The following is a 115343-nucleotide window of genomic DNA, read 5'->3' as shown; positions in this document are numbered from 1 at the left end:
AGGTTCAAGCAAGACATTTAAATCGCCTTCCATGACTTCATTCAAGCGATATAGCGTTAAGTTGATACGATGATCACTTACGCGACCTTGTGGGTAATTGTACGTTCTAATACGTTCAGAACGATCACCACTGGCCACTAAACTACGGCGGGTTGTTTCTTCAGCGCTACGTCTTTTTTCATCTTCAACCGCTTGAATACGCGCTGCCAATACACTCATCGCTTGGGCACGGTTTTTATGTTGTGAACGCTGATCCTGACACTCAACAATAATGCCCGATGGAATATGGGTAATACGAATAGCAGAATCGGTTTTGTTAACGTGCTGACCACCCGCACCAGAGGCGCGGAATGTATCCACTTTTAAGTCTGCTGCATTAATCGAAATCGCTTCAGCCTCTGGTACTTCATGCAATACCACAACAGTACAAGCAGAAGTATGCACACGGCCTTGAGATTCGGTTTCAGGCACACGTTGAACGCGATGTCCGCCTGACTCAAACTTTAATTTGCCGTAAGCACCGTCACCACTGATTTTAACAATGATTTCTTTAAAGCCGCCATGCTCGCCTTCGTTGACATTCATCACTTCCATTTGCCAACGGTTGGCTTCACAGTAACGTGAATACATACGATATAAGTCGCCAGCAAAAATAGCCGCTTCATCACCACCAGCACCGGCGCGAATTTCAAGAAACGCGTTGGTGTCATCGTTAGGGTCTGTTGGCAATAGTAAAACTTGTAATTCATCTTCAAGCTTTTCTAGCACTTGCTTTGACTGCTTATACTCATCTTGCGCCATTTCGCGCATTTCAAGATCGTCTTCTTCAAGCATCTCTTTGGCGTAGTCGAAATCTTTTTGAGCTTGTTGAAATGCCTTAAAGCTACTCACAACATCTTCAAGTTGAGAATATTCTTTTGATAATCCACGAAAACGGTCTTGATCCGAAATCACGGTAGCATCACTGAGTAACGCTAATACTTCTTCATTACGTTCGAGCAAGCCTTCAAGCTTGCGGATAACGGATTCTTTCATTTAGCTCGCTAACCTTAGTTTTTATCTAAACCAAGCGCAGTTCTTAATTGGCCTAACGTATTCAAATCACCTTGGCGGCTTGCTGAAGTGAGCGCTTGTGTAGGTGAATGTATCAAACGATTGGTCAGCCTGTTAGCTAACTCAAGTATCACTTGTTCACTATCACTGCCTTGAGATAATTTATTCAAGGCACGTTCAACTAATTCATCTTTAATAGCCAAGCTCTGGCTGCGATATTCGCGAATACTGTCGACTGACTCTAAAGACCTAATCCACTCCATAAATAAGTGTGATTGATCTTCAGTAATTAATTCTGCTTGCTCGGCGGCTTCTTTACGTGAAGCCATGTTCTGTTCAATTATGCTATGCAGATCGTCTACAGTATAAAGGAATGCGTCGTCTAACTCTCCGACTTCTGCTTCAATATCTCTTGGAACTGCAATATCCACCAACAACATAGGTTGGTGACGACGCTGTTTTAGCGCTTTTTCGACCATACCTTTACCTAAAATAGGCAAAGGGCTGGCGGTAGAGGATATCACGATATCGGCTTTAGCGAGAAAGTCTGGTATTTGTTCTAAGGTAATTGCGGTCGCATTAAACTCTTCACACATGGCTTGAGCACGTTCAATCGTGCGATTTGCCACCACCATAGAAGCAACACCATTATCTTTAAGGTGCTTAGCGACTAATTCAATGGTTTCTCCAGCACCAATGAGTAACACCTTAGTGGTGCTCAACGATGAGAAAATATGTTTGGCCATGCTGACAGCGGCAAAGGCAACAGAAACCGCGGCGGCACCGATTTCAGTGTCAGTACGCACTTTTTTAGCCACTGAGAAAGTATTTTGAAATAAACGATCGATGGTTAATGCAATAGTGCCTGCTTCTTTGGCTTTCACAAACGCTTGTTTGACCTGTCCCAAAATTTGCGGTTCGCCTAGCACCAGAGAATCTAAACCTGACGCTACCCGCATTAAATGTTTGACAGCAACTTGTTCTTCATAGGCGTAGATACACGGCATTAAATCGCTATGATCTAAACCATGATAATCTTCTAACCATTCAATAATGTCTTCCTTTTCAGCATTATTGCAATATAGCTCAGTTCGGTTACAGGTAGACACAATAACAGCCTCACCCGTGCGGGTGCGACTGGCCAAGCTTTTCATGGCATCATGAATGCGGTCTGGAGAGAAAGCGACTTTTTCACGCAAATCTACCGTGGCGGTTTTATGGTTTATCCCGATTATTACTAGGCTCATTAGACGGTATCAAGTTCTTTTCGGTGACGTTAATTAGGCTATTCTACTGAATTGGACCAACTAAAAACACAATTGGCTTAACAAAACCGAATAAATGTCTAAATTTTTATTTATTGATCACATATCTATTGTGCAAACCATTACATTAATATCACATTAATTTTGGCAAAAGCATTTTTACATAATGGCTTAAGCCCAGTATCATAAGATCATCTTAAGCAACCGCTAGGCAATCCATTGCGTTTATCTGCATCTTTATTTCATACTGCTCTCATTACCGTGTTGCTTGTCTTAGCCGGTTGTAGTGTCACTCCATCTGATGATTTCACCCCTATCGATGTGACCAACGCAGCTCAAGCCAAAGCATGGGAACTTCAAGGCAAAATTGCCGTCAAGACATCGCAAGACAAATTCAGCACCAATTTGTATTGGCTACATCAACCTAAAGCAAATGATTTACGCCTAACAACGGTATTAGGCACTACAGTATTAACCCTTAAGACAAATCAAGGTATGGCGACACTTGAAGTTGACGGCAAAACCTATCGTGACAGTAATGCACAAGATTTACTGACAGGTATTAGCGGATGGTCAATCCCGCTTGATAGCCTTCCTTTATGGATTACCGGCCAAATTGGCAGCAATGATAAAATTGTCAGCTATAATCCTGATGGCACAATTAAACAATTAATCAGTCACGACTCTGAAGCCAATTGGGTAGTCAGTTTTCTCGGTTGGCAACAACAAAGCGGCGCGCTTGTGCCTAGGTTGTTGAAGGTTGAGCGTGAGAATGTACAAATAAAAATTCAAACTAATCAATGGACAGCGGTAGCAGCCAAAACTAAATAACGTTAAATATTCAGTGCTGGCTAATCAACAAGGTAGTGAACAAAAACATGACATCGACGAAATCACGCAAATCAGCGGTATCCAAAAGTTGGCCTGCTCCTGCAAAACTGAATTTATTTTTACATGTAACTGGCCAACGAGCCGATGGCTATCACGAATTACAAACACTATTTCAATTTATTGACCATTGTGACTACCTTGATTTTCATATCACAGACACACCAGATTTAATTCTCCATTCTACGATGTCCGATTCTGTCGCTAACAGCGATAACTTAATTCTTAAGGCCGCAAAATCACTTAAGCGTTACGCCCAATATCAAGGCGGTGCGCATATTTGGTTAGAAAAATTATTACCTATGGGTGGTGGTTTAGGCGGCGGTTCATCTGATGCGGCAACTACATTAGTGGCGCTAAATGCCTTATGGAAAACCAATGTTTCACCCAGTAAACTGGCTGAAATTGGCTTAACGCTTGGTGCGGATGTCCCTGTTTTTATTAATGGTTTATCTGCGTTTGCCGAAGGTGTAGGTGAGAAGTTAATCACAGTACAACCACCCGAGTCATGGTATTTAGTTATTGTCCCTGATGTACATGTGTCAACCCAGGATGTTTTTCAACACCCTGATTTGCCACGTAACACACCAAAATTGGATATGAGTAGTTTAATGACTCAACAATGGAGCAATGATTGTCAGAAACTGGTCACAACTAAGCACCCTCAAGTTGCCAATGCCTTAAGCTGGCTGGTAGAATATGCGCCGTCGAGAATGACCGGAACAGGTGCATGCGTGTTCGGGGAATTTACACATTCGCAACAAGCCCTTGACGCTTTAGCCAAATTACCGGCTGATATGCGAGGTTTTGTCGCAAAAGGGATGAACAAGTCGCCATTACAAATACGACTTGAGCAGCTCTAACAACATTATTTCTTCTGGGTCAGTTTTGAGTGACAACACGTAAAATTGATCTAGCCTTTAATCGTAAAGCAAACACCTGAGGTTCATAAAGTGCCCGACATCAAGCTCTTTGCTGGTAACGCTACCCCAAATCTAGCCGCCAAGATAGCCGACCGTTTATTTTGCAAACTTGGCGACGCAGTTGTAGGCCGTTTCAGCGACGGTGAAATCAGTGTTCAAATAAACGAGAATGTACGTGGTGCGGATGTGTTCATCATCCAATCTACTTGCGCACCAACTAACGATAATCTCATGGAGCTTATTGTAATGGTTGACGCGCTACGTCGTGCATCAGCGGGTCGTATTACTGCCGTTATTCCGTACTTTGGTTATGCTCGTCAAGACCGCCGTGTACGCAGTGCACGTGTACCCATTACCGCAAAAGTTGTTGCAGATTTCTTGTCAAGCGTGGGTGTTGACCGCGTATTGACTTGTGACTTACATGCTGAGCAAATTCAAGGTTTCTTTGATGTCCCTGTTGATAACGTGTTCGGTAGCCCTGTGTTACTTGAAGACATGTTGGCAAAGAAATTAGAAAATCCTGTTGTTGTGTCTCCTGATATTGGCGGTGTAGTTCGTGCTCGTGCAGTTGCCAAGCTATTAGATGATTCTGACCTTGCGATTATCGATAAGCGTCGTCCACAAGCTAACGTTGCCCAAGTAATGCATATTATTGGTGATGTTCAAGGCCGTGATTGCATCATCGTTGATGACATGATCGACACGGGTGGCACCTTATGTAAAGCTGCTGAAGCATTAAAAGAACATGGCGCTAACCGCGTGTTCGCTTATGCTACTCATCCGGTATTCTCAGGCAATGCTGCTGAAAATATTGCTAATTCTGTTATCGATGAAGTTATCGTGACAGACACGGTGCCATTAAGCCCTGAAATGCTGAAAGTGGCTAAAGTGACCCAGCTAACGATGTCTGCAGTATTAGCTGAAGCGATTCGTCGCGTTAGCAACGAAGAGTCAATCTCTGCGATGTTCCGCCACTAATCACCTTTAGTGAGTGAAACAACTAAACGCACTCTTACGAGTGCGTTTTTGTTTGGTTAAACCTCGCAAAAATACTTTATATAAGTTACTTGAGAAATAAGCCGAACCACCATTACCAGATGTTCGTCATTATTGAATGGCAGATGTCTAACATTAACCGTCAAATCATTCTACAACCTTCAAGCATTCAACTCATAAGTGCATTTATTGATTGAATCAATAGCATCATCTCATCGTCCGCTTCCAAACCCAAAAACCAGACTCATCTATGCAGTCATGCTTTGCATGACTGCATTCGACTCTAGCGGATGCTGAGAATGTGCAGAATAGAATGCCTTTTGAGTGTGTAAAAAAGTATTGCCCGCAGTGATACCGGTTTGATAATCATGGCGTAAGCCCATATCTGTGCTACCCAACAATTTGCTTTGCAGATCATCATCAGCAAAAATTTGAATGATCTCGACATCATCTGGTGGATTGGCGATAAACGCGAGCTCTTGTTCGTAAGCATGTTCATGCTGAACCAAGTAATCTATGGTTTTAGGACAATAACCTGACACACAAATCCATGATTTTAATTTATGCACCCAAGCAGACTGTGCATGAAAATCTTCATTAACAGTACGAATTACCACTATTTTTCTCGCACCACGGCGATATGCTTCACGAACCGGTAACGGCGCAGCCAGTCCACCATCAAGATAAAAGTCCGCTTGAGGGTAATCATCGTCGGTCTGAACTTGATTAGCTGCACTGGCGGTTAACCAGGGCGCAAGTTTAACCCCCTGTTTATATAGAAAGGGTAATGCACTTGAGGCTTTAAGTAATTCGCGCCAGTGGTCATTATCACCATTTGGGCGTAAGAAATAACCTTGTCGGTCGCGTGAATTAGTTGCGGTGATCAGTAACTCGCGTTGTCCCAAAGATTTTGCTGCTGCGGTAAAGTCTAAGGCAAAACTACCTTGAGTCGTTTTATCAAAGTACCAGTCCAAATCGACAACATTTCCGCCAACTAACCCTCGGCCCAGTTGGTAAAATCGCTTATGTCGTGATAACCCACGGATTAATCGCTTGGCATAGCCTTTTTGGCGAGATAAATAACTCGTGAGATTTTGTGAACCAGCAGATGTGCCTATGAATAAATCAAAGGGATCAAAATCATTATCTAACCACGCATCTAAAACACCAGCAGTGAATATCCCTCGCTGACCACCACCTTCAGCAATCAGTGCCATCTTGGGTTGTGATGCTTCATAAGGGTTCGTTAATGGTGTTGGTGTTAGGACGTTCATGGTAAGCCTTTCTAAAAATATTCACTGCATAAGACAAGTCTAAACAACAGTAAGTAAAATAGATAACCGATAGAATCAATCGCGTTGATAGGAAAATACTATTGGTAAACAATACCGATTGTATTAATTATCTGCTTATTCAGAGTAACTTGATAGCAGATGGGATAAGGCTAAGGGGTGATTTTCTTTGAGCAGTATTAACATCAACAGGCTTCAATATGCTCAAAACATTTTGCTAAAAAAACGCAGCAAAAAGCCCGTCTATAAGACGGGCTTTTTAGAATTTGGCTGGGATACAAGGATTCGAACCTTGGAATGCTGAGATCAAAACCCAGTGCCTTACCGCTTGGCGATATCCCAATAGTATTTTTTAAACAGATATGAAAAACAATTGTGACTAAAATTTGATGGTACGGAAAGAGAGACTTGAACTCTCACACCTCGCGGCACCAGAACCTAAATCTGGCGTGTCTACCAATTCCACCATTCCCGCATCAAATTTTAACTTAGAGTATACTCTTTTTATTTCAGAGTAAACTTTGCTTTACCAGCTAGCGTAAGTACAACTCACTCTACCCAGTAAATATGGTAGCAATGGCGGGACTTGAACCTGCGACCCCAGCATTATGAGTGCTGTGCTCTAACCAGCTGAGCTACATTGCCAAAGATGGCTGGGATACAAGGATTCGAACCTTGGAATGCTGAGATCAAAACCCAGTGCCTTACCGCTTGGCGATATCCCAATAATCTTGTCTAACTTTATAAATGGCTGGGATACAAGGATTCGAACCTTGGAATGCTGAGATCAAAACCCAGTGCCTTACCGCTTGGCGATATCCCAATCAAACTTTTTGAAACATTCGCTTAAGCCAATATTTCTAACAAATGGTACGGAAGGAGAGACTTGAACTCTCACACCTTGCGGCACCAGAACCTAAATCTGGCGTGTCTACCAATTCCACCACTCCCGCACAACACTCTAGTTTAACATCTTGAGCAGATGGGTAAGAAATAGATGGTAGCAATAGCGGGACTTGAACCTGCGACCCCAGCATTATGAGTGCTGTGCTCTAACCAGCTGAGCTATATTGCCACTATTTCTTGCTATCCCTCTTGGTGAGGAACGGGGCGTATTATGCTTATTCAGGTTATCTAGGTCAACTGGTTTTTTTCGCTATTTTCATCAATTCGACTTGTTCGGCTATAACTTCACCAAACTGAATGCCGAATCGACAAAATAAACCCAATTAACACACCTTAAACACCTTTACGGCCCATTTTAATTTCTAATTAACGTAAGTGACACTTATACGTTAAATAAGAAATGCATTACATCGCCATCTTTAACGATGTATGTTTTACCTTCAACACGTAATTTACCCGCATCTTTGGCGCCAGCTTCACCTTTGTAGGTAATAAAATCTTGATATGCCATAACCTGTGCACGAATAAAGCCACGTTCAAAGTCGGTATGGATTACGCCAGCAGCTTGTGGGGCAGAAGCACCAACAGGTACTGTCCATGCGCGAACTTCTTTTACACCTGCAGTAAAGTACGTTTGCAGATTCAGTAATTCGTAACCTGCACGAATTACGCGGTCTAAGCCAGACTCTTCTAAACCAAGGTCAGCCATAAACTCTGCGCGGTCATCTGCTTCCATTTCTGCTAATTCAGATTCAATAGCGGCACATACAGGCACAACGATAGCATTTTCTGTAGCGGCAATAGCACGAACAACATCTAAATGAGGGTTGTTTTCGAAACCATCATCGGCAACGTTAGCAATGTACATTGTTGGTTTAATCGTTAAGAAGTTAAGGTAAGCAACGGCTGCTAACTCTTCTTTAGTTAATTCCAACGAACGCAACATTTGGCCTTCATTTAACAATGGACGCATTTTTTCAAGTACAGCGACTTCAAATTTTGCATCACCGTCGCCGCCTTTAGCACGTTTAGCTTGACGAAAAATAGCGCGCTCACATGCGTCTAAGTCTGCTAGAGCTAGCTCTGTATTAATGACTTCAATATCGCCAGCTGGGTCAATTTTATTCGCTACGTGAACAATGTTCGGATCTTCAAAACAGCGTACTACATGACCAATTGCATCAGTTTCACGAATGTTAGCTAAAAACTTGTTACCTAAGCCTTCACCTTTCGATGCACCAGCGACTAGACCAGCGATATCAACGAACTCCATAGAAGTAGGTAAAATACGTTGAGGTTTAACAATAGCAGCTAACGCATCAAGACGTGCATCTGGTACCGGTACCACACCCGTGTTTGGCTCAATAGTGCAAAACGGAAAGTTTGCCGCTTCAATACCCGCTTGTGTTAACGCATTAAACAACGTTGACTTACCCACGTTTGGCAGACCAACAATGCCGCATTTAAAACCCATATGCTTACCTTTATATATGTAGAGTTATCCCATTGGATAATGATGTCGAAAGGGTGTTAAAACAAAACTCGCTTGGCTTATTCTGCTTTGAACGAATGTAATCTATGCATGGCTTTCGCCATGTCTTGGTTAAATAAAATCTCGGTTGAACGAACCGCTTCATCAATCGCGGCGTTTATTCGCTCTTGCTCTATCGTTGGTGCCCTGCCAAGTACGTAGCCGCTGACTTTATTTTTATCGCCTGGATGGCCAATGCCAATGCGCAAACGATGAAAGTTTTTGTCGTTACCTAAACTGGCAATAATGTCTTTTAAACCATTATGACCACCATGGCCACCGCCCAACTTGAATTTAGCCACACCAGGATCCATATCCAGCTCATCATGGGCGACTAAGATTTCCTCGGGCAAAATGCGGAAAAAATTGGCTAACGCTGCAACCGACTTACCACTTAAGTTCATATAAGTTGTCGGGATCAGTAAACGAACATCCCTGCCATGCAACGTTGCACGGGCTGTGACACCAAAATATTTACTCTCTGCAACCAAAGGGACATTACATATACGCGCTAATTCTTGCACGTACCATGCACCAGCATTATGGCGAGTTTGTGCGTATTCAGCACCCGGATTTGCCAACCCGACAATCAATTTAATGTTACTCATCACAACCTAGTCAGTTTAATAGCAAACAATGCTGCTAAATGCCTTCATGGGGTACATCAAAATACACATGATGCAAAACGCGGCATTTTATACCAATTTCACTCATAATGTAATCATTCAAAGCCACTCATGCTTTACGGTTGACGACTCTTTACAGAAGTCATGTTTGTTGCGTAGTAAGCCTAGCTAACAAATGGCACATATCGCCAACCGATAGTTTAATTCAGCCCAAGCGCGTACTTCAATACTTTACGTTTTAGCGGTGAGTCGATATTGGCCAGTTTTAACGCGCCATTACGCAGTAATTTTAATGGCAATAAATTGTTACTAAAACCAGCGTAAAAAGCATCCATTGCAGTCATCATCAATTGATTATCATAATATCGCGCTTGCTGATAATGCTTTAATACACTCGCATGCCACCATGTTTTACCATTACCAATAGCATTAGCAATTTGAGCCACCAGCACATCGACATCTTTAAAACCAATATTAACGCCTTGACCAGCTAATGGATTAATCGTGTGAGCTGCATCGCCAATAATAACCAGATTATCTTGATAATATTGTTGTGCATGGCGCCGAGTTAATGGAAAACTACCGCGATTTTCAACAGTAAAATCAGGGTCTAATCTCGATGGGAAATGCAGTCTGATTTGTTCGGCAAGTTGTAGATCATTCAGTTGAGATAACTGTTTAATTCGATTGGCATCGTCATACCACACTAACGAAGCATTATTTCCAGGCAGCGGCAGTAAGCTTCTAGGCCCTGCTGGAGTAAATTGCTGCCAGGTAATTGATTGCTGAGGAGTTTGAGTACTTATATTGATTAACATTGCCGATTGGGCATAATCCCAACCTGTCACCCCAATACCAGCCCATTGGCGCACTTGCGAGTTAGCCCCATCGGCACCAACAAGTAATGTTGTAGTAAGCATATCGCCATTATCCAGCAAAACACCGACTTGATGACCATCTCTTAAACGCGAAAACTGCATCACTTTAGCTGGACACAGTAAGGTGATGTTGTCCATTTGATGAATTTGTTGCCATAGGCTTAATTGAATTAAACGGTTTTCAAAAAAATAGCCTAAGTGCGGCTGGCCAACTTGTTCGGCGCTAAATGCAGTAAGGCAGCCATCAAGTTCCCATGTTTCTAAACCAGTATATGGCACATGACGCATGGTTAGCAGCTCATCCATAACACCAAGTCGCGCTAACAATTGCTCAGATGCCACACTAATTGCCGAAACTCGTACATCTAGAGGCTGCTCTGGTTCATAAGGTTGCGGTTGGCGAGATTCAATCACTGCAACACTGAGCCCTAACTGACCTAATCCAATCGCTGCTGCTGCACCGACCATTCCGCCGCCAACAACGACAACATCATAATGATTAGTGTGACCAGTGGTGTTCGTTGATGTGCATGAAGCATCTTGCATTGTGTTGGCATCCATAAATAGTGAGATGAGTTTCTGTTTAATATGACAGTGAATAGAGGTCAATATATGTATAAATATGTCTATAAGAGCTAAAGCATGACCAAATGTTGCTATAACGGCTTTTTCCTACACTTGCTTACAATGAACAAAAACCAATCAATAAACGATTTTATATGCTGTGACTGTCTGATTAATTGATCCACTTTACGTAATCAAGAGAGGACATCATGAACCGTCACCATCAATTTGTACGCCATTACATTCGCTATGGTTTAATTGCCACAGTTTTGATCACCACAATCATAAGTTGCGCATTAATACTGTCGACTAATGCCAGTGCCAATAACCCCAAAAATAATTTAATCACTCCGGACGCAACAAATATAGGTCCCATTGAAACCATTACCGTGACATATCGTAATGCATTCGATTATGCCCTATATCAACAAACCACGGAAATGTTGCTCCGCTTTAATCGCGATCTAAGCCAAAGTAATCTCGTTCAAGTCCAGCAACAAAGTCGCCAAATGGCCGCGGAATTTGGTTTTTACTCAGCTCAATCCATCACGTTTAACGCCAACGATAAATCATTACAATTTTCAAGGCTATTACAAAGTTTAGATTCAAATGAGTGAAACTTGCACTAGTGCTAGCCAGACCGCCTGACAACAGGTAAAATGTCGCGCTATTTTTACTGTGATTTACTGGCGAGCACTGATGAGTAAAAAACTTCATATTAAAACCTGGGGCTGTCAAATGAATGAGTATGACTCATCAAAGATGGCCGATTTATTAGACGACTATCAAGGATATACCTTGACCGAGGACGCAAGCGAAGCAGATGTTCTGCTGCTTAATACTTGCTCTATTCGTGAAAAAGCACAGGAGAAGGTATTCCATCAGCTAGGGCGTTGGAAATCTTTAAAAGATAAAAATCCTAATTTAATTATTGGGGTCGGTGGTTGTGTTGCCTCGCAAGAAGGTAAAGCAATTAAAGATCGCGCTCAATGCGTTGATATTATCTTTGGTCCACAAACCTTACACCGTTTACCTGAGATGATTGAACAAATTCAACGTGGCGAAAAAGCCGTGATTGATATCAGTTTCCCAGAAATTGAGAAGTTCGATCGTCTTCCTGAGCCTCGCGCTGACGGTCCAACCGCGTTCGTGTCAATTATGGAAGGTTGCAGTAAGTACTGTTCTTTCTGCGTGGTACCTTATACCCGTGGTGAAGAAGTCAGCCGTCCGTTAGATGACGTTATTCTTGAAGTGGCCCAATTAGCCGCCCAAGGTGTACGTGAAGTCAATTTATTAGGTCAAAACGTTAACGCATATCGCGGTGCAACTCATGATGATGAGATATGTACCTTTGCGGAATTATTGCGCCTTGTGGCCTCAATTGATGGTATCGACCGTCTACGTTTTACCACTAGCCACCCAATTGAATTCACCCAAGACATTATCGATGTGTATGAAGACACGCCTGAATTGGTGAGCTTCCTGCATTTACCGGTGCAATCGGGTTCTGATCGTATTTTGACCCAAATGAAACGCGGTCACATGGCAATTGAATACAAGTCGATTATTCGTCGCTTGCGTAAAGCTCGTCCTGATATTCAAATCAGTTCAGACTTTATTATTGGTTTCCCTGGCGAATCTAAACAAGATTTCGCTGATACCATGAAACTGATTGAAGATGTTGGTTTTGACCACAGCTTTAGCTTTATCTACAGCGCTCGCCCAGGCACGCCTGCGGCAGATTTGCCTGATGATGTTAGCGACGAAGAAAAGAAGCAGCGTTTAGCGATTTTACAAGAGCGCATTACGCAACAAGCAATGCGTTATAGCCGTCATATGTTAGGCTCGGTTCAACGTATTTTAGTAGAAGGTCCATCGGTAAAGAATCCAATGGAACTTCGCGGTCGTACTGAAAACAGTCGAGTCGTTAACTTTGAAGCCGCCCACACTCATATCGGCAGTTTCGTTGATGTGAAAATTGTTGATGTTTATACCAACTCATTACGCGGCGAATTTGTCCGTGGTGAAGATGAAATGGATTTACGTCGCAGTTTACAACCAGCTGATATTATGGCTAAACACAAGCAAGATGACGCATTAGGTGTGACCCACTTTAAGCCGTAATTCATGTTTGTTGCTTAAGATGATATTAAAGGCGGCTTGTCCGCCTTTAATTTTGCCTAAAATTAGTCATATTATGGTAATTCGATACAGAGACTCGTAAACTGTCATTATTACTAAATGGCATATATTTTGTTGTCCAATACCAAAACCTGGAGCTTTATTTGACCACTAAAGTCACTACCATGAATTTGTATCTAGAACCTTCAGATACTCGCCGCCTCGTGTCATTATGTGGCCCATTTGATGACAACATCAAACAGCTAGAGCGCCGATTAGGTGTTGAGATTGTTCATAAAGATAACCACTTCACTATTGTTGGACTGCCACGTAATGCGCTCAATGCCAATAACTTGCTGCGTCAGTTATACATTGAAACCCAAACCGTAAAAGGCAGCACGCCAGACTTAGAACCTGAAGTAGTGCATTTAGCCATTCAAGAAGCCATTAACCTTGAAGCACAGCAAGACTCTGACGACAGTAGCATCCATATAAAAACTAAGCGTGGTGTGATTAAGCCTCGTACACCAAATCAAAGTGTGTACATGCATAATATCACTCGTCACGACATCAGCTTTGGTATTGGCCCTGCTGGTACAGGTAAAACTTACCTTGCTGTTGCAGCGGCGGTTGATGCGTATGAGCGACAAGAAGTGCGTCGTATTCTATTAACTCGTCCTGCGGTTGAAGCCGGCGAGAAACTCGGTTTTTTACCGGGCGATTTAAGCCAAAAAGTCGATCCATATTTACGCCCACTTTATGATGCCTTATTTGAGATGATGGGTTTTGAGAAGGTTGAAAAACTGATTGAACGCGGCGTAATTGAAGTCGCCCCGCTCGCTTACATGCGCGGCCGGACTCTCAATGATGCTTTCATTATTTTAGATGAAGCCCAAAACACCACAGTTGAACAAATGAAAATGTTCTTAACCCGTATTGGGTTTAATTCTCGTGCGGTGATCACTGGCGACATTACTCAAATTGATTTACCTCGTAGCCAAAAATCAGGCCTACGTCACGCCATTGAGGTTCTCAGTGAAGTATCTGAGATCAGCTTTAATTTCTTTATTGCCCAAGATGTGGTCCGCCACCCTGTTGTTGCTCGTATCGTTGAAGCGTATGAAGCATTCGAGCAACAAGAGCAAATCCAAAAAACCATCAAAGAACAAGCTTATCGTGAACGTGAGCAGAAACGTCAGCTAATAGATAAAGAGGAAAGTGCTCAATGAGCCAGCAAGGGATATCATTAGATCTCGACCTGCAAATTGCAGTCGATAATCCACATTTACCGACTCAAGCTGAGTTTGAAACTTGGGTTCGAACGGCTATTGGCCAAACAATGCCAGTAGTCGAGTTAACCATTCGTATTGTTGATATTGCCGAGAGTCAACAGCTCAATTCAACTTATCGCGGTAAAGACAAACCAACTAACGTATTGTCGTTTCCGTTTGAAGCGCCGCCTGAAGTTGAATTGCCATTATTGGGTGACCTCGTTATCTGTGCACCAGTGGTGGAACAAGAAGCAATTGAGCAAAATAAACCGCTAATCGCACACTGGGCACACATGGTCATACACGGTAGCTTGCATTTGCTGGGTTATGACCATATTATCGACGAAGAAGCCGATGAGATGGAGTCATTAGAGACCCAACTTGTTGAAGGCTTAGGTTTTGACAATCCCTATAAGGAAGCATAAATAAACAAGGTATATCTTATAGATAACCCTGTTTAGGTAAATATTATGAGTGACGATATCCCCCCGAGTACAAACGCCCACAAGAAGAGCTGGTTCGATAAAATTAACCAATTATTTCAGGGCGAACCTCAAAATCGCGAAGATTTAGTTGATGTCATCGCCGGTGCAGAAATGCGTGACCTCATCACCGAAGATACTCGCGAAATGATTAAAGGTGTATTAGAGGTTTCCGACCTTCGTGTGCGCGACATCATGATCCCAAGATCGCAAATTGTTACCATTCAAATAGACTCGACCGTCGATGAGTTTTTAGAAATCGTCATGGATTCAGGTCACTCTCGCTTCCCTGTTGTTAATGAAGACAAAGATCATATTGAAGGCATTTTACTGGCTAAAGATTTGATCAAATACGGATTTAAACAATCTGATGAATCTTTTACTCTTGCCCAAGTGATTCGACCTGCCGTGGTCGTTCCTGAAAGTAAAAGAGTCGATGTACTACTCAAAGAATTCCGCTCACAACGCTACCATATGGCGATTGTTGTCGATGAATATGGTGGAGTGTCAGGCCTAGTCACTATTGAAGATATTCTCGAAGAAATTGTCGGGGAAATTGAAGATGAATTTGACCATAATTCAGTTGAAGATACCGAAATCAAAAAACTCAGTAACACAGTGTTCATGGTAAAAGCGCTGACTGAAATTGAAGATTTCAACGATGCCTGTGGTACCAACTTCAGTGATGAAGAGTTCGATACTGTCGGTGGTATGGTGTCGCATGCATTTGGCCATTTACCAGAACGTAATGAAAGCATTATCATCAACAATATCGAGTTCAAAGTCATTAACGCAGATAACCGCCGCTTGGTGCAACTTCGTGTTAAACTCCCTGACCCTAATATTAGTGAAGAATTCGACGACTAAATCGTGCTAAAAACTCAACCTTTACACTCTTCTTTGAGTATTGTTCGTCTGGTGACGGCATTTATTGCTGGCGCCAGTACGGCACTTTCGTTTGCGCCTTATGAAATTTGGGCCATATTTCCTTTAGCATTGAGTTTTGCCCTATGGCAGAGTCATACATTAACCGCCAAACAAAGTTTGTATTACTGGCTTAGTTTCGGTTTTGGCTGCTTTGCCATTGGCATTAGTTGGGTGCATGTCAGTATTGATACCTTTGGTGGCATGCCCATTGTTGTGTCGATAACCTTAATGGCTTTACTGGCACTGTATCTGGCAATTTATCCCGCAATAACAGGATACTTGCTCAGCAAGTTATCACGCACAGCTAAGCACTCCTTAAATCCTTACTTTACCTATCTAGGATTATTCCCAGCATTATGGGTGCTAACTGAATGGTTAAGAGGATGGGTACTGACAGGTTTCCCTTGGATTTGGGCTGGCTACAGCCAAACATTAGGGCCTCTTAGTGAATTTGCCAGCTTTATTGGTGCGTTAGGACTGAGCTTTGTGGTGGCTTTAGTTGCAGGCTCACTGATGCTGTTAACACAAAAGCGAGTATTCCCAGTGTTAATCATATTACCTATATTGGCATTAAGCGCTTGGGCGGCACCGCAACTCAACCCAATATCAGCCAGTGGTAAAACAGTTAAAGTGGCATTAGTGCAGGGTAATATTTCCCAAAGTATGAAGTGGGAGCCAGATGCATTGTGGCCAACCATGCTTAAATACATGGATCTAACCCGTGAGCAATTTGATGATGCCTCTAGTGTCGATATCGTTATTTGGCCAGAAGCTGCCATTCCTGCACCAGAAGCCATGGTGGAAGACTTTTTATTGAATGCCAATCAAGTCGCCAATATGAATAACATTGCGATTATTACAGGCATTATTAGCCACCAGCAAAATGATTTTTATAACTCATTAATCGTATTAGGTAATCACCATCAGAAACAGCAACAAAGTGCTGACTATATTGCCGGTGGCACCAACGAGTTTAAGAAACATCATTTACTACCAATTGGTGAGTTCGTGCCATTAGGGGATTTATTACGCCCCATTGCACCGTTTTTTAATTTACCAATGTCATCATTCCAACGTGGTGACTACACTCAACCTAATTTAATTGCACTGGGTTATCATGTAGCGCCGGCGATTTGTTATGAAATTGCCTTTCCAGAGCAAATAAGAGCAAGCGTTACAAATGAAACAGATATGCTACTCACAGTATCAAACGACGCTTGGTTTGGCGCATCTAACGGGCCATTACAACACATGGAAATAGCCCAAATGCGTGCCATTGAAATGGGTAAACCTCTTCTGCGTGGTACCAATAATGGCATTACTGCAGTCGTTGATCCGCATGGACGAATTACCGATGCTATCCCGCAGTTTGAAACTGGGGTGTTAGTAACCAATATTGCACTTTATCAAGGTGAAACTTGGTTTAGAAAAATAGGTCAATTCCCCTTACTCATACTGTGCGGTTTATTAGTGTTATTTGGTGTCAGAAACGTCTTACGTAAATAACAGGACAATTTGATGTCACAATCGATTCGACTCCAAACACAGGTTCTCTCAAAAGGATTTACCTTAATAGAGTTGATTGTGGTCATCATTATTTTAGGCATTCTAGCGCTAGTTGCAGCACCTAAATTTATTGGCTTGAGTACCGAAGCGAGACAACGCACCCTATCGGGCCTCATGGGCAGCATTAAAACAGCCAATACTCTGGTGTATGCCCGTTCAAAAATGACGAGCTTACGAGTGCAAGCAGTCACAAACCGCGATGACTTAATCGATATTGATATCGACAACGACGGAGTATTTGAAACTCGGTTAAAATGGGGCTATTTAGACAACACGGACATTGAAAAATGGATCGTTGTGGATGACGCTTTTACCATTCAATATCAAGGAATTGCTATTACTTATATCGGATATGATAAAGATGATAATGGCCAGGTCATCAATGACAATTGTTACTTCTCTTACACTCAAGCCGCAGATGCAAATACAGCACCCCAATATCAAACTGTAGTCAGTGGTTGCTAATCTAAAACCGTCTTTCAATGCATTTAGATGTTAAAAATAAGCTATCAATATAAACTAAGCTTCAGCTTGCTTCGTAATGTCTTCAGTAAACAACTATTGGTGAAGATTACGATGCAACTATTTGAAATAAAATTAGCCATATCCCAACAAACTAAACATCCAACGATTATTAGTTATGCCGACTCAAATCATTATTTGCTCGGTGTTAAAGATCTGCTAGGAAATTTTTACAGTGTTCGCAATAAAGCAGGGAAACAGCTGAGTTTCAACTCAATCAAACAAGCTGAAGTGTTATTGAAACAACAAGGCATTCATTATGCCATGCTAGAAATTCAGACAGCGTATGATGAAATGATCGGTAACAGCAGTACGAGTCACTACCATTACCGAGTAGAGTTTTAAGTATTCACTTAGCTGGTTATGGTGTTAACGGCTCCCTTGAAAACTCATTATAATCACATTTTGGGCAGTCGGGGATGACCCCAGGAAAATCGATTTGCATTTGATGACCACATTTATCGCAGGTCAGTTTACCTTGGTTAATAATTTCCCCAGACTTATAAACACCATGATGTTTAAAATCTTGTAAAAGTTCATGCCACTCCACTTGGCTACGATCAGTTATTTCGCTCAACCACTGCCATAATGTATTCTCAATCCCAATAACCATCGGACTAAAACTCAAATTATCGGCATTTTCCTCATTTAAGAAGGCTGCAATGTCACGCTTTAAAAATTCTTCTACTAAAGCGAGCTCTTCTTCATCTGCATGAGATTTTAGTTTTAAATACTCTTTACCCTGGGTCACTGACTTAAACAAACTTTTAGCAGTCAATGAGTTATCTTGCTCAAACGAGGTTTTCACCTGTTCGAATAGTGACTGATATAAGGCTAATAGTGCTGAACTTTTTCCACTCATAAGTAATACTCCTTAATACGCACCTTTTTAATAGATCACTTCTGGTTTATTCTATGCAGTTATAAATCTCGCTGCTGAGCGTTAGATCAAACAATGGGCGGCATGGCCGGAAATAGATTGATGCAAGAGCTATATAATCCCTCAGAAATTGAAGCCTTAGTGCAAAAGCACTGGCACGAACATAAAACCTTTGAAGTTACTGAAGATGAAAGCAAAGAGAAATTCTATTGTCTTTCAATGTTTCCGTATCCTTCAGGTCGTCTTCACATGGGCCACGTCCGTAACTACACAATAGGCGATGTAGTGGCACGATATCAACGTTTGCAAGGTAAAAATGTTTTGCAACCGATTGGTTGGGACTCATTTGGTCTGCCTGCAGAAAATGCCGCGATCAATAATAAGACCTCGCCGGCACCGTGGACATACGAAAATATCGACTACATGAAGAACCAACTTAAGCTATTAGGCTTTGGTTATGACTGGAGTCGTGAAATCGCTACCTGTACCCCTGAGTACTATCGTTGGGAACAATGGTTTTTCACTCAGTTGTATGCCAAAGGTTTAGTGTACAAAAAAACCTCATCAGTAAACTGGTGTCCAAACGATGAAACTGTACTCGCAAACGAGCAAGTACAAGATGGTTGCTGCTGGCGCTGTGATACTGAAGTGATTCAGAAAGAAATTCCTCAGTGGTTTATTAAAATCACCGATTACGCAGAAGAATTACTTAACGACATCGACACGTTAGATGGCTGGCCTGAGCAGGTTAAATCCATGCAACGCAACTGGATTGGCCGCAGTGAAGGTATTGAAATGACCTTTGCCGTTGCTGACAGTGATGCCTCGTTTGACATCTACACCACTCGCCCAGATACGTTAATGGGCGTGACTTATGTAGCTATTGCAGCAGGTCATCCTTTAGCTGAACAGTCTGCATTGAATAACCCTGAGTTAGCCGCATTTTTAGAAGAATGTAAAAATGCTGATACCACTGAAGCTGCGATGGCTTCGATGGAGAAAAAAGGCGTAGCAACCGGTTTACAAGCTATTCATCCTATTAGTGGCAAGTTAGTACCTATTTGGGTAGCTAACTTTGTATTGATGAATTACGGCACGGGTGCGGTAATGTCGGTACCTGCTCATGATCAACGCGATTATGAATTTGCGCTTAAATATAAGCTTGCGATTGAAGCGGTCATTAAGCCAGTAGATGGCGAAGTAGACGTCAGCAAAGAAGCCTACACCGAAAAAGGTATCGTATTTAATTCTGGAGACACTTTCCCAGAGCTTGACGGTTTAGACTTTCAAGCGGCTTTTGAAGCCATTGATGCTCGATTAACTGCAGAAGGCAAAGGCAAGCGTCAAGTAAACTACCGTTTACGTGACTGGGGTGTATCTCGTCAGCGTTACTGGGGTGCTCCTATCCCAATGGTGACCCTCGCAGATGGTACTGTTGTGCCAACGCCTGAAGATCAACTGCCAGTTATTTTGCCAGAAGATGTGGTGATGGACGGTATTCAAAGTCCGATCAAAGCTGATAAAGCTTGGGCAGAAACCACAGTCAATGGTCAGCCTGCAATGCGCGAAACAGATACCTTTGATACCTTTATGGAATCATCGTGGTATTACGCCCGTTACTGTAGCCCTCACGCAGACGAAATGTTAGATCCTGCTAAAGCTAACTACTGGTTACCAGTAGATCAGTACATTGGCGGTATCGAACACGCTTGTATGCATTTATTGTATTTCCGCTTTTTCCATAAGTTGCTACGTGATGCTGGCTTAGTCAACAGTGATGAGCCCGCAAAGCAATTACTGACTCAAGGCATGGTATTAGCAGATGCTTATTACTACACCAACGAAAAAGGTGCCCGAGTTTGGGTATCACCTTTAGAAGTGACTGTGGTAGAAAAAGACGACAAAGGCCGCATTATTAAAGCGATAGACAATCAAGGTCATGAACTGGTTTACACTGGTATGAGTAAGATGTCTAAATCGAAAAATAACGGTATCGATCCACAAGTTATGGTTGAAAAGTACGGTGCTGATACCGTACGTTTATTCATGATGTTTGCCTCGCCACCAGAATTAACCCTGGAATGGCAAGAGTCTGGCGTTGAAGGAGCACATCGCTTCATTAAACGTTTCTGGAAATTGGCTAGCGATCATGTTGCTGCAGGTAAAACTGACCCATTAGATACCAGCAAATTAAATGCCGATCAAAAAGCATTGCGCCGTGAATTACATAAGACCATTGCCAAAGTCAGCGATGACATTGCACGTCGTCAAATGTTTAACACCGCTGTAGCCTCAGTAATGGAACTAATGAACCATTTACTGAAAGCCTCACAAGAAACGGCTCAAGACCGAGCATTACTTGCTGAAGCTTTGTCTGCAGTAACGCGTTTGCTTTACCCTATTGTTCCGCATATGACGTTTACGTTATGGAATGAGCTAGGTAACGAAGGTGATATTGAAGACAGCCGTTGGCCTGAAGTCGATGAGTCAGCATTAGTCGAAGACAGTAAGCTCATTGTGGTACAAGTAAACGGAAAAGTTCGTGCAAAAATTACTGTTGCTGCCGATGCATCAAAAGAAGATGTAGAAGCATTAGGCATGAGTGATGAGCATGTACAAAAACACACTGAAGGGTTAACGGTTCGTAAAGTGATTTACGTGCCCGGCAAACTATTAAGTATAGTTGCTAACTAAGTCGTCTTAATGATGAGGCAAGTTAGCCTCCGAAATTAGGGTGATAACGTTAACGCTTCAGTGTTATAACTTACCGCGGGTTACACCGCGGTAAGTTATTTATTTAACCATGCAAATAAACAAGGATGCCTCCCCTCACTATGCTAGCCAAAAAAATCTGTTTAGCCATAATGACATTGGTGCTACTGACCACTGCAGGATGCGGCTTCAAACTCCAACGCAGTTATTCCATTCCAGCTGAATTAGCCGAATTACATTTGAGTAGCAGCGATGAATACAGTGAGTTAACTCGCTTAGTTCGTGACAGATTACGGATCAACCGTATAAGCCTTGTCGATGCAGCAGAAAAAACACCGACATTACGGTTAATTAACGACTCACTGGAACGTGCCACATTGTCACTTTATCCCACTGGAAATGTCGCAGAATATGAGCTGATCTACTTAGTGCATTATTCGGTCACTTTACCAGGACAAGAGCCACAAGATTTTGATACTGAAATCCGTCGAGATTATCAAGACGATCCTCGTACTGCATTAGCAAAAAGCCGTGAAATGGAGTTGTTGGTTAAAGAAATGCGCGTACAGGCAGCCGATTATATTATCCAAACTCTGGCGTCAATCGGGGCAGAGTAATGCGGGTTTATCCTGATCAACTCAAACAACATCTCAAACCACTACCTCAATGTTTTTTACTGTTTGGTGATGACCCATGGTTAATCGAAAACAGTAAACAATTGATCCTCAACGCCGCTAAAAAACAAGGCTTTGAAGAGCGTGTACAGTTAAGCCAAGAAACCGGTTTTAACTGGGGAGATTTAGTCCAAGAATGGCAAGCAATGAGCTTATTTTCCAGTAGGCGGATTATTGAGTTAACCCTGCCGCAAGGCAAACCTGGCATGGAAGGCGCTGCAGCATTTCAAACGCTGTTGCAACACCCTAATCCTGATATGTTATTGATTATTCAAGGCCCCAAAGCCAGTGCAGAGCAAACCAATAGCAAATGGTTTAAATCACTCGATGCCAAAGGTATATACCTACCCTGCACCACGCCTGAAGGTAAACAGTTTGAACGCTGGTTAGACAGTCGTATTTCTCATTATGAACTCACAGTTCACCATGATGCCAAAGCCATGTTGTTTACCCTATTTGAAGGTAACTTATTGGCGGCTGAACAAGCGATGCAATTGTTACAACTGCTCAGCCCTAAGCAAAATATTGCCCCAGAACAACTCAGTGAATATTTCGAAGACCAATCTCGTTTCAGTGTGTTTCAACTCTGTGATGCCATTCTAGGTAACCATCAAAAACATGCACAGCACATGCTGGCTCAATTGCAGGCTGAAGGCACTGCTATGCCCATTTTAATGTGGGCTTTATTCAAAGAGATAAATTTGCTGCTCACCTTGAAACTGGCCGTTCATAATGGCGAGCAACTCAGTAAACTGTGGGGCCAGCACCGGATTTGGGATAAGCGTAAACCGCTTTATCAAGCAGCAATAACGCGATTAGATTTAGATCATATCGAACATATGCTCGCGTTTGCGTCTAAATTAGAATTAAATCTCAAACAAAAAGGGCTTGAAGATTGGATTGGTCTCAGCCATCTTTGCATTTTATTTGATCCACGAGCACATAACCGTTTAGCTCATATTGAATTAACAGACTGAGACAAAAAGTAAGGACAGCGAATGCGTATCGGTATTTTGGGTGGCACGTTCGACCCTATCCATCTAGGACATATCAATCCTGCACTAGATGTAAAACAGCAACTTCATTTAGACCAGATTTGGCTAATGCCCAATCATATACCCCCACATAAAAATACTACCGTAGTCAGTACTCATCACCGGCTTGAAATGGTGAAGTTAGTTTGCCAGCAGTACCCAGAATTTAAGCTATGTGATATCGAAATCAATCGCGACACCCCCTCTTACAGTGTCACTACGCTCACATTACTCACCCAACAATATCCTGATGATGAATTCTTTTTCATTATGGGCATGGACTCATTTGTTCAATTACCATTGTGGTATCAATGGCAATCATTGTTTAATCTGTGCCATATTGCGTTGTGTCAACGCCCTGGTTGGGCAATGGACACCCACAGCGAAATGACCAAGCAATTATTATTCAGACAAGCAACCGTAGACTATCTTGACTTGCCTTCCCATGCGAAAAATGGAAGAATATTCAGCATCAACAGCCAGTTAGTTGATATATCCTCAACTGAAATACGTCAGCAATTAGCTCAAAATATTGATATCAGCACGGTTTTACCCCAAACAACAACTGAATACATTCATCAACATCAGCTCTATCGCTAACACTGCAAACCGCACAGCAGTTAACTCAATTTTTATGATTATGGGTTAACTCGGCATCGGACACAAAATTAAATCTATCGCTGTTTAGCCATGCTTAATTGCGCATCAACAGTGAATTTGAGTATAATACTCCGTTAATTTTTACTTATGAGGTACTTCGAGTGCAAGGCACCGAACTAAAAGATTTCGTTATCGACAAAGTCGATGATTTAAAAGCAAAAAATATTACTGTTATAGATGTATCTAAACGGTCAACCATTACCGACACTATGATCATTTGTACTGGTACATCAAAAACACACGTTCGATCTATTGGTGAGCACGTAATCGTGTCAGCAAAAAATGCTGGCGTGCAACCTCTTGGGGTCGAAGGTCGTGACAGCAGTGAATGGGTATTAGTTGATTTAGGCTCAGTGATTTTGCATGTGATGCAAGAACAAACTCGTGATTACTACGAGCTTGAAAAACTTTGGTCTGAACACAGCGTCTAATGAAGTTACAGCTTATTGCCGTTGGCACCAAAATGCCCGATTGGGTAACCCGAGGCCTCGAAGAATACCAACGCCGTTTCCCTAGAGATATGGCTTTGGAACTCATCGAAATCCCAGCAGGGAAACGCGGGAAAAATGCTGATATCGCCCGAATTTTACATAAGGAAGGCGAATTAATGCTAGCGGCAGTAGCAAAAGGTAACCACATTGTCAGCCTAGATTTACCCGGTAAAAACTGGACAACACCAGAACTTGCCGAGCAAATGACAAAGTGGCAACTCGATGGTAGAGATGTCAGCTTACTTATTGGTGGCCCAGAAGGACTTTCACCTGCTTGTAAAGAGGCGGCTAACCAAAGCTGGTGTTTATCTGCCCTGACCTTACCTCACCCTTTGGTTAGGGTTATTGTGGCAGAAAGCCTATATCGAGCTTGGAGCGTCAATAACAATCATCCGTATCACAGAGAATAAACTCAGTCGCATGAATAACTAAGCTTATCGATAATGATTATCATGCAACTCTTTTTTTCATGTTCATCAGCTGATACTGTGACCTTCTATAATTCAACCTTCCATTTGGTAAAGACGGGGATAGCATAAGTGTCGCCAAATAAGCGCATTACCATGCATGATCACGCCGCAGAGGCCGCGCTATTTAAACGCCGTGCATTATTCACTTTTATTTGCGTATTCTTTCTACTCTGCATCTTATTTTCGAATCTTTATCATCTTCAAGTTGTCTCTTACAAAGACTATGAAACTCGTTCAAATGATAACCGTATCCGTGTGGTTCCTACTCCGCCTAGCAGAGGGTTAATTTATGACCGTCATGGCGTACTATTAGCCGAAAACCAACCTTATTATTCTTTAGAACTTATTCCAGAAAAAGTCGATGACATTACCGCGACTTTGGACGAGCTTAATACCTTCATTGAACTCTCAGAAGATGAGCGCGAAAGCATCACTGAAACCTTAAAGTTTCATCGCCGGTTTAAGCCGTTAACCATTAAAAGTAAATTAACCGACGAACAAGTCGCCATCTTTAGTGTTAATCAATATAAATTTCCTGGTATTTATGTTGAAGCAGGTCTTAAGCGTCATTATCCCTTTAATGCGCTAATGACTCATGTATTGGGTTATGTCGGCAAAATTAATAGCCGAGATAAAGCCTTACTTGAAAAAAGCAGTCAGTGGAAAAACTATGCTGCAACCAAAGATATTGGTAAGCAAGGTATTGAAAAATTTTATGAAAGTTTACTTCATGGTACCCCTGGTCACCTCGAAGAAGAGGTCAATAATCGTGGCAGAGTGATCCGCACGCTTAAAGTGACTCCGCCAACACCAGGACAAGATATCTATCTCACGTTAGATCTCAAACTACAGCAGAAGGCCATGGAGCTTTTAGATGGCCGCAAAGGCTCCGTTGTGGCTATAGATCCTAGAGATGGCGGTGTTTTAGCCATGATTTCAAGCCCATCATATGACCCAAACCCCTTTGTTCACGGCATTAGTTCTAAAGCTTATAATGAGCTGTTAAACGATAAGTCGCGGCCATTAATAAATCGTTCAACCCAAGGGCAATACTCTCCTGCGTCAACCATCAAACCGCATGTGGCATTACTTGGGTTAGAAGAAAAAATCATTAGCGAACGCACGCGGATTTGGGATCCAGGCTATTGGCAAATGCCAGGCGTCGATCGCAAATGGGGCGACTGGAAAAAATGGGGCCATGGCTGGGTAGATATCTATCATGCCATTGTCGACTCTTGTGATATTTTCTTTTATGACCTCGTCTATAAAGTTGGCATCGATAGAATGGCCATATTTATGGATCGCTTTGGTTTTGGCAAAAGTACTGGCATTGATATTTTTGAAGAATCAGATGGCGTAATGCCATCTCGAGACTGGAAAAGAATGCGTTACAACCAACCTTGGTATAACGGCGATACAATTTCGGTCGGTATTGGCCAAGGATATTGGACCACTACTCCTCTACAGCTTGCTAATGCGGTGACTATCATGGCAAATAAAGGCAAGCGCTTTACGCCTCATCTATTAAAATCATTTAAAAATAGTACCGTTAAAATTGATTCGCCGATTGATGAGCAAGTACCAATAGAGCTTAAAGACCCTCGTAATTGGGACATCATCAATGAAGCTATGCGCCAAACTGCTGATAAATCTCGCTTTACCGATGCTACTTATACTGCAGCAATGAAAACGGGTACTGCACAGGTATTTAGCGTAGCTAAAGATCAAAAATATAATGCCAACACTATCGCAGAACACTTACGCGATAATGCATTAGTTGTTGCTTACGCTCCTTACGAAAACCCTCGTATTGTTTTGGCAGTGGTATTAGAAAACGCCGGCTGGGGTGGCGCCAATGCTGGCCCGCTAGCTCGAGCCTTGCTCGATGAGTATATTTTACGAGACGAATGGGCGGTAAAACCGTGAATAATCATGCATATCAAAAATCGTTTTGGCAAAAAATACACTTAGATGTGCCATTACTCATCGGCATCGTTATCTTAATGAGCTTTGGCCTTTTTGTGATTTATTCTGCCAGTGGCGAAGACCCTGCGATGATGGAGCGTCAACTTGTGCGTATGGCGTTGTCGTTAGGCGTCATGTTTTGCTTTGCACAAATCAATCCTGAAATACTCAGACGTTGGGCTTTGCCTATTTATCTTGCTGGGGTAGCGTTACTCATCGGTGTTGAACTGTTCGGCACCATTAATAAAGGTGCCCAGCGCTGGCTAAACTTAGGATTTATGGAATTCCAACCATCAGAACTCATCAAACTAGCCTTCCCCATCACCATGGCGTGGTATATCAGTAAGTTCCCGCTGCCACCCAAAAAGCGATATCTGGCCGGTGGCGTTATTATTCTACTTATTCCAACATTACTCATTGCTAAACAACCTGACTTAGGCACCTCTATTTTGGTCGCAGCTTCTGGAGTATTTGTGTTGTTTTTATCTGGCATGAGCTGGCTAATTGTCGGCGGTTTTGTTACTGCGATTTTGATCTTTTTACCCGTATTGTGGTTTTTCTTGATGCACGATTATCAGCGTACTCGAGTATTAACCTTGTTTAATCCAGAACAAGATCCTCTCGGCGCGGGTTATCATATTATCCAATCGAAAATTGCCATTGGTTCTGGTGGACTTTGGGGTAAAGGTTGGCTTGATGGGACTCAATCACAATTAGAGTTTTTACCTGAGCGACATACCGACTTTATCTTTGCAGTGATCGGAGAAGAGTTCGGATTAATTGGCAGTTTAGTGTTACTGGCAATGTATTTATTTGTCATTGGCAGGGGTCTGGTTATCGCTTCACGAGCACAGACCAGTTTTGCACGCTTATTGGCCGGAAGTATCACCCTAACGTTTTTTGTCTATGTTTTTGTTAACATCGGCATGGTATCAGGCATTCTACCTGTGGTTGGTGTACCTTTACCGCTAATCAGTTATGGTGGAACCTCAATGCTGACCTTAATGACAGGTTTTGGTATTTTAATGAGTATTCACACCCACAGACGATTTGTCGATAGATAGGATTAACGTTAACCATGACAAAAATAACCGTTCAAATCGCCAGCTTAGCATTACTTATGAGTGCTGTTTTTGACGCAAATGCAGTGACCGAAACTGATACTCAAGCGTTACAGAAAACCTTTATTGCCGAACAAGTAAAACAAGGATTTAAGCAACAAGAAGTCGAGCAGTTTTTAGCATCGTCAAGCTTCGACCAAACCATTATTGACGCGATATCAAAACCTTGGGAAGCGAAACCTTGGCACCAATATTATCCTATTTTTTTGACCGACAAACGGTTGCAAAAAGGGCTAGAGTTTTGGCAAGAAAACCAGCAAACCATCGATAAAGCAGCCAAGCAATTTAACGTCGATCCACAAATTATAGTGGCGATCATTGGCATTGAAACATTCTATGGTGGTTACTTAGGCAATTATCGTGTGCAAGATGCCCTGTACACGCTGGGCTTTCATTACCCACCACGGGCAACGTTCTTTCGTAGTGAATATGCCAATTTAATGTCGTTAATTAAAGAAGAAAAACTCGATAATGACACCTTAAAAGGCTCATATGCTGGAGCAATGGGTTACGGTCAATTCATTCCATCTAGCTACCGCCATTACGCTGTGGATTTTGATGGTGACGGTCGACGAGATTTATTAACCAGCAAAGCTGATGCAATTGGCAGTGTAGCTAACTATTTTCATCAACACGGTTGGCAAAAAGGCCAACCTGTAGCGTTATTGCTAAATCACACCTCAAGCACGGCCCCTAAAGCGAAGGTATGGACCAAAGAAAAGCTTCACTATAAGGTATCAGACATTCTTAGCCCATCATTAAGCTTGGCAGATAATCAAGATATTGATGCGTCACAAGCTGCATTGTTAATTAAACTAGATCAAGCTGAAAGCACTGAATACTGGCTCGGGCTTAAAAACTTTTATGTGATTACTCGCTATAATCGCAGCCCATTATATGCCATGGCGGTTTATCAGTTTAGCCAACAACTTAACGCTCATCATAAATCGGTAAATCAACATGGTCATTAATTACCGTTTCATCTTATTAATCATTTTTAGCAGTGTCTTTCTCATTAGCTGCTCGTCAAATGATGCTAAAAACTCTTCTTCAGGAAAAAAAAGCCGCTATCAAATGGCTAACGATCGATATCCTGATGACGCACCAGATGTGAGCTTGGTTAAAAATGCACAACCTAAATACGAACCTTACAGCAGACAAGGTAATCGAGACTACACTGTATTAGGCAAAAGCTATCAAGTGCTCGACAGCGGTAAGGGATTTAAAGAGCAAGGTCATGCATCATGGTATGGTTCAAAGTTTCACGGTCATTTAACTTCTAATGGCGAAACTTATGATATGTACACTATGTCTGCAGCGCATAAAAACCTGCCCTTACCCAGTTATGTCAAAGTGACCAATTTAGACAACAATAAACAAATTATTGTTAGGGTAAATGACCGCGGACCGTTTCATCATGGTCGAGTGATTGATCTATCTTATGCTGCGGCTTATCACTTAGGCATGCTGGCCAGAGGAACCGCAAAAGTCGCCATTGAAACCGTTTACATTCCCTCACCAGAAGAGCGAGTAATAAGCGATTTAAAAGATGATGATAATCACTTTATTCAAGTTGCAGCGTCGCAAGATAAACTGCGTATTAATATGTTAGCCAAACAGTTAGAAACCAAATACGCCGTTAATTCTCGCGTGACATCCATAAATGGCATGCACAGATTACAGTTGGGGCCGATCAGACAAATTCATCTAACCAATAAATTGCTCGATCGTGTGCAAACAGATGGTTATCCACAAAGCTTTATCGTACCGTAAGCCATAATACTGGTGATATAGAGTAACATTAAGCTTCATTTACATTGGATGAATGAACCTTAATGCGAAATGGTTGCCTACTAATGTATAATCGAAAAATTATACCAATTGATCTTTGTCTTTTCTTCGACTAACTAGAGACGTGCTAACTTCATGATGACTTCCAAAACTGCTCAATTAACAACGATGCTCTTTGCATCTGTTGTCTGTTTTTCTTCAATCGCAGCAACGCCACAACCAGATATACGTCCTACACCCAATCGCGCACCTATGGTGACACCAGACGCGCCTAGTGTTGCAGCTAAAGCTTACGTGCTAATGGATTATAATTCTGGCAGAGTTATTGCTGAAGAAAATGCCTATGAAAGTTTAAACCCAGCAAGTCTGACAAAAATGATGACCAGCTATGTTATTGGCCATGAAATCCGCGTTGGTAATATTTCATTAGATGATGATGTAGCCATTACCAAGAACGCGTGGGCAAAGAATTTCCCTGACTCATCTAAAATGTTCATTGAAGTGGGTAAAACCGTCAAAGTACACGACTTAAACCGCGGTATTATTATTCAATCGGGTAATGATGCCTGTGTTGCTATGGCTGAGCATATTGCCGGGACAGAAGGTGCATTCGTTGATTTAATGAATTCATGGGCTAAGCAATTAGGCATGAAAGACAGCTACTTTGAAAACTCTCATGGTTTAGATTCAGAAAATCACAAAACGACAGCCTATGATATGGCCATTTTAGGTGCCGCGCTGATCCGTGATGTACCTGAAGAGTATAAAGTGTATTCAGAGAAGTCTTTTACCTATAACGGCATTAAGCAATATAACCGTAATGGCTTGTTATGGGATAAAAGCTTAAACGTTGATGGTATTAAAACTGGTCATACATCAGGTGCAGGCTACAACCTAGTATCTTCAGGCACCAGCGAAGGCATGCGTCTTATTAGCGTTGTGATGGGCACATCGAGTGAATCTGCACGTAAAGCTGAGAGTAAGAAACTGCTCAACTATGGTTTCCGTTTTTTCGAAACAATCACACCTTACAAAGCGGGTGATACCTTCGTGACTCAGCAAATTTGGTATGGCGATAGAGAAACTGTTGATCTTGGTGTTATGACCGATACCCCTATTACTATTAGCCGTGGTAAAGCAAAAGATTTACAAGCTAACTTTGAATTAACTAAGCCACTAACAGCCCCACTTGCTAAAGGCGAAACCGTCGGTCGCGTCTTTTTCCAGCTTGATGGAAAAGACATTGCTCAATTCCCGCTAGTGACATTGAATGAAGTTCAAGAAGGCGGTATGTTCAGTAAGTTAATGGATTACTTTAAACAAATGTTTGCCAGTTGGTTTGAGTAATTATTCAGATTGACATGATTCACTAATGAAACTATTAGTGAATCAACTAATTAAAGCCGCCTAATCAGCGGCTTTAACTTTTTAAGATCTACCGGGCTTGAATCGGGTATAATTGCCACCATATTAGTAACACCAAAAACAGAATCGAGTAAGTTAATGTTAAATACAACGTTTGACCAAGTGATGGAATTTCCTAATTCGTGCCCTTTCAAAGTGATTGGTGATGCTGACGATACCTTAGCCGATCGTGTTGTTGCTGTAGCGCAACAACTTGCTCCCGGTGATTATGTTCCAAGCGTTAAGGCATCAAGTAAAGGCAGTTACTATTCAGTGACCATCCGTATTACTGTTACCAGCAAAGAACATATTGAAAAAGCGTATATTGATCTTGCCGCTATTGAAGGTGTAAAACGCGTACTGTAAGAGCCTAAAGAGTCATCTTTACTCATAAACTTGAGTATAATACTCAAGAATTCATCCATTGACTCGATGGACACACACAATTTATCTGGGGGAGACGTTGCCCTTGCAAGCACAAACACTGCACATCCGCCATCTTGGCATGCAAGACTATGAATCGACATGGCATGCAATGCAGGAATATACTGACACTCGCGATAGCGACAGCCAAGATGAACTTTGGATTGTTGAGCATCAACCAGTATTTACCCAAGGCCAAGCAGGTAAAAGCGAGCATATACTCAACCCTGGTAATATTCCGGTTATTCAAGTCGATCGTGGTGGCCAAGTTACTTATCACGGCCCAGGACAATTAGTGGTTTATCCACTTATCGACATCAAACGTAATAAACTAGGCGTTCGTCAGTTAGTGAACAATATTGAGCAAAGTATTATTGACATGCTCGCTTGTTACGCTATTAATGCTTACGCAAAAGCTGACGCTCCTGGTGTTTATGTAACAGAACGAAAAATTGCCTCTTTAGGATTACGCATCCGTAAAGGTTGCTCTTTTCACGGCTTAGCATTAAATGTCGATATGGACTTAGCCCCGTTTCAGCGTATCAATCCTTGCGGATATGCGGGTTTAGAAATGGTGCAATGTAAAGCATTAGGTGGTCCACAAACTGTGCTTGAAGCTGGCGATAAATTAATCCAAACCTTTAGCCAAATTATGGGCTACCAACAACTTGTACATCATCAAGGATTAGCAGAATAATGAATAGGCCTGAAAGATTACAACCAGGTGTCAAATTACGTGATGCCGATAAAGTCGCACGAATTCCTGTAAAAGTCGTGCCATCAGAGCGCGAAACTATGCTGCGTAAACCGGATTGGTTACGAGTAAAATTACCCGCGTCAAATCAACGTATTCTCGAGATAAAAGCGGCATTACGTAAAAACGGATTACACTCAGTTTGTGAAGAAGCCTCTTGCCCAAACTTAGCAGAATGTTTTAACCACGGCACAGCAACCTTTATGATCTTAGGTGCAATCTGTACCCGTCGTTGCCCTTTTTGTGATGTGGCCCATGGTCGCCCACTCAAAGCGGATTCTGACGAGCCTAAAAAACTGGCTCAAACGATTAAAGACATGAAGTTAAAGTATGTGGTGATTACTTCTGTTGACCGTGATGATTTACGTGATGGTGGTGCACAGCATTTCGCTGACTGTATTCGCGAAATTCGTTTATTAAACCCTGAAATCAAGATTGAAACTCTGGTTCCTGATTTCCGAGGCCGTATCGATGCCGCTTTAGATATTTTAGCGACCGAGCCTCCTGATGTATTTAATCACAACCTTGAGACGGCTCCAGCTCATTACCGCAAAGCACGTCCAGGCGCTAACTATCAGTGGTCATTAGATCTACTTAAACGCTTTAAAGAACGTCATCCAACGATCCCGACTAAGTCTGGTTTAATGATGGGTCTAGGTGAAACTAACGAAGAAATAGCCGAAGTATTACGAGATTTACGCGCCCACAACGTGGAAATGCTCACGCTTGGTCAATACTTACAACCATCTAAATTCCACCTACCTGTTGAACGCTATGTTCCACCTGCCGAATTTGATGAATTGAAAGCCTTAGCTGATGAACTTGGTTTCACTCATGCAGCCTGTGGCCCACTTGTTCGTTCAAGCTACCACGCAGACTTACAAGCTCAAGGTAAAGAAGTTAAGTAATCTTACTTCGCCCGAATAAAAAACAGCGCTCTATTAGCGCTGTTTTTTTGTATTCAATTGAATCACGCAAAAAATTAACTCAATGCCAAATCCATTAAAATGGCATCTTCATAACCATCATCTGTAGGGTAATAATTTTTACGCCTGCCTGACTCAATAAAACCAACTTTCTCATATAAATATTTTGCAGCCTCATTTGACTGACGAACTTCTAACATCAGCACAACTGCACCAGCATCTTTCGCATCATCAATCAGTTGCTGCATCAGTAACGAACCAAAACCTAAACCTTGATTATCTGGTGCGACACAAATATCGAGTAAAGTCGCCTCATCAATAATCTGCTGCACTATCGCAAAAGCAAACAAATCATCTTGCTGCTTAATGCCCAAAACGCGATATAAAGGCCCAAAACACTCCTTTAAGCCAGTTTCTGACCAAGGATGAGTATGAGCTTGATTTTCAATATTCGCCATTGCAGTAACATGCTCAACGCCAAGGGGGACAATTAAGTAACCATCAGTGTTGTTCATTGGTCAGGCCTTTACTTAATTGCTGGGTTTTGTCTAAATGTTGAGAAATTTGCTGCCATAAATGACGTTTTTCATCCACAAGTGCATGAAGGTCTGTTAGCGGCGCACTTACAACCCAAGCAACACGAGGACGAACTTTTGTCTTACGCATATCCCATATCACCTGTGGTCCTTTAATCATTTCACAATCAAACTCGCACTGTTCAATATCAACGTTTAATAAACGCAATACATCATGGATAAGCGTTTGATCAGATAAATCGGCATCGAGATCATGCAACACTAAGTAAGGCTTTAACGGTTTATCAGCACTGAGCCAGCGAGTAATATTCATCGCATCTAAAAAAGCAGATTTATCCATCGAACTCTCAAAAACAAGGATACTTCAACAAGCATAACAGTTAACTAAATAAGGTTTAAGGTAATTTAGCCCTAACAGGTGAGATTCCACTCATCTTAGACAACTACTGACTCCCAGATAGCTGATCCTCTAAAGAGATGTAGATTCACAATAAATCTAATCAAAATTTATCCGCACAATAAAATCGATAGAAATAGCCTTCCAGAGTTTGCGGTCTGTTTTGGGCTCGATGCAAGCTGAAAGGTGACAGTTAAATTTTTTTAACTTTAATTCATCATATATCTAGAGATTAATATTTTTGTGTTCACAAACTACAAAGTTAACTATATGTAACCAAAATAAGCGCTAAGATAACCAATATAGTAATTTGGATCACAATAATTAACTATATGTAACTATCCTATTGACTCAGTCTGGCCATTATTGTCTTATACGTCTTATCAGCTCGAACGATTAATTGCATTAAAAGTATATAAATGGTCAATTAAGGCCAATTTTAGTTAACTTTAGTGGTATTTACATGACTATGAACGCATACAAATCATTCAATATTGTGTTTACAGATAAAGACAAAGAATTTATGAAATCCAATTTCCGATTGGCAGAAACCGTCGCGGAATTTATAGGGCCTCATTGTGAAGTGGTGGTCCATTCCTTCGAAAGCTTCGAGCATTCCGTCGTTAAAATTGTCAACGGACATCATACCGGCCGAACCGTAGGTTCACCAATTACCGATATGGGTCTGAAAATGCTTCGTGCTTTTGAGAAAACAGGAGATGCGACACCAAAAAGCTATTTCACTAGAATCAAAGACGGATCTTTACTGAAATCGACAACATGCGTACTCGCTGGGGAGAATGAAAAACCAATAGGATTATTTTGTGTTAATGCCAACTTATCCTACCCATTTACCGAAATCATTAAAACATTAATGCCCGAGACGGCAAGCGCTTCAATCGGTGTTAATGAGAACTTTAGTTCATCTCCAACTGAATTAATTGAAAAAGCGCTTGAGAATGCAATTATTCAAGTTGAAAACGACGAAAAAATCAACTTGAAAGGGAAGAATAAAGCCATAACCAAACTGCTGTTTGAAAACGGAATTTTCGAACTTAAAGAGGCAACAAACACTGTTGCAGAACGGCTAGGAATAACTCGCCACGCAATTTATAAGTATATTCGCGAGTTTAGAACCTAACAAAAAGTGGTAATGAAATTAGAAGTTACACATTGGACTGGCATGCAAAGATAGTTGATTCAGAGCACATTATTCTGAACTGAACGGGATTCCGTAATATTTGCAGAACAAGAGCCATATGATTCAGTTCCTATGGGTAAATCTGAGACAGAACCGTTGTCGAATCAATTATTATCAATATTGTGAGTGTATTAATATGAGCTCAAGAACATTAACGAATGACTCCTTCTTACCTGTAGATCAGAGTCGATTTAACTATCAAGATTTTACTTGGTGCCTTTCTCTTTTTGGCACAGCTGTGGGGGCGGGAGTTCTTTTTCTTCCTATTAAAGCTGGAGCAGGTGGTTTTTGGCCTCTCGTTATTTTAGCTTTAATTGCTGCTCCTATGACATGGTTCGCCCATAAGTCTCTGGCTCGGTTTGTGTTATCGTCAACGAAACCTGAATCGAATATTACCGACACAGTTGAGGAGCACTTTGGTAAAACAGGTGCCAACCTGATTTCCTTTGCCTATTTTTTTGCTATCTTTCCTATCGTTCTAATTTACGGGGTGGGGATCACTAATACCGTAGATTCCTTTATGGTAAACCAGATGGGTATAGCATCAATTCCACGCTGGATATTATCTGGAGGATTGATTCTGGCAATGACGGCCGGTGTCGTTTTTGGTAGAGAACTTATGCTGAAAGTCACTTCTATTCTAGTTTATCCATTAGTGTTTCTGTTGCTGGCACTATCGATTTATCTAATCCCAGACTGGAATACTTCGATGATGGAAGTATCGCCTGAATGGTCATCTATGCCATCGATTATTTGGCTATCGATTCCTCTTATTGTCTTTTCGTTCAATCATAGCCCTATCATCAGTCAGTTCACGAAAGAGCAACGTCGAAAGTATGGCCAAAATGCAGTAGAAAAAACTGACGCTATTACAGGTGGTGCTGCGTTGATGTTGATGGGATTTGTTATGTTCTTTGTATTTTCAGTGGTGCTATCTTTGTCACCGGAACAGCTACTATTAGCTAAAGAACAAAATATTTCTATCCTGTCTTACCTGGCCAATGAACATGAATCTCCAATGATTTCTCTAATGGGTCCTATTGTGGCGTTTACAGCAATTACCTCCAGTTATTTTGGCCACTTCCTTGGTGCGCACGAAGGTCTGGTAGGGGTGATTAAGTGCCGGACGACTGCTTCAGTAAATATCATTGAAAAAGCATCACTTGCTTTCATTGTGCTGTCTACATGGGTGGTTGCTATCGTTAACCCAAGTATTTTAGGCATGATTGAGGCTGTGGGCGCTCCTATGATTGCTGCGATTCTATTTTTAATGCCCGTTTTTGCGATGCATAAAGTTCCTGCAATGGCTAAGTATAAAACATCACTTCCTGTTCAAATTTTTACGGTTATATGCGGCTTAGCTGCTATCAGCTCTGTTCTTTACGACATATTTTAACAGCTCTATCCATTCATAAACTATGACAAAAGCTTCTAGGTATAGAAGCTTTTGCAAAGGAATCAATATGATTAGTGTTTTTGATATTTATAAAGTGGGTATTGGACCTTCAAGCTCTCATACCGGCGGACCAATGAAAGCAGGAAAAGAGTTTATCGATGAGTTACGTTCGAAAGGCAAGCTTCGAGATATCACTAGAATTACTGTTGATTTATATGGCGCACTGTCACTCACAGGTAAGGGACACAACACAGATATAGCCATTATTATGGGTCTAGCGGGTAATCTACCGGAAGACGTCGATATTGAAAGTATCCCCGATTTTATTGCACGGCTGGAGAAAAGTGAAAGGCTTCCTGTAGGCATGCACTGTCATACGGTGTCTTTTCCTCACAATAAAAGCATTCACTTCCATGATACAAATTTAGCACTGCACGAAAATGGCATGCAGATCCATGCATGGATAGAAAACGAGAAAGTGCTCTCCAAGACTTACTATTCTATCGGAGGAGGATTCATTGTTGATGAAGAACATTTCGGCAAACAAGAGGAACAGTTAGTAAAAGTTCCTTATGAATATTCTACAGCTGAAGAATTGATTAAACATTGTAAAGCTGAAGGATTATCGATTAGCTCTTTAGTGTTAGAAAATGAAAAATCGCTGCGCCCAGACGGTAATATTCAAGCTCAGTTTACTCATATCTGGAAAACGATGCGTGAATCTATGGATCGCGGTATGAATACCCAAGGGGTACTACCAGGACCAATGCGGATCCCTCGACGTGCCGCTGCGCTTTGCCAACAACTTGTGGCTTCTGAATCTACTTCTAATGACCCTATGGCTGTTATTGATTGGGTCAATATGTTTGCTTTTGCAGTGAGCGAAGAAAATGCATCTGGAGGCAGGGTTGTCACAGCACCTACCAATGGGGCTTGCGGTATTGTCCCAGCAGTAATTGCTTATTACGACAAATTTATCCATAGAGTTACCGAGAAAGACTATATGCGTTTTCTGGCGGCATCTGGAGCTATTGGCGGGTTATTTAAACTGAATGCTTCCATTTCAGGAGCGGAAGTTGGCTGCCAAGGAGAGGTTGGAGTTGCGTGCTCAATGGCTGCTGCAGGGCTTGTTGAGTTATTGGGAGGTAGTCCTGAACAAGTATGTATCGCTGCAGAAATTGGTATGGAGCACAACTTGGGACTGACTTGCGACCCAGTATCTGGAAGGGTGCAAATACCTTGCATTGAACGTAATGGAATTAACGCAGTAAAAGCGATTAACTCTGCACGTATGGCATTACGTCGTTCTTCAGATCCTCTCGTATCTCTTGATAAAGTCATCGAAACAATGATGGAAACAGGTAAGGATATGAACTCTAAATATAGAGAAACCTCTTTGGGTGGATTAGCTATCAAAGTTCTTTGCTGATATTAAAAACATTAGATGCAATTTTTATTTATGGTAACTTCATATGGATTTATTTTAATTAAAACAAATAAAAATCAAAAATCAAAAAAACAGCTATATATTTAATTTATTATTTATTATTTATTATTTACTATTTACTATTTACTAAGAGTTTAAAATCATGAATAAGACCATGTAAAAATATTTCGTTTTCACAACTCATTTAGTTTGAGAAGGAATTAAGTTAATTTAAAATCATCTAAATTATCACAGCTGCTGCAATTATTACGGATGCTTATTTTATGCATTTGTAAGATGAGAAGTAACCGACTCATCTTTTTAATTAACAACGCCTGATTGACACCCTTAACTTCTAACATTAAAGCTTAATTCGCGTAATGACGGTTAAAATCAAAAACAACTTAAATGATTTATTTAACTCGTGCATAAGTTAGTAGTTAACGCTTAGTTAAATACAACTTTCGCTTTATCTACTAATAAATTTCACGATTAACACTACCAATCACATTCTCATCTTTTTTACCCATTTAGACAATGAGTATAAGTATATGCAGATAATCGCTGACTACCTGCATTACCCTCGAGCACTTTAATAGATTACTCTGTTCAGATTAATATTTATTAATTGTTACTTAGGCTTATCCCGTATTTTTTTGGGGGCATCCTAATAAAATATTTATAAATAGCGTTAACCAAGGTGTACGAACTAGGTTACTGAATATTAAGACTGCTGCACTACAGGCATTGCATATTGTAGAGAGTGTTATGTGATTTTTATTAGGAATAATAGACGCTATAACGAGAATAAAGTACATAAAAAAAGCCAGTAGGGCTGACTACTGGCTTCATAAAATGTAGATTTAACCTAGTGTTTTGTGCCTCAGCTAGTATCTAAAACTGCTGGAACCAGCGCTGGATTTGTTGAGGATCTTTACTTTGAGTTAACGATAACATCAACAGAATACGAGCTTTTTGTGGATTAAGATTACCAGCAGCAACAAAGCCGTATTTGGCATCATCTATTTCAGCATCTAGAGTAGTGGCACCGGTCGGTACACGGCTAGAGCGGACAACCAATATGCCTTTTTTGCTCGCCTTAATGAGTGCATCGAATACAGAGTGATAAATGTTGCCGTTACCTACACCCGCACTAATAATGCCATCAAACTCCGCTTCAACCATAGCTTTAGCAGGTAAATCACTAGCATTAGCGTAGTTATAAACAATACCTACCTTTGGTAAAATATCGAGCTTGCTGATATCAAAAGGGGTTTGAGTCGTATGTTGACGTTCCGTTCTGCCCATATACTCAACCTTACTGTTATGAATAATACCAAGCGGGCCAAAATTAGGCGCAGCAAAGGTGTGTACTCCAGTAGTATTAGTCTTCGTTACATCGCGGGCGTTAAGCACTGTATCGTTCATTACGACTAAAACACCTCTGCCTTTAGACTCTAGATTCGCGGCAATGGCGACTGCATTATACAGATTCATAGGTCCATCGGCACTCATAGCAGTGGATGGACGCATTGCACCAACCAGCACTACAGGCTTATCGCTCTTGACAGTTAGATTCAAAAAATAAGCAGTTTCTTCTAAAGTATCAGTGCCATGGGTAATCACAATTCCATCGACATTTTTATCCGCCAGTAAAATATTAATCCGTTTGGCTAAGTCTAACCAAACTTTATCGTTCATATCTTGCGAACCGATTTTAACGAGTTGTTCACCTTGAATATCGGCAAGCTGCTTTATCTCCGGCACAGCTGCTACTAAGCTATCAACTCCCACTTCTCCAGACTGATAATTTGACTCAGTAGCCGATTGGCCCACACCAGCAATGGTTCCACCTGTGGCAATAATTCGAACCTGTGGAAGCGCTTGCACCGCAGAGGATATAAATAACCCTAAGGTAACCGATAGCAAGAGCTTACGTATAGAAAAAATCATACTAACTTCCTTTTATTAATAATAAACACTTCACAAGTGTGCACTATTATTAAATTCTCACCGTGATAGTTATCACTAAACTTAACAACTAAAACCAAATGAAAATCTAAATAAAAAATTAAATAAAAAAATTAACTAAATACACTTTCAATTGACGCAGCAATTTTATTAGGAAACACTTTTAGCATCAAAAATAAGTTAACAAAAAATAACAATTCAACATACAGTTTGGATCAAATAGTAATAGATCACACAAATCAATTCAGTTGAGATGTTTATCTAACTACGAAACAAAATCTATAACCAGATACAAATAAGTGATCTTCATCTATATTAAAATACCACTTAAGGGGTAACCTCCCTCCCAATAGTTAAGGAGAAAGTTCTCCTTAATATTTTCGAAGAGTTATTTTTGATATGCAATTTAAGCTTATATACACATACCATAGCTCCAGGTCGAAAATATATCTTACTATTAACAGGATTTAATAGGATAGAAATGAAAAACACTAATAGCACACGTATCGAAGAAGATTTATTGGGTACTAAAGAAGTTTCTAATGAATTTTATTATGGCATTCACACATTACGTGCAATGGAAAACTTTAAATTAAGTAATCAAAAAATTTCAGACGCACCTGAATTAGTACGAGGCATGATGCTAACAAAAAAAGCGGCGGCCATGGCTAATAGCGAATTAGGGGCTGTAAGTCCTGAGATTGCGAATAAAATTATTGAAGCCTGCGATTTGATCCTCACTACAGGTCAATTTGTCGATCAATTCCCAGTAGATGTTTATCAGGGCGGTGCTGGTACCTCGGTCAACATGAACACCAATGAAGTATTAGCCAATGTTGCATTGGAACTCATGGGGCTAGAAAAAGGCCGCTATGATGTCATCAACCCTAATGACCATGTTAATAAGTGTCAATCCACTAATGATGCCTATCCTACAGGTTTCAGAATTGCATTGGTCAACAGCACAGATACTTTATTAGAGGCATTAACCGATCTCATCAGTGCCTTCGACACTAAAGCTACAGAATTTAAGACCGTATTAAAAATGGGCCGCACTCAGTTACAAGACGCAGTGCCTATGACATTAGGACAGGAGTTTCACGCTTTTGCTGTAACACTACGCGAAGAAATTAAATCGATTAAACGTTGCCAAGAATTATTACTTGAGGTGAATTTAGGCGCAACGGCTATTGGTACTGGTCTAAACACTCCAATAGGGTACTCCTCATTAGCCATTAAACATTTGGCTGAAATTACTGGACGTGAATATGTACCAGCAGAAGATTTGATTGAAGCGACATCGGATTGTGGCGCCTACGTTATGCTGCACAGCGCAATTAAGCGTATGGCCATTAAAATGTCCAAAATCTGTAACGATTTACGCTTGCTTTCATCAGGTCCACGCACTGGATTCAATGATATCAATTTGCCTCAATTACAAGCCGGTTCTTCAATCATGCCTGCCAAGGTCAACCCTGTGATCCCAGAGGTGGTTAACCAAGTCGCTTTTAAAATTGTCGGTAACGATATTACGATCACTATGGCTGCAGAAGCCGGCCAGTTACAACTTAACGTAATGGAACCTGTCATTGGCCAGGCGATGTTTGAGTCGCTAAGCCTTATGGGGAATGCCTGTATCGCACTGCGTGAGAAGTGTGTTGAAGGGATCACAGCCAATCCTGATGTCTGTATGAATCATGTATTAAATTCAATTGGCATCGTTACCTATCTTAATCCGTTCATCGGTCACCATGAAGGCGACATTATCGGAAAGATTTGTGCCCAAACGGGTAAAAATGTTCGTGAAGTGGTGCTAGAACGAGGCTTACTAACAGTTGAAGAACTCGATGAAATCCTCTCCGTTGAAAACCTGATGCATCCTAAGTATCAGGCTAAACGAAATACCAGCAAAGCCAAAGTGTAGCCCAGTCGGGTTGGGGGAGTTCTCCCCCAACTCAAACTCAATTATTCAACAATAAGCCTGTGCAAAACTGACATTTATACAGGCTATGCCAATTAACACATAATAGAGTTAATACTATGATTATATTAGAGATAATTATCGTGCTTGGGGCTATTTACCTAGGTGCAAGAATGGGCAGCATGGGGATCGGCTTTGCTGGCGGTGTCGGAGTGCTGATACTGACTGCTGGACTTGGACTTACACCAGGGACGATCCCGATTGATGTAATACTAATCATTATGTCGGTGATCACCGCCATTGCGGCCATGCAAGTATCGGGTGGGATGGACTATCTCGTCTCACTGGCAGAAAAATTACTACGTAAACATCCAAAACAAATTACCTTTCTAGCACCTGTCGTCACTTATTTCATGACACTCTTTGCTGGAACGGGCCACACAGCATTCTCAACCTTACCTGTTATTGCTGAAGTCGCCAAAGAACAAGGCATACGTCCATCTCGTCCTCTATCTATCGCAGTTGTAGCATCTCAAGTCGCCATTACCGCCTCACCTATTTCAGCGGCCGTAGTGTTCTTCTCTGGCATCCTAGAACCTTTTGGAGTGGACTATTTAGTCCTATTAGCTGTATGTATCCCCTCGACTTTTCTCGCTTGTATGGTCGGGGCCGTCGTAGCCAATTTAATGGGTAAACCGCTCGCAGAAGATCCTATCTACCAAGACCGTTTGGCCAAAGGATTAATCAAAAAACGCGGTGCTACCCAAATAAACATTAAAGATGGTGCTAAACGTTCAGTGGTGATTTTTTTGATGGCTATTGCGGCTGTGATGATTTATGCCACTGCGATTTCCGACAAAGTGGGATTAATTGTTAATCCGGTACTGCCTCGCGATTCAGCCATCATGGTGATTATGCTAACTGCTGCTGCAGCTATTACGATTTTTTGTAAATTAGACGCTAGCGAAATTTCTAATGCTGCCACTTTTAAGTCAGGTATGTCTGCATGTGTCTGTGTGCTAGGCGTTGCGTGGTTAGGGGATACTTTTGTTGCAAACCATATTGATGAAATCAAAGACCTTGCTGGAACCTTATTGCAAAGTCAGCCTTGGCTATTGTCGGTAACCCTGTTCTTCGCTTCCATGCTGCTCTATTCACAAGGCGCCACCACTAAAGCCCTGATGCCTGCGGCTTTAGCCATTGGTGTGAGCCCTTTAACTGCTGTTGCCTCTTTTGCTGCTGTAAGTGCTCTGTTTGTATTACCTACTTATCCAACACTGCTGGCAGCTGTCGAGATGGACGATACCGGTTCAACTCGGATTGGCAAGGCAGTATTTAACCACCCATTTCTCATCCCTGGTGTGGTGACAATTGCTACCAGTGTCGCGTTAGCGTTCTTATTTGGCGGCATGATTATGTAGCTCAATGTTAAACAAAGTAATCGAAGGGCTAATGCAGGAAATGGATTAACCCTGTTCTTTTAATCTTTATATAGAGACTTTGTTTTGGGGTAATGCTTACGCATTTACATCATAACAAACCTTATGAGAGGTGAATTAATGTCAGAAAAAACGCGTGTTCCAACCGCCATCAATGGTGGACCATTTGGACAAGCTTGGTCAGCTAGAGCCGACTGTTTACAAAGTTTGACGGGTGTTTTACTGGGCGCTTTCTTATTAGTGCATATGCATTTTGAGGCAAGCATTTTATTAGGCAAAGAAACCTTCTACCGCTTCGTGCAGGTACTTGAAGGTGGCATGTTTAGCGCTACTGGGCACGGTTGGCCACTAGTGACACAAATATTTTCAGTATTTATTTTAGTTATTGTCGTCGTTCACGCGGCGCTAGCATTACGTCGCTTTCCGGTACAACTTGGCCAGTGGCGTGCACTTCGTGGGTTTATGTCCAACATAAAGCACAAAGACACTCGCGCTTGGTATTGGCAAATGATCACTGGATTCATCTTATTTTTCTTAGTCTCAGCACATCTTGCAACCATGATTTTAGATCCTGAAATTGGTCCACACCTCTCAGCTGACCGCGTCTATAACGGACATGCCTGGCTCTTGTATGTGGTATTCCTTCCGGTTGTATTAGTACATGGCTTAATTGGCTTATACCGAGTGATATTAAAATGGGGAGTGAGCAATAATCGTTCTCTTATACGCACAATTGCCCAGGTGTTAATGATCTATTTACTTTGTTTAGGTTCATTAAGCCTCATTACCTACATCTCTATTGGCAGTGAACTGACACTACCCGTTCAGCCGTTTATTCCGAAGTAATAGGCATGCTAAGGGGGAACGCTAAGTGTGATTGCCTGGCAACAAACAGCCAGAGTCAATAACTAAATGAGCTTCCACCACTGAATAGCAAGGCTAAGCCTCAACACACAGATCCTCCTCTGACGAATAGGTGCATTACATCTATCGCAGAGGCGTAATTGAAATTCATACATATTATCTAGATCATTAGATAAGGAGCTGATTTTGATACTTATTTATACAGACTCATTAATCATTGGTGCCGGGCTAGCAGGCCTTAGAGTAGCCATTGCCACCAAAGAACGCGGCCTAGACACACTGGTATTATCGCTTATTCCGGCAAAACGTTCACATTCCGCGGCTGCTCAAGGCGGTATGCAAGCAAGCCTTGGCAACACAGTTAAAGGTATGGGTGACAACGAAGACATACATTTTCAGGATACGGTAAAAGGGTCTGACTGGGGTTGTGACCAAGATGTGGCACGTATGTTTGCCCATTGCGCCCCCAAAGCCATACGTGAACTGACAAACTGGGGAGTGCCTTGGTCTAGAATTTCTGCTGGCCCACGCGATGTGATAATGAATGCAAAAAAGGTGACGTTACATGAAGCAGAAGAAGCTCATGGCCTCATCAATGCTCGAGATTTTGGCGGCACCAAAAAATGGCGAACATGCTATACCGCCGATGGTACTGGCCACTCATTATTGTATGCGGTAGATAACCAAGCTATATCGATGGGCATTCCGGTACACGAAAGGATTGAAGCCTTATCACTGATCCATGATGGTAAGCGTTGCCACGGAGTCATTGCACGCTGTTTAGTGACCGGAGAACTGCGCGCCTATGTGGCTAAATCAACTACGATTGCGACTGGAGGTTACGGCAAAATTTATGAAATATCGACTAATGCCACTATCTGCGAAGGTATAGGCCAAGCGTTAGCACTCGAAACTGGCGTCGCGACATTAGGCAATATGGAAGCGGTACAGTTTCATCCGACAGCCATCGTCCCAGCAGGAATTCTTACCACTGAAGGTTGTCGCGGTGACGGCGGCATACTACGCGATAAAGACGGTCATCGCTTTATGCCAGACTACGAGCCAGAGAAAAAGGAACTCGCTTCCCGTGATGTGGTATCTCGCCGCATGACCGAACATATTCGCAAAGGTAAAGGAGATGACAGTCCTTACGGGCCACATCTCTGGTTAGATATAACCATTTTAGGTCGTGAGCATATTGAAACCAATCTGCGCGAAGTTAAAGAAATTTGTGAATATTTTCTTGGAATAGATCCCTGCAAAGAGTGGATCCCTGTAAGGCCTACCCAGCATTATTCTATGGGCGGCGTTCGCACTAATGCCACCGGTGAAAGTCCACAACTTAAAGGACTATTTAGTGTTGGAGAAGCTGCGTGCTGGGATATGCATGGTTTTAATCGTTTAGGTGGTAATTCTGTGGCAGAAACCGTAGTAGGCGGCATGATCATCGGTAAGTATGTAGCCGATTTTTGTGAACAAAATGCCTTAGAAATTGACACTGCCCTCACCCAAAAATTTCTCGATAAGTTACAAAATGAAATCGATAACTTAGTCGACGGTAAAGGTACAGAGAACCCCTTCAACATAAAAAAAGAAATGCAACGTATCATGATGAATTACGTCGGCATCTTTCGAAATGGTCCTGAACTAGACAAGGCTATAGCCGAGCTTAAAGCATTACTTCTACGCGCAAAAAATTTAGGACTTAAGTGTAAAAAACGTCATTCAAATCCTGAATTAGTTGAAGCTCTTCGCGTCACCAGAATGTTAAAAGTAGCCTTAACTGTCGCATGTGGGGCTGCTGCACGCACCGAAAGTCGTGGAGCCCACTCTAGAGAAGATTATCCACAACGCAATGATAAAGATTGGCTAAACCGTACATTGGCTACCTGGCCAAATGACGAGTCATTAGAACCCGTTTTACATTATGAGAAGCTCGATGTAATGAAAATGGAGTTACCTCCTGGATACCGTGGTTACGGCAACGATAACAACATAGCCCATCCCGATACAGAGAAACGAACTCAAGAAATAAACAAAATAACGGCAGAACTTGGCGACGCCCCAGATAGGCACGCACTGCAGCAAGCATTGATGCCATATACGCTACCTAGCCATCTACAACCAGCTAATGAACGTCTTAGCGATACATTAGCAGTCATACCATCTCAACCGGTAGGAAATAAATCATTATGAGCCGAAAAATCACCTTTAATATCTTCCGCTACGATCCGCAAGATAGCCAAGATAAGCCAAAAATGGAACGTTATGAATTAACCGAAACAGATGGTATGACAGTATTTATCGCATTAAATCAATTGCGTGAACAACAAGATACTTCGTTACAGTTCGACTTTGTGTGCCGAGCAGGTATTTGTGGCAGTTGCGCCATGGTGATTAATGGCTTCCCAACCCTTGCCTGTCGTACCTTAACGGCAAATTACCCTGATGGTGAAATCACCTTAATGCCTCTACCTGGCTTTGAACTGATTGGTGACCTGTCGGTAAACACCGGGAAATTTATGCGTGAATTAGCCGAGCGATTAAAGCTCTGGTTACATCCTAAACCGGACGATCAAGACATGCATCGCCTAGAAAATCCAATGGCACCAGAAGAAGCCGCGCGGATATATGAATTGGAACGCTGTGTCGAATGTGGTGTCTGCGTCTCTGCATGTGCCACCAAACAAATGCGAGACACCTTTGTGGGCGCAGTAGGCATGATGAAAATTGCCCGTTTCGAAATGGATAGTAGAGACAACCGCAGCGCAGATGACTTCTACCATGTTATCGGTAATCAAGATGGAGTCTTTGGCTGCATGACGCTGTTAGGTTGCCAAGATAACTGCCCTAAAGACTTGCCCCACATGCAGCAAATTGCTTACTTACGCCGAAAAATGGCCTCGACAATTCTCTAGTCAAAAAAGTCCTTTAATCAAAAAACTTGCTGCTTTGGCGAGATTGATGAGGGCAATACAACACTAAAACTTTGCAAACAGGCGTCCCTGTTTGCAGTAAATATGTGGGAGCTTTTGCATTGTCGCTAAGCACCTGCTCACGCACTGTCACAAGTGCACATCCTTACTACTAGCAGTACTGTTTAATCGGTAACCAAACCATTAGCAGAACACTAGTAGTTGTTATGTAAGGAAACATAAATGAAACCGTCCCAACTAAAGTCGGCAATTATTATGCTGAGCTTTGCGGCTCCTATATTCACAACTCAAGCTAATAGCAACACCGATACTAATGAGGAGTTACGAGCTGAACTACAACAAATTCAGCAAAGGCTCGCCACGCTTGAAACCCAAGACAGTGAGTCATCTTTGCTTTCAGATACCCAGTTTAATTTTTACGGTTCTTTACGTCCGACATTCGGTCTTACCCATACCAATTCAGACGATGTGTGGGATGTTGGAGATGCTAACTCACGGATTGGTTTTGCGACGGAATACCAATTAGGAGATGGCCTAATGGCCTTTGCTAAAGGCGAGTTTAAAGTTGATATAAGAAATGATGGTGACTTTGGCGATGCACGAAAAGCCTATGTCGGAATCGAAGGTTTTTTAGGTCGGTTTGCTATTGGTAAGCAAGCAGTAACACAAGAAATCATTTACGATCCCGTCGATATTTTCAATCGTTCAGGAACCCCAATAGCCTATGACAGTGCAAGTCCATTTAGACTTAACAATCTAGTGACCTATAGAAAGCAATTCGGCGATATTTTGTTTTCTGCTGATGCCCAATTCGATGGTAACAAAGGAAGTGATGGGAGTGATTTTTTTAATACCGGTTTACGTTACAAAACAGACCTAATCTACATAGCCGCAGCGTTTTACACTAAAGAATTAGAAGACGGTACAGATGAAAATACCGTAGGTGTCACCTTAGCTAAAAACTTTGAGTCACTGTACCTAGCTGCTGCTTATCAAAGCATAGACAAAGACATCGCCGATGGTTCAACTCTTGATATAGTCGCAAGCTACTTCATCAATGAAACCTATAAAATTAAACTGGGGATATCTAAATACGATGATGGTGGCAACAATATCACCTCAGGTAATTATAATGCCTATAACACCACCTTTGAATGGCATAAAACATCGAAATTCAGTACCTTCATCGAATATCAGAAAAAAGACTTTGAATACCAAGAGACTGATGATCAAATTATGATCGGTATGCGCTATAACTTCGATTATAAGTTTTAAGCCGTAAATGAACTTCATGATTCAGTAAAAGTAATGGCCCCTATACTTATTAGAGTGCCATTAGATACTGTAAGCATGAGCAAACTAACCATGGTTAACATGGTTAACATGGTTAACTACTACTTTTAAATACACTAACAGTATAAATCTACCCCCCCCTGATATTCCGTTAAGAAAAAGCTACGGAGGATTAACGCATAATGTTAATTCTCCGTAGTGAATTATCCATAAAACATCAGAATATTCAGTACATAAATCGAAAATACTACAGACAGTAGTTAGAGAATTTGTCGAAAAAATCCAGAAAACTACAAACCTAGGCTTTGCAGAGTTCTACTGAACTAATCGTTTTCCAAGGAAAATGGATAAGAAACAAATAAAGGCATAATGAGGATGACATGAAGTCGGTGTTTTTCAAGGTAGTTGGCACTCTTTACTTAAATTTTAAGCTGCATTTCTTGTTTCTGTTTCAGACTTCTTATCTGGGTTCAGTGTGACTTCACCTACAGCGTCACAATTCCTTATACCGTTTGGCCAGCGTTTAGGATTTCTTGACCTCGCTTCCTCTAGCACTATCTTACGCTTAGATAAAATAGTCCTGTCTTGCATCGCATGACGCTCACTCGGTGACACAAAGTTGAGCTTGCTGTGTTTATGCTTAGTATTGTACCAAGTCACAAATACTTCGACCCATTCTCGTGCTTCGGTGATGCTTTTAAAGCCAGAGCTAGGCCATTCTGGCCGATACTTTAATGTTCTAAACAGCGACTCGGAGTAAGGGTTATCGTTACTGACACTCGGGCGGCTTAATGACGCGGTAACGCCTAACTCTTCAAGCTTGGCTTTCATTGTTAACGACTTCATCGGAGCACCATTATCTGAGTGCAATACCAGTGGCTTCTTAAAGCATTGCTCACGCAGCATATTGCGTTGCATTAACTCGGCCGCTAGCTCACCACATTCACGTTCATGGACTTCATAACCCACAACCTTACGGCTATAAATATCCTCAAACATATATAGATAATAAAAGCGTCCTTTGATGACCGAAGCTAAATAAGTGATATCCCAAGACCACACTTTGTTCGGCTCATCTGCAACATAAGCATCTGGTTTACTTCTTTTTGTTATGCTTTGGCTTCGTCCACGTCGATTTAATTGAGCATTGGCTTTTAACACTCGGTAAAAACTCGACTCTGAAGCGATATAGACCCCTTCATCAAGCAGCGTCGGCACGATTTGTGAGGGAGGTAGACTCGCAAACCTTGCCTCATTCGAGGTTGCCAGTATCAGCTTTTCCTCGTCATCACTAAGCTTGTTGGCTGGCTCCTGTCTTACCGCCGAGGGCCTTAAATCAGCTTGTACTTTTCCTGCTCGATACCAGCGCCGATACGTCCGCTTACTTAGCTCTGCTTCAGCGCAAGCCTTGTAAAGACGTGCACCGTGGGCATACGCTTCTTGTATTAAATTCACCAATGTTATGCGCTTAGGCAAAGGCGTTAACTCTCCTCGTTGTCGTCCTCCCAAAGCGCATTGAGCTTTTTTCTAAGCACCAGTAAAGCCGCTGTTTCTGCTAACGCCTTCTCTTTGTAGCGTAGCTCTCGTTGCAGGGATTTGATTTCTGCTTTGTCTGATTTGGCTTGCTGCTTAATCGTTTTGGCTTGAACTTCACTTGTCGTAAAGCCCCCTAAACAATCTTGTTTCCACTGCTGAACTTGTTCTCGAAACAAACCATTTTCTCGGCAATATTGGCTTACTTCAGCTTCAGACATTGGCGCTGTTTCAATGAGAACGGCAAACTTAGCTTCGGCCGACCAATCATTACTGGTCAATTTTTTACCTGGCACTGGGCGACCCTCTTTTTTAGCTTTATCGCGCCAATGATACAGGGTTTGGTAGGCGATCCCTTCACTACGTGCCACTTCCATGACGGTCATATTGTGGGGAGGCAATAACTTCTTTAAAACTGCTTCTTTACGTTCAGATGAATATCGTGCCATTGAGCTCTCATTGACCGCCCCCTCTATTTAATTATTGGATGATTTTAAGGGGTGACAACAATCCTGACACAGGGGGCCGTCTAGCGAACCACACCTAGCATCGTTAATCTGACTATCTGAAAATACCTGCTCAATGATAAATTCGGAGCATGTGATGAAAACTTACAGAACAGCGGCACAATGGCTGGAACTACTTCAGCAACGCAGCAATTTCAAAGGCACTAATATTGAATTCTGCCAACATCATAATGTCGCTATTACCACTTACTATAAACAACGTGCTTTACAGGCTGAGAACCAGCAAAACCCAAACCTTATTAAAGCCAGGTTTCAGCGCTACATCATCACGCTTTATTCAGATAAATCAAACCACCACTGAAGTCAGCGCACAAACTCATCAAAATGTGGTGCAGTTTGATATCCGCACAGGCCAGTTAATGTTTCCAGCCAATTTTGCAACGAACGAAATCGTTGCCATTATTAAAGGGCTAACGGCATGAAGATGTTTGTTGATGTGCCGATGTGGTCGATTTTCGTAAATCGATTGGCGCCACACTTTACAGCATTGTCGAAACCGCAAAGGTAGATAGTCTAATCCCATTTGATTACATCATGGGTTGCCTTGATGAACTGTGTAAACCAGAACCCAATATCGATAGCTTGTTACCCTGGAATGTTAAACAATAGGTGTGGTTCGCTAGACGGTTACTATCAAAGGGTTTCAATGAGTATTATAGAGATTGGTTTATGTGTTGTGTTCTCGGTCGATTATAACTATATTATCTGCTTAATGGACTAAAATCTCTAGTGTTTTGAGGTAGATGTGAACATAGTAGACGCCCTTGCTCTCAAGAAGTTAACGAACGTTGGGGATGAGACTGTCCTGTCCATCTTAAAGTTTTCAGCATATAGTGGATTGGCAACGCTCGAAGAACTGGTACACCACTCCTCCAATCTAAAAATCTCAAATGGTAAAGCTCGAGCAACTCTCGAAAGTTTCTTCGACGATGCGAACTTCCAGACTCTCAGGGACGAAGTACAAGCTGAGATTGATTCGTTCAAAAGTAAAGGAGTTGAGATTGTTCTCTTCGGTTCGAAAACCTATCCAATTTCGTTATACGATCTCCCGAAACCTCCTCCCTTTCTTTACTGTAAAGGCAATCTGAATCTCTTAAAGAATAGGCTTTCATTAGCTGTTGTAGGAACTCGTGAAAACACCCCCAAGGGTGAAACCATAACGATTAAAACTATTCAAAAATTCGCGACTTATGGCTTCACGATAGTCAGTGGACTTGCACTGGGTATCGATACAATTGCTCATCGAGCTGCATTAGACGCCAAAGCACCAACTATTTCTGTTCTTGTCGATGTGGAGTCGATTTCTCCCGCAAGTAATCGGGAACTCGCTAAGGAAATTTTGGATAGGGGCGGACTTCTAGTTGCAGAAAATGCACCAGGAACCAAAGCAATACCTGCGTTCTTTGCTAAGCGAGACAGGATACAAGCAGGTTTATCTACTGCCGTCTTTGCTATTGAAACTTCGATAGATGGAGGGACGATGCACGCAGTCAAATCTGCTAGCTCTATGATGCGCCCTGTCTTCGTTCCTGACGTACAGAAAGCTAAGTATCCAGATCTTACTATCAAAGCAATTTCAGGAACTCAACATCTAATTAACGAAGGGCTGGCGATACCCTACACGAGCGAATCTTATGAAGATATTCGTCTTCAATTAGTAGACGTTGCGAGTTCATTCGGATCGTTTAAATCAAACGGTGACCTGCTGTGATAAAGGTCATAGTCCTCGATCTTGATGATACGGTTATTGATACATCAAGCCTAGAACCACTTCGGTCAGCTGGCCGGTGGAGAGATATACCCAGGTACTATAATGGATGTGCCGTTTATCAGGACGTTGTCGGCCTTGTTACAACGGCTCGGTCAGTTGGAATCAAGGTTGCTATCTTCTCGAATGCGCCTTCGAATTACGTTCAGGGGCTACTCAAACACTTCAGTATCTCTGTTGACTATGTAGTTGCCTACCATGATGTAACGCAGCATAAGCCTAGCCCTGAGGGCGTTACTCGTATTCTCGAGTACTTCGATGTTAGCACCGACGAGTCCATTTATTTAGGAGATAGCAACCTAGATCGAGACAGTGCTTCGTAAGCGTCCGGCGAACTACGTCTTGTCTAGCCTAACCTGCCAGGGTAAGAGACTGTTGAGGTCACAATCAGGGTAGGATAATTGTTCTAAGCAGTGTTCGATGTAATCGAACGGGATGAGTCCATTCGCTTTAGCCGTTTCTATGATGCTGTACAAAATTGCACTCGCCTCAGCGCCGCGATGGTTGTGATTGAATAGCCAGTTTTTACGCCCTATCACAAACGGTTTTACTGCCCGCTCTGCACGGTTGTTGTCGATATTGAGGCGACTGTCTTGCGTGTAACAACTCAGCTTTGACCATTGATTGAGGCTGTAATGGATGGCTTTGCCTAGCGGACTTTCCTTTGATACTTGCAGCACTGATTTATCCAACCATTGCCTAAATAACCCCAGCTGAGCACGTGAGTGGGTGCGCCTAAAATACAATCGCTCTTCCAGGCTCAGTGCTTGTATTTGGGTTTCAATACGGTACAGCTTGGCTATCATGCTCAGCGCCATATCCGCTTTACTGATTTTGCCTACTTTGGGCTTGCCTTGTGCTATTAGCGCTTCTTTGAATTTACGCCGCGCATGAGCCCACGACTGCATGGATGCAGGAGGTAGAGCGACTCAGGAGACTAAGCCGAACAACCGACCAGTTTATTGTTTGCCTGCTGATAAGCCGCGTAGCCATCGACTTGTAAATAACCATTAAATACCGTTTGCTCGGTGGCCAGAAAACGGCTCACGCAGGTGCCCGCGCGGCTACCGTCTTGATAGTCGTACAGTACTATATTGCGCAAACCTTGATATCGAGGCTCAGTGCTTGGTTTATCCGCGCCAGCGCAATACACCCACATGTAGGATTTCACCCGCTCATCGTTAATCACTTTGAGCGTGGTCTCATCGGCGTGGATGACATCTTGTGTTAATAAATGGTGGTGGAGTAAATCATATAAGGGCTTGAACAGCGCTGCAGATTTCATCATCCAATCCGCCATGGTTTGCCGGCTTAAGGCGATACCATGTTGCTTGAACAGTGTTTCTTGCCGGTAAAGGGGTAATGCGTACTGATATTTACTGGTAATGAGCTGGCTTAACAAGCTTGGCGTCGCCACGCTTTTAGGGATAGGACTGACTGGCACGGGCGCTTGTTTGATATTGGCCTGGGTTCCTTTAGTCTCACAATGCTTGCAGCTGTATTTTAATCTAACGTGCTCAATCACACTGATTTGCGCCGGAATAAACTTCAGCTTCTCACTACTGTCTTGGCCCATTAACGCCAGCTCATGACCACAGCACTCACACTGCTTATCTTCATCACTAATATCATGGATAATCACTTCACGTGGCAGGTCTTTAGGCAGTAATTTACGCTTGGCGCGCTGTTTAGGTGACACTGGCGCGTCAGCATCTGCTGTTAATTCAACAGGCTCATCAACCGTCACTTCTGCTTCGTTAAACAACTCACCTTGATAGTCATGGCTTTCACTGCTGGCGCCAAAACGTTGTTGCTGTGCGAGGCGGAATTGTTCAAGCAAACGCTGCACAGAGTGTTTAAGTTCGGCGATTTCAGCGTCTTTCAACTCGATAACATTATCTTTAGCCGCCAGCGTCTCAAGCAATAATTGCTTAAGTAAATCAACGTCGTTGGGTAAGTTATCAGGGCTTAATTTCATGGTGTTATTATATCAAATATCCCATTAAATAAGGCTAAAGCAGTGATCTAATTATCGAAAACAGCCTTCGCAATGGCGATCAATTAACTGTAATTCAAGCCGTTCACATGCTGATGACCCAATACATCAAAGCCAGATAACAGCCAATGAAACTGTTGCTCAGATAAACTCAGGCACTCATCAATACTTTTCGTCGGCCACTTAAACTTATCCTGCTCGAGGCGTTTGTACCAAAGTGCAAAGCCGGTGTTATCCCAGTAGAGGATTTTTAATTTATCACGGCCTTTATTACAAAAGACAAACACACTGCCGTCGCTGGCCTGTAAGGATAATTGCTGCTCAACGATAACAGCTAAGCCATTTATCGATTTACGAAAATCCACCGGTGCACGGTGCAGATAAACACACGGAAGCTCACGAAACATCAACATGCTTGTAGGCCTTTTATAATCTCCAGCAGGTATCGTGCAGGCAAGGTGCTGGGGAAAGTCCATAAACCGGTTTGATGCTGAAAATGGATAGCCTGCCCTGAAGCGGAAGGTTGAGCTTGGGTTGTCATCGCTGTCGGCGATGTCACGGTAGCCTTAACAAACGGCGCTATCTGTTGGGTGCCCGTTTTAGCCATGTCCGCTTTGCGGGCGTAAAACCCACTAAGACTAAGCTTGTGCACACGACAAAAATTTGAAATCGTTAAGCCGCTAGCGGATTGCTGTTGTATCAAAGCAGCCCAATCTTGATGTGAACGTGTAGCCATGTTAACTCCTGATGTCATTATCAGTCGTTAAGATAAAGGCTAGATGAGTGCAGTTGAAGACGTACTTGCCCGGACGCATACAGTGCTTCCAATGCAGGGGTTGAGTTTTTTTCAGTAGATTGGGGTTCAGCCTCGGAGATCGATTCGTCACATAAGGGAGTAAGCAGTCTCTCAGAGCTTATTGGAAAAAACTCGACGCCGAGTTTCGCAACAACGGGACGTTCTGAGTTAATACAATCTGGAAATAAACTTCATCTGGGATTCTATTTAGATGGTGTCAAACAGGAAGTTTGGTCTTTCAAAGATAACAACCATCCTTCTGTACGACGCTGGGTTAACAAGGCTGTTGAGTTAGCTCCTTCATTTCCAGTCATAGATATTGTTGTTCGAGCGTTAGGTCACGCTGAGCTTAGGGCTGAAGGTGGCGATAGCGCATTAGATAGCTTGGGCAAATCGCTGGCTGTTGCTTTAGGGGCTTCTTACCAACCTAAGACATTAGAGAAAGATCACGTATTAGATAAGTCGACTAATTGCAGTGCAGCACAAAGACTACAGCAGGTCAGAGGGGTCTATAAAGCAGATGTTGATTCAATAGAAGCGAATTCAAATCCGACATTTCTGATCGTGGACGACGTATTAACTTCGGGGGCTACAACTGATGAGATAACACGCTGTCTAAATCAAGCCTTTCCTAATTCAAGTATTTACATTTTTACGTTGGTCAAAACTCTCTATAGATTGGAGCTAGGCACTGACAGCAATAATCAACAGCATAATAACCAACTGTTTTCAGATTTGTACAACCCAGTCATCGACTCGCTGGCGGATGAAAGTGAACTATCTGGATATGTCAGGCCGAAGTCTAGTAGCAGACTTGTAAGCAAGAAGTTTTCTGCTAACTACGCGAGAACCAACCATAACTTCATTTTCCACAATCTTCTCCAATATTCGATCTTGTCTGAAGCGGCGTCTGGTCAGATATTTGGAGCAATTCAAATTCTTAAGAACATGCTTCAGAGAGGGAAGCCAACAATAGCCTCGCGGAAACTGAGGAAGGCATTTGGCATTGAACTGGATCAGAACGCTCTTAATACACCAGCCCAGGCTCTTGTGTCAGATAAGCCAGTTTTTTGGAATAGATTGATTCGAGGCAACAAACAGTCTGGAAACTATCCAGCGAAAAGGTTTTATGATGAGCTGATCCCGAAGTACTTCGGTAAGTACATTTTTGTAAAACAACTAATGCTCCCAGAAGTCCAGATATACGATATTACTCAGGTCTACGTTGAACAATTCCAGAACCGACAGGTGGATTTTTACATTCCTCAAGTTGGCTTAATTATTGAGATAGACGGTCAGCAGCATCAAAATTCTCAGCAGTTAGATGAGATGAGGGATGTGTTTACTGAAACTCTGGGGCTGAAGACTGTTCGGATAACTGTTCAAGAACTGGCATCTGAGAACCAGTCATTTATCAATAAGATAAATTCGATTATTTCTCACATTCAGATCGTTGGTGGCCTAGAGCGTGACGGTGTCCTAATGCCTCCTAATGGTATTTCTTTATTGAATTACCAAGAGGCTTATGAAAATGGAGTCGATGTTACCGACTCGCGATTGAGGCTGACCTCGGCGTTGCGTTTCCAGATACTGTTATTGGAGCTTCTTGAACGCGGTCAGATCAGACTTGGAGAGTTGAAAAAACTATTCATAGTCAATCGTGATGAAACTGATTTTGCTGACGTGGCACTAGACGACCTGAACGATTTGTTATCGAATCTCTTTTGTCTCATCGGTATTGAAGAAAGGCGAATTGAAGTTACGCTGATCGAATCAGATGAGCTTCCGAGCGAGCGAACTAGTGAAAATATATACATCGACTTCAGCTTACTGGAGCGCTATGACGATTCCTTTCAAGTTACCCAGGACGTCATATATTCACGTACGGACTACTTCGATTTCTATCGATACTTTGAAAAATCTGATGTTGTTTCAATAGAAACCAGTCAATTGATTGACTATGACTTTTTCGAGCTTTCATGCAGTGATCCTATTTCCTACAAGCTAGATCTTAGCCCAGACAGCGAGCAGCGAGAGTCTCTGAGATACTTCCTCAGCAACCTGTTTCTACCATACTTAGAGGATGTAGATTTCAGGGAGGGGCAAGTTGGTATCATAGGATCTGCACTTTCGAGAAACGGCACAATAGGATTGTTGCCTACAGGTTCGGGTAAGTCGATTTGTTACCAGCTGTCTGCTGTCTTGCAACCAGCCATTAGCTTTGTCGTGTGTCCGATAAAGAGTTTAATGTATGACCAGAAAGCCGATTTGGATAGCATCGGTTTCACTCGAAGCAATTTTATTACTAGTGATTTGAAGGCAGGAGATAAGGCCAAAGTTCAGAGAGATTTCGGACATGGTAAGTACTTCTTCGTTTTCATATCGCCTGAGCGATTCCAAACCCATGCGTTTAGAAAAGAGATGTCGGCTATCGGACTAGATCTCTCATTTGCCTACGCGGTGATCGATGAAGCTCACTGTTTGTCTGAGTGGGGGCATGATTTCAGGACGTCTTACCTGAACCTAGCAAATACAATCGAACGGTTTGCTCCCAGTGCAAGTTATATAGGCCTTACTGCAACCGCATCAGTTAACGTCCTAAAGGATATTCAAACAGAGTTTGATATCCCCGATGACTTTGTCCGTACCCCAATGGACTTCACTCGCGAGGAACTCTCATTCCACGTTATCGACGATAAAGGCCTTAAAGTTGATGCAGTCGTCGAGCTTGTTTCTGAAATGGAGAGTAAATGGAATTCCGACGGGGAAGACGGCAATAAGGCGGGGATCATATTCACTGCCACAGTCAACGGAGATAAGGGTTGTCATAGCTTAGCGGGCCGAATTTCAACACTCTTGAAGATGGATGTTAGATATTTTTCGGGGTCTGCTCCGAAAATGGGTGGATTGCAGGGAGAGGCTTTCAATAGATATAAGCGCCAAGTTCAAGACGATTTTAAAGAAAATAAATACCGCCTTCTTACTGCCACTAAGGCATTCGGAATGGGTGTGAATAAGGGGAATATTGCCTATACGGTTCACTTCGGAATACCTGGGTCGATGGAGGCCTTGTATCAGGAAGCAGGCAGGGCAGGGCGACATAAAAAACTATTCAAGGAAGTACCCGCAGATTGCTATGTGCTTCTCACAAAAGAACCCAACTCAGCTATTCTCGACAAGATTTGGGACGCTAGCACGAACGTCGCAGATCTAAAGGCGTATGTGAAGGCATTGAGTCGCGATAGCGACCTGAATACAAATCTATTCCTGATGACAAACGGCTTGGACACAATCAATGATGAGTTCAAGTTGATGGCAAACGTATACAAATTTTTTATGCACAATCAAGAACACAACACGGTGACCATTACTGCTAGGCAGTTTGGTACGGAAAAGTTTAAATTGGAAAAGGCTATCTACCGTCTTTTTCAATTGGGTATTGTCTCTGACTGGGTAATCGAAGACTTTTTTAATGGCACGCTGTATGTCGAGTTCCAGTGCATATCGGAAGATGGTCTGGAAAAGAAAATTGAGCATACTGTCAGAAAGTATGATCCTGATTTCAAGCTCGCTGATGTGTTCAGTAGTGATAACCAGTATTACAAAATTCTCTGCGACAAGCTCAGAAAAGGGTCTATAGATAAATCACAATTTATCTTTCTTGTTCTTTTACTCTGGTCCTATGACCATTTTGTCTACAACCGCCGCCAGTCTCAGAAGAACGTTTATGAACAATGTAGTTTATTCGCTGAAGGCAGGATGGATGACAAAGAATTCAAGGAGAAGCTAGAGGGTTATTTCAGGCACGACAAGTCGAGCCAAATTCTGCTCCATATGGCTGAGAATTCTGCCTCGGCGGAGACATGGCCATCAGTATTCTTTGAAAATGATGAAGAAGAGGGCGCGCAACATCTAGTAGGCAGCGAGAAGATGACGATCCTACGTGGTCAGCTTTCTCGATTCTTAGAGTCATACAAAAATAATGCATTCTTGAACTACTTGAGTGGTGTGCTGCGACTAGCTTCCGATGAGTTTGATGATGCAGATGGAGAGCGAAGAATGGCAGCGTCGTTTGATCGGTTGATTAGTAATAATAGGGATGAAGCGCTAGAGCTGGTCAGAAAAACTATGCAGCTAAAGCCAATGTTCTCTGAAAATGCGCGAAGCCGCTTTGCTCGTTTGGTCCATGAGAAATTTGAAGATTTGGATGTTCTTGGGGAGGTAAATGAAGAGCTAGGGGATCCGTTCTCCTATCACACTTTGTTAGCTCCACTATCGAATAGACTTGAAAAACTTACCAGCCAATACAAGGGGATTAATTGGTGAATGACATACAGAAACTACACCGAGTAATCGATTCACTCGAAGAGCAATCTGCGCAAGTGGCAGAGTTTAATGGCCTGTTGAGCGCCGTAAACAATGCAAGAACTGAGATAGAGGCAGCGAAATCAACGCTCGTAAATCTAGCAACTGAACAGAGTGAATTGGTTACGAAGAACTCGAGTAAATTTGAAGAGTTTGAAGGTCGCCTGACGTCACTTAATGATCTTCTAGGCCAGATCAAAGATGATCAGTTGAAACTAAGGCGTGAGGTGACACAGTTTAAAGGTAGCCTGACGTCACTTAATGATCTTCTAGGCCAGATCAAAGATGAACAGTTGAAACTAAGGCGTGAGGTGACAGACTTGAAGTTAGTATCACCTGATCAGTTTGAACAAGGTCGCGCAGCTATTGATAGCTGCATTGTTAAACAATTTGCGGAATTGACCAGCAAGTTAGAGGCTACGGCGCAGTCTCAGAAAAGATCGATAAGTGGGCTACGAACCATCGTTGTTTTAGGTATCTTGGTGTTAGCTGGAGGTATCGGATTCCTGGCTAAGGATATGATTCTTTAGTTTTCAGGTTGTTCAATCAGTTTTTAACTGTAATCAATAAGTTGGAATACTGAATGGCGAGTCGTGGTGTAAACCGTGTGATTTTAATTGGTAATGGTGATGACCTGTCGGCCAACGATCTCAATCCGTATTACTACTTAGCACATCTATTTCGCGAGTTCCCCAAACTGATATCGTATGATGTTCTGTGAGTGATTTACTGCCGTGGAATGTAAGCGTCCGGCGAACTACGCCTTGTCTAGTTTATCCTCCCAGGGTAAAAGGCTGTTGAGATCGCATTTCGGGTAGGATAATTGTTCTAAGCAGTGTTCCCCCCTGTGTCAGGATAGTTGTTGCATGTTCTAATAGTGACATCGATTATACGAACTGATTTTTGACGGGCATTGTAATCCCCTTTAAATAAAAGCCGCTGGCACGGCCTTTGTTGTTTACACTATAATATGCACACCATTTTCTCGCGCTCGATCAATTAAAAATTCGAGAATGTGCTCGTTTTCGCCATCAACTAAAGCCCACTCATTGCAGTCTGCACAGAGTCCATCATCAAAACCGCTATTATCATGCTCAATTTGATTCAAAAATATTGGGCCGTTTTCCATAAGTTCATCTTCACTTTGATTTAAAGCCTTTAAACAGCACTGTAGCGACTTTCCTGTACTAAATTCCACAAAAAAGAAACCGTCTTCTGTTTTAGATTCTACGTTTGTTACTTTTAGATCGTTTAAGTTTTTCATGATAACTTCCTTAACTTTCTGCCTACCAAAGTGGCTGGCTTCTTAGTTATTAATTGAGAATGATTTAAATTATCGAACCTATGCCGCCCCTTCAACAATTATTTAAAATAATTTTCATTTTAGCCATTTTCCTATTATTTAATTTATACCAGTGCCTGAAATACCAGGGCGAGATCGCGAACGTTTTATGAACAAATTGAGTGTATGTATCCAACTACATTTGTTCGGAATGTTATCACCTCAAGAATGATTGGAAGTGATTCTATACTGAAAACATTCATTGTGAGCAAAAAATGCACACTCATGTGGTTGCCCTGCCTGAAATACGAGTTAAGAACTGCTCTGTAACGCATATATCCTGTGAGGGCTGTAAGTTTTAGCTGAGTAACAATTAGATTCCATACTGTAGAGTAAGTAGCTTGCCTTACGTGTTAGGTCATTTTCATTAAGAGCGATCCTCATTTCATATCTGCGTTGTTAGTAAAGTGGATCACTTAAAACAAGAGCTCTATGCCGCTGCTTGCTGCAGTGAAAATTCATTTTCTTTTGATATGAGATTCATTTAATTATATGGAGTGGTTAATAGAACCGATTTATTGTATTGCAGTAATTAAGAGTTGTTAGCTAGCAACTTGCCAAAAGACTCCAAGGTCTCAAAAATATTATCTGAATGCTCCATGACGGGTCCGTTCTATTAATCGCATCACCTCTAGCGCCCCTGTTTCAGTATATATTAAGCTAGCTGGTGATTTGCCATTCATATTTAAAGTTGGCTCTACAAGTCATTTGATAGTCTCTTGGCTATCAATGGCCATTAGCTTGATTGTAGAATCGACTACACGTATAAAACGTACATGGTGTTCGCTCTCTAAACTGGTCAGTTTGTCACTGATTTTGCGCCTAGAAAAATGACTTGGCTTAATGCATATTAATTTGAGCAGTAAAGATTGATGGGTATCTAGCTCTTTTGCTGTTTGATTCACTACATTTAGAGAAAGATAATACTAGATCTCTTGGATTAGAATAAACCCATGGCTTGCAGGAAGACCAACTCGTTCCCATAATTTGCGTGCTGTCTGGGGCCCCCTGTGTCAGGATTGTTGTCACCCCTTAAAATCATCCAATAATTAAATAGAGGGGGCGGTCAATGAGAGCTCAATGGCACGATATTCATCTGAACGTAAAGAAGCAGTTTTAAAGAAGTTATTGCCTCCCCACAATATGACCGTCATGGAAGTGGCACGTAGTGAAGGGATCGCCTACCAAACCCTGTATCATTGGCGCGATAAAGCTAAAAAAGAGGGTCGCCCAGTGCCAGGTAAAAAATTGACCAGTAATGATTGGTCGGCCGAAGCTAAGTTTGCCGTTCTCATTGAAACAGCGCCAATGTCTGAAGCTGAAGTAAGCCAATATTGCCGAGAAAATGGTTTGTTTCGAGAACAAGTTCAGCAGTGGAAACAAGATTGTTTAGGGGGCTTTACGACAAGTGAAGTTCAAGCCAAAACGATTAAGCAGCAAGCCAAATCAGACAAAGCAGAAATCAAATCCCTGCAACGAGAGCTACGCTACAAAGAGAAGGCGTTAGCAGAAACAGCGGCTTTACTGGTGCTTAGAAAAAAGCTCAATGCGCTTTGGGAGGACGACAACGAGGAGAGTTAACGCCTTTGCCTAAGCGCATAACATTGGTGAATTTAATACAAGAAGCGTATGCCCACGGTGCACGTCTTTACAAGGCTTGCGCTGAAGCAGAGCTAAGTAAGCGGACGTATCGGCGCTGGTATCGAGCAGGAAAAGTACAAGCTGATTTAAGGCCCTCGGCGGTAAGACAGGAGCCAGCCAACAAGCTTAGTGATGACGAGGAAAAGCTGATACTGGCAACCTCGAATGAGGCAAGGTTTGCGAGTCTACCTCCCTCACAAATCGTGCCGACGCTGCTTGATGAAGGGGTCTATATCGCTTCAGAGTCGAGTTTTTACCGAGTGTTAAAAGCCAATGCTCAATTAAATCGACGTGGACGAAGCCAAAGCATAACAAAAAGAAGTAAACCAGATGCTTATGTTGCAGATGAGCCGAACAAAGTGTGGTCTTGGGATATCACTTATTTAGCTTCGGTCATCAAAGGACGCTTTTATTATCTATATATGTTTGAGGATATTTATAGCCGTAAGGTTGTGGGTTATGAAGTCCATGAACGTGAATGTGGTGAGCTAGCGGCCGAGTTAATGCAACGCAATATGCTGCGTGAGCAATGCTTTAAGAAGCCACTGGTATTGCACTCAGATAATGGTGCTCCGATGAAGTCGTTAACAATGAAAGCCAAGCTTGAAGAGTTAGGCGTTACCGCGTCATTAAGCCGCCCGAGTGTCAGTAACGATAACCCTTACTCCGAGTCGCTGTTTAGAACATTAAAGTATCGGCCAGAATGGCCTAGCTCTGGCTTTAAAAGCATCACCGAAGCACGAGAATGGGTCGAAGTATTTGTGACTTGGTACAATACTAAGCATAAACACAGCAAGCTCAACTTTGTGTCACCGAGTGAGCGTCATGCGATGCAAGACAGGACTATTTTATCTAAGCGTAAGATAGTGCTAGAGGAAGCGAGGTCAAGAAATCCTAAACGCTGGCCAAACGGTATAAGGAATTGTGACGCTGTAGGTGAAGTCACACTGAACCCAGATAAGAAGTCTGAAACAGAAACAAGAAATGCAGCTTAAAATTTAAGTAAAGAGTGCCAACTACCTTGAAAAATACCGCCTCGAACAAGAAGACAATCACCGGAATCTGAACTATAGCTTTTTACATACCATTGCTCGTTATCAAGAAGTCGACTATCTGCGCTCGACTTAGTAGCATTTATATCTTTTCTTCCACCGTCACAAATTATTACTCTGACAGGCCAATTAAGGCGAGCTGCCTTTTGTAGAGAAAAATCCATCTTTATTGCGCGACGTGACTGAAGTGAACTAGCAGCATTTCTTGCTGTCTCTCTTAAATTTAATTTCTGAACAATTTCGTCATCTTGTTCCGACAAATTTTTGTACCAAAGATTAAGAACAATAATTTTCTTATTGTAATCCTCGTATGACCATTCATAGCAATACTTTGGATTCGATGCAGCTTTCTCTACCCCACCCTTAAAGTTTACCCAGTCACTAACATCTACTCCTGTCGATTCAACTAGGTCCATGACTCTATGACGGTTTGTTGGTTTTAAGAACTTTATATCCATATAACTCTCAACATGAAAAAATCACTTTTATTAAAATAATCTTAGTCATTTAGCAGTGTATTGCTTCATTAATATTTAATGAGTAACAAAAATTCTTCTGCATGACAGAATCTACCCAAACTATATTGCGCATACTGAATGGGAAAGAACTGCACTTTAATATGTATTAAAGTGCAGTTTTCGAGTTTTTAGTGCTTAATCAGAGCATTCTGCGTGTACTTGTGCAGATTCAGAGTAAAACTGAGCTTATGCACACAAATTGCATAAATAGTCATATTTTATGCATTTATAACTAACTTAGCTTGATGCAGATACAAATGAAAATTTGACTTCATATCACGATAACTTTTGTCATAGTCGAATCAAAGTGCTCAAACACGTTAGTGGACATTTCCGAGTTACGATGGGACGGAATCAGCAAAACTTTCAGATAACTTATTGTCTCTCAAACACGCTAATTAACTACAAAGTAGTGGCCAGTTTTGTAAAGCCGCTACAGAACGACTTCTAGTAATTGGTAGGTTTTCAGTATGCGATTGTCATAATAACTATCTAGCGGTATTAAAATCACTCTGATAGTGGTTATTACAAGGTCAAATTCTTTACTAACCAATGTTGATATTTCAAGTCATCCGGCCTTGTTTGGCCTTTTTTTAGCTTCTTCTTCACTTTTTCAAAGCAAATGTGACTTCCAGCAACGTTCAAGCTACCAACGATATCTGCATGGTTTTCATAGCTGCAATTGATGCATTTAAATTTGTCGCGGCATTGGCGGTTTTCTTTGGAAACATGACCACAAGAAGGACAGGTCTGAGATGTAAATGCAGCCCAAACCTTACAAGGGGCGGGCAAGCCTACTGCATTTAGTTTATAACCCAACATAGATTCAAGCCGCCCGTACTGTTGCCGAGACAGCATACGTCTGAAGTTATTTTTACGCTCAAATTTTTGGCGCTTCATTTTGGGGTTATTTTTTATATTACTTAGATCCTCTATAACAACCTGGCATTGATGTTTATCTGCCACTTTCACTATTTCATTAGTGATGTTGTGCATGAGGTTTGTAGTGTAATTAGTCCATCCTTTCACGTATTTACGGCCAATTTTCTGGCCTTCTTTCTGTTTTCTTTCCATTAATCGCTGGTGAAAGCGAAGTAGTTCACCTGAAAATGAACCTGTCTCAATAACTTCTCCTGAATCAGAATCGCGAACGGCATATGTAGCGATTTCTTCAATGCCTTGGTCAATACCTAAAACGTATTTGGACTCTCTTTTTTTAACGGTGAAGCTCACGCTAACCATCAAAAAAAAACGTTCGCCATCAAGCACCAGTTTAGCGTTTTTTGCATCACCGTTTTCAAGTGCTTCTATTTGCGTATTTGAACAACTAAGCGGCAGTAACATGCCAGTTTTCGTTTTCTTCTTTATGTGTAAACCTGTCCGGATATCAACCATGTCTATCAAAAGCGGGGAAACGCGTTTGTCATCTGCCTTCCATGTATTCACAAAGGCGAACAACCGGCCTTTAGTATCTCGCAAAATCATAAATCCATCTTGGATACGATATTTTTCAAATGTCAGTGGACGATATGCTCTCGTATCTAATGTCGCAATTGAATTTTTAGCCTCTACCTCAGTCTCCCTACTTGTAGAGCGAATAAGCACATCTAACCAATACTGATAGTCAAACTCTTTGTTTAGCTTGGAGGGGTAGGCCGCATCCTGACCTGATAGTGATAGCTCTACAAAAGAACTGATTTGAGACTTAACCGTTTCAATAACAGAGGCTTTTACAGCATTCCCAAACGGTAAAGGTTTTACTATTTCTTGAATTTTACTCTGGATTTTATGTAATGCATCTCTACGTTCTTTTGGGGTTTCAAGCATCAACATTTTGTTAGCATCGTCTTCGCAGGATGCCAATGCCTTGTAGTAGAGCATATCGGATTGCTTGTAAGTTTGGAGTAGTTTCTTGCGTTTTGAACTGGATGGGTTATGAATTTCGAAACGATAAGTCTTGAACACACTCATTGTGCCAGGAGCAGCTTTAGTACGCATTTATATATCGCCTCGATGTCACTGATATGCCACACACTCGATAGTGAACGAAAGCAGCTCAAGCCTTGTCGAACTTGAAAACTTACATGCCACACACTCGATAGTGAACTCATCGCCGTTGAATATTTCCATCACAGTGAACTTACATGCCACACACTCGATAGTGAACATAGCCGAGTAAAACGAGGGAATGACTTGAAACTTACATGCCACACACTCGATAGTGAACGGCAAGGCTTGCTGTCAGTGTTCTGCCGTGTACTTACATGCCACACACTCGATAGTGAACTCATTTTAACTTTCATCGTTCATTACCTCTTGCTTACATGCCACACACTCGATAGTGAACTGTAGCGGGACACGGCGAGAGTCACTGTATTGCTTACATGCCACACACTCGATAGTGAACTGATCAACGGCGGCTTGGGTATGGGTGCTGCTCTTACATGCCACACACTCGATAGTGAACGCATAAGCGCTAAAAATGCCGCTCAAGTTAACCTTACATGCCACACACTCGATAGTGAACTAACCTTCAATTCTACGCAACTACTCTACGGTCTTACATGCCACACACTCGATAGTGAACCCAGGTGGCACGTCATACGGTTATGCAAGTAACTTACATGCCACACACTCGATAGTGAACTTGGTTGCACATCAACACCTATGGGTGATAGCCTTACATGCCACACACTCGATAGTGAACAATGGATACACGCTAGGGTCGCTGATACCTAACTTACATGCCACACACTCGATAGTGAACGTCTGCTTAATTGGACGGCTTGCATTACCCATCTTACATGCCACACACTCGATAGTGAACTATAATGCGCAAGGCAATGCTGTGACGCCAACCTTACATGCCACACACTCGATAGTGAACAATAAGCTATTATCCCAATGTTGCAAATTTTCAACAAGTTGCCTCAATTCACCGAGTTATACCCTTTTATTTAGCGCAAATGTAATCACACAATAAATCAAGACCTTACGGCTTCACGTAAAAATAAGGTATTTTAAAGAGCAAATTCACTATCGTAGTGTCAGCTAAACGAATTACGTTCTATGTCTCGAAGCAGTGCTCCTAAACGTTCATAGCTATTGACTTTAGACCTCTCCAAGTTAAGCCTATAAATAGGTCATACAGCTTTGGACAAAGTACAAGGGTGGTAAGATAAATCTCAATAGGAGAACCGCACCCAATACAGAGTATAAACATAAGGGCATGGAAGTAAACATCAATTAAGTGCAAGATAACTCAACATAGTTTTCAAACGGAGTAGTGCGGATGAGTGATAGAAATAGGTAAATGAAATCACCTTGCTTCATGTTTGCCAGTTCAAAATCCAAGGCCCCCTTAACGGGTTTAAATTCTTTAGAATTTGATGCTTGCTTTCATCTAGAGCGTAATCCATCAATCGCAACCATTGGAATTCCCGATGCTAGCTGGACTTATGTGATAAACGGTAATGTTAAACAGCACATGTGTAGTGGTATAGATAATTTGGCCACTCAATTGAAGGTTATATTAGTTTTTTGAGGGCAATACAAACAACTAAACTTCGGGATATACTCAAGTGAATTCAAACTGCAGGTTTTAATTTCTGAAAGTTATCATTAATTGTATCACCGAGTGTATCGGCAATATCGGGGAGGGTGATGCTAAAAAAGTCAGTGATTTTTCGTCGGAATTCTTTTGTCGTTGCGAAGTATTGCCCATTCCTCGCATGTTTATTCATTACCTTCCACAATCGTTCTATTGGGTTTAAATTTGGACTATAAGGCGGCAGGTAATGCAATGTTATATTCAGATTTTTAGCCTCTTTAACTACTAAGGCATTTCGATGGTATCCAGCGCCATCAAGCACCAAATGGATAACACCACTTGTTGAGTAACGCGCTCTAATTTGGTTTAAAAAATCGATGATGGATGCACCGTTAACCGTTTTGCTATATTGCTCAATGACCGCTTCTGTTAAGTGACCAAGTCGGATTGCACCAACCACGTTAATACGGGTTCGGCTTCCCGTCGTTTCTATCGGTTTATCAACGCCTTTTTTTATCCAGCCTGCGGTGATTTTTGTGGCTTGGGTCGGATGAACCGCATCCATAAATAATAACGGTTCATCAGGGGTTAACGAGGATTTTAGTTGCTCATAATATTCAATGAAAGCCGTTTGTTTGTCTTCATCAAATTTGTGAGGAACCCCTTTAGGGTTTTTATAGCTGAACTGATGTTTATGCAGCCATTTATTGAGGCCTGACACTGTGTACTTAATCTGAAATTGTTCTGAGATATAAGCGACTATTTGATGGCTATGCAAGTAGGTCACCTCACACAGGTGTGCAATCAATAGTTCAGTTTGCTCTTGACTCAGATAACTTAAGGAGCCGCCACTATTACACGTGAGTTTTTGGTCGTGAGCATAGGCATCAATGTATCGAACTACGGTCGTTTCGTGAATACGTAACGCTTGGGCAATCATTGGCGTTGGCCAATTTTCATCGCGTAGTAAAATGGCTTTAATGCGATCACACTCACGCCTATCACTCGAGCTTTTATGTCGAGTTTCCAATGCTACTTTTTGTTCTGGCGAGAGTGTAATTTGTTTCATGGGGCTATGATGATCCCATTTGGGACAAAATCAAGCATTTTCAATGATCACGGGTATATATCCATTTCAAACACGTAATGGGGCAAAAGTTTGTTAGATTTAGCAGAACTGCATTGGAACTAATTTAACTCAAGTGAGGCGATGACCTTAACAGCGATTTCTTCAGGGCATTCTCCATATGATTGCTGGAGACTAATAAATGATTCAGCATTAAAGCAGACGCTTATGACATCCAAAGGTGTTCCTTTAAGTGTTTGCATTGGAAAAGTCACCATATTGTCATCGATACTTAACTGCTCCCAAATAATAATTTGACCTTCCTTGTCTCGTAAACACCTAGACTCTTTTAATTCTGAGGGGTTACTGGTGATTGGCACCACTTAAAGAACTGAAATATGGCAGCTAAGCACTCTTTATTGCTTTTGTAGCTTCAGCCTTGAGTCAGTAAAGCATCGCGATAGGTCATCGCATCAGCACTGGTGATGTCATGCACACATTTATGTTCAGCTTTAAGCTTGGTTTTAAGAGTAGATTTTGATGATACGGTATCAATAAAATGCCGAGTACGCTGCTCAAGCTGCTTGATAGAGAGAGGCCTGATGGCTGATTTTTGTTTTGAGATAATAAATGCGCTTAATGCTTCGTTTAACCCAATAACAGGCTTTGGTTGGGCGATAGCGGTAGTTTCACGGTGTTTGTCCCTAATAGGGATAGCATGAGATTTAGGCGTGATATTGAACGTGATATCCGTTTCATTACCATCAAACTGAGCCCTGAAATGGTTAATGACCTCATCAACGTAGCCAATAAAGTCATTAATACGTGTTTGATGGTCGATAGACTTGATGATTTTTTTGAGTGCTCCGGCAATATCAATGTTACGGATGACTGCTTCTGCTCTGTCACGAGTCAGTAAGGAGACTTTTACGTCAAAGGGAAAGCCCTTGTCGCGTAAATATTTGGCTAAACAGATACGTGTGAAGTATACGTTGTTGGATGCTCGATAAAGATACATTGTCTGAGTCAATCCTTATGGAGAGCCCCTCAAACACCAAAAACAAAAAAGTCGTTGATTATAAACGGCTTTTCTCGTATTTAATGTGGCGGAGGGATAGGAGTTTGAACCCAAGCAATCAGCCAAAAAAATTAAATTTCATTATAATCAATAACTAATCGAAAAAATTCACTTCTCAGAAAGTGAACATTAGTAGTTGATATATGACATTTGAATATTTCTCGAGTAAATTATCAATGATTAATGCAAGGCAACCGCTGAGTATGCGTTTTTTGCTCACAATAAATAGTTTCAATATAGAATCAATTCCAATCATTCATGAAGTGATAACATTCCGAAAAAATATAGATTGATAAATACACTCGATTTGTTCATAAAACGTTCGCGCTCTCGCCCTGTTTAAATGCCCACTCTCAATTCCGAAGTACGATACTATAAAAATTAATGTGCTTTTATATAATTTATGGCAGTATGTTAAGTAAATTTAGAACATATATAAAATATAGTAAGATGATCTAAACTAGGTCACTAAACGTTAACAGTTCACCTGTATAACAAATACAGAAGTGATTCAATCTACGTTTACTACCTTAAAAATTACCATTAACGAATATAGTAAACAAGAGTATTTTATGTTTAATTTTAAAAAAATTTATTATATTAGTTCTCACAAACAACTCAGTGATGATTTTGGTGGTTATTTTCCAAAAGAAATAACTAACGACAATAGTGACTTCACGTTTGAAGTTAAAATTATAAGTAAAAAACTTCAAAAAATAATAAACTTTCCAGATTTTATAAAGAAAACAATGTTAGCAACTATTAATGATAAAATCTCATGGTCTGAGCCATATCTTATTTTTAAAAAAATGAAAAGTGAACTATTCAAAGCGTTTAGACAAAAAAAATATATTCCTAGATATCTAAGGACTTATAAGAAATACTCGCATACGAAAATAGACTCTATAAAAACTAAATTCATTGAATTATCATACATTACAAAAATAATTTTAGGATCAACCTTGTTAACTATAACTTTAATTTTAATATTAGTTATAATCACAATGTTAACTCCATTATTTATAACCTTCTTGTTATTTAAAATATCTATTAAATTATTGTTTCTACCGCAGCCTGATGAAACCACACTAGCATATTTTCATGACACTTTAACTAAAGATGGTATGATTATTTATGCACAAAAAAGTTATGGTTTTTCACTTGAAAATTACTCTGACCTCATTTCTCACGAACACATACATATTATTCAATCTCGTTTATTCAACATGTCAGGAATCGTTGAGGAAAGATCTGTCAAATTTACAAGATCTAATGGGGATTGCTTATCAATTGTCAGTGGGGAATATGTTCGTTACATACCATATCTTTTGAATATAAATGAATTAGAAGTTAGATTGCATGAGTTAATTTGCTCTTACTACTTGTTCAGTTATAAAATACCTCTCAATTTGTTTGATTTTATAAGCCTATTTGCAAACCACAATCTATCTCTTGCTATATATCCTAATTACATTAATGATAAAATTCAACAAGGAGTTCTTCCAGTCGATTTTATTGAAAATCATGAGAAAAATTCATTTAAATCTAAACATGAATTATTAGATATGGATATTTTTGTTATATTCACTTCCATTGAACAAGAATTTCATCGCCCATTTATTGAAGAGGTTTTATTTACAGTTTATTGTCAGTTATTGAAGTATTATGGAGATGAGAAAATTTCTAATAAAATAGCTAACGAAATACAAAAACCAAATATGTATGATAAATTATACAATTAATTTATCCAGGGCTACCGCATGAGTGTGCAGGGCAAACGCATGAGTGTGCGTTTTTTGTTCACAATGAATGTTTTCAGTATAGAATCACTTCCAATCATTCTTGAGGTGATAACATTCCGAACAAATGTAGTTTGATAAATACACTCAATTTGTTCATAAAACGTTCGCGATCTCGCCCTGCATGAGTGTGTTTTTTTATCACTATGAATGATTAGAATACTGATTTACTTCCAATCAATCATGAAGCGATAACTTACTGAACAAATGAAGTTGTAAAAACATACTAAAAGTGTTCAAAAAATGTTCGCGCTCTCGCCCTGAATCAATTCATTCGGTTAAGCAGCACAATCTAGCCATTAAATAATGGTTTATATAGAAAAGCACATCAATACTTCTAGTAAATATTTCTCAACAAATAAAGTCAGCATGTATGTTTCTGAGAGTACAGTTTTAGTAACGTAATTTTGCTATTTTTAGTAGTAAATGAAAACATCTAGATCGTCATAATGAGATAGCAAACGCTGAATACACTGGAGATTACTTGGCAATGGACTGCTTACTCATTAAAGAGTAACAAGTTTTGAGGCATAAGCGAGCTAACCGTTCATTTAGATGCCTACAAACCAACTGATTTACAACGACTATCGACCACTGTATTTGCATTCCCCTGAAGGTTTTCAATACGTTTTGACCGCTTACACTCCCACTTCGAAACAGGATCTTGTTTGTCCCAAACTTGCATTAATTGACTTTGTTGTTTACTCATTTTGTATTTGGGGTAAGTCTGCTCCATATACATGTGTGTTCGAGCTATAACGCCACGAGCAGCTATTGGTGGTTGTGCCTTACGATTATCTATACTCAAGTGAATTCAAACTGCAGGTTTTAATTTCTGAAAGTTATCATTAATTGTATCACCGAGTGTATCGGCAATATCGGGGAGGGTGATGCTAAAAAAGTCAGTGATTTTTCGTCGGAATTCTTTTGTCGTTGCGAAGTATTGCCCATTCCTCGCATGTTTATTCATTACCTTCCACAATCGTTCTATTGGGTTTAAATTTGGACTATAAGGCGGCAGGTAATGCAATGTTATATTCAGATTTTTAGCCTCTTTAACTACTAAGGCATTTCGATGGTATCCAGCGCCATCAAGCACCAAATGGATAACACCACTTGTTGAGTAACGCGCTCTAATTTGGTTTAAAAAATCGATGATGGATGCACCGTTAACCGTTTTGCTATATTGCTCAATGACCGCTTCTGTTAAGTGACCAAGTCGGATTGCACCAACCACGTTAATACGGGTTCGGCTTCCCGTCGTTTCTATCGGTTTATCAACGCCTTTTTTTATCCAGCCTGCGGTGATTTTTGTGGCTTGGGTCGGATGAACCGCATCCATAAATAATAACGGTTCATCAGGGGTTAACGAGGATTTTAGTTGCTCATAATATTCAATGAAAGCCGTTTGTTTGTCTTCATCAAATTTGTGAGGAACCCCTTTAGGGTTTTTATAGCTGAACTGATGTTTATGCAGCCATTTATTGAGGCCTGACACTGTGTACTTAATCTGAAATTGTTCTGAGATATAAGCGACTATTTGATGGCTATGCAAGTAGGTCACCTCACACAGGTGTGCAATCAATAGTTCAGTTTGCTCTTGACTCAGATAACTTAAGGAGCCGCCACTATTACACGTGAGTTTTTGGTCGTGAGCATAGGCATCAATGTATCGAACTACGGTCGTTTCGTGAATACGTAACGCTTGGGCAATCATTGGCGTTGGCCAATTTTCATCGCGTAGTAAAATGGCTTTAATGCGATCACACTCACGCCTATCACTCGAGCTTTTATGTCGAGTTTCCAATGCTACTTTTTGTTCTGGCGAGAGTGTAATTTGTTTCATGGGGCTATGATGATCCCATTTGGGACAAAATCAAGCATTTTCAATGATCACGGGTATATACGCATATCACAACTACCAAAGTCAGACACCGCTGAGGGCAGCATAGTAAAGTTGTAGTTGCTGCGTAGTGCGTTTACAGCACCGATGGCAGGGAAAAGATTGTGCATATCGGCTTGCATATATCGATACTCTGTATTCATCTTCTCAGCACACTTACGTCCCTTAAACGACTTACCTTTGCTATCGACACAACTCTTGTGACCATCACGCCACTCACTGAAGGCTCTGCCAAAGTTCTCCGCCGGAACTACATGTTCCCACTCAACCAGTTTTGCCCGTTTAATGTATTTAGAAGTAACAAAACCTGTAGGTGCTTCGATGTTCTTTTTAGCGTCAAATTTAGCACCACAGTAGATGGTCACGCGGTGATCTTGGTAGACCTCCCGCTTGAGCATCTTCTTTGCTTTGTTGAATGAATCATTAGATGTATTTCCTGCTTCAATGGCTGTTGAGCTGAGAGCCAGTAGAAAGAGTAATAGGCCAATTTTGAGGAGGTTCATTGAAAACTTCAAGCTAAGGAACAGTGACTAGATAATGCCTGATTTATCTAGTCAGACCAAGCATATGAGTGATACTAACAGTGAGAACATTAATCAAAGCAAAAACCTAGTTAGCACTTAATGCTGGGTACACTGAGCCATTTGGTTGTGTATTGCGGAGTTAGCAGGTCACGGCGCATTGACCACTTATGCTCTATGCCTTGAGCTGCTAGAAACATCGTATCACTGCCATAGCGTTGGTTAATGTCATCTAGCGTATGCATCAAAGCTGGATTAGCTTTAGGAGGGTTAAACAAATCGAATTGGTTATGCTTTTCGCTGGCTAAATCGATAAGCCCTATACCGATTTTGTAATAATGTATGCCTTCACGAAAAAGCTTTGGTGCGGCTTCACTCATAGCTTTGGTTAGCTCAACAGTGCAGTTGGTTGGACATGGAAAATGCACAATAGCTTTGTAGCTTACTGGCCGCTCATCATGGGGTGAATTACTGGCAAAAATCAGCATAGTCTTACAGTATGAGCCTTGCTTACGTGCTTTACTCGCTGCGATAGCAACATGCTTACTTAATGCTTGCTGTAACGACTCAAAATCAGTGATCCGCTCACCTACGCTTCTAGTCGAAAATATCTGCTTTTTATCTGCCCTCGCCTCATCCCATACTTTACAGGCTTGGCCGTTAAGCTCACGAACGGTACGTTCTATTTCAATACTAAATTGCTTTCTTGCCAGTGTCGGCGGCATAGACGCGAGTTGAAACGCTGTACGGATATTCATTAGTTCAAGCTTCTTACTTATTCGACGTCCTATGCCCCAAACATCCCCTACAGCAAGCTGCTTTAAAATAGCAATACGCTCTTGCTCATTACTAATGAAACAAACCCCTTTATAGCCCTCAATCTTCTTAGCTGCATGGTTGGCGATTTTAGCAAGAGTAAGTGTTTCACCAATACCCACACAGACTGCTAGCCGCGCTTCTTTCCACACAGCACGGCGGATTAACTGACCTTGCGTAAGGAGGCATTTGATAGCTGGATAACAGTTCTTAAAAGAGAGGAAGCTTTCATCAATAGAGTAAACATGTTGCTCAGGGGCAAAGCGGCCAATGATATCCATCATTTTGCTAGATAAGTCAGCATAGAGTTCATAGTTAGAGGAACAGACAATAACGCTACGTTGAGCGCATAAGGCTTTAACTTGAAAGTAAGGTAGAAACTTCCCAATGCCAGCTTCTTTAGCTTGACGATTAGCAGCAACAATCATCCCATCGTTGTTACTTAGCACAATAACAGGCTTACCACGCCAATCAGGGCGAAAGACTTGTTCTGCACTGCAATAGAAGCTATTAGCGTCAACTAGAGCAAACATCTAATTACCACACAACAGAGGGCTTTGACGGTGGCAACGAATAGAACGAGTGACTACGCCTTCAATACTAAAATCATCGTATTCATGAATTATAACAGGCTGGTATTGTTGATTAGAGGAAAGGAGAACACGCCGCTTGGTATCTAGAATCTTACAAACAAACTCGCCATTAAAATTGGCAACGATGACATCGCCGTTTCGAGCAGTCTCATGACGGTCAACAATGATCATATCACCATCAAAGATGCCGACGTCTTGCATCGACTCACCTTGAGCAATGCCTATAAAAGTTGAGCTTGGATGCTCAATCAGTAAATCGTCCAAGCTCATGCCTAGCTGGCTGTATTCAGCTGCGGGACTTTCAAAACCTGTAATGCCTGCTCTTGCAGGTATAGGGATAACACGCATAGAAATAAACCACTGTATATAATTACAGCTATTTTAGCAGTAAAAATTAAAGGTACAAGTATAAAGAATTTATCCCTCTAAAATGGCAGATTTAACTCGCTTGAGGGAGGCCTAAAACAATTGGTCTGCATGAATAGATAAAAATGAAGATTTAACTTCGTATCACGTAGTTTCGTTAAACCCGTAATTGGCAGGTCATGCTGATATCAGTACAACAACCATTTATGGCAAACGCGACAATGCCTTTATGAAACAGGCCGCATCCGTGTTGGATTAGACACCACCACTCAAGCAGACCAAGCGGGGACGTTGATACCAATGATAAAGCCCAAGCTAAACGTTAAGTGTTAAGTGTTAAGTGTTAAGTGTGCCAATCATTATTACTATCTACTCAGATTGCCGAAACCTTACTGACAACGGCAATGCGCTATGGTTTTTAATATGTTCCCTCGCAAGTTTAGCTGCCTTGGTAGGTATCAAGCTTCAGCACGGCATTAATTACGATATAGAAAGTACCCTAGAAGAGTTCCCAATAAAAGATACACCTTTATAAACCTCGACCCCTTCACGAACGCCTATCAACATTCTAGGTGTTACTGGCGATAAGTGACCAGTTATCGGTAAGCTCATGTTGAAGTTTAACGTGTTACCCGTGCGTTGATACCGACTACTCTCGCAGCTTGGCTATCGACAATTAACAGAGCGCTCATATCATCAATAACAATATTTTGCAGGCGAGAAAGTCCCATACATTGGCAAGATAAAAGCGTCATGTCACGGTTTGGTCACCATTTGGTCACCAATGGCAAAATTGAAATTTTCTGGGGTAAGGAATTGCTGCTATAGAGGAGACTAAAAAAATGATAAAATCCTGAAAAGACAAAGGCCTAGCATTTCTGCTAGGCCCTCTTAATTTGGCAGGGGTGGCAAGACTCGAACTCGCAACCATCGGTTTTGGAGAAAGATCTATAAATCTAATTAAACAAAACCTTAATGCCAACTGTTGAAATATTATTATATATCTTGATAGTAATAACGCCTTGATTTAACAGTGCTCTCTAAATCCTTTTTCAACAGTTTATTCAAAAATTTTGCTTAGAAGGTTGTGTGGCCACTACCGAACAACGATAGCCTCCGTTACTGTCACCTCTAGCGGTAACTTTATCTATCGACCAATCCCCAGCCATTTCGGTTGGGAATGAGTCATTCAGGGTTAACAGCCCCTCGGCTACCAAATAAGGATCACCTGGCAAATCTAGCCGAACGCTGACTCCTTGCCGGCTAACCTTGGTTAACTCGGCACGGCAAGCCTGTTGTGCAGTATCCGCGCTTTCGTAAGCCTGGCGCAGCTTCTTAAACGGTTCCTCGCCATCGAGTACTTCATGCTCTTGGCCGGTGCCACTGTCCGTCCATTTTGCCTTGACCCCGCTCACGTTCGTTCGGCTTGGCTTATCAACTTGGCAGTTAATAAACCGTCCAGTGTCTGTTGGGTCGTTATTACCTGGCACACCAACCACTACAGGCGGAATAGTCTGCCCAGTAATGGTTTTAACTTGTCCACGCTTTGCCAGCACATACAAGTCATTGACCGGCTTGGCCACGGCATCTCGCTCCTTTGCTAAACGAGTTAAAAAGGCACTATCGGTTTCATCTACCTGGTCAACATGATCCAGTGTGATCCCTTCATACTCAGGCGCCACTCTTGGGCTAAATCCGTGGGCGCTAACCACCTGACGAAACAAGTCTGCCAGTGTAATCTTTTCAAATGAACGAGTCCGGCGTTCCTTGAAGCGGGTCTTATCCTCAATTTGAAATGGAGCTGCTGTGGCCACTATGGTTACTGTGGGAGGAAATAGGCGCGGGCTGATACGGGTGATCTTAAACTCCCCTTTATCGACCAGCTTGCCGTCATACCCCTCTGACCAGCCTAAAGCGGCCCCCTCTTTCGGTAAACCCGTTTGACCGGCTGTATCCACAGTTAGAGTAATTTGGTCTGACTGAATGCCAGATGCATCCACTCGTTCCCAAGATATTAGCCGGCTATTAATGACTGCCGCGCCAGGGCCACGAACGAGCACCTGGGGAACAAATCCTAATCCCATACATTCACCACCTTAGCCGGTGTCTTGGCAACTAACACCGGCAGCTTGATATCTATCCCAGCTGGCAAAATAGGGCCGTACTGCTCAAGACCTGGATTAAGCGAATACAGCGCTTCTTCTGCGGCATCGTCATCCCGTTGCATTTGCTGCCATAGAATGAGTGGAACAGTATCACCATCACGACTGCGTATTATATTCACCGGCGTATTCCTCTAACTCTATGGTAAAGCCAACAACAAAAGCGGTTCCGTCATCGATGATGCGGTCTTGCTTTTCCTGCAGGCGCTTGATTGTCCACAAACCCAAGTTGCGGCCATATCCATCAGTAAGCACCAAAGGCACCCGCTTCTTCTGCAATAACCTGAGCTTGTCCATATTGCTCATGCCTTCGCCACGAAACCAGGTACCATTCACGCTGATATTTTCCAAAGCTTGACCGGTGTTTTGACTGATAGGTTTCTGCCCGTACCGGGGAACAGTTACCCATCCCCCATCACTGGTACGTTGCAAACCCTCATAGGGTGTACCCTCGCTAAGCGAGAAAACAAACCCACCCAAGGACATCATCTGTCTCATGTGTCGCTCCTATCTGACAGGCTGCTATCTGCCCGGGCTGATACATCACTATTACCCAACAGCATAGGGCTAAGCTCAGCCTTCATTCTGGCCATCAAGTCATTACCCACATCACGGTCATAGGCTGGGTTGCCAGAGGGCGTGATCTGAATAGTCGGTGAAAATGTAATAGTCTTATTGGCCTGCGCGAGCTGCTGGGTCTTCTGAGCTATTTCAGCCGGCGCGGGTTTATCTGTCTTATCCTCGCTGAACCAGCCACCAATCTTAGTGCCAGCCCATTCACCCACGGCACCACCACCTAGGCCACCCACAATAGAACCAATGAGCCCCCCGACAGCGGTACCGATAATGGGAACAACAGAACCTAATGCCGCACCTGCCATAGCGCCAGCAGCTGCACCACCAAGGCCGCCAGCCATATCCCCTGCAGTGCCTCCTATTTTCTTTGAGTCACCACCAGATACAGCTGCCGCTAGGCCTGCGCCTTGAAGCAAAATATCAGCAGGTTTAAACAGCTTGCCGGCGCCTTTCAATAACGCACCGCCGCCTGGCAGCATATCCATCACGCTACCTGCCGCACCCGCTATATCAGCACCAGCCATGGCCATGTCTCCTGCCGAAGCAGCACCTGAAACCATAGACAGTGCAGCACCTCCACCTAGTAGCCCAGCCATGCGGCCAAACTTACCACCACGACCAGCACGGCTACGACTTGGTGAACGATCACCTGCCATTGATGGTCCTGGCATTAAGCCACCAAACAGATCGCCTATTCCACCGGCTAAACGGCTGGCACCACCACGCAGACGGCCAAGCTTGCCACGAGGCCGTACAGCACCGCGCCTTGTTCTACCTTGGCGGCCATAACCACCAGAGCCTGAACCCAAGCCACCCAGTTTTCGATTAAGCCTATCAAGCGCTCTTGATGCCCGATTAGCGCTTGTTGTGGTTTCATCAGTCGAACTGGACAGCTTGGTCTTGCCCAACTTGAAACGGTCGAGGCCATTGCCCATGGTCAGCTTAGCCAACTTAAAAGCAATGGCGCCGGCTTTGACTACCGCAATGGCCGCTGCCACGCCCAGCAAGCCTGTGGCCAGTTTAGGATTGGCCTCGGCAAAATCGGATATCATATCCACCACTGTCATCAGTGGCGGCACCACTGCATCGAGCACAGGTAGAAGACGATCCCCGATGGTGATCACCATGCGGTCAAACTTACCGCTTAACTGGGCAAGCAAATGCCCACGAGTCTTAGATCTATTTGCGTATTCATCATTGACACTACCGGCGCGGTCAGCTTCTTTTGCTACCCGACCAAACGCCGCTATCAAGCCGTTCTTATCATCGTCCATGGTCGTGACCAACTTGGACACGGCACCCTTAATTTCTGAGCCGAACAACTGAGATATGACAGCGCCGCGCTCATCGGCTGAGACGTCCTGCAGCTCTCGTAATACGCCCAGCAGAGTGCCTTTGGCATCTTGCTGCATGGCGCTTGCAAGTTCTTCTGGGTCAAAACCTAATTTATCCAGTGCCTGCTTCTGGCTACCCGTAGCCGCATAGCCGGCAGTTAAAGCGCCAGAGATATTTTTCAGAGACGTAGCAGCAGTCTCTTCCGTAGCACCGCCGGCAATCAAACTGGCTGACAGCGCAGCTGTATCGTTATAACTGAAACCTGCACCCATGGCCGTCGAACCCTGGCGAACCATCACAGCAGCAATGTCTTTCGCCTTGGCATTCATGTTGTTACTGAGGTAGTTGGTCGCGTCAGCCAAATCAAGGGCGTTTTTCTGGGTAAGGCCCATAGCCGCTCGCCAAGTAGCCAAAGTTGAACCCGCTTCTTCGGCAGACACATCCCAAGCCACACTCATTTTAGTGGCCGATTCGGCAAACTGCAGCAGCTGGTCTTTCTCGATACCAGACTGACCTGCAGCCGTCACTATGTCGGCAATGCCGTCTTGTTTCACACCAAGGTTGCCGGCCATCTTCATCATCTGGCGGCGGTAATCGGCTTCTTCCTTCTCGCTTGAAAAGTTGACGACTTTCTTTACATCGGCAAACTTGCTCTCGTACTCGATGGAACGCTTGCCAGCCATAACCATAGGTGCAGCAGCTGCCGCCACACCAACGGCCTGCCCAACCAGCTCACCCTTCTGAGCATTTCTAGCAGCAATTCTGCCTTGTAAAGTTTCAATTTTCTTAAGCTTTGCAGATTGCTGCTCAAGCGCTGTATTGGCCCTGGTTGTTTGCTTCGCCAAGCGCAACTCTTCCGCGCCAAGAGCATTGACCTTGAGCCCAGCTGCGCCCAAGTCACGGCGCAATCCACCCAGCTCCTGCGCCTGGCGGCTATAGGCTGTGGTTAGTGTGGCTGTTGAACGTGTTGCAGTTTTAAGAGCCGTGCTCTCTTTCTTCAATGCCCGCTCGGCATCTTTTTTCACTTTAGTTAGGCGGCCCACTTCTTTTTGAGCCTTCACCACTTCAGCAGATTCAGCACCATAGGCTAGGGTGAGTGTTTCAACATGATCCTCAGCCGACTTTAACGCTGACCTATGCTGTTTTAGCGTGGTGATTGCAGACAGCTCGGTCTGCTTGAGACGTTCGGTTTCAATCTTTGCGCCGGCAAGCTTTCCTTTCGTAGCATCCAGCTGCTCAGATAGGCTCTTAAAACGAGTAATAAGCTGCTGTTTGTTACCTAGTTCCTTCAAGTGGCTGCTGGTTTCAGCCGCAGCACTTCTCAGCTTACCAACACTCTTGGTGGCCTCATCGGTAGGGCCACTAAAGCGGTTGACTGCCGATAAGACGATGGACGTTTTACTGTTGTTTTCTCCCACAGATTACCCCTTCTTGATCCCTAGTTTTGCTGCAGCGAGGTGATAACGGCGCATGGCTTCATCTATGCGCCAACTCAAAACCTCCCCAGGGGATACGTGGTAAACCAAGGGGATAACATCGGTTAAGACTTCAACGTCTTTTGGCGAAAGAAGTCCGCCGATTTTTCCAAAAAATCAATCAAACGCTCTTGCAGCAAGTTCCAATCTGGCAGGCTAAATCGCTCCAATTCTTCACGGCTAAAACCTGAGCAACTGGAGCTAATAAATAGGGTGCGATCCCACTCGTCTTTGTGAGTGTCCATCAAGTCGGTTGTGGCCACCGTTGGAGGACGCAGCGTGTAACTGGTTTTGTCTTGGCCATCATCACCTTGGAACGGAGTAAGCAGCACAGGCTCAGCAGAGGTATCGAACCCTTCAATAAGCTGGGCGGCACTAATATGCATAAGATCCAGAACTTGCTCCTGCAGACTGGTGTAATCTGGCGTAACCAGGCGCTTAACTTCGCTCAAGGTCAGACCGGTACTGGCACAGATGCAGGCGCGTAACAGATCTGTTTCTTTGCCCTTATGGGCCTTGCTCATTTCTCTGTGCTGGCCCATGGTCAGCAGCTTGACAGGCACTGAGTTAAGCGCCTGCTTCTTGTCGTCTTCAATCGGCCATACCAGGTCATGTGATTTCGGTTCAAACATTGTCTTACTCCCAAATAAAAAAAGGCCCACTCCAAAACGGAGGGGCCTGTGCGTAGCGGCGCAACTAAGGGTTATGCCATGCCAATATTGCGGCGGTGCTCTACCATGAGATCGCCTTTACCCAGATTCAAAATCTGGGCGTTACGGTCAATTTCATAGATGATCTTGCCGCTTTCGGTCTTCTTGTATGCACTGACGGCCATCTCCAACTCAGCGTCAGGCAGTTCGCCCATCTTGCTGGCAGATTCGGTGACAGAAATAACTTCGCCGGTCAGGCTGTAGACGATGGCAAACTTGTTGCCATCTTCGTCCTGGTGCGATTCCTTCACATCCACTTGGCAAACTTCGCCGGCTGCCAAACCAAACGCCGACAACAGCTCCTGGTTAGCGCCCTTGACCTTGAACTTGCTGGTCATCTTTTCAAGACCCACCATGATTTGCCCAGGGATAAAAGAGCCGCCCCGAGTATCCTGCATGGTCTTCTTGATTTCTGGCGCGGTGAACTCTTCCAGTTCTTTGACTAGCGGCTGACCGTTAATCATCCCTGCACGGGTAATGCGTGAGCGTTGTCCAGACATTACAGGACTCCTTCTAGGAATGTTTCGACAATGCCGACATCCTCAATTAAGTGATACACCATGTGCTCGTTCGGGGCGAAACCATGGTACTTGATGGCAATATGCCACTCGCCATTGCGGTAGTTGTCTACCGTGTTAAGTGTGGGGTGTAAGTACACCTGAGCACCCATCACAGTTTCATCGGCTTGCAGCGTCTTAAGCCAATAGTTCAGCTTAGTGATCTCTTGCTCCATGAAGCTCTTGCTGAGATTACGGCCCATGGCACGTTGTGCCGTCTTAGCCAACTTGCGCACTATGGCGTACTCAAGCCCCACCTGAGACACGAAACGGCCCATGACACAGCGGTTGCCAATAAGCGAGAAGCCGCCCATTGAGGTTCTGGCAAAATAGGACACGCCGTTCTTATTCAACAAATCACCATTTGTTGATTTGTCCATGATGTTGTAATCAATGGTGCGAGCAGTACCTTGGATCAAGGCGCCCATGCCGCCCTTGGCAGGGCTCTCCCAAGCTCTCACTCGGGCGAAGCAAGACAAAGCCACTGCTGCAGCAGAGAAGTAAACATTGCCCTTGGCCGCCTGGCTGTATACCGCAACTTGAGGATCGACCAGATAGAAAGACTCATAGCCGGTATCGGCGCCGCCCAAGCTCTGTGAATAGGTCACAGCAGCCTGGTCATTGGTGTTGGGGCCGTCACCTACTGGAATAGCAAACAGACGCTTACCCATAGCAGCAAGCGCATCTGCAATAGGCTTAGTGTTGAAACCTGGTGCAGAAATATGAGTAGGGATCTCTTGGCAATCGGGCAATGCCTGAATGCCGGTACGCTGACCCGTGGCACCATCGACGGTGCCTAGTACATTGTTGGTTGTAGCGGCAGCATCGGCCCCTTCTTCAACAATAACCACATAGATAGGCACTGATACCAAGCGGAAAATCTCATAGCAAGAACGCCATAATGTGCCGCGCTCTGTGCCGGCTAAATCAAGCTTTGCCGCATCACCCATATTAGCCACACGTACGGGGCTGTTTTTAGGCAATAAGGGATCTGCATCTGGCGCAGTACCTACCAGACCAAGGACAATACTGCCCAGTGGACCCATAGGTGGCGGCGCAGCTTGGCGCTCTATGCTGATCCCGTTATGCGTAAACGATGCAATCTCAGGCATTAGTTATCTCCTTTGGTGGGTTTATCAGCCTTAGCTGTGGCAGTGCTTGGACTGACACTAATCTTGCCTGACAATAATAAAAAATCTGCCTCACAGGGCAGCAACTCAAGCTCTTCACCGGCTTGGTGCCAATGCTTCTTGTTCGGACACGCGAAGGCGGCCAGCACTTGGTATTTCATGCGCGGGTTCACCGGAGTTTTCGGGGTAGCCATAGGGCCTCCAAAAATAAATAACCCGGCAACATGGCCGGGTTAGGGATATAAAAAAACCGCCTTTAAGCGGTTAGTTATGGTTTGACAGGCCAGACAATGTCGTCCGGGTTATCCGTCGATTGCGGTAAATCGCGCAGGGCTTGGCGGTAAGCTAAATACTTAGCTTTCATTTCATTATCAAGCGGCGTGTCTGGAATTTGTGTCCAGTCAGTTTGAGTAATCAGAAAATCTCGATATTTACGAATTTCTGACCACTTAATAACAGGGTGCAATCCGTCGATAAAAACAGGTTGGTTCATGTTGGCTCCTTACCCTACTAAATTAACGTTTGCGAACCATTCTTCGGCTCTATCAATGTGACCTGTAATTGCCGCGGGAAGTGCGATTAACATTTCACCTGATGCTGACAAAGGGATGGGATGAAGGTTTGCATAAGCTCCAAAACCTGCCGGGCTTAACTTTTGATTGCAAAACACCCATGTCCCTAATTCGCTGCCTTGTGCCCAAGAGCCAGTAGCACCACCTGACAACACTTTGACAAAAGCCCCCAGCGTAATAAACGTGTTTACCGGGATTGATACTGAGGATGGATCATCGGCAGCCTGTGGAAAAAGCAGCCAGCCAGGATTGTTAACCCAAGATACTTTCATTATTTTAAAAGGACGGCGATAGTACGCTGTTTTTCCTAAGTTGGCCCCTATATCTTCTTCCATTTGCTGTAACACCAAAAGCTGTTCCGCAGGCCTTACATTATTTTGTATGATGGTTAGATGTTCCGTAACTGTAACTGAAGCATTAACAGACATCCCAAAAGGCAACCCAGTGCTAGGATCTATATCTAATACTTGATTTCTGGTAATAATAATACGCGGTAACTTTGTCAGAACTTTGGCTAATTCAGAATCTACTTTAGCTGTATTTTCTGCGGTTTTTTGGTCAATCTGTCCCATCTTTCCGGCCACTGTCGCTGTCATGGTGTTAACCGATGTGATTAGTGCCGCTATCTCTTGCGTACTCATAGGTACTCCTTTTATACGCTGTTAATTAAAGTGGTGCCGTTATCAAAAGCGGCGGTTAATTGGGTTATCAGGCTACTGAGTTCCTGATTTGTACTGTTCAGCCCTATTTGTGTTGCATAAAAAACTGCCGCTTTACCATCGAACAGCGTCGAATCCGCCGCTTTAGTGCCTTTGAGTAAATAACGAGCATCTGCTGTCACCTTGTCATAAACATCAGCACTGTTAGCCTTCGCGGCCAAGACAGTGAAAAGCGAGCCTATGCTGTCCTGGTTGCCCTTGAATGCTGCAGCCAGCTCGTAGATAGTATCCAGCTCTGCTGGCGCTAGGCCGATGAGATTCTGGATAAGCTGGTTAACTTCATCTTTACTGTAGGTCACCGCCTTGTCGGCCTTGTTGGCCAGCTCGGCTATGTTGACTGTGATAGCTGCATCACCACTGCCATCAAAACTCACTTGCCCAGTTGCATCACCATTCAGGCTTATCAGTCTTGCGACTTTGAGTGCATGAGCATGGTCTGCGGTGGCCGTGAGGCGATTGGTTACCGTTAAATAATCAATGGTGCCGCCGGATTTGTTGAGCTTGTTGCGCAGCTTGCCGTCGATAGTGCCAAGCAGCTGGCTCAGCTTGCTCAGCATTATGTCTATCGGCGTTTGAGGTTCTGCCATGGGTTACTCCTGAGCGCCTATGGCGCCAATATAATGATCCAATGCCAGGCTCATACCGCTCACCATGCCCAGCTGTTCCTGGCTAACCTGCTCGGCCTTTTCACTTGCTAAAGTGGCAGCCTGTTGCGCTTGTTGCGCCATAGTCAGAACGCTTTGAGCCACTGTACCAACTGGGCCTTGAACGCCAATAGACACAACATTAATAAGGGGCCTAGTGGACTGGCGTATAGTGACCTGGTTACCGCCAACATCCATACGCACGACTTGGCGAACGGTATGGCGCAGAGTGATGCGGTTGAGGTTGTTCATTGCACGGCTCCCACAGTCAATCTTGCCCAGCCGCGAACTAAGCTATAGGCATCACCACTGGGGAAAGTGACTCGCACCTCCCAACGGGCGTCCTGCCAAGCATCGGCCTGCTGACCCGTGGTTTTCCCTGGGCTAATATGTATGGCCATCTTGCCCTTAGTGGGGTCGGTGACCGTTATGTCACCAGCCAAGCTGGTACAACTAACTAGCAAGGCGTTGCTGGAAGAACCGCGCACCTGCAGGTCTATACTGCAGCCGGTAATATCCACGGGTTTCATAGGGCCAGCTTCTGTCTCGGTTTCCCAAGTCAGTTCGAAGTCAAACGTAGTGCCGCTAACTAGCGGCAGCTCTTGCTCATCCATAGTGACCCCTTATGCATGCTTCTTTTCCAAGTCCAGCAGGCGAAACTCCTGCAAGATTTGACGATGCATAGTGTCGACCTGAGCTGTTGCCATTTTGATAAATTCTTCATCAATTAAAATGTTGAGGTTTTCGGTACCGACAATGACAGTCACTGTATTACTGGGTAAGGCACTTAAATTCAGCGTAATAGGCTGAATGCAGTGGCCATCTTTTGGCTTGTAGTTAAGCGTAGTGTTTGGGGCAGATATAACCCCGAACAGAGTGCCCGACTCTAACCAGAACCCTAGCTCTTTAATCGGGTACTCTTGAGGGCCGCTGAACTTAGCAACAGCTTGAAGCATAGGGCCTTCACCGTCTTTGTACTCGCCAAACTCTACTCGCTGGATTTCATTCTGCAGCGTGGTCTGCTCTGGATTGGGGGTGTAAGCCCTGTCACCTGCCGACACCCATTTGAGTTCGGCTTTAATCCCTTTGGACTTGGCATTGATACATTCGTCCAGTCCCTTACGGGTGATCACTAATTTAAGTTGGTCGGTCATCTGATTACCTTATATAACTGCGCTCGCGTTAACGCGCGATACTGTAATGCTGTAGTTGCCGGCTACGGCTGTAACGCCCATCTGGGCGTAACAGCTCACGACAGGCGTGATGGCCAACAAATTAAGCGGCTGAATATTGATGCCAGGCATTGTGCTACCGGCTATTGCCAGTGACACACTGGCGTTAGGCATGGGCCAAAGACTGGCGGCGCCATGGGTATCTTTGACATTAGTGGCTGGGGCTCTAGCGCCGGCTAGGCCAAGCTCAGTCTCTACCCCGAACATCAGAGACAGCTCGATCACATCCCGCTCTGACTTGCTGTCTTCTATATAAGCCAGCAGCTTATGAACATTGGCAACATTGACCGGCTTGTTGCCCTTCTCCCAAGCAATAACTTCCAAATTGTACGGGGCGGCTTGCGGCACCTGTTTATACCAAGGTGTGACTTCACTCTGAAAGTCCAGTGATTCAAGCGCCATCTTCAAACCGGCGCGAGTACCACTCAGCCGGCGTACCTGCCACGCATTCCCTGTAAGGTTGCGCTTAATGTGTTCTGGGTCTGCCGAATCCCACACCGGCAGTTGCCGCTCTGATGCGAGATACGGCAGCATGTTTTGCTGGGTATATCTTGCGTCGAGCAACTGAGGGTATGGCTGGGGAACAGTGTAAAGCTGCTCACTCAATCCCAGCTCTAATCCACGCTCTAGGGCGCTACGGTTATCCGGCAGGACGCTATAGGTTTTCAGTGCTGACGGTAATGTTGATTGACTCAAGATATGGCGCCTCACTGTGAGCGCAACGAACTGGCTGCGCGGGTTCTGTTAAATCGGCTCGATGAGCCCCTGTTGATTTAAGCAATACGCTGTAAATCATCGAGGGCTCTATGCTACCTCCCAATCTGTGCTGGCTGGCGGCGTATTCCTGCACCGCCTTTTCGGCTGCGGTTTTCACCATGGCAGCATCTGGACCAGGACGAACATAAAGCTGAGCAGCACAGGCCCAAGTCTGAATGCTTGGCGTTTTTACTGTGATAAGATCCGTTTCCTGGGCTATGTCATCACGACCCAAATAGCTCTGGGTTGCAGCAACGAGGGCAGGTCCTGGTATGCCGTTGCCGGCATGGGCCAAAATGTAACAGTCCACTACACCGGGGGTGACTTGCCTTGCCTGAGCGTCTTTGGTTTTGCCGGCGTCTTCATGATCTGAAAAATCATAGGTCACCACCACCTTATTAGGCTCTGGACTCTCAACTTTTACCGTGGGCCTGCCTCCCAGCGTCATAGCGTGGAAACGATAACCTGAGCGCGTACCCGTTGTGGCCAATGCATAGGCGGCCAAATAATAACGAGTTAGCAATGCATCATTATTTTCCTTCACTGGCGGCACTGGCGGATAAGCATTAGGATCACCTGGTGACAATACCAGGCGTTTTACGCCCAGTTGACTGGCTATCAATTCAACCATGTCATTGTCTGTGGCATACATGCCGAACATCTGCTGCGCCTGGGCATTCATCTGCCGAAAATGGCTCTGTAGGATAACCGTGAATGCCTCGGTGAACTTGGTCATCAGCTCGGCCTCGTTGGCGAATGTTTCGCGCACGGCGGCGGCATCTCCCGGCGCGTGTTGCTCCAAGTAATTCAGCACGGCCTCTTTGACATTGGCCAGCAAGGTTTCAAAAGTCGGCGTGGTGATCACATCCGATTTAGGTAATGGGTTTTGATGTGGAAACATCCAGTGGCACCTCAAATTTAACAGGACGCCCATGCCACATGCCTTCAAAGTATAGGCTCAAACCAGTGGCACCGCGTTTGGCCACGCAGCTGCTCGGGATAAAATCCTGCAGGCCGTTAGCCGGGTTATAAAAAGCCTCGATGGCAAAGCCCTGGGCGCGAACCAGCATGCTGTCTGACATATTGTCAGCCAAGGTTTCACGCACTCGACTGCCAAATTTTGGCCGTTTAGCACGACCTACCAGCGGCGTGGTCATCACCTGGATGATGCGGCTCATCAACTGCTCAAAGCCTGTAATCTTGCGGCCTGTGTTACGGTCGATTCCTATCATTGCTGCTGCTCCGGGGCTTCCGTTTTAGGGTTGCCAACTCGATGTAAATGACTGTTGTAAATATCTCTGTCTGACTGCATTGTCCTGGTGTGGTCACTGACCTCCCCATCGGCATGGACGTCCTTGGTGGCATGTACCATCTTGGTGTCTAGGGTTATCTTCTCACTCGCTCTTAATGTCAGGGTGCCTGCATCCATATCCCAGATTTCTGCGCACTTATCACCGTAGGACGTAACCACTTGGGCAGGGTTATTTACGGGGAAAGGAAACTGAGTGGAATCTATGCCCACTAAAGCAATGCTCTGGGCGCCGGTATTGCCGCCGCCAAAGTTCAAAATAATTGCCTGCTCACCTTCGGTCGGACAGCGGTAGTGAGAAACCCTGCCAGCAGATTGAGCAAACCACTTTATAAACGGGGTGATAAGGTCGCCATGGGCCACCTTCACGAGTTGATTGTTTTCATGAACGGCACTGACGCGACCCAAACGGATCATAAGCTGCTGGCGCCGGCGCAGTTCTTCTACCTCGGTGCTCAGCTCTTCAATTTTGTCTAAGTATGGCCCCAGCATTTCACGCACTAGGAGTTCAATTATTTGTCTCATCAAAGTCACCCAGTGGCTGATACTCGTTCTTGTCATCCATGTTTTCTGGATTGACTGCTAGGCGAATGCCGCGCTCTTCATCTGGCTCTAATGTCGGTAGGCCGATTGTCACGTTCTGCACGTATTTAATTGACCAAACCGCATAGTCGTCCAGCTCTGGATCTAATGCATCCGGGTCGGCGCTAACAACTTTCGCCGGCATAGCCTTGAGGCCAAAATCATTGTCCTGCAGTACCACGCTTAAAAACATCGCGGCATTACGGGCATCTAGCTGGTGAGTTATCTCTTTTACCCCTATCGCAACCAATACTTCGCAATGCATGTTTACGGCAAGTTGACCGTTGCCTGGCTGATTAGGCACTGGCTCCCACCCCATTACTGAAATAAAGGCACAGGGCGTGTCTAATGTCTCTGTTATCTCTGGGTAATACTCGACGCTCTTGAGCCAAGGCACATGAGATTTGAGCCAAAGGCGCACTGCCTCGTGATAATCGGTTAAGTGAATGCCTTTACTCATTTGAATTTGTTCCATTGTCGTTGGCGGCCAGCTATCGAATCACGGCCCGCTACTCGGCCCTTCATGTCTGTGGTGAAATGCTGCATGAACACTTCCGGTAAAGAGGCAAAAATCTCATCTTCAAGTTTTACGTGCAGCGGGTCAGCGACCGCCACTTTCTTCTCTTTTATGGGGAATCTTGCAGCACCTTTACGGGCGAAAATAGAACGCTTGTTGCGTACACGGCCAACAAAGCCATCTTCATATTCCTGTTTGCCTAACTTCTTGGAAGTAAATGCCGCGCCTTCTGGGGAACGCTTACTGCCTAATCTGGACATGCGACCCTTTAAACGGCCAATAGACATATCATTCAGACCAAACCACAGCTTGAGTTCATCCAACTTGGCGCCAGTTTGACCCAACTTAAAAGCATTTTTATGGGCTTGCATACGCCGGCGAACTTCTTTTAGGCTCTTGGCGTCCATGCCTTCTCGCATTAGCTTGGCGCCTTGAGATTTCATGGTAACTGAGGTTCTGGCTATGGCACGGTTATACGCTGCCAGCATCTCTTTCTCGGTGCCGCCCAGCATTAGCTGGACGGACTCCAATTCTCCGGGGTCAATATCGAATAGCAGGCTTTGTTGATTGCTTTGCATCTTTAACTCCCAGATAGACACGGGTAAGACCAGAGCCCTCAGGAACAGGTGGCCGCACCAGCTGCCATTGGCTGCCAGCCACTGTCACTCTATCCCGAACATTAAGCCCTGCAGCATCATTATCTGGAAGCAATAACGAGGCTTTATCACCATCAACAAAACCACCACCTTTAAGTTTGGCCGTCTGCTGTGGGTTATTGAATATCCCAGTGACCTGCTTATCACCCACTGAAAGATGTAAAGTAGCAGGCGTTCCAAAGTCCTTGGGGTTGAAGAAAACCCCAAAGTCACCAGCGCCTATCACTCTTCTGGCTCGTCATCTTCACCAAAGAACTTATCTAGCTCATCGGCTTCTGCTTCTGGCTCTTTGATTTCGATGTTATTTTTAGCGCCCTTAGCCGCTACTTTTGCTTGACCTGCTTGAACGAGATCACGGGCTTCTGCCTTAGTGACGTCAACAATAGAATCAACGGCATTCTTGCCTTCGCCCGTTTTTGGAAACACGGCGGTACCACGGATCATAACGCCCGATAAAATTTGAACTTTCATGGCTTAACTCCAGATATAAAAAAGGCGCCACATGGGCGCCATTAACTTAGGGTTGGTTACACTTTCTTGCCATAAGCAAAAGCGGCACCATGACGAACAGCAACATCTGCATCTTGGAACACGCGCAGCACAGTACCGCCACTGGCGGCCTTGGTGGACTTATCAACCGTCAAGTCCAAAGCGCCCCACATACCGACCAGTGCCTGGCTAAAGTCACCATGCAGCATCGCATCGGTTTCAAGCTGTGTAGATACCACGCCTGGATAACCGTTAACCTGATCGCCATCCCACAGGTACTTAGCCGTGCCTGCTGCTTTTTCTGTAGTTTTCAGTGTGCCACGCAATGATGGACGCATAGCGTAGGCCATGTTAGCCGCCAAAGCATTGGACTCGGCCACGGCGGTTTCAAACGCCACTATGGTCTTCCAATCCCAGCCACCTGCTGGAATTGGAATAGCATGCACACCCGTCTGGTTTTTGATACCCAGTGGCTGGTTATTGAGTCCAGTTCCAAGGAATACAGCCTTATCAATACCCAGACCGATACCGCGCAACATTTCATCACGCACTAGCAAGTCAATGTCTGGGGTGGATTGCTGCATCAAGCGGCGAGTAATAGGGACAGCGCCGGCGATGGTCTTGGGAGACATTTTAATGATACCCAGTCCCACATTTGACTCGGTACCGTCTTCATCTTCGTCAATCCAGTAGAAAGACGAACCGCTGGTCATCTTGGGAATATCGACGTTACCAACAAGGCCAGTGGCAAAACGCACCCCCAAACCGGCTGCTATCGAGTTAGGACGCAACAAGTCAATGAACTGGCTACTCCATAGGTCAGTTGCAACCAATTCACCACCCATGCCGGCACCGGTAGACTGAGCGGCTCGGCCCAATTGTGACAGCACTTCATAGTTAACGTAGAAGCCGCGAGCGTCCTTGCCCATTTTATCAGCCAGGGCCACTGAGACTTCACGCTCAAGACCTGCACCTTTCCAGTTACCGGTAATACTGGCGCGAACAGCATTAATCAAGCTGTAACGGCGTACATCTTTATCAGATAAGCCCAGGTTCATTTCTGTGCCAGCAGGCTTGGCTTTTTTCTCACGAACAGCCTTAAGAACAAGCTGGCGGAACTGGTCTACGCTGTGTTGAGACTTAACCGCCTCGTCAGCCTCACGGCCAAGGCCAAACTGCTGACCCATTGCCATGATTTCCTGACAACGCTCAGTTTCTTTCTGGCGAATGGCATTCTCATCCACTGGCACAGCCGGAGCTTTAGCGCGAGGCTTAGCTACTGGCTTCTTATCACGAGTTTGCTCTTCTTCAAGCTCTAAAACTTCATCTTCGTCCATATTTAACTCTCTCATTTCAATGTTAAAATCGGTTACATCTTCACTTTCATCACTACGACCCAACCCCACAGATGTGTCGGCAGGCACAGAGACAGATGAAATTTCATAGGGCTGCCACTTAGTAGCCCGGTACCAATCCATCCCAGATTCATCACGTTTAACGTGAACAATTTCCAGAATACGATAGCCAACGCTGACGTGCGGACGGATACCGTCACGCATATCACTCCACAACTCTTCCCCACGTTCACTTTTGGAAAGACGGATAGTGGCCCGACCCTTATTCTGCTCAATCAGTGCGCTTTCAATTGCCCCCCTGTGATCCCTAGTGTTGTGATCCATTAGGAATGCTCCGCTGTTGTTCAGTCTGGACAGGTCACATTCACCAGGCCCATGCCCGAGAATTTCCATACCAAACCAACGCTCAACAGGCTCTTCACTGGAAAAGCTCAGCTCAACGGTTCTGGCATCGTCATCAACGGATTCACGAACAAAAGACAGGGTTCGAAACTGACGGCCAATCTTCAGAGTCTTACTCTTCTTCTTTGCCATTTTGATTCCCTTGTTGTTGTGTGGCTAAGGTTCGTTTCTTACGTACCTCTGCCACCATTTCTTCAAACTTAAGCAGCTCATTGATAACAGTCTCTGGGTCTTCGCCACGCTCTCTAATAATCTGCAGTGGGGATTTGGTCATGTTGTTAATGGCTTCGGTATTGGCTTTTTCATCTTTAAGCGGATCAACCCAGTCCCATCGACGGCCCTGAAATCTGTGCTTATCCAGCCGCTCAAGTTCCTTGAAGCGCAAGCCTGGGATAGCATTGCTGACTAGCGTCATCAGCAGCCACTTAGACTTCACCACATCACACAGCTCTTGACGCATCCATCGCTGCTTCTTCTTCCAGCCATCACGATCTTCGAGCACGAACTGGCGCAGGCTTGAGAAACTAATGCCTTCGCCATCATTGCCTAGCGTGTTGTAACTCACGTCCATGCCGCTAGCAGCGCCGCGCTTGCCCTCTTTCATGTAAGCCGCAAAGTTACTGCCGGACTGATTGAAATTAAGCTCTTTTAAGGTGAAACCATAGGGCACAACCACGGCCATACCTGGCTCGACTTCTTCAACAAAATCGGGCTCATCATCTTCATCTTCGGGTTCAACATCTGAATCAGGCTCATAAGCCAGCATCTTAGATGCAGCAATACGAGCACCCGTTAGCTCTGCCTCGCGGTAGCCCTGCAAGTGGTGCATTTCCAACAATGCGGCATGGGCCCAAGGGACTCCACGGCATTGCCCAACTCTGAAAGGCAAAAAAGCCAGTAACATTTCACTGGCCGGAATACGCTCATAGCGGGTGTTACCGTAGAAATAAGCTCTGTCTCCCGGGTGTTGAGTGAGAATGTGGTACGCAACAGGACGATCCCATTCATCCAACTCCACCCCCATGCGAATACGGAGGCCATCCTTTAATTCTCGGTTGTAGTTAATGTCTAAGTGGGCCGAATCCAGCAGCTGCAGCGCGAAACCGTATTTATTAGGAAAGCCTTCAACAAAACGCACTAAGACTTCACCATCTTCTGCTACTGTGCGAATAAATAGTGTTTGTATATCTTGCCAGCTGTAACGGCCCGTAACATCACAAACACCTTTCTTGCCCCACTCAGCAAAATGCTCTTCTATCAGTTCGTTAGCCTTCTTGTCTTCCGTCTTTCCACCGAAGGCTTTGGCCTTACTTTGAAAGGCGAAACCTTCTGGCCCGACTATGTGGGTTTCACACATAGACAAAAACTTGACTATATAGCCATCATCGTTTCCTGCGCGTCGAGATTGAGCCTTTATCACAGCTAAATCACGGCGCAGTTCCTCGTTGATACTCAGCGACATGCCACCTAAGCGTGGGCCTGTCAGCCCTTGCTTTGCCAGGGCGAAGCGTTTACTCCCAGGCTGACCACGGCGCGTCTTGCGACCCTCTGTGTCTTGTTTGGTTTCTGTCATCCTGGCAACCTCGTTAATACTCGCTTAAGGCGGAAGCCATTACCCTTCTCGCTCCTGACTTTTTGAATATAAACCCGGCGCAGCTTGTGCAGTTCCAGGATAGGAATGCGATCAAGTCGGCGGTCGTCAATTGTGTAACTTTCATGATCTGAAAGAATACGGCCCTCAAGCACCTGATTAATCGCATCGAGCATGCGCTTGGCATGGCTGCGAGGGTCATGACCGGCACCCAGACTGGCAAAATCTGCCTCTATCTCCATCTGGCCAGAGCTTATCAACTGCCTGTCTGCGCCTTTTTTAGCGTACAGACGCCAGTCATAAAGCCCAGGTACCCAAGATGCAGTGACATCTGCCTGCTGTGTAACTGTCACCAGTCCATCTGCAGCAGTTGCATCTATATCTATTACACCTGGGCCGCGCAGCGCATAACTGAACTGCCACAGCCCATCTGCCAACTCGTGGCTAAATGTCCAGCCAATAGATGTGCCGGCACTTATTTTCTTAGGTTCATTCATTATCTGTACCGGCTGACAAAACCGTCTCGCCCAGCACGTTTACGGCTAGACCGCTTACGTTTCGCTGACTTTCGGGTGGCTTTGATTGGGGTTTCTTCATCTGGCTCGGCATCTTCATGCTCTTGGCCATCGGTGTCATCGGGTGAAGCAGGTGACTTTTTGCGGTCAATTCTTAGCATACGGGCGCACATGTATTGCATCCCCTCACAGTCTAGGTAATCGTTTCGCTTGGCTATCTGATTCCACTTGCCTGTTTCTTCGTTAAATTCTTCGGCAACGATGTGACGGCAATACTCCTCGGTAATATCTGAGGGAATAAGCCAGTCACCGTCCTTGCCCTTAGGCCAGCGCACTCGGTTATGTACCCAGGCTTTGGCTAGCGTAGTGTCAAAGTCCCAGCGTTTGTCACCGTGAAGACGGGTTTTACCCTTCTTATCGACATCAAGACGCGCTAAGCGAAACGGCTTTGGCAGACGTTCAAAACCCATCAAAGCTCTGGTGCGTCCCTTGTGACGGCGCACGAACGCCAGCACTTCGTCGGTTCTAAAACCGGCATCGACACCCATTAGTTGGATTTGCTGACCATCCCACTCCTGTTCCAGAAACTCAGACAGCTCATTCCAAACCTCGGGCTTGTCCGTGTCGCCCCAAACCTCACCCCACTCAATCAAGCGACTAGACATACCAGCACGCCAGGAACGTAGCACGTAGTAAAGCCGATTTTTCTGCACGTCCACAGTGCAAATCAGCTTGTCAAAGCCTTCGGGGATCTGGCCAGAAGCGTATGAAGAACGCAGGGCGTAAACCTCTTCCCACTCTGGTGCTTCACCGGCTATGGCGTAAATTTCACCAAAACCAGTGTTGTACACAGTTAGCAGGCTGTTAGGGCTGCCACTTTGATGGGCTTCCAATAGCTTTCTAGCTAGGAATCCATAGCTTTTCTTGGCTGAAAAACTGCACAAGCCACTAACCCAAATGCTGAAATGGTTGTTGCCATCACAGGTACCTAGCACCCCATGGAACGGCACCACATGATCCTCACCGCTTTGGGTGATAATCACATGGCCATCATCATGGGCTCTGACAGATTGCCCTGGAGCAATGGCCACACCCCGTTCGTTCATCCCCTTACGATGGCTGTCCTCTATTAGAGAACCGCAATGGGCGCAGGCCAGTCGTGCCTCTTTTACTGCTTGAGATGGTGTGCACTCTTTGTCTGTTCCCATGCCAGGCCACCACAACAACTCGCTACGAGGCATGAAATACTCATCACAATCTGGACAAGGTACCGCCCACTCGTGGCGAGTGCCTTTCTCCCATTGGCGCCAAATAGGGCTTGATACTTTGCCCTTATCGGAGACGTTCCAATGAATGAGTCCAGTTAATGGATGCGGTGAAGATGTGGCTATGCCATGAGTTGGGGTGCTGGTAAGTCCCAGCTTTGAATCTGTATAAGCATCACCACGGGCCTCGGCTATTTCAGCCAAATCACCCTCACCGGTGGCGTTCTCGTCTGGTCTGTCTAACTCATCAACCAAAGTGATCACTGCTGAATCGGAGGCAAGCTCAGTGGCTGAACCTGCCCAGGCAAAACGCAGTGAAACACCGGCTATACGTTTCTTATGTTTAGAGCTTTTCTTGTCGAACTTAACCCACAGGCTCTTGGCCTCTTGGAACATTTCAACAATCTTTGGCTCAACCACGTTGTTAATGTTGGACTCTGTAGGCCCGACATAAATAATCGGTGCTGGCTCATCGTCAAGTTTCCAACCGATCACGTTTTGCATCGTCGCAGACTTACCCATCTGGGTGCCCATCACAAAAGTAATTTTGTTGTAACTGGGGTCAGCGAATGCAATGCAAACTGGAATCATGTACGGGGTCGAGGCGGTATTAAATGGCCCTGGTATCGGTGAGCCCGAAGGCATAACTCGGTTGTCAGTTGCCCAGTTCGCTGCATTCCTCAGTGGCTTCGCATCCACCATTGTTGCGCTGTTGTTCACGATATTCAGAAACGAATCTACGGAGCCGTTCAGCCGTGGCAGTTCTGACGCGACGACATTCGATGTCAATCCGGTGCTTGCACATAGCAGGTTCATTTATTTGTGCGACCTCAGGAGCTAAACGAGCACCTAAATTATTTAGTTCATTACCATAGAGTGTTGAAATTGAGTACAAGAATTGCCCTACATCCTCTAAATCAATGACGGACTGTTCAGCTTTTGCAGCATCCACATCGGCTTTACGGCGTTTGGCCATAGTTAAAAGCAATTCTTCGCCATCTTTAGTCCCCTCAACTGGAGCACCATCATCATTTTGAAGATCGCCGATTTGTTTTTTTACATCACGATCAATTAACCAATTGATTGCTAATTCCGTATTGATCACCATTGGTTTTCCACGACCGCCCCCTCCCTCATGAGGCAAGCCTGCGTCAATCAAGTTGCCAACCCATTTAGGCGACTTCCCAATAATGTCTGCAAATTCATTACGATTAACATAGGCCATAGTTAAAATGGTTCACCGAAAGAAGGGATAAACAAAGTGGATCGCATTAGATCTAACATCCTTTCTTTTGCGATCAATTCCTTACTTGAGAATAGAATTAAATTTTTGATTTAAATAAATATTCACGTTTAGTCCTTTCTCGAACACAACGGAAGAAAGGACCTGTTTTTGAACTCTAAAATGGGGCAGAACCGGCGAGTCTATGCCCCGTCAGTTACTCCCCCCCAGGGGAGGACCCAAAAGGGGTGGGGGGGGGTGTCAGCCCCCCATTCGGCTTTGATTGAAGTCTCAGCCTGCCTTACTCATTAGCAGCAACGCACTGGCGCAGCTGCTCGATATACACAGTTATCTGGCTCATCTCTTCTCTAGGAATAATGAAGCTATCATCTGTCTCTATCGTTTCCATCAACGCCGGTGGTGTCGCCACGCACGGCATCCTTTGGTTCGTCGGCAACACGCCGCACCCGACCAAACTGGCGCAGGTAATCACCAGGATTGCCTTTAGCTTGCTGCAGACGCTCTTGACGTTTCTCATTGTCATCACGCCTCTTTAGCTGAATGCCCCACTCAATGAGCATGACGAACAGCTTTACCCAAACCACTATAAGTCCCTGTTTTTGGCTTTACCGTAGTTAGCAGCAACATATTTAAGAAGCCACTTAACCCATCTAGGTAAACGGTCGGTAACTGGGGCCGGTAGCAATGCAACGGCATGAGCTACGCCATAGAGCACGGCCACGACGATACCAACCCATCCAGGTAAAGCATCAAGGGGCAGGCTTATCTGGTCAGTAAGCTCGGGGGATACAGCAAGTGCCGCGAACGGCATGAATACGAGGGTTATCATTGCGGCCATAATAGCCACTACCCTCGATTGTGAAATGAGCTTTTGCATATTCAGTCTCCTGTGAAGTTGCTTTGAAGTAGCTCGTCTACGCCGGCCAGCTCGCAGCGCTCCAGGTATTCACCTGCAGTGCCCTTACCAGCCGATGTGTTGTAGTGTCGTTTCCAGTATTTAGCACGCTCTTTACGAGTGTCAGGAATAGCACTCTTAACCGCGCAATAACGAAGACGACAAAATATAAAACTTAAAAGGGGAGACGCTTCTAATTCGAAATAACTCACACGGCCCAAGTTGATCCCAAATGCGTCATATAACGATTTTGCTATCCGATGCTCCTTGTATTTATCCTTTAGCCAGTTGAATGTACCTTCGTCAACTTGGGTAGCTCCTGTCCCTGCGCTATAAGGCGTGGGATCACGATAAGCCCCCAGAAGGGTTTCTGCGGCGGCGGTTTCAATCAAAAGAACTGTACCTAGCGGATTACCACCAATAGCATTGCAAACTGCACGAGCAAATTCTAAAGCCTGCCCTTTACTCACAAGGCCGTAATGAGTCGTTAAAGTATTCATCCTGCTAATCTCCTGATATAAAAAAGCCCCGCCAAGGCAGGGCAATACATTGTTATTTAAAAGGTTTAAGGCTCATCATCATCTAACATTCGCCTTCTACGCATATCAAGGTATTTCCAAATATCAAAAATGAGACGACCAGCAACAACGGTTAAACCACCTATTGAGACTAAAGTTGAAATTGTTAGAGCAGAGGCTGGCATCTGTGCTGCTACATCAGCAGCTTGCTGTGCTTTAGCTGCGACCTCATTTGAAAAGGCACTAATACCACTCCCACCACCGTAGGCGATTAGCCTTCCTTTCCATTCGCTGGCTTTTGTTAATACACATTTCATAAGTAGATTTCAGACAATAAAAAAGCCCAGCTATTTGCTGAGCTTTTAATGGGAAGATTTAAGTTGTTGCTTCGGTGAGCATATCAATACTGTACAGTTTTTCGGCTTCAAAGTTAGCCCTAAATATGTCCCTTTTTAGCCCTTTAGTGGCTTAAAGTGCAATAAAACAGCATTACATTTACCGATTTAAAAACAAATTTGTCACTTATCTGACATTCAAGTCACTCCCATTATCCTAATCCAGTCGTATAGCTCTGGATGATTGCATCCTTCTCTGAGGCTGATGCAATAACATAACTCAAATTCTTACACAGTCAGTGCTGACGCATTATCAGATTACTATTAAGATCTCAGTACCATCTCATCAACTATATATTTAGAATTATCCGAATACTCTTATAAACCAACTCTTTTTGCTCATCATCAATAGCGTCATAAGCACACATAGCAATCGAAGCAAAAGAACGTTCACATATTGGAAACACATTTTCTAAAGGACTACTAGCCTGAGCAATGATAGGAGCATTGCACTCATCAAACTGATCCGCAGTCAAATCAAAAATTAATCCATCAATTTCAACCCAGTAATGATGTTCATCATCAGAGTTACGAGAATGCACAACCTCAACATTTACACTAGGAAACATTTGCATCGTATAGAAAGCAAAATATACAGATACCCCTTCACAACAGTTTCTAGGGAAATTGTAAAAGTGTGGTAATCCAATGCTACTACTATGCGTATCGAGGACAGCTCTAAATTGAATGGCAAAGTCACTTAACTTACTTACCATGACCCACCCCCAGCAATATTAGAAGTTCTTTCTTTATTGCCCGTAAATCATGAGCAGCTATGGTATTTGGGTTATCAAGGTAATGCATAACAGCCTCATTCCCTTTATGTATGTCTCTAGCTAAATCACTATAAAAGTCATAGGTTGATGTCGTATAAGCATTAAATACGTATACCCCTTCCCACTCTAACTCATAAAGGTCGGCCAACTCTTTTTGGTATGTTTTCCTATAAATATTAGGATAATAAAGAGCCTCTTCAACTCGCTCATCAGTGAACGTGTCACCAACATAGCTATTAAAATTAAAAGTGTAATCTATGACCACACCTATTAATAAAAAGGCAATGTTAGTGCTATCTTTAGCAAATAACCCTTCTTGTTTTCGTCTATAAAATGCTCGGCTATTCGATACTGATACATGGAATCGGTCAAAAAAACGACCTGGAGTAATGATAAGGTCTACAGGAAAATCATTGATTCTGAGGTGACGTCCTCCAACCTCTAGGTCAATAAAAATGAAATCATAATGTCCCTGTATGTCTGAAAATGAGGAGTTTAAGTATGAATGACCTTCCCACTGAATATCTTCTTCAAACAGTATTTTTGGATAAGGCTGGTTTGAGTACAAGAAATATTTCTCGGCCGCTTTCAATTGACTGTATTCTTTACTCGTTACCAGTAATACATCATACCCATCATTGGTCAATGAGATTGCCATATCCCGAGTCAGAGAAGAACGAGCTAACCCCCCAGCCCCTCCAGCAAAGCTGATCACTTTTCCATGGTGATATCCATTATTAAACTGAGGTGGAAATACAAGGCCACTCTTTAAGCAAAATAATTCTAATGTGGCATCCCCAATACGAACATGGGTACCAGAGGTTTCTATCTCCTCAAATTTTTGCCATTGTCTTGTAGAAACATGAACAGTTTCTGCTGCCTGCTTTTGAGTAATTCCAGCTTTAAGCCTGAGTGATTTAACTTGCTCAGGTGTAATTTTAAGAGTCTTTCTAGCCATACGTCTTTTTATTCGTAATTATAACTTTAAGTCGTACATTAATACATAATACGAACGAATGCACGTATAAAGGAACGGCTAGTGAAATTAATTTTTATGATGGAAAATGATTGTTATTAAAGGGGAATATCTAAAAAAAACGAGTTAACATGCTGTCATTTACTGGCGCGATTTTAAAGGTGTGTTCTCATAAACTATCAATAGCACAACTGAGAACAGCATGAAAAACACTTTGATCACTCGTACTTTTAAAAACTCAGATGGTATTAAACAGATAGCAATATTTGATACAACGCAGGGGATAATAGGAGCGGAGTTGGGACTATTCATCGACAACAAAGGAAGGGAACGGATCGAAATTAAAAAAGAAAACAATATATTAATAGCTAAATTAGTCTTTCTTGGATTAGCTCAATGAAATCAAATGATTCTGTTAATAGTAATGATACTACTAATTGTACTTGCACTTTCCAAGCGAAGCACTTTTCCAAATCAAGTCTTTAGCTTCAGGACCTACAGGGCCTAATTTTGAGATATCATGAGACATTTCATATCTTTTCCCATTAGCAGAAATCACAACGACTTGTACTATAGTAAATTTGTCCTTATCGTCATCATCAGGAAGCCTCTTGTCACCTAAGTCATGTATCAATGTAAACGTTTCTATCTGACCAGGGTTTGAAATAAACGGCTGTATTATATTGGTTTGGATAATATTGTAGGACGAAGAGTGCCTTAGTGGACCAAGTGGTGATTCTCCAACTAATAGATTTACAACTTTGACATACAAGCTTTGTTCCCCCGTATTACTAAAGGAATAAGTAAGCTCTCTTTTACATAGAGAGCCATTATCATCAACTCCGAATTCACGCTTTACATAACAAAGTATAGCCTTCGAACGTCGATGAAAATAAGCAAGAAACCAAGTCATTGCTGATAATAATAGAGCTAAAGCGGATAAAACTATTGGAATTAAATCCTTTAAATCCATGAAATGTATTTCCTTATACCAAGTAAATTAACGTACGAAAAACACTCTATATAGAAACCAGATGTCTTTATTTAGTCAGAATTGATTATCGTTAAGAATGTGCTAAGCTCAGAAAATCATCAGCACTCTCAAAACCTTCTCTTTTTTGACACACATTAAAAAGCCTAAAAAAATTTAGAACAGTAGGATTACCTTTTGGGCTCAACATCCGTCTAAGACCTGATTCATTAATTTGCAAAGCTTCTGCTACTTCTGAAAAAGCTTTACATCCATTTAAATAATCTCTGAGCAGTGCATTACCAACTCCCATGTCGCCCTCTAAATAAGACTCAAGAGCTTCTATTAGAAGTGCCTTCCTATAGTTAGGATCTTTACACATTTCCATTACTGTCTCTTTAAACTCACGTGTAAGTGCCATAATTAAGTACCTCATAAATATAAAAAAATCAAAATTCTAGCGTTTTCTTTTCAACTTACCCGATTTTAAAGTCGATTCCGCAGCTACTTTACTTTTCCTAGCTTTAAAATCGGCATGGTAAATTTTAGCTGCATCAATGGCACTCTGCTGATCCGACTTATCACTACCTGCAAAAATAATAATTAACTTATCACCTTCGGTAATATAATAAATTCTGTAACCAGGACCAACGTTGAGCCTTCTTTCATATAATCCATTACCATCGGTTATAGATTTATGATCACCAAAGTTTCCAGACTCCATCTGCGTGATCGCTTTAGTTATTTTAGCTTTAGCTCTAGCATCCGCTAATCCAATCAACCAATTTTTAAATGGGGTGTCCCCATCCTTAGTCACGTATTCTTTAGCCTTTCTTTTAACTGCAGCTAAAACCATTTACTATTGCCCTTACCGTCAATAATACCATTTATGTTATTATCGTCAAGTTACTAATGAACAAGACATACAAACTAACTTCCTGGTAAAAAATAACTCATTAATTTACTTCATATTAACACTGGATTGAAAGAACAACTATAATCTAAAGTAATGCGCACTCAGCCCTTCTCAACCAGTACAAGTATGACTTCTCAGAGTCGAAACCAACCAAGGCCCAGTTACGTTTGCAGATGTAATGTACTCTTAAGGCACGCCGGCAATCATGGCTCAATCGCTCGATATGACAGTCATATTCAGCAATGTGAACAGGTGAGCTAGACTCTGAAAACACCGCGCCAAAGCAACGAATTTCACCCAACTTATCACACGCACTGCGGCTTGCATGGCCCTGCCCATATTCTTTGCTAGCCCAATAACGCCCCCAGGCAGTTAGCGCTTTACGCAGCTGCTTAATGGTTACTCTATTCTGCACATCATCTTGCATACACAGCAGCCCTCTGAACTTCAATTAAAGGAATACAAAAAACCTGATCACAAATGGCGGCTAAATCATCATACGAAACCGGCGTTTGTCCACGCTCCCAACGCTGATATGTTTTAGAATTAACACCGTACGTCTCAGCGACTTCAGCTTGGGTTAGCCCTCTAATTCTTCGGCCCGTTTTTAATATTTCAAACCCTCGAGTCGTCATTCAATCCCCACAAAGCCACGCTTAACTAGATGCTGATGATATGCCTCAAGAGCTGCCATAACGCCTTTGTCTAATGTGCTATGCACGTAAGTTCGCAACAGTACTGGCAAAGCATGGTTAAGTATTCTTTCGCCCACCATGGTATCCACCCCCATATCGGCAATAATGGTTCGGCACAGTTTACGTAAAGCATGGCTAGTAAAGTCTTTAAAACGTATTTGCTTACTCCAATACTGCGCAGTTCTAATAGATACCACACCGCTATCAGCACAAAATAAATGAGTGCGCTTGCCAACAAATTTCAGCTGCCACTGTCGATAACTTAGCAGCAATGCCTGAGATGCTGGAGTCAATGGCAAACGATGTGCCTGACGAGTTTTAGTATTTGATGCAGGGATCAACCAATACTCCCCGGCAAAATGTTCCCAACGACACAGGCGGGTTTCATTAATCCGAGTACCAAACATCAACATAAGCAAAAACATCATGTTCACAGGGCGACTAGCCTTCTGCAACGCAAAAAATAGCTCTGTTAAATCAGCCTCTGTGAGTACTGTTTCTGACGCAGGCCCCAACTTCAAGCTAAACTGAACTCGATAGCCAATTAATGGGTTAACGGCCAATAACCTCATATCACTAGCAGCAGAAAATGCTCTTTTCAAAACATTCACGCATAAACGAATGTAATGGGGAGCATACTCGTCTGCTAGCATGGTTTTTACTAACGCAGTATCAATACACATAAAATCGAACGAAGCTATTTTATCTTGCCCAACCCTAGGCAATAATTGACTACGGATCATCGATGCACAGTTATCCCGCCAACTTTGGCTTAAGGTGCGATTTCCCGACACATGCGCTAAATACCAATTAAGTAAATCTTCAATAGTCACAAACTCACAGCTATCAATGACTTCACCCATGGCTCGCTTGGCAAGCAGTTGCGGTAATCCTGCAATAAAAGTCTTCACACAAAGGCCTGGCCAAGTCCCCTGCTTTTTCCAACAGGTCTTTCCCCCCTCATGCAGTACAAGAAATAAACTCGCCTTTGTTCTACCTTGATTAGCTCTAAATTTTAAACAGGGAAATTGCCTATCACGGAACTCTCTAGCCGCTGACTCTGCCAACCAACGCTTTAATGTTGCTTGGTTAGCTTTGCCATACTCAACGCCTACCTGATGCACCTTAACTATTTGCGGCATCAGCCCTCCCACCTAACCCATGTCGAGCCCTTAATTCAGCTAATATTTTTCGAGCGTTAGAAGGCGTCGTCGGTACATTTACCTTTTTAGGTAAAGCCTTTGGTAATTTCAAATCAAAGTCCTCACCTGCGACATAGCGCCTAACTAGCTGAGTGTAGTTATTGCTAAACACCTCGAAAACATCTTTCTCCACTCCTCTAGCAAACAACCAACCACCGGTTTCACGTACGGCTAACCGTACTACATAATGACTCCAAGAATGCTTTTCGGGATGATGGTAATGCTTAAGCGCTTCACGGTAAGCGTTCTCAAGCTCTGGCAATCCAGCATCGTTTGCCGAAGGTATACACCAGGAACAAAATTGCCTCGGAGTAGGCCAGAACATACGCTCCCCAACTTCACGCCTAGCTCGATTTAAACCATATTGCACTTGCTCACGGCTACGAACGCCCTGCACTGCCAACGTTTTAAGCCATTCCGATTTGTGGATCCCTTCACTCTCAACCTTTGGTGCGCCAACAGGAAATAAAATCCGTAATTTTACAAAAACACTATCAACAATCGCTCGGTCCGCAGTTGTCGGTTCACCATGATGTTCTTTACCACCACAACCCACTACGGAGCGGGTGTTCATAATATTTTGTATACTTTGAGTACTCATACCAAAGGGTCCTCTGGGTCAAATACATGTCGCGTCCAATCACCATGTTGAGTTCCTGTATGTTGTCCAGGATTAACGCCAGCATTTCCTAGCCATGTCGCCTGAAAGCCACGCCAATTACGAGTCACACACTCGGCTAAGCAATCATCCACAGAGAAACCAGCGCTAACCGCTGCAAGCAATTGTGGAGCGATACGGTTAATCACAGTCTGGCTCACATCCGCTTTCAGCCGTTTACGCATTGCCAACCAATCAGCCAAGGTTTGCTCACTGGGCATAGCTGGCCAAGCAGAAAAATCTAATGAGTTTTTTTGCGAAGCTTTTTTAGATCTCTTAGTGACTGGTTTAATGATAGGTTTAATGACTGATTCCGGTGCTATCTGGTGGCATAGGGTCTGCTCGCTAGTAGCACAGGTTCTGCTATCTGGTAGCTCCCCTGTGCTATCTGCTGGCATAGCTATGCTATCTGGTAGCACCCTTGCTTTATCTAGCGTTGCAGCTTGAAGCGTGTGCAAAGAATCCCCTGTGCTATCTGATAGCATAGGTTTTTTATCACTAGCTCTTAGGTGTAATCGGTATACATTCGAGTCATTCCCCTTAGGCCCTTTCCTAGGAGTGATAGTCAATAGGCCATCGTCTTCAAGACCTTTAATGTGCTTACGTACCGTGCTGTGTCCTATCTCACATTGATCCGCAATGTAATGATAGCTAGGCCAACATTCACCGCTATCGCTGGCGTTGTCGGCAAGCTTAATTAACACGAGTTTACGAAGAGGATTACCAACTTTGGTCTTCATAGCCAATACCATTAGTTCCATACTCATACGTAAGCCCTCTGCAAAAATGTCAAATTGACTAAACTCATTTGCTTATCTATCATGCTCTTGCCTTTCTTATGGGTATTAAGCCTGCATTCAGTCGCCAAACGTAGGCAGGCTTTCTTAATCAAATACCCCTTCATAAGTTTCTCTATTGCTTTAAATACTGGATCAGTTAAGGAATTTAACGTGAATAAAAATAATGAATTGTTTCTCCAATGCGCGGCAAAGTTAATTGCGGCAACCCACGAAAAATTCCCATTACCAGCCCATCTCGATATGCAAACTTTATTGGGAAAGGAATATGACTTTTGGAATGAAGGTGGCATCCCACCTGATATTGAATATAACGCCATGAAAGAAACATCACATCGCATGGTCGAGCTAGGCTTTTTACGCATTTGCTCAGATGTTCCAGCAGTATGCTGGAATGGCAACCAATGCCTAACCTCGGTTACTTTAGGAGACAGCGCATTTAAAAAACTCTTTGGTGATATTCTTGACGACTCAAATATTGGCAACAAAATCGTGTTAGCGGTAAAAAATGGCTTAAACACTGAATTACCTAAGCTCATGAGCATTGGTTTTGTTGAGCTATGTAAATTGTTATAAAAAATCATTGTTCCGCCTCGCACAGTGGCGCTGCTTTACCAGCACCATACTCATCTAAATGATCTAACATACGACGCCTAAAAAACTGAGCGTCAGCCCCAACAGACATGGCGCTCATTCGCTTTTCAAGCTGTTGAATACGGGCGGCAAGCTCAATCCCCGCAGCGCTAACAGCTTGAACCGGTTGTCCTTTGTAATAAGATACAAAGCAACTAAACCAAATCAGATCCATCATCTCAACCAAACTATCAATATTTAAATGATGATCCTCTAGAAGCCGCCATAATACGGCGAGTTGCTTTTGTTCTTTCGAGTTAACTAAAGGAGGCTCAAGCCTCATTATCATCTGTTTAGCACTGTCAAAATGCTTGAAATACTTGTCACTTAACTGACTATTTAAATCATGTGAATGTGCGCTGCAATTAGCGGCCCCGTGAAAGCAACAGATTAAGCATTCCTCATCAAACATGGTTACCCTCCACAGCCTTTAAGCTTGCTTTATGGCCAACAAACGGAAAGTGTTTCTCGAGCAAATCCATAGCTGCTTGCGTTGTCCCTCTCGACTCACTGAGTTCACGATGGGCTGCTATAACGGCTTCACGGTTCGGTGCATCCCCTAATTGAATAACTGCCACCTGCGCTTCGGCATTTTCTTTAGTCAAAGAAATAGCCAGCGTAGCAGTATTAATCTCAGCACTACTTAACCCATGATCGGCAACCACAGTCACACCCACCATTGCGTATACGGCATTGAGGTAGTTCAATTTCAACTGTTGTGGCATTGCCGCCAAAATGACTTGCTCAACATGAAATAATCGTTCAGGCATTGCATGGTTTTCTTGGTATTGCCCTAGCCATCTAAAAATCTTTTGCGCATTCACTCGGGCATCATTGTAAGAATCAGAAGTACAGTTAAAACTAATCCCCTCTTTCGCCAAAGCGCCTGCTAACCCTAACGCATCAACCGAAGCGACCACTTCAGCGGCAATAATAGAGCGACTGACCTTTGGCATTTCAAGCCAACGGTGAATAGCAACCATCAATAAATCCAAACGTGATTTGTGTTTCATGTTGAAAAATCCCTCAGTGTTATTCTTTAAATAGTCTTAGTTTCGTGATCGTTGAGCAGTTCATCCACACTAACCAAGCCTTTTGTTGCGGTAGAAATTGCACGGATATACTTAGCAGGAGCTTGTTGACGACGATTGATCCAATTCCATACATGGGACTGCTTCACTCCGAGCATTTTTGCCAATGCAGTCTGCCCCCCTGTAACTTCTGCTGATTTAGAAATAGCTGACATACACACCTCGATTTATAGCTTTTTGTGTATTTAATAACACATAAATTGGTTTGTCAATTACACATTTAGTTGTGAGAATAAGTTATGAGCATAAATGACCGTATAAAATCACGTCGGAAGGCTCTTGGGTTAACTCAAGAGCAACTGGCAAAAATAGTAGGGGTTTCTCAAAATTCCATTCATAAAATTGAGGATGGAACAACGAGAAAGCCTCGGAATATTATTGAAATCGCAAGAGCTATAAAATGTTCTCCTGACTGGTTGCTTTACGGCCGAGATAGTAGTGATTTTAAGAACATCACTCCTGGGCCTGATATTAAAGGCTTTTTCCCATTAATTAGCTGGGTACAGGCTGGTGCATGGTCGTCAATAGAAGAAATACACGCACTCGAAGCAGAACGATTCCCTTGCCCTGTAGCATGCAGCAACCAAACCTTTGTGCTAAAAGTACAAGGTGTAAGTATGGAACCCACCTTTCGCGATGGAGATCTGATTTTTGTCGACCCGGAAACAGAATGGCGCCATGGGGCCTATGTGGTAGCTCGCCTAGATGAACACAACGAAGCAACCTTTAAACAACTAGTCATTGAAGGTAACCAAAAATTTCTTAAACCCCTAAACCCAAATTGGCCCGAACAACTCATCCCTATCAATGGCAACTGTTCTATCGTTGGCGTCGTGGTATTCTCAGGACGAGCTTTTTAAAAAACCTAAAAGTAAAAATCTACAAGGACTGTAAATGAATAATTCCTGTGTTGAAGTACTTCCAGCAGAGAGTTTAAAAGCGATACTAGCTAGAGCTCCGATGGGCGACATGGCTGAAACCCATATGTGTAATATTGAATGGTCTGATGGCAAAGTTACTAAGTCCTACCTAAAACGCTTTAGCTTGAATAAAGAGCTTACACTGGTCAATGAAATCACTGGCTACATAATTGCTAGAGGCTGCTCTCTGCCTGTACCAAAGTATGCAGCGTTGATTAAACCATCTGCTACAGCCTTTACAAATAACAACAACATGAATGAATGGTGTTTTGTTGTTAGCAATGTACCAGGTGAAAATCCGGCAAGTTTCTATCATCTTAATCAAATAACTGAATGCAAAGCACTTATGAATTTAGTTGCTAGTTGGAATAAAATAAGTGAAACCATAGCATTTGACGATTGGACCGCTAACCAAGATCGGCACCTAGGTAATATTTTAGTCGCAAATAAAAACGATATATTTTTAATAGATCATGGTAATTTACCCATAACTCTGAATTGGCAAGCAAGTGAACTAGATCCTCATTTTCAATCTGAAAATTTATTGGCTAATAATTTATGGAAACTCAACTGCATCCCACTCCCAATAAAGTCCAAAGTTTCTAAGGCCTCAGAAGAACATGTAGATGTGCTTGCAACCATCCAAGATGAATTACTACAATGGTGGGATATTTTACTTGGGCATGATCCATTAAGGCGGCAAGCTCTGGAGCGCTTTATAACAGCTAGAGCACAGCTCGCTAGTGAACGGATTTCAAAAAACTATAACATGTTGGCGGTCTAAAAATGGACAGACTCGATCAAATTTTAGCAAATAAACAAACATCATCATCAGTACAAGGTGAGTGGTATGCTATCCAGTGGACTCCCGATATTGCTAGTAAAGAAACCTTAAATATCGGTGTCGCGTATAAAGACTCCTTAGGCGAAGTGAGTATAAAAATGCTCGATTATTTCGATCGCATAGCCTGCTTGTATTCTAAAAACATGATATTTCAATTAGAGCTAGCCTGTGAAGTGAGCCGAAGCTTAATTTTAAAAAAAGGGTTAGCTCAGGAGCTTACACACCAGATAAAGTGTGACCTTCGGGGTTTTGCCCAAGGAAAGACAGCAGCTGATGTAGTAGAACAACTCTATGATTCGGTCATCACTTTAGGAAAAAAGGTTAGAACTCATCAACCTCGCTCCTTTTCATCAGTATCAAGAGATTCTCTGTACAACAATCTAAGGGTGCTTCTAAAACAGAATTTATCACTAGATTATTCTAAGCATGTACCTGAAAACCCTTATGAAACAATTGCTAAGCAGCATGAGATATACCTCCCCTATAGAAAAAACAATGGAGTTGCTACTTTAGCTACGGCAGCTTACGCTGACATACAACGAGTAAAATGTAACTTGTTTGAAGGCTATAGGGATTTAGATGTTGCAACCCAACACCACAAGCCCAAAAGCAGTGCATTTTTTCTGTTATTGCCAGGAGATGAGCTAAAGAAAGACAAGCAAATCGAGATTGAAAATGAGCTAGATAAGTTCACTTGGCACTTGAATCAACACAATATCAAAGTGCATAGCCATGTATCTCAAGAAAGCTTAGGAGAAGATATCTCCAACTGGTGCCTATCAGCTGCTTAAACAACCTTAAAGTATAAAAAACCCGCATATTGCGGGTTTTTTTATATCTAAATTTTTATTTAAAAAATAAAAAACAACTTAAATATAGCTTTTTGTGTTGACAATAAAATAGCTTTAGTTGTAATTTGTTTGTAGAAACTCTAATGAGGATTAATCGTGATACTAACAAATACACCAAATACAACTAAACAATGCCAGGAGCATCGACTTCTGGTTTCTATTCGTTTTGCTGTCGTTATGCATGCTATTCGTCATCCAAAGGCGGACCCAATGATCAGCCCTCGGGTACAGCAACGCCTGCAAGAGCTCGAAGCTTACCTGTTTAACTACAATGCCAGCCAACTACTTCACCAGCAATATGTTGGTCGCTACGGCGAGCTGGGGCATAACTATCTGCTTCACATCGATGCACACACTGGTAAGGCAGAAGTCAGTCAAACAGACCTTGATAATCTTCCAGAATTACATCTGTTCGGAGTTTAATAATATGGCAAAGCAAACTTTTCAGGAGTCACTCATAGCCCATTGCGACAACAAAATTGCTGAGTTGCAGCAAATGCAACTTATCTACCCCGAAGAGCTGACTTGCCTTGCACGATTAATAGTTCAATGGGAACAAACCAAATTACGCTTACAACCGCCAAAGGGGTGAAGCATGTTTTTTGTTTATGGAATATCCATGTCTGTAGCTAAGAGATTGGCTAGAAAGAAATGCCGTGTCACTGAAGGGCATGGTAGTAATCGGCGCGAACTGACGGCTACAGAGTACGAACAAAAACTTGCAGAGATGACTCAGATTATCTTTGAGAAAATGAAACAACAAAAGCTTAGTTATTCATTGTCTACCCCAAATCTCTGTAAGCAGTACATTGAACTAGCTAAAAGACAAGAACCTCATAAGGAGCTTCATATTCGCTACCGTAAACCTACTGGCAGCGTGAATCCTAAAACAAAAAAAGAGGTATTTTGCTGGGAAGTGTATCGAGGTGGAGCAATATGAAATATCTCATCCAGGGCGGGGAGTCACTGCAAAGATTACAACTCTTGTTATCGCTAACTCGCATGGACTCAGAATGCATGCGTGAGGCACTTGAGGATCATTATGTGTTGGGTTTTCAAGATGTGGCAGCTGTGGCGCGTAATGACATAGATAGAGGCAACTTTACTCGTGCGCAAAAAAGACTTGAACAAGTCGCAGCTACAGTTGAACAACTCAAGGAGCTAGATTGGGCTCATTTTAATCATCAGCAATCTTGTCAGTTAACTGACCAGCGGCATGAGAGGGAAATTACAAAATGAAGTCAGCACCGTTTCATCACTTACTACAGCATTATCGTTGTAATAAACGCCGACTTATCGCTCAAGTATTAAATAAAACCGAGAATAGCAGTATTCAAATAGCGATTACTCTTGGTTGCTTCGAAAGCCTCTATTGGCAAGCATTAGGAAATGGAGAGCATAGGTTAGCAAAAGGTATTCGCCGAACGATAGAGTACTCCTATCAATTCCATGAAGTGAGGGTGATAGGCATTCCAGCTCTTGCTGCTAGCAATAATCAATCACAAACCATCAGTGAGGTATGTTTATGACAGCGATATTAACAGAGCAAGATTTAGAAGTTCTTTCTGGTCATAAGCGAGCATCTGGACAAATAGAGTGGCTAGGCCAAATGGGCATCAATTACTTTGTGAGAAAAGATGGTAAACCAAGTGTTACATGGCACTTTGTTAACAATCCATTTGGAATGAAAGCAAAACCCGCCGCCAACGATGAACCGGATTTTGGTGCAATATAAATGCGTAAAAGAAAAATAGAAGATGCTTGGATGCCGCCACGGGTTTACCGCAATAAGGTCCGAGGCCAATATGTTAGTTATATTTATAAACAATCTGGCAGTACTAAAACCATAACACTGTGCAGTATAAACGCCAGTCGAGCTGAAGTTTGGGTGGCTTATGAGTCAACAATCGGCGAGCTAAATGCGATCTATAGCATGAGTAGTTTGATCAATGAGTACCTTACCAGTATAAATTTTATTGAGCTTGCACCACGAACGCAGAAAGATAGAGAGCAAGAGCTTAAACGTTTCGCTAAAGTGTTTGGGAAAATGCGCCCAGATGCAATTGAACCGCACCATATTCGTACATACATGGATAAGCGTGGGATAAGTAGTAAGACTCAAGCAAATCATGAATTAGCTTCGGCCAGTGTAGTATTTGCATGGGGTTACGAGCGAGGGCGTTGTAAAAGCAATCCAGCTAAAGGCATTAAAAAATTTAAGCTAAAAGCAAGAGAGCGATATATAACCGATGTGGAATATTCAGCCATCTGTAGTTGCGCAGAATTAAGATTACGCTTAGCCATAGAAATTAGCTATTTATGTGCAGCTCGTCAGGGAGACGTAATTGATTTGAAATGGTCTGAAGTACAAAAGGATGGATTATTCATTCAGCAAGGAAAAACAGGGAAACGCCAGATAAAAGGATGGTCTGACAGATTAAGAAGAGTCATCGATGAGGCAAAAGGGTTACAGTCTTGCGTTGCAAGTATATATGTCATCAATAAAGATCGGGGCGGAAAACTGTCCTCAGATGGGCTACGTTCATCATGGCGAAGAGCTATGAACAAAATGAAAGAACAGTACCCTCATTTAGCCACTGACTTTACATTCCACGATCTTAAAGCAAAAGGGATTAGTGATTTCGAAGGAACATTGGCTGAGAAGCAACAATTTAGCGGTCATAAAACACTAGCGCAAGTGAACACTTATGACAGAAGAGTCCCTGTTGTACCCACTTTAAACGGTAACAGAGGTGAATAGAGATGCGCTGGATTGCATATCTTTTTCCAACACTTATTCCAACAAAAAGAAAACGGCTCGCATATTTCTATGCAAGCCGTTGTTTTATTTGGCAGGGGTGGCAAGACTCGAACTCGCAACCATCGGTTTTGGAGACCGCTGTTCTACCAATTGGAACTACACCCCTGTTGACGAAGGGCATTATGCTAAAAGCCCCTCCAAAGGTAAAGTACTTTTTTAAATAAAGCGCTCAATTGCAGTTTTTTCAAACAAGTTAGCTAATCTAATCGATTAATGAGTAGATTATGCATTTATAAAATGGCTCGGACATTGGTTAATTTCTACGATCTCATGGTTAAGTGTAGAAACTGATAGTCCAAATATGGAAGTCGACAACAAGAACACAATTACGTTCAATGGATAATCTGATCTGAAATTTAGAATCGAATCATTGAACAATCGAGCAAAAATGACCTAGTCAGTTCCATAATATTAAGCGCAATATGTAATAATAATCGCACCTATTAATCCTATAGAGAGGGGGATAAACCTGTTCTGTATTCTAATCTATTGTGGCTTAATGAATCTGTACAACGATTTAGGTAAAATCCCCTTAAGATAAAACGGTGTAAAAAGTAATGAAGACTCAACCAACTTACTCAACAGAATTTAGAATAGATACCGCTAACCTTGTGATTAAACAAGGTTACACCATTCGAGAAGCTTGTGATGCAACCGGCGTAGGCCCGACAGCGATTAGACGTTGGGTAACCCAGATAAGACAAGAATTTGAAGGTATTACGCCATCAGCTAATGCCATAACTCCCGAACAAAAACGATTTCAAGAGCTTTAAGCGCAAATTAAGAAAATTGAATGGGAGAAAGATATCTTAAAAAAGGCTACCGCTCTCTTAATGCAAGACGACATCAAACGATAGCATTAATTGAATTGTTATCGAGAGAGCAGAACATCGTCAAACAGCTTTGTCATTTGTTTGAAATACCGCGTAGCAGCTACCATTATCATCTCAAACATCGTGGATTAGTGAAGCCTGAACGTGAGAAATTGCGCCAGCAAGCAATTGCAATTCACCGTGATAGCCGAGGCTCTGCTGGCGCGAGAACGATAGCAGGCCAGCTCAATCAATTAGGTGAAAATGTTGGCCGTTATAAGGCTGCCAGTTTAATGAGAGATGCAGGACTTATCAGTAACCAACCCAGAAAACATCGTTACAAGATAGCCAATGATGAATCTAAAATAGCCCTTAATTTGTTAAAGCGACAGTTTAACGTTGACGTCATAAATCACGTTTGGTGTGGTGATGTTACGTATGTTTGGTCAGGAACCAAATGGCTCTATCTAGCCGTGGTAATGGATTTGTATGCGAGAAAAGTGGTGGGTTGGGCTTGCTCTGACAGCCCGAATACCGATTTGACTTGTGCAGCATTAAGAATGGCATTTGAAAGTCGTGGACGGCCCCAAAACCTGATGTTTCATTCTGACCAAGGTTGCCATTACAGTAGTCTTCAATATCGACAAATGCTGTGGAAGTATCAAATAACGCAGAGTATGAGTCGACGAGGAAACTGCTGGGATAACACGGTAATGGAACGCTTTTTTAGAAGTTTTAAAACAGAATGGATGCCGAAGTATGGTTACAACAATTTTGATGAAGCGAAGCAGGATGCGTTGAATTACATACTAAAGCACTACAATACAAAAAGTGGTCATAGTTATAACGACTATCTGACTACATCAATAGCCGAAATGACAGCCTAAACACGTGCCCCGGTTTGGAGTACAAAATTAATTGACCAGATCAATATCGTCTGCACTATGATGGATGCTATAAACCACCGTACTCTCAAATTTTGGACACAAAAAAGCCCGCTATATCATAGCGGGCTGTTTCGCGACTTTCTCAAGTCAATTAGGCACCTGGAAATA

At 43.1% G+C, this 115343-nt stretch carries 121 protein-coding genes, 8 tRNA genes, 2 pseudogenes and 1 CRISPR repeat array (1 of these 132 running past the window's edge); of the genes and pseudogenes, 56 read left to right on the top strand and 75 right to left on the bottom strand.

Annotation, left to right across the window (positions count from 1 at the left end; genetic code table 11):
- Together prfA and hemA are read right to left on the bottom strand one after the other, a co-directional pair.
- On the bottom strand, positions 1-1035 hold the 5' portion of the coding sequence (gene prfA, locus HNW13_RS00665; RefSeq protein WP_101088717.1) for a peptide chain release factor 1. 51 nt of this gene lie to the left of the window's left edge; only the first 1035 of its 1086 coding nucleotides appear in the window; the start codon lies at positions 1033-1035; the stop codon falls past the left edge of the window.
- 14 nt (positions 1036-1049) lie between these two features.
- The gene (gene hemA, locus HNW13_RS00660) at positions 1050-2300 is read right to left on the bottom strand and encodes a glutamyl-tRNA reductase (RefSeq protein ID WP_182744293.1); all 1251 of its coding nucleotides are present in this window, start codon (positions 2298-2300) and stop codon (positions 1050-1052) included.
- A gap of 237 nt (positions 2301-2537) precedes the next feature.
- On the opposite strand from hemA, the gene lolB reads away from it, so the two are divergent.
- From lolB to HNW13_RS00645, 3 genes are all read left to right on the top strand, one after another.
- On the top strand, positions 2538-3149 hold the full coding sequence (lolB, locus tag HNW13_RS00655) for a lipoprotein insertase outer membrane protein LolB (RefSeq protein ID WP_162023774.1): 612 nt from the start codon (positions 2538-2540) through the stop codon (positions 3147-3149).
- Positions 3150-3196: 47 nt separating this feature from the next.
- Positions 3197-4069 carry a 4-(cytidine 5'-diphospho)-2-C-methyl-D-erythritol kinase gene (ispE, locus tag HNW13_RS00650; RefSeq protein WP_101088714.1) on the top strand — a complete coding sequence of 291 codons (873 nt, stop codon included), beginning with the start codon at positions 3197-3199 and terminating at the stop codon, positions 4067-4069.
- Positions 4070-4159: 90 nt separating this feature from the next.
- The gene (locus HNW13_RS00645; RefSeq protein WP_011636202.1) at positions 4160-5107 is read left to right on the top strand and encodes a ribose-phosphate pyrophosphokinase; all 948 of its coding nucleotides are present in this window, start codon (positions 4160-4162) and stop codon (positions 5105-5107) included.
- Between the two features lie 266 nt (positions 5108-5373).
- Here HNW13_RS00645 and HNW13_RS00640 read toward each other — a convergent pair whose 3' ends face one another.
- The 11 genes from HNW13_RS00640 to HNW13_RS00590 form a co-directional block, all read right to left on the bottom strand.
- Entirely contained in the window at positions 5374-6399 is a 1026-nt protein-coding gene (locus tag HNW13_RS00640) for a patatin family protein (protein WP_192114331.1), read from the bottom strand.
- A 285-nt stretch (positions 6400-6684) separates the two neighbouring features.
- Positions 6685-6759 (bottom strand) — tRNA-Gln (locus HNW13_RS00635).
- Between the two features lie 48 nt (positions 6760-6807).
- Positions 6808-6892 (bottom strand) — tRNA-Leu (locus HNW13_RS00630).
- A 93-nt stretch (positions 6893-6985) separates the two neighbouring features.
- A tRNA-Met gene (locus tag HNW13_RS00625) sits at positions 6986-7062 on the bottom strand.
- Between the two features lie 5 nt (positions 7063-7067).
- A tRNA-Gln gene (locus HNW13_RS00620) sits at positions 7068-7142 on the bottom strand.
- A gap of 23 nt (positions 7143-7165) precedes the next feature.
- A tRNA-Gln gene (locus tag HNW13_RS00615) sits at positions 7166-7240 on the bottom strand.
- Positions 7241-7285: 45 nt separating this feature from the next.
- Positions 7286-7370 (bottom strand) — tRNA-Leu (locus tag HNW13_RS00610).
- A gap of 45 nt (positions 7371-7415) precedes the next feature.
- Positions 7416-7492 (bottom strand) — tRNA-Met (locus HNW13_RS00605).
- A gap of 213 nt (positions 7493-7705) precedes the next feature.
- Positions 7706-8797: a redox-regulated ATPase YchF gene (ychF, locus tag HNW13_RS00600; RefSeq protein ID WP_101088712.1), complete on the bottom strand. Its 1092-nt coding sequence runs from the start codon at positions 8795-8797 to the stop codon at positions 7706-7708.
- Between the two features lie 77 nt (positions 8798-8874).
- Complete coding sequence (gene pth / locus HNW13_RS00595) at positions 8875-9462, bottom strand: aminoacyl-tRNA hydrolase (RefSeq protein ID WP_101088711.1); 588 nt, start codon at positions 9460-9462, stop codon at positions 8875-8877.
- A gap of 218 nt (positions 9463-9680) precedes the next feature.
- Complete coding sequence (locus HNW13_RS00590) at positions 9681-10904, bottom strand: FAD-dependent monooxygenase (protein ID WP_192114330.1); 1224 nt, start codon at positions 10902-10904, stop codon at positions 9681-9683.
- 227 nt (positions 10905-11131) lie between these two features.
- On the opposite strand from HNW13_RS00590, the gene HNW13_RS00585 reads away from it, so the two are divergent.
- The 8 genes from HNW13_RS00585 to HNW13_RS00550 all read left to right on the top strand — a co-directional run bounded on the left by HNW13_RS00585 (position 11132) and on the right by HNW13_RS00550 (position 18156).
- The gene (locus tag HNW13_RS00585) at positions 11132-11539 is read left to right on the top strand and encodes a hypothetical protein (protein ID WP_182744302.1); all 408 of its coding nucleotides are present in this window, start codon (positions 11132-11134) and stop codon (positions 11537-11539) included.
- A gap of 82 nt (positions 11540-11621) precedes the next feature.
- Positions 11622-13046 carry a tRNA (N6-isopentenyl adenosine(37)-C2)-methylthiotransferase MiaB gene (gene miaB / locus HNW13_RS00580; RefSeq protein ID WP_101088708.1) on the top strand — a complete coding sequence of 475 codons (1425 nt, stop codon included), beginning with the start codon at positions 11622-11624 and terminating at the stop codon, positions 13044-13046.
- A 161-nt stretch (positions 13047-13207) separates the two neighbouring features.
- Complete coding sequence (locus HNW13_RS00575) at positions 13208-14272, top strand: PhoH family protein (protein ID WP_162023778.1); 1065 nt, start codon at positions 13208-13210, stop codon at positions 14270-14272.
- Positions 14269-14739: an rRNA maturation RNase YbeY gene (gene ybeY / locus HNW13_RS00570; protein ID WP_101088706.1), complete on the top strand. Its 471-nt coding sequence runs from the start codon at positions 14269-14271 to the stop codon at positions 14737-14739. The genes HNW13_RS00575 and ybeY overlap by 4 nt, the downstream gene beginning before the upstream one ends.
- A gap of 45 nt (positions 14740-14784) precedes the next feature.
- Complete coding sequence (corC, locus tag HNW13_RS00565) at positions 14785-15663, top strand: CNNM family magnesium/cobalt transport protein CorC (RefSeq protein ID WP_101088705.1); 879 nt, start codon at positions 14785-14787, stop codon at positions 15661-15663.
- A 3-nt stretch (positions 15664-15666) separates the two neighbouring features.
- On the top strand, positions 15667-17229 hold the full coding sequence (lnt, locus tag HNW13_RS00560; RefSeq protein ID WP_192114329.1) for an apolipoprotein N-acyltransferase: 1563 nt from the start codon (positions 15667-15669) through the stop codon (positions 17227-17229).
- 12 nt (positions 17230-17241) lie between these two features.
- Complete coding sequence (locus tag HNW13_RS00555) at positions 17242-17754, top strand: prepilin-type N-terminal cleavage/methylation domain-containing protein (protein ID WP_101088703.1); 513 nt, start codon at positions 17242-17244, stop codon at positions 17752-17754.
- Positions 17755-17865: 111 nt separating this feature from the next.
- Entirely contained in the window at positions 17866-18156 is a 291-nt protein-coding gene (locus tag HNW13_RS00550; protein ID WP_174839650.1) for a DUF6482 family protein, read from the top strand.
- Positions 18157-18172: 16 nt separating this feature from the next.
- Here HNW13_RS00550 and HNW13_RS00545 read toward each other — a convergent pair whose 3' ends face one another.
- Positions 18173-18673, bottom strand: a complete 501-nt coding sequence (locus tag HNW13_RS00545) for a zinc ribbon-containing protein (protein ID WP_101088702.1) — start codon at positions 18671-18673, stop codon at positions 18173-18175.
- 120 nt (positions 18674-18793) lie between these two features.
- On the opposite strand from HNW13_RS00545, the gene leuS reads away from it, so the two are divergent.
- From leuS to lipA, 14 genes are all read left to right on the top strand, one after another.
- Entirely contained in the window at positions 18794-21385 is a 2592-nt protein-coding gene (gene leuS, locus HNW13_RS00540; protein ID WP_101088859.1) for a leucine--tRNA ligase, read from the top strand.
- A gap of 140 nt (positions 21386-21525) precedes the next feature.
- Complete coding sequence (lptE, locus tag HNW13_RS00535) at positions 21526-22020, top strand: LPS assembly lipoprotein LptE (protein ID WP_059744816.1); 495 nt, start codon at positions 21526-21528, stop codon at positions 22018-22020.
- Positions 22020-23054, top strand: a complete 1035-nt coding sequence (gene holA / locus HNW13_RS00530; protein WP_162023779.1) for a DNA polymerase III subunit delta — start codon at positions 22020-22022, stop codon at positions 23052-23054. The genes lptE and holA overlap by 1 nt, the downstream gene beginning before the upstream one ends.
- A gap of 21 nt (positions 23055-23075) precedes the next feature.
- On the top strand, positions 23076-23711 hold the full coding sequence (gene nadD / locus HNW13_RS00525) for a nicotinate-nucleotide adenylyltransferase (RefSeq protein WP_162023780.1): 636 nt from the start codon (positions 23076-23078) through the stop codon (positions 23709-23711).
- Between the two features lie 161 nt (positions 23712-23872).
- A complete protein-coding gene (gene rsfS, locus HNW13_RS00520; protein ID WP_011636184.1) occupies positions 23873-24202 on the top strand; it encodes a ribosome silencing factor in 330 nt (109 codons plus the stop codon).
- A complete protein-coding gene (rlmH, locus tag HNW13_RS00515) occupies positions 24202-24672 on the top strand; it encodes a 23S rRNA (pseudouridine(1915)-N(3))-methyltransferase RlmH (RefSeq protein WP_192114328.1) in 471 nt (156 codons plus the stop codon). The genes rsfS and rlmH overlap by 1 nt, the downstream gene beginning before the upstream one ends.
- Positions 24673-24801: 129 nt before the next feature.
- Positions 24802-26658 carry a penicillin-binding protein 2 gene (mrdA, locus tag HNW13_RS00510; protein ID WP_101088698.1) on the top strand — a complete coding sequence of 619 codons (1857 nt, stop codon included), beginning with the start codon at positions 24802-24804 and terminating at the stop codon, positions 26656-26658.
- Entirely contained in the window at positions 26655-27761 is a 1107-nt protein-coding gene (gene rodA / locus HNW13_RS00505; protein ID WP_041413366.1) for a rod shape-determining protein RodA, read from the top strand. Before mrdA ends, rodA begins: the two co-directional genes overlap by 4 nt.
- Positions 27762-27817: 56 nt before the next feature.
- On the top strand, positions 27818-28789 hold the full coding sequence (mltB, locus tag HNW13_RS00500; RefSeq protein ID WP_243756197.1) for a lytic murein transglycosylase B: 972 nt from the start codon (positions 27818-27820) through the stop codon (positions 28787-28789).
- Positions 28779-29591, top strand: coding sequence for a septal ring lytic transglycosylase RlpA family protein (locus HNW13_RS00495; RefSeq protein WP_192114327.1), 813 nt, complete (start codon positions 28779-28781; stop codon positions 29589-29591). Before mltB ends, HNW13_RS00495 begins: the two co-directional genes overlap by 11 nt.
- 153 nt (positions 29592-29744) lie before the next feature.
- On the top strand, positions 29745-30956 hold the full coding sequence (locus HNW13_RS00490; RefSeq protein WP_192114326.1) for a serine hydrolase: 1212 nt from the start codon (positions 29745-29747) through the stop codon (positions 30954-30956).
- Between the two features lie 156 nt (positions 30957-31112).
- Positions 31113-31379, top strand: coding sequence for a DUF493 family protein YbeD (gene ybeD / locus HNW13_RS00485; protein WP_011636177.1), 267 nt, complete (start codon positions 31113-31115; stop codon positions 31377-31379).
- Positions 31380-31482: 103 nt separating this feature from the next.
- The gene (gene lipB / locus HNW13_RS00480; protein WP_101088695.1) at positions 31483-32133 is read left to right on the top strand and encodes a lipoyl(octanoyl) transferase LipB; all 651 of its coding nucleotides are present in this window, start codon (positions 31483-31485) and stop codon (positions 32131-32133) included.
- Complete coding sequence (gene lipA / locus HNW13_RS00475) at positions 32133-33098, top strand: lipoyl synthase (RefSeq protein WP_101088694.1); 966 nt, start codon at positions 32133-32135, stop codon at positions 33096-33098. The genes lipB and lipA overlap by 1 nt, the downstream gene beginning before the upstream one ends.
- Positions 33099-33172: 74 nt before the next feature.
- Here the strand turns inward: lipA and rimI are convergent, their stop codons facing one another.
- Together rimI and HNW13_RS00465 are read right to left on the bottom strand one after the other, a co-directional pair.
- Complete coding sequence (gene rimI / locus HNW13_RS00470) at positions 33173-33631, bottom strand: ribosomal protein S18-alanine N-acetyltransferase (RefSeq protein ID WP_192114325.1); 459 nt, start codon at positions 33629-33631, stop codon at positions 33173-33175.
- Complete coding sequence (locus HNW13_RS00465; RefSeq protein WP_192114324.1) at positions 33618-33992, bottom strand: hypothetical protein; 375 nt, start codon at positions 33990-33992, stop codon at positions 33618-33620. The genes rimI and HNW13_RS00465 overlap by 14 nt, the downstream gene beginning before the upstream one ends.
- A gap of 520 nt (positions 33993-34512) precedes the next feature.
- Between HNW13_RS00465 and HNW13_RS00460 the strand changes: the two genes are divergently transcribed.
- From HNW13_RS00460 to HNW13_RS00450, 3 genes are all read left to right on the top strand, one after another.
- A complete protein-coding gene (locus HNW13_RS00460) occupies positions 34513-35190 on the top strand; it encodes a PAS domain-containing protein (RefSeq protein WP_162023783.1) in 678 nt (225 codons plus the stop codon).
- 196 nt (positions 35191-35386) lie between these two features.
- Positions 35387-36646: an aromatic amino acid transport family protein gene (locus tag HNW13_RS00455; protein ID WP_162023784.1), complete on the top strand. Its 1260-nt coding sequence runs from the start codon at positions 35387-35389 to the stop codon at positions 36644-36646.
- A 67-nt stretch (positions 36647-36713) separates the two neighbouring features.
- Positions 36714-38075, top strand: a complete 1362-nt coding sequence (locus tag HNW13_RS00450) for an L-serine ammonia-lyase (protein ID WP_192114323.1) — start codon at positions 36714-36716, stop codon at positions 38073-38075.
- 891 nt (positions 38076-38966) lie between these two features.
- On the opposite strand, the gene ansB is transcribed toward HNW13_RS00450, so the two are convergent.
- Complete coding sequence (ansB, locus tag HNW13_RS00445) at positions 38967-40025, bottom strand: L-asparaginase 2 (RefSeq protein WP_192114322.1); 1059 nt, start codon at positions 40023-40025, stop codon at positions 38967-38969.
- Between the two features lie 499 nt (positions 40026-40524).
- Here ansB and aspA point away from each other — a divergent pair, with 499 nt between their 5' ends.
- The 6 genes from aspA (at position 40525) to HNW13_RS00415 (ending at position 48478) form a co-directional block, all read left to right on the top strand.
- Positions 40525-41967, top strand: coding sequence for an aspartate ammonia-lyase (aspA, locus tag HNW13_RS00440; protein WP_192114321.1), 1443 nt, complete (start codon positions 40525-40527; stop codon positions 41965-41967).
- Between the two features lie 116 nt (positions 41968-42083).
- Complete coding sequence (locus HNW13_RS00435; RefSeq protein ID WP_162023788.1) at positions 42084-43385, top strand: anaerobic C4-dicarboxylate transporter; 1302 nt, start codon at positions 42084-42086, stop codon at positions 43383-43385.
- Between the two features lie 138 nt (positions 43386-43523).
- Complete coding sequence (locus tag HNW13_RS00430) at positions 43524-44249, top strand: fumarate reductase cytochrome b subunit (RefSeq protein WP_192114320.1); 726 nt, start codon at positions 43524-43526, stop codon at positions 44247-44249.
- 204 nt (positions 44250-44453) lie between these two features.
- Positions 44454-46463 carry a fumarate reductase flavoprotein subunit gene (locus HNW13_RS00425; protein ID WP_192114319.1) on the top strand — a complete coding sequence of 670 codons (2010 nt, stop codon included), beginning with the start codon at positions 44454-44456 and terminating at the stop codon, positions 46461-46463.
- Positions 46454-47185: a fumarate reductase iron-sulfur subunit gene (locus HNW13_RS00420; RefSeq protein WP_086019739.1), complete on the top strand. Its 732-nt coding sequence runs from the start codon at positions 46454-46456 to the stop codon at positions 47183-47185. Before HNW13_RS00425 ends, HNW13_RS00420 begins: the two co-directional genes overlap by 10 nt.
- Positions 47186-47425: 240 nt before the next feature.
- Positions 47426-48478: a porin gene (locus tag HNW13_RS00415; protein WP_192114318.1), complete on the top strand. Its 1053-nt coding sequence runs from the start codon at positions 47426-47428 to the stop codon at positions 48476-48478.
- 444 nt (positions 48479-48922) lie between these two features.
- On the opposite strand, the gene HNW13_RS00410 is transcribed toward HNW13_RS00415, so the two are convergent.
- A protein-coding gene (locus tag HNW13_RS00410) for an IS3 family transposase (RefSeq protein WP_192114312.1) occupies positions 48923-50478 on the bottom strand; the annotation gives its coding sequence in 2 pieces (ribosomal slippage) (positions 48923-50025 and positions 50025-50478; 1557 coding nt in all).
- Between the two features lie 154 nt (positions 50479-50632).
- On the opposite strand from HNW13_RS00410, the gene HNW13_RS00405 reads away from it, so the two are divergent.
- The 3 genes from HNW13_RS00405 (at position 50633) to HNW13_RS00395 (ending at position 52267) form a co-directional block, all read left to right on the top strand.
- Positions 50633-50857 (top strand): hypothetical protein, encoded by a 225-nt coding sequence (locus tag HNW13_RS00405; protein ID WP_243756153.1) that lies wholly within the window; start codon positions 50633-50635, stop codon positions 50855-50857.
- 143 nt (positions 50858-51000) lie between these two features.
- A complete protein-coding gene (locus tag HNW13_RS23455) occupies positions 51001-51165 on the top strand; it encodes a hypothetical protein (protein WP_347813069.1) in 165 nt (54 codons plus the stop codon).
- A gap of 136 nt (positions 51166-51301) precedes the next feature.
- Positions 51302-52267: a DNA-processing protein DprA gene (locus tag HNW13_RS00395; RefSeq protein WP_192114317.1), complete on the top strand. Its 966-nt coding sequence runs from the start codon at positions 51302-51304 to the stop codon at positions 52265-52267.
- Positions 52268-52659: 392 nt separating this feature from the next.
- On the opposite strand, the pseudogene HNW13_RS00385 reads toward HNW13_RS00395, so the two are convergent.
- The 3 genes and pseudogenes from HNW13_RS00385 to HNW13_RS00375 all read right to left on the bottom strand — a co-directional run bounded on the left by HNW13_RS00385 (position 52660) and on the right by HNW13_RS00375 (position 55056).
- Positions 52660-54302 (bottom strand): annotated as a pseudogene (locus HNW13_RS00385) (IS66 family transposase).
- Between the two features lie 83 nt (positions 54303-54385).
- Positions 54386-54733: an IS66 family insertion sequence element accessory protein TnpB gene (gene tnpB / locus HNW13_RS00380; RefSeq protein ID WP_208062782.1), complete on the bottom strand. Its 348-nt coding sequence runs from the start codon at positions 54731-54733 to the stop codon at positions 54386-54388.
- Positions 54727-55056, bottom strand: coding sequence for an IS66 family insertion sequence element accessory protein TnpB (locus HNW13_RS00375; RefSeq protein ID WP_208062781.1), 330 nt, complete (start codon positions 55054-55056; stop codon positions 54727-54729). Before HNW13_RS00375 ends, tnpB begins: the two co-directional genes overlap by 7 nt.
- A 444-nt stretch (positions 55057-55500) precedes the next feature.
- On the opposite strand from HNW13_RS00375, the gene HNW13_RS00370 reads away from it, so the two are divergent.
- On the top strand, positions 55501-59442 hold the full coding sequence (locus tag HNW13_RS00370; RefSeq protein ID WP_208062779.1) for a RecQ family ATP-dependent DNA helicase: 3942 nt from the start codon (positions 55501-55503) through the stop codon (positions 59440-59442).
- Positions 59439-60011, top strand: coding sequence for a hypothetical protein (locus HNW13_RS00365; RefSeq protein WP_192114315.1), 573 nt, complete (start codon positions 59439-59441; stop codon positions 60009-60011). The genes HNW13_RS00370 and HNW13_RS00365 overlap by 4 nt, the downstream gene beginning before the upstream one ends.
- A gap of 428 nt (positions 60012-60439) precedes the next feature.
- On the opposite strand, the gene HNW13_RS00360 is transcribed toward HNW13_RS00365, so the two are convergent.
- The gene (locus HNW13_RS00360; RefSeq protein ID WP_192114314.1) at positions 60440-60745 is read right to left on the bottom strand and encodes a hypothetical protein; all 306 of its coding nucleotides are present in this window, start codon (positions 60743-60745) and stop codon (positions 60440-60442) included.
- Positions 60746-61903: 1158 nt separating this feature from the next.
- On the opposite strand from HNW13_RS00360, the gene HNW13_RS00350 reads away from it, so the two are divergent.
- Positions 61904-63459 (top strand): IS3 family transposase gene (locus HNW13_RS00350; RefSeq protein WP_192114312.1). Its coding sequence is split into 2 segments (ribosomal slippage): positions 61904-62357 and positions 62357-63459, totalling 1557 coding nucleotides; the frame shifts between segments, so codons are not numbered across the junction.
- Here HNW13_RS00350 and HNW13_RS00345 read toward each other — a convergent pair.
- The 4 genes from HNW13_RS00345 to HNW13_RS00330 all read right to left on the bottom strand — a co-directional run bounded on the left by HNW13_RS00345 (position 63456) and on the right by HNW13_RS00330 (position 69668).
- Positions 63456-63974 (bottom strand): hypothetical protein, encoded by a 519-nt coding sequence (locus HNW13_RS00345; RefSeq protein ID WP_192114311.1) that lies wholly within the window; start codon positions 63972-63974, stop codon positions 63456-63458. The genes HNW13_RS00350 and HNW13_RS00345 overlap by 4 nt on opposite strands.
- Positions 63975-64559: 585 nt before the next feature.
- Entirely contained in the window at positions 64560-66032 is a 1473-nt protein-coding gene (locus HNW13_RS00340) for a zinc ribbon domain-containing protein (protein WP_192114310.1), read from the bottom strand.
- A gap of 21 nt (positions 66033-66053) precedes the next feature.
- Positions 66054-66921: a CRISPR direct-repeat array (repeat unit 28 nt; unit sequence CTTACATGCCACACACTCGATAGTGAAC).
- Between the two features lie 700 nt (positions 66922-67621).
- Positions 67622-68653: an IS630 family transposase gene (locus tag HNW13_RS00335; protein ID WP_124013279.1), complete on the bottom strand. Its 1032-nt coding sequence runs from the start codon at positions 68651-68653 to the stop codon at positions 67622-67624.
- 430 nt (positions 68654-69083) lie between these two features.
- The gene (locus HNW13_RS00330; RefSeq protein ID WP_192114309.1) at positions 69084-69668 is read right to left on the bottom strand and encodes a hypothetical protein; all 585 of its coding nucleotides are present in this window, start codon (positions 69666-69668) and stop codon (positions 69084-69086) included.
- 632 nt (positions 69669-70300) lie between these two features.
- Here HNW13_RS00330 and HNW13_RS00325 point away from each other — a divergent pair.
- Positions 70301-71470, top strand: a complete 1170-nt coding sequence (locus HNW13_RS00325; protein WP_192114308.1) for a hypothetical protein — start codon at positions 70301-70303, stop codon at positions 71468-71470.
- 616 nt (positions 71471-72086) lie between these two features.
- Here HNW13_RS00325 and HNW13_RS00320 read toward each other — a convergent pair.
- From HNW13_RS00320 to HNW13_RS00165, 32 genes and pseudogenes are all read right to left on the bottom strand, one after another.
- Positions 72087-72335 carry an endonuclease gene (locus HNW13_RS00320; protein WP_279575191.1) on the bottom strand — a complete coding sequence of 83 codons (249 nt, stop codon included), beginning with the start codon at positions 72333-72335 and terminating at the stop codon, positions 72087-72089.
- Positions 72336-72341: 6 nt separating this feature from the next.
- Positions 72342-73373, bottom strand: coding sequence for an IS630 family transposase (locus HNW13_RS00315; RefSeq protein ID WP_124013279.1), 1032 nt, complete (start codon positions 73371-73373; stop codon positions 72342-72344).
- Positions 73374-73429: 56 nt separating this feature from the next.
- Positions 73430-73933: pseudogene (locus HNW13_RS00310) on the bottom strand (endonuclease); the annotation flags it as partial.
- Positions 73934-74043: 110 nt separating this feature from the next.
- Entirely contained in the window at positions 74044-75300 is a 1257-nt protein-coding gene (locus HNW13_RS00305; RefSeq protein ID WP_192114303.1) for a Y-family DNA polymerase, read from the bottom strand.
- Entirely contained in the window at positions 75301-75708 is a 408-nt protein-coding gene (gene umuD, locus HNW13_RS00300) for a translesion error-prone DNA polymerase V autoproteolytic subunit (RefSeq protein ID WP_192114302.1), read from the bottom strand.
- 1082 nt (positions 75709-76790) lie between these two features.
- Positions 76791-77810, bottom strand: coding sequence for a contractile injection system protein, VgrG/Pvc8 family (locus HNW13_RS00295; protein WP_192114301.1), 1020 nt, complete (start codon positions 77808-77810; stop codon positions 76791-76793).
- Positions 77801-78010, bottom strand: a complete 210-nt coding sequence (locus HNW13_RS00290; protein WP_192114300.1) for a tail protein X — start codon at positions 78008-78010, stop codon at positions 77801-77803. The genes HNW13_RS00295 and HNW13_RS00290 overlap by 10 nt, the downstream gene beginning before the upstream one ends.
- The gene (locus HNW13_RS00285; RefSeq protein ID WP_192114299.1) at positions 77988-78386 is read right to left on the bottom strand and encodes a phage tail protein; all 399 of its coding nucleotides are present in this window, start codon (positions 78384-78386) and stop codon (positions 77988-77990) included. The genes HNW13_RS00290 and HNW13_RS00285 overlap by 23 nt, the downstream gene beginning before the upstream one ends.
- A complete protein-coding gene (locus HNW13_RS00280; RefSeq protein ID WP_192114298.1) occupies positions 78383-81217 on the bottom strand; it encodes a phage tail tape measure protein in 2835 nt (944 codons plus the stop codon). The genes HNW13_RS00285 and HNW13_RS00280 overlap by 4 nt, the downstream gene beginning before the upstream one ends.
- A gap of 122 nt (positions 81218-81339) precedes the next feature.
- Positions 81340-81906 carry a phage tail assembly protein gene (locus HNW13_RS00275; RefSeq protein WP_192114297.1) on the bottom strand — a complete coding sequence of 189 codons (567 nt, stop codon included), beginning with the start codon at positions 81904-81906 and terminating at the stop codon, positions 81340-81342.
- A 71-nt stretch (positions 81907-81977) separates the two neighbouring features.
- Positions 81978-82484 carry a phage major tail tube protein gene (locus HNW13_RS00270; RefSeq protein WP_192114296.1) on the bottom strand — a complete coding sequence of 169 codons (507 nt, stop codon included), beginning with the start codon at positions 82482-82484 and terminating at the stop codon, positions 81978-81980.
- Complete coding sequence (locus HNW13_RS00265) at positions 82484-83653, bottom strand: phage tail protein (RefSeq protein ID WP_192114295.1); 1170 nt, start codon at positions 83651-83653, stop codon at positions 82484-82486. Before HNW13_RS00265 ends, HNW13_RS00270 begins: the two co-directional genes overlap by 1 nt.
- Positions 83653-83865, bottom strand: a complete 213-nt coding sequence (locus HNW13_RS00260; RefSeq protein WP_192114294.1) for a hypothetical protein — start codon at positions 83863-83865, stop codon at positions 83653-83655. The genes HNW13_RS00265 and HNW13_RS00260 overlap by 1 nt, the downstream gene beginning before the upstream one ends.
- A 74-nt stretch (positions 83866-83939) precedes the next feature.
- Positions 83940-84164, bottom strand: a complete 225-nt coding sequence (locus HNW13_RS00255) for a tail fiber assembly protein (RefSeq protein WP_192114293.1) — start codon at positions 84162-84164, stop codon at positions 83940-83942.
- 9 nt (positions 84165-84173) lie between these two features.
- Positions 84174-84884, bottom strand: coding sequence for a hypothetical protein (locus HNW13_RS00250; RefSeq protein WP_192114292.1), 711 nt, complete (start codon positions 84882-84884; stop codon positions 84174-84176).
- A gap of 11 nt (positions 84885-84895) precedes the next feature.
- Positions 84896-85549: a hypothetical protein gene (locus HNW13_RS00245; RefSeq protein WP_192114291.1), complete on the bottom strand. Its 654-nt coding sequence runs from the start codon at positions 85547-85549 to the stop codon at positions 84896-84898.
- Positions 85550-85552: 3 nt separating this feature from the next.
- Positions 85553-85858: a hypothetical protein gene (locus HNW13_RS00240; protein ID WP_192114290.1), complete on the bottom strand. Its 306-nt coding sequence runs from the start codon at positions 85856-85858 to the stop codon at positions 85553-85555.
- Positions 85855-86007, bottom strand: a complete 153-nt coding sequence (locus HNW13_RS00235; protein WP_192114289.1) for a hypothetical protein — start codon at positions 86005-86007, stop codon at positions 85855-85857. The genes HNW13_RS00240 and HNW13_RS00235 overlap by 4 nt, the downstream gene beginning before the upstream one ends.
- 222 nt (positions 86008-86229) lie before the next feature.
- Positions 86230-86760: a phage tail protein gene (locus HNW13_RS00230; RefSeq protein ID WP_192114288.1), complete on the bottom strand. Its 531-nt coding sequence runs from the start codon at positions 86758-86760 to the stop codon at positions 86230-86232.
- 9 nt (positions 86761-86769) lie between these two features.
- Positions 86770-87534, bottom strand: a complete 765-nt coding sequence (locus HNW13_RS00225; RefSeq protein WP_192114287.1) for a phage tail protein I — start codon at positions 87532-87534, stop codon at positions 86770-86772.
- Entirely contained in the window at positions 87494-88495 is a 1002-nt protein-coding gene (locus HNW13_RS00220) for a baseplate J/gp47 family protein (RefSeq protein ID WP_192114286.1), read from the bottom strand. Before HNW13_RS00220 ends, HNW13_RS00225 begins: the two co-directional genes overlap by 41 nt.
- A complete protein-coding gene (locus HNW13_RS00215) occupies positions 88467-88826 on the bottom strand; it encodes a phage baseplate protein (RefSeq protein ID WP_192114285.1) in 360 nt (119 codons plus the stop codon). Before HNW13_RS00215 ends, HNW13_RS00220 begins: the two co-directional genes overlap by 29 nt.
- A complete protein-coding gene (locus HNW13_RS00210) occupies positions 88823-89428 on the bottom strand; it encodes a phage baseplate assembly protein V (RefSeq protein WP_192114284.1) in 606 nt (201 codons plus the stop codon). The genes HNW13_RS00215 and HNW13_RS00210 overlap by 4 nt, the downstream gene beginning before the upstream one ends.
- Positions 89412-89945: a hypothetical protein gene (locus tag HNW13_RS00205; protein ID WP_192114283.1), complete on the bottom strand. Its 534-nt coding sequence runs from the start codon at positions 89943-89945 to the stop codon at positions 89412-89414. Before HNW13_RS00205 ends, HNW13_RS00210 begins: the two co-directional genes overlap by 17 nt.
- Complete coding sequence (locus HNW13_RS00200) at positions 89942-90532, bottom strand: phage tail protein (RefSeq protein WP_208062776.1); 591 nt, start codon at positions 90530-90532, stop codon at positions 89942-89944. Before HNW13_RS00200 ends, HNW13_RS00205 begins: the two co-directional genes overlap by 4 nt.
- A gap of 10 nt (positions 90533-90542) precedes the next feature.
- Complete coding sequence (locus tag HNW13_RS00195) at positions 90543-90884, bottom strand: hypothetical protein (protein WP_192114281.1); 342 nt, start codon at positions 90882-90884, stop codon at positions 90543-90545.
- On the bottom strand, positions 90881-91129 hold the full coding sequence (locus tag HNW13_RS00190) for a hypothetical protein (RefSeq protein ID WP_192114280.1): 249 nt from the start codon (positions 91127-91129) through the stop codon (positions 90881-90883). The genes HNW13_RS00195 and HNW13_RS00190 overlap by 4 nt, the downstream gene beginning before the upstream one ends.
- Positions 91130-91185: 56 nt before the next feature.
- Positions 91186-92826 (bottom strand): phage major capsid protein, encoded by a 1641-nt coding sequence (locus tag HNW13_RS00185; protein WP_243756191.1) that lies wholly within the window; start codon positions 92824-92826, stop codon positions 91186-91188.
- 190 nt (positions 92827-93016) lie between these two features.
- On the bottom strand, positions 93017-94477 hold the full coding sequence (locus tag HNW13_RS00180; RefSeq protein ID WP_192114278.1) for a phage portal protein: 1461 nt from the start codon (positions 94475-94477) through the stop codon (positions 93017-93019).
- Positions 94474-94992: a hypothetical protein gene (locus HNW13_RS00175; protein ID WP_192114277.1), complete on the bottom strand. Its 519-nt coding sequence runs from the start codon at positions 94990-94992 to the stop codon at positions 94474-94476. Before HNW13_RS00175 ends, HNW13_RS00180 begins: the two co-directional genes overlap by 4 nt.
- Positions 94992-96920, bottom strand: coding sequence for a terminase gpA endonuclease subunit (locus tag HNW13_RS00170; protein WP_192114307.1), 1929 nt, complete (start codon positions 96918-96920; stop codon positions 94992-94994). Before HNW13_RS00170 ends, HNW13_RS00175 begins: the two co-directional genes overlap by 1 nt.
- A gap of 10 nt (positions 96921-96930) precedes the next feature.
- Entirely contained in the window at positions 96931-97500 is a 570-nt protein-coding gene (locus HNW13_RS00165) for a terminase small subunit (protein WP_192114276.1), read from the bottom strand.
- A 374-nt stretch (positions 97501-97874) separates the two neighbouring features.
- Here HNW13_RS00165 and HNW13_RS00160 point away from each other — a divergent pair, with 374 nt between their 5' ends.
- Entirely contained in the window at positions 97875-98054 is a 180-nt protein-coding gene (locus tag HNW13_RS00160) for a hypothetical protein (protein WP_208062772.1), read from the top strand.
- Between the two features lie 47 nt (positions 98055-98101).
- Here HNW13_RS00160 and HNW13_RS00155 read toward each other — a convergent pair whose 3' ends face one another.
- The 5 genes from HNW13_RS00155 to HNW13_RS00135 all read right to left on the bottom strand — a co-directional run bounded on the left by HNW13_RS00155 (position 98102) and on the right by HNW13_RS00135 (position 101060).
- The gene (locus HNW13_RS00155) at positions 98102-98395 is read right to left on the bottom strand and encodes a hypothetical protein (protein WP_192114274.1); all 294 of its coding nucleotides are present in this window, start codon (positions 98393-98395) and stop codon (positions 98102-98104) included.
- 2 nt (positions 98396-98397) lie between these two features.
- Complete coding sequence (locus HNW13_RS00150; RefSeq protein ID WP_192114273.1) at positions 98398-98913, bottom strand: hypothetical protein; 516 nt, start codon at positions 98911-98913, stop codon at positions 98398-98400.
- Positions 98914-98978: 65 nt separating this feature from the next.
- On the bottom strand, positions 98979-99248 hold the full coding sequence (locus HNW13_RS00145; protein WP_192114272.1) for a hypothetical protein: 270 nt from the start codon (positions 99246-99248) through the stop codon (positions 98979-98981).
- A 368-nt stretch (positions 99249-99616) separates the two neighbouring features.
- Entirely contained in the window at positions 99617-100042 is a 426-nt protein-coding gene (locus HNW13_RS00140) for a hypothetical protein (protein WP_192114271.1), read from the bottom strand.
- Complete coding sequence (locus HNW13_RS00135; RefSeq protein ID WP_192114270.1) at positions 100032-101060, bottom strand: helix-turn-helix transcriptional regulator; 1029 nt, start codon at positions 101058-101060, stop codon at positions 100032-100034. Before HNW13_RS00135 ends, HNW13_RS00140 begins: the two co-directional genes overlap by 11 nt.
- 220 nt (positions 101061-101280) lie before the next feature.
- Between HNW13_RS00135 and HNW13_RS00130 the strand changes: the two genes are divergently transcribed.
- Positions 101281-101478, top strand: a complete 198-nt coding sequence (locus tag HNW13_RS00130; RefSeq protein ID WP_192114269.1) for a hypothetical protein — start codon at positions 101281-101283, stop codon at positions 101476-101478.
- 33 nt (positions 101479-101511) lie between these two features.
- Here HNW13_RS00130 and HNW13_RS00125 read toward each other — a convergent pair whose 3' ends face one another.
- The 8 genes from HNW13_RS00125 to HNW13_RS00090 form a co-directional block, all read right to left on the bottom strand.
- Positions 101512-102051, bottom strand: a complete 540-nt coding sequence (locus HNW13_RS00125) for a hypothetical protein (RefSeq protein ID WP_192114268.1) — start codon at positions 102049-102051, stop codon at positions 101512-101514.
- 91 nt (positions 102052-102142) lie between these two features.
- Entirely contained in the window at positions 102143-102469 is a 327-nt protein-coding gene (locus HNW13_RS00120) for a hypothetical protein (protein ID WP_192114267.1), read from the bottom strand.
- Between the two features lie 36 nt (positions 102470-102505).
- Positions 102506-102904, bottom strand: coding sequence for a type II toxin-antitoxin system RelE/ParE family toxin (locus HNW13_RS00115; protein WP_192114266.1), 399 nt, complete (start codon positions 102902-102904; stop codon positions 102506-102508).
- A gap of 145 nt (positions 102905-103049) precedes the next feature.
- On the bottom strand, positions 103050-103391 hold the full coding sequence (locus tag HNW13_RS00110; RefSeq protein WP_192114265.1) for a hypothetical protein: 342 nt from the start codon (positions 103389-103391) through the stop codon (positions 103050-103052).
- Positions 103381-103599: a helix-turn-helix transcriptional regulator gene (locus HNW13_RS00105; protein ID WP_192114264.1), complete on the bottom strand. Its 219-nt coding sequence runs from the start codon at positions 103597-103599 to the stop codon at positions 103381-103383. Before HNW13_RS00105 ends, HNW13_RS00110 begins: the two co-directional genes overlap by 11 nt.
- The gene (locus HNW13_RS00100) at positions 103596-104801 is read right to left on the bottom strand and encodes a tyrosine-type recombinase/integrase (protein WP_194956048.1); all 1206 of its coding nucleotides are present in this window, start codon (positions 104799-104801) and stop codon (positions 103596-103598) included. Before HNW13_RS00100 ends, HNW13_RS00105 begins: the two co-directional genes overlap by 4 nt.
- A complete protein-coding gene (locus tag HNW13_RS00095) occupies positions 104785-105462 on the bottom strand; it encodes a replication protein P (protein WP_192114263.1) in 678 nt (225 codons plus the stop codon). The genes HNW13_RS00100 and HNW13_RS00095 overlap by 17 nt, the downstream gene beginning before the upstream one ends.
- On the bottom strand, positions 105459-106286 hold the full coding sequence (locus HNW13_RS00090; RefSeq protein ID WP_192114262.1) for a helix-turn-helix domain-containing protein: 828 nt from the start codon (positions 106284-106286) through the stop codon (positions 105459-105461). The genes HNW13_RS00095 and HNW13_RS00090 overlap by 4 nt, the downstream gene beginning before the upstream one ends.
- A 183-nt stretch (positions 106287-106469) precedes the next feature.
- Between HNW13_RS00090 and HNW13_RS00085 the strand changes: the two genes are divergently transcribed.
- Positions 106470-106892: a hypothetical protein gene (locus HNW13_RS00085; protein ID WP_192114261.1), complete on the top strand. Its 423-nt coding sequence runs from the start codon at positions 106470-106472 to the stop codon at positions 106890-106892.
- A 4-nt stretch (positions 106893-106896) separates the two neighbouring features.
- On the opposite strand, the gene HNW13_RS00080 is transcribed toward HNW13_RS00085, so the two are convergent.
- From HNW13_RS00080 to HNW13_RS00070, 3 genes are read right to left on the bottom strand one after another with little or no spacing between them, the layout of a single operon-like run.
- Positions 106897-107361, bottom strand: a complete 465-nt coding sequence (locus HNW13_RS00080) for a hypothetical protein (protein WP_192114260.1) — start codon at positions 107359-107361, stop codon at positions 106897-106899.
- Positions 107354-107962 carry a hypothetical protein gene (locus tag HNW13_RS00075; protein WP_192114259.1) on the bottom strand — a complete coding sequence of 203 codons (609 nt, stop codon included), beginning with the start codon at positions 107960-107962 and terminating at the stop codon, positions 107354-107356. The genes HNW13_RS00080 and HNW13_RS00075 overlap by 8 nt, the downstream gene beginning before the upstream one ends.
- A gap of 26 nt (positions 107963-107988) precedes the next feature.
- Entirely contained in the window at positions 107989-108195 is a 207-nt protein-coding gene (locus tag HNW13_RS00070) for a YdaS family helix-turn-helix protein (protein ID WP_192114258.1), read from the bottom strand.
- 84 nt (positions 108196-108279) lie between these two features.
- Between HNW13_RS00070 and HNW13_RS00065 the strand changes: the two genes are divergently transcribed.
- From HNW13_RS00065 to HNW13_RS00020, 10 genes are all read left to right on the top strand, one after another.
- The gene (locus HNW13_RS00065; RefSeq protein WP_192114257.1) at positions 108280-108900 is read left to right on the top strand and encodes a S24 family peptidase; all 621 of its coding nucleotides are present in this window, start codon (positions 108280-108282) and stop codon (positions 108898-108900) included.
- A 34-nt stretch (positions 108901-108934) separates the two neighbouring features.
- Entirely contained in the window at positions 108935-109744 is an 810-nt protein-coding gene (locus HNW13_RS00060) for a hypothetical protein (protein ID WP_192114256.1), read from the top strand.
- Between the two features lie 2 nt (positions 109745-109746).
- Positions 109747-110595, top strand: coding sequence for a hypothetical protein (locus HNW13_RS00055; protein ID WP_192114255.1), 849 nt, complete (start codon positions 109747-109749; stop codon positions 110593-110595).
- A 156-nt stretch (positions 110596-110751) separates the two neighbouring features.
- Positions 110752-111078 carry a hypothetical protein gene (locus HNW13_RS00050; protein ID WP_192114254.1) on the top strand — a complete coding sequence of 109 codons (327 nt, stop codon included), beginning with the start codon at positions 110752-110754 and terminating at the stop codon, positions 111076-111078.
- Positions 111079-111082: 4 nt separating this feature from the next.
- Positions 111083-111247 carry a hypothetical protein gene (locus HNW13_RS00045; RefSeq protein ID WP_192114253.1) on the top strand — a complete coding sequence of 55 codons (165 nt, stop codon included), beginning with the start codon at positions 111083-111085 and terminating at the stop codon, positions 111245-111247.
- Between the two features lie 3 nt (positions 111248-111250).
- Positions 111251-111595 (top strand): hypothetical protein, encoded by a 345-nt coding sequence (locus tag HNW13_RS00040; protein ID WP_192114252.1) that lies wholly within the window; start codon positions 111251-111253, stop codon positions 111593-111595.
- Positions 111592-111894 (top strand): PapB/FocB family fimbrial expression transcriptional regulator, encoded by a 303-nt coding sequence (locus tag HNW13_RS00035; protein WP_192114251.1) that lies wholly within the window; start codon positions 111592-111594, stop codon positions 111892-111894. The genes HNW13_RS00040 and HNW13_RS00035 overlap by 4 nt, the downstream gene beginning before the upstream one ends.
- Complete coding sequence (locus HNW13_RS00030) at positions 111891-112184, top strand: hypothetical protein (protein WP_192114250.1); 294 nt, start codon at positions 111891-111893, stop codon at positions 112182-112184. The genes HNW13_RS00035 and HNW13_RS00030 overlap by 4 nt, the downstream gene beginning before the upstream one ends.
- A complete protein-coding gene (locus HNW13_RS00025) occupies positions 112181-112390 on the top strand; it encodes a DUF4224 domain-containing protein (protein ID WP_192114249.1) in 210 nt (69 codons plus the stop codon). Before HNW13_RS00030 ends, HNW13_RS00025 begins: the two co-directional genes overlap by 4 nt.
- On the top strand, positions 112391-113416 hold the full coding sequence (locus HNW13_RS00020; protein WP_192114248.1) for a tyrosine-type recombinase/integrase: 1026 nt from the start codon (positions 112391-112393) through the stop codon (positions 113414-113416).
- 89 nt (positions 113417-113505) lie between these two features.
- Here the strand turns inward: HNW13_RS00020 and HNW13_RS00015 are convergent.
- Positions 113506-113582: transfer RNA gene (locus HNW13_RS00015), tRNA-Trp, on the bottom strand.
- 451 nt (positions 113583-114033) lie between these two features.
- On the opposite strand from HNW13_RS00015, the gene HNW13_RS00010 reads away from it, so the two are divergent.
- Both HNW13_RS00010 and HNW13_RS00005 read left to right on the top strand, forming a co-directional pair.
- Positions 114034-114249, top strand: a complete 216-nt coding sequence (locus HNW13_RS00010; protein WP_192114247.1) for a transposase — start codon at positions 114034-114036, stop codon at positions 114247-114249.
- A gap of 20 nt (positions 114250-114269) precedes the next feature.
- Complete coding sequence (locus HNW13_RS00005; RefSeq protein ID WP_192114246.1) at positions 114270-115175, top strand: IS3 family transposase; 906 nt, start codon at positions 114270-114272, stop codon at positions 115173-115175.
- Positions 115176-115343: the final 168 nt, after the last annotated feature.

Source organism: Shewanella sp. BF02_Schw (genome assembly GCF_014596695.2).
Taxonomy (GTDB): Bacteria; Pseudomonadota; Gammaproteobacteria; order Enterobacterales; family Shewanellaceae; genus Shewanella.
This window is presented reverse-complemented; position numbering and strand designations above follow the sequence as displayed.

Excerpts from the sequence above, each read along its gene's own strand:
- HNW13_RS00340 (WP_192114310.1), bottom strand. The coding sequence starts at position 66,032 with ATGCGTACTAAAGCTGCTCCTGGCACAATGAGTGTGTTCAAGACTTAT.
- HNW13_RS00130 (WP_192114269.1), top strand. The coding sequence starts at position 101,281 with ATGAAAAACACTTTGATCACTCGTACTTTTAAAAACTCAGATGGTATT.
- HNW13_RS00435 (WP_162023788.1), top strand. The coding sequence starts at position 42,084 with ATGATTATATTAGAGATAATTATCGTGCTTGGGGCTATTTACCTAGGT.
- HNW13_RS00100 (WP_194956048.1), bottom strand. The coding sequence starts at position 104,801 with ATGCCGCAAATAGTTAAGGTGCATCAGGTAGGCGTTGAGTATGGCAAA.
- ansB (WP_192114322.1), bottom strand. The coding sequence starts at position 40,025 with ATGATTTTTTCTATACGTAAGCTCTTGCTATCGGTTACCTTAGGGTTA.
- HNW13_RS00020 (WP_192114248.1), top strand. The coding sequence starts at position 112,391 with ATGCGTAAAAGAAAAATAGAAGATGCTTGGATGCCGCCACGGGTTTAC.
- HNW13_RS00215 (WP_192114285.1), bottom strand. The coding sequence starts at position 88,826 with ATGATAGGAATCGACCGTAACACAGGCCGCAAGATTACAGGCTTTGAG.
- HNW13_RS00095 (WP_192114263.1), bottom strand. The coding sequence starts at position 105,462 with ATGAGTACTCAAAGTATACAAAATATTATGAACACCCGCTCCGTAGTG.
- HNW13_RS00185 (WP_243756191.1), bottom strand. The coding sequence starts at position 92,826 with ATGGATCACAACACTAGGGATCACAGGGGGGCAATTGAAAGCGCACTG.
- HNW13_RS00460 (WP_162023783.1), top strand. The coding sequence starts at position 34,513 with ATGACTATGAACGCATACAAATCATTCAATATTGTGTTTACAGATAAA.
- aspA (WP_192114321.1), top strand. The coding sequence starts at position 40,525 with ATGAAAAACACTAATAGCACACGTATCGAAGAAGATTTATTGGGTACT.
- HNW13_RS00110 (WP_192114265.1), bottom strand. The coding sequence starts at position 103,391 with ATGCAAGATGATGTGCAGAATAGAGTAACCATTAAGCAGCTGCGTAAA.
- HNW13_RS00545 (WP_101088702.1), bottom strand. The coding sequence starts at position 18,673 with ATGAGTGGAAAAAGTTCAGCACTATTAGCCTTATATCAGTCACTATTC.
- HNW13_RS00090 (WP_192114262.1), bottom strand. The coding sequence starts at position 106,286 with ATGAGTATGGAACTAATGGTATTGGCTATGAAGACCAAAGTTGGTAAT.
- HNW13_RS00285 (WP_192114299.1), bottom strand. The coding sequence starts at position 78,386 with ATGAGACAGATGATGTCCTTGGGTGGGTTTGTTTTCTCGCTTAGCGAG.
- HNW13_RS00145 (WP_192114272.1), bottom strand. The coding sequence starts at position 99,248 with ATGAAATGTGTATTAACAAAAGCCAGCGAATGGAAAGGAAGGCTAATC.
- HNW13_RS00240 (WP_192114290.1), bottom strand. The coding sequence starts at position 85,858 with ATGAACAACCTCAACCGCATCACTCTGCGCCATACCGTTCGCCAAGTC.
- rlmH (WP_192114328.1), top strand. The coding sequence starts at position 24,202 with ATGAAGTTACAGCTTATTGCCGTTGGCACCAAAATGCCCGATTGGGTA.
- HNW13_RS00375 (WP_208062781.1), bottom strand. The coding sequence starts at position 55,056 with ATGGCTACACGTTCACATCAAGATTGGGCTGCTTTGATACAACAGCAA.
- rimI (WP_192114325.1), bottom strand. The coding sequence starts at position 33,631 with ATGAACAACACTGATGGTTACTTAATTGTCCCCCTTGGCGTTGAGCAT.
- miaB (WP_101088708.1), top strand. The coding sequence starts at position 11,622 with ATGAGTAAAAAACTTCATATTAAAACCTGGGGCTGTCAAATGAATGAG.
- HNW13_RS00175 (WP_192114277.1), bottom strand. The coding sequence starts at position 94,992 with ATGAATGAACCTAAGAAAATAAGTGCCGGCACATCTATTGGCTGGACA.
- HNW13_RS00065 (WP_192114257.1), top strand. The coding sequence starts at position 108,280 with ATGAGCATAAATGACCGTATAAAATCACGTCGGAAGGCTCTTGGGTTA.
- HNW13_RS00165 (WP_192114276.1), bottom strand. The coding sequence starts at position 97,500 with ATGGCCTATGTTAATCGTAATGAATTTGCAGACATTATTGGGAAGTCG.
- holA (WP_162023779.1), top strand. The coding sequence starts at position 22,020 with ATGCGGGTTTATCCTGATCAACTCAAACAACATCTCAAACCACTACCT.
- HNW13_RS00030 (WP_192114250.1), top strand. The coding sequence starts at position 111,891 with ATGAAGTCAGCACCGTTTCATCACTTACTACAGCATTATCGTTGTAAT.
- ybeD (WP_011636177.1), top strand. The coding sequence starts at position 31,113 with ATGTTAAATACAACGTTTGACCAAGTGATGGAATTTCCTAATTCGTGC.
- lptE (WP_059744816.1), top strand. The coding sequence starts at position 21,526 with ATGCTAGCCAAAAAAATCTGTTTAGCCATAATGACATTGGTGCTACTG.
- HNW13_RS00190 (WP_192114280.1), bottom strand. The coding sequence starts at position 91,129 with ATGAAAGTTCAAATTTTATCGGGCGTTATGATCCGTGGTACCGCCGTG.
- HNW13_RS00455 (WP_162023784.1), top strand. The coding sequence starts at position 35,387 with ATGAGCTCAAGAACATTAACGAATGACTCCTTCTTACCTGTAGATCAG.
- HNW13_RS00220 (WP_192114286.1), bottom strand. The coding sequence starts at position 88,495 with ATGTTTCCACATCAAAACCCATTACCTAAATCGGATGTGATCACCACG.
- HNW13_RS00415 (WP_192114318.1), top strand. The coding sequence starts at position 47,426 with ATGAAACCGTCCCAACTAAAGTCGGCAATTATTATGCTGAGCTTTGCG.
- HNW13_RS00230 (WP_192114288.1), bottom strand. The coding sequence starts at position 86,760 with ATGACCGACCAACTTAAATTAGTGATCACCCGTAAGGGACTGGACGAA.
- HNW13_RS00640 (WP_192114331.1), bottom strand. The coding sequence starts at position 6,399 with ATGAACGTCCTAACACCAACACCATTAACGAACCCTTATGAAGCATCA.
- HNW13_RS00345 (WP_192114311.1), bottom strand. The coding sequence starts at position 63,974 with ATGGATATAAAGTTCTTAAAACCAACAAACCGTCATAGAGTCATGGAC.
- HNW13_RS00045 (WP_192114253.1), top strand. The coding sequence starts at position 111,083 with ATGGCAAAGCAAACTTTTCAGGAGTCACTCATAGCCCATTGCGACAAC.
- lipA (WP_101088694.1), top strand. The coding sequence starts at position 32,133 with ATGAATAGGCCTGAAAGATTACAACCAGGTGTCAAATTACGTGATGCC.
- leuS (WP_101088859.1), top strand. The coding sequence starts at position 18,794 with ATGCAAGAGCTATATAATCCCTCAGAAATTGAAGCCTTAGTGCAAAAG.
- hemA (WP_182744293.1), bottom strand. The coding sequence starts at position 2,300 with ATGAGCCTAGTAATAATCGGGATAAACCATAAAACCGCCACGGTAGAT.
- HNW13_RS00305 (WP_192114303.1), bottom strand. The coding sequence starts at position 75,300 with ATGTTTGCTCTAGTTGACGCTAATAGCTTCTATTGCAGTGCAGAACAA.
- HNW13_RS00235 (WP_192114289.1), bottom strand. The coding sequence starts at position 86,007 with ATGGCCATACATATTAGCCCAGGGAAAACCACGGGTCAGCAGGCCGAT.
- HNW13_RS00180 (WP_192114278.1), bottom strand. The coding sequence starts at position 94,477 with ATGACAGAAACCAAACAAGACACAGAGGGTCGCAAGACGCGCCGTGGT.
- mltB (WP_243756197.1), top strand. The coding sequence starts at position 27,818 with ATGAGTGCTGTTTTTGACGCAAATGCAGTGACCGAAACTGATACTCAA.
- HNW13_RS00295 (WP_192114301.1), bottom strand. The coding sequence starts at position 77,810 with ATGGGATTAGGATTTGTTCCCCAGGTGCTCGTTCGTGGCCCTGGCGCG.
- ybeY (WP_101088706.1), top strand. The coding sequence starts at position 14,269 with ATGAGCCAGCAAGGGATATCATTAGATCTCGACCTGCAAATTGCAGTC.
- HNW13_RS00550 (WP_174839650.1), top strand. The coding sequence starts at position 17,866 with ATGCAACTATTTGAAATAAAATTAGCCATATCCCAACAAACTAAACAT.
- HNW13_RS00585 (WP_182744302.1), top strand. The coding sequence starts at position 11,132 with ATGAACCGTCACCATCAATTTGTACGCCATTACATTCGCTATGGTTTA.
- HNW13_RS00275 (WP_192114297.1), bottom strand. The coding sequence starts at position 81,906 with ATGTTTGAACCGAAATCACATGACCTGGTATGGCCGATTGAAGACGAC.
- nadD (WP_162023780.1), top strand. The coding sequence starts at position 23,076 with ATGCGTATCGGTATTTTGGGTGGCACGTTCGACCCTATCCATCTAGGA.
- HNW13_RS00170 (WP_192114307.1), bottom strand. The coding sequence starts at position 96,920 with ATGCCTTCGGGCTCACCGATACCAGGGCCATTTAATACCGCCTCGACC.
- HNW13_RS00260 (WP_192114294.1), bottom strand. The coding sequence starts at position 83,865 with ATGGCTACCCCGAAAACTCCGGTGAACCCGCGCATGAAATACCAAGTG.
- umuD (WP_192114302.1), bottom strand. The coding sequence starts at position 75,708 with ATGCGTGTTATCCCTATACCTGCAAGAGCAGGCATTACAGGTTTTGAA.
- HNW13_RS00430 (WP_192114320.1), top strand. The coding sequence starts at position 43,524 with ATGTCAGAAAAAACGCGTGTTCCAACCGCCATCAATGGTGGACCATTT.
- HNW13_RS00005 (WP_192114246.1), top strand. The coding sequence starts at position 114,270 with ATGGGAGAAAGATATCTTAAAAAAGGCTACCGCTCTCTTAATGCAAGA.
- HNW13_RS00040 (WP_192114252.1), top strand. The coding sequence starts at position 111,251 with ATGTTTTTTGTTTATGGAATATCCATGTCTGTAGCTAAGAGATTGGCT.
- HNW13_RS00115 (WP_192114266.1), bottom strand. The coding sequence starts at position 102,904 with ATGGTTTTAGCTGCAGTTAAAAGAAAGGCTAAAGAATACGTGACTAAG.
- HNW13_RS00105 (WP_192114264.1), bottom strand. The coding sequence starts at position 103,599 with ATGACGACTCGAGGGTTTGAAATATTAAAAACGGGCCGAAGAATTAGA.
- HNW13_RS00140 (WP_192114271.1), bottom strand. The coding sequence starts at position 100,042 with ATGGTAAGTAAGTTAAGTGACTTTGCCATTCAATTTAGAGCTGTCCTC.
- HNW13_RS00080 (WP_192114260.1), bottom strand. The coding sequence starts at position 107,361 with ATGTTTGATGAGGAATGCTTAATCTGTTGCTTTCACGGGGCCGCTAAT.
- pth (WP_101088711.1), bottom strand. The coding sequence starts at position 9,462 with ATGAGTAACATTAAATTGATTGTCGGGTTGGCAAATCCGGGTGCTGAA.
- HNW13_RS00405 (WP_243756153.1), top strand. The coding sequence starts at position 50,633 with ATGAAAACTTACAGAACAGCGGCACAATGGCTGGAACTACTTCAGCAA.
- HNW13_RS00060 (WP_192114256.1), top strand. The coding sequence starts at position 108,935 with ATGAATAATTCCTGTGTTGAAGTACTTCCAGCAGAGAGTTTAAAAGCG.
- HNW13_RS00250 (WP_192114292.1), bottom strand. The coding sequence starts at position 84,884 with ATGAGTACGCAAGAGATAGCGGCACTAATCACATCGGTTAACACCATG.
- HNW13_RS00025 (WP_192114249.1), top strand. The coding sequence starts at position 112,181 with ATGACAGCGATATTAACAGAGCAAGATTTAGAAGTTCTTTCTGGTCAT.
- HNW13_RS00490 (WP_192114326.1), top strand. The coding sequence starts at position 29,745 with ATGATGACTTCCAAAACTGCTCAATTAACAACGATGCTCTTTGCATCT.
- ispE (WP_101088714.1), top strand. The coding sequence starts at position 3,197 with ATGACATCGACGAAATCACGCAAATCAGCGGTATCCAAAAGTTGGCCT.
- HNW13_RS00330 (WP_192114309.1), bottom strand. The coding sequence starts at position 69,668 with ATGTATCTTTATCGAGCATCCAACAACGTATACTTCACACGTATCTGT.
- tnpB (WP_208062782.1), bottom strand. The coding sequence starts at position 54,733 with ATGTTGATGTTTCGTGAGCTTCCGTGTGTTTATCTGCACCGTGCACCG.
- HNW13_RS00150 (WP_192114273.1), bottom strand. The coding sequence starts at position 98,913 with ATGAATACTTTAACGACTCATTACGGCCTTGTGAGTAAAGGGCAGGCT.
- HNW13_RS00495 (WP_192114327.1), top strand. The coding sequence starts at position 28,779 with ATGGTCATTAATTACCGTTTCATCTTATTAATCATTTTTAGCAGTGTC.
- HNW13_RS00590 (WP_192114330.1), bottom strand. The coding sequence starts at position 10,904 with ATGCAAGATGCTTCATGCACATCAACGAACACCACTGGTCACACTAAT.
- HNW13_RS00125 (WP_192114268.1), bottom strand. The coding sequence starts at position 102,051 with ATGGATTTAAAGGATTTAATTCCAATAGTTTTATCCGCTTTAGCTCTA.
- HNW13_RS00335 (WP_124013279.1), bottom strand. The coding sequence starts at position 68,653 with ATGAAACAAATTACACTCTCGCCAGAACAAAAAGTAGCATTGGAAACT.
- HNW13_RS00245 (WP_192114291.1), bottom strand. The coding sequence starts at position 85,549 with ATGGCAGAACCTCAAACGCCGATAGACATAATGCTGAGCAAGCTGAGC.
- HNW13_RS00325 (WP_192114308.1), top strand. The coding sequence starts at position 70,301 with ATGTTTAATTTTAAAAAAATTTATTATATTAGTTCTCACAAACAACTC.
- HNW13_RS00155 (WP_192114274.1), bottom strand. The coding sequence starts at position 98,395 with ATGCAAAAGCTCATTTCACAATCGAGGGTAGTGGCTATTATGGCCGCA.
- corC (WP_101088705.1), top strand. The coding sequence starts at position 14,785 with ATGAGTGACGATATCCCCCCGAGTACAAACGCCCACAAGAAGAGCTGG.
- HNW13_RS00075 (WP_192114259.1), bottom strand. The coding sequence starts at position 107,962 with ATGAAACACAAATCACGTTTGGATTTATTGATGGTTGCTATTCACCGT.
- HNW13_RS00255 (WP_192114293.1), bottom strand. The coding sequence starts at position 84,164 with ATGAACCAACCTGTTTTTATCGACGGATTGCACCCTGTTATTAAGTGG.
- HNW13_RS00070 (WP_192114258.1), bottom strand. The coding sequence starts at position 108,195 with ATGTCAGCTATTTCTAAATCAGCAGAAGTTACAGGGGGGCAGACTGCA.
- ychF (WP_101088712.1), bottom strand. The coding sequence starts at position 8,797 with ATGGGTTTTAAATGCGGCATTGTTGGTCTGCCAAACGTGGGTAAGTCA.
- HNW13_RS00315 (WP_124013279.1), bottom strand. The coding sequence starts at position 73,373 with ATGAAACAAATTACACTCTCGCCAGAACAAAAAGTAGCATTGGAAACT.
- HNW13_RS00055 (WP_192114255.1), top strand. The coding sequence starts at position 109,747 with ATGGACAGACTCGATCAAATTTTAGCAAATAAACAAACATCATCATCA.
- HNW13_RS00135 (WP_192114270.1), bottom strand. The coding sequence starts at position 101,060 with ATGGCTAGAAAGACTCTTAAAATTACACCTGAGCAAGTTAAATCACTC.
- HNW13_RS00360 (WP_192114314.1), bottom strand. The coding sequence starts at position 60,745 with ATGAAAAACTTAAACGATCTAAAAGTAACAAACGTAGAATCTAAAACA.
- HNW13_RS00265 (WP_192114295.1), bottom strand. The coding sequence starts at position 83,653 with ATGCCTGAGATTGCATCGTTTACGCATAACGGGATCAGCATAGAGCGC.
- HNW13_RS00010 (WP_192114247.1), top strand. The coding sequence starts at position 114,034 with ATGAAGACTCAACCAACTTACTCAACAGAATTTAGAATAGATACCGCT.
- HNW13_RS00555 (WP_101088703.1), top strand. The coding sequence starts at position 17,242 with ATGTCACAATCGATTCGACTCCAAACACAGGTTCTCTCAAAAGGATTT.
- HNW13_RS00450 (WP_192114323.1), top strand. The coding sequence starts at position 36,714 with ATGATTAGTGTTTTTGATATTTATAAAGTGGGTATTGGACCTTCAAGC.
- HNW13_RS00035 (WP_192114251.1), top strand. The coding sequence starts at position 111,592 with ATGAAATATCTCATCCAGGGCGGGGAGTCACTGCAAAGATTACAACTC.
- HNW13_RS00205 (WP_192114283.1), bottom strand. The coding sequence starts at position 89,945 with ATGAGTAAAGGCATTCACTTAACCGATTATCACGAGGCAGTGCGCCTT.
- HNW13_RS00120 (WP_192114267.1), bottom strand. The coding sequence starts at position 102,469 with ATGGCACTTACACGTGAGTTTAAAGAGACAGTAATGGAAATGTGTAAA.
- HNW13_RS00270 (WP_192114296.1), bottom strand. The coding sequence starts at position 82,484 with ATGTCTGGACAACGCTCACGCATTACCCGTGCAGGGATGATTAACGGT.
- HNW13_RS00465 (WP_192114324.1), bottom strand. The coding sequence starts at position 33,992 with ATGGATAAATCTGCTTTTTTAGATGCGATGAATATTACTCGCTGGCTC.
- HNW13_RS00210 (WP_192114284.1), bottom strand. The coding sequence starts at position 89,428 with ATGAGACAAATAATTGAACTCCTAGTGCGTGAAATGCTGGGGCCATAC.
- HNW13_RS00160 (WP_208062772.1), top strand. The coding sequence starts at position 97,875 with ATGAAGCTATCATCTGTCTCTATCGTTTCCATCAACGCCGGTGGTGTC.